The following is a 115343-nucleotide window of genomic DNA, read 5'->3' on the forward strand; positions in this document are numbered from 1 at the left end:
GGCTCAAGCCTATTTGAACGATGAACAGCGTAAGTTGAAAGAGTTTGAACGTTTGGTCAAACGGAACGCCATTACCCAAACGGAAATCGATGCGCAAAAAGCGAGTGTTGATATTGCTCAAGCACGTTTAGATGCAGCAAACGCAAATTTAAACGATCTGCGCATTAGCGCGCCATTTAATGGCACCGTTGGTTTTATTGATTTTAGTTTGGGCAAAATGGTCAGTGCAGGGACGGAATTGCTGACTTTAGATGACCTATCGGTGATGCAACTCGATATCCAAGTGCCAGAGCGTTACCTTTCGTTAATCAGTAAAGGTATGACGGTGACGGCGAAGAGTAATGCTTGGGCAAAAAACGAGTTTACCGGTAAAGTTGTGGGTATTGATTCTCGCATTAACCGTGAAACCTTGAATTTGCGTGTCCGTATTCATTTCGATAACCAAGATGGCAAGCTAAAACCCGGGATGTTGCTTTCTACTAAGTTGAATTTCCCAGCGATTGAAGCGCCCATTATTCCCGTTCAAGCACTCGAATATTCAGGCACTAAACGCTATGTCTATGTGATTGATAGCAATAATAAAGTAATACGCACGGAAGTTTGGCTTGGCGCGCGGATCGACAATCAAGTGGTGATTGATAAAGGTTTAGCCATTGGCGATAAGATTGTGGTGCAAGGCATCGTGAATATGAGAAACGGCATTGTCGTTACTGAAGTCAATGTGGATGGCTCACCGATACAAAAGGATGACAAATAATGTGGTTATCCGATGTTTCAGTGAAGCGCCCTGTGGCGGCGGTGGTATTAAGCTTACTGTTGTGCGTTTTTGGTCTAGTGTCATTTTCTAAGCTTTCGGTCCGGGAAATGCCTGATATTGAAAGCCCGGTGGTTTCAATCAGTACTCGCTATGCAGGGGCTTCAGCTACCATCATTGAAAGCCAAATCACTTCTGTATTGGAAGATCAACTGGCAGGCATTAGCGGGATTGATGAAATTGAATCCACCACGCGTAATGGCATGTCACGGATTACTGTTACATTTGAACTGGGTTACGATCTCAATACTGGTGTGAGCGATATCCGCGACGCCGTTGCGAGAGCGCAGCGCTCATTACCCGATGAAGCAGATGATCCAACCGTATTCAAAAATAATGGCTCTGGTGAAGCTTCTTTGTACATTAATCTCAGTTCTTCAGAGATGGATCGAACCCAACTGACCGATTATATCGAACGAGCTTTGATTGACCGCTTTAGTTTAATCTCTGGCGTCAGTTCTGTGGATGTGTCTGGTGGTCTTTATAAGGTGATGTATGTCAAGCTCAAGCCGAATCTGATGGCTGGGCGTGGTGTCACGACTTCTGATATATCAAGTGCATTGCGCAGTGAAAATATTGAAAGCCCGGGCGGGGAAGTGCGTAACGATTCGACAGTAATGTCGGTGCGTACCGACCGAGCGTACAAAACGGCTCAAGATTTTGACTATCTGGTGGTTAAGCGCGCAAGTGACAATTCGCCGATTTACTTAAAAGATGTCGCGGATGTCTTCATCGGCGCTGAGAACGAAAACTCAACCTTCAAAAGCGACGGTGTGGTTAATGTGAGCATGGGCATTGTGCCACAGTCAGATGCTAACCCCTTGGATGTGGCGCAGCGTGTCCATCAAGAAGTCGATAATATTCAGCAGTTTCTACCCAAAGGAACGCGCTTGGCCATTGACTACGACTCGACCGTCTTTATTGATCGCTCAATTTCGGAAGTGTATAGCACACTGTTTATCACGGGTGGTTTAGTAATTTTGGTACTGTACATTTTTATCGGCCAAGTTCGGGCAACGCTAATCCCAGCCGTTACTGTGCCAGTATCATTGATCTCTTCTTTTATTGCCGCTTACTATTTCGGATTCTCCATTAACCTTATCACCTTGATGGCGCTGATTCTTTCCATCGGTTTGGTTGTTGATGATGCGATTGTGGTGGTGGAAAATATATTTCATCACATAGAACAGGGAGAGAAGCCACTGCTGGCGGCTTATAAAGGGACGCGCGAAGTCGGCTTTGCCGTGATTGCCACCACATTGGTATTAGTGATGGTCTTTTTACCGATCTCTTTTATGGACGGTATGGTCGGCCTGTTGTTCACCGAGTTCTCTGTACTTTTGGCCATGTCGGTTCTCTTTTCATCGCTAATAGCGTTAACTTTAACGCCCGTTCTCGGTAGCAAGATTTTAAAGGTCAATGTCAAACCAAACCGTTTTAATCGTTTTGTTGATCGTGTTTTTGGCCGTTTAGAAGCGGGTTACAAATCCTCTTTACGTTTTGCTATCCGTTGGAAATGGGCTGCACCGCTCGTCATCCTTGCATGCGTTGGTGGCAGTTATTTTCTGATGCAGAAAGTGCCTTCTCAGCTCACGCCTTCAGAAGATCGCGGCGTTATTTTTGCCTTTGTGCGCGGAGCGGATGCGACCAGTTATAACCGGATGTCGGCCAATATGGATCTTGTTGAGCAGCGGTTAATGCCCTTGGTTGGCAAAGGTTTTCTCAAGTCGTTTAGTATTCAATCGCCTGCGTTCGGTGGGCAAGCGGGTGATCAGACTGGTTTTGTTATCATGATTTTGGATGACTGGAACGAACGAAGCATCACCGCTCAACAAGCATTAGGGCAGGTAAAAAAAGCGCTAACGGGAATTCCCGATGTACGAGTTATGCCCTTTATGCCCGGCTTTCGTGGTGGCTCTAACGAGCCTGTTCAGTTTGTGTTAGGTGGGTCAGACTATCCTGAACTCAAAAAATGGGCTGAATTGTTAAAAACGGAAGCTGAAAATTCCCCCTTTATGGAAGGTGCTGACACCAATTATTCCGAAAAGACACCTGAACTGGTGGTGACGATTGATAGGCAGCGTGCCGCGGAATTGGGGATCAGTGTCGCGGATATTTCAGATACGTTAGAAGTGATGCTCGGCGGGAAGAGTGAAACCAGCTTTGTTGAGCGTGGCGAAGAGTATGATGTTTATCTCCGTGGGGACGAAAATAGCTTCAATAACGCCTCCGATTTAAGCCAGATCTACATGAGAACCGCATCCGGTGAGCTTGTTACACTGGATGCACTTGCGAAAGTGGAAGAAGTGGCATCATCAATCCGCTTGTCTCATTACAATAAGCAAAAGGCGATCACGGTTACTGCAAATTTATCGGCTGGTTACACGTTGGGCGAAGCGCTTGATTTTCTGGATCAGAAAGCCATTGAAACGCTACCTAGTGATATTTCCATTAGTTACTCAGGTGAGTCAAAAGATTTTAAAGAAAACCAATCGAGTGTAGCCATTGTATTTGCGTTAGCGCTGCTTGTCGCTTATTTGGTACTAGCCGCCCAATTTGAAAGTTTTATCAACCCGTTAGTGGTGATGTTGACGGTGCCGATGGGTGTGTTTGGCGGCTTTCTTGGTCTATCAATTATGGGACAAGGTATCAACATCTATAGCCAGATTGGGATGATTATGCTGATCGGTATGGTGACCAAAAATGGCATTTTGATCGTTGAATTTGCCAACCAGCTGCGTGACCGAGGGGTTGAGTTTGAAAAAGCAATTATTGATGCTTCAGCAAGGCGCTTACGGCCAATCATGATGACCGCCTTTACTACTTTAGCAGGTTCCATCCCATTAATTATCTCGACAGGAGCAGGCTATGAAAGCCGAGTTGCGGTGGGTACGGTGATTTTCTTCGGTATGGGTTTTGCCACTTTAGTCACTCTGTTTGTTATCCCTGCTATGTATCGTTTGGTCTCGGCATCAACACGCTCTCCAGGTCATGTTGAAGCTGAACTTAATCAAGAACTGCTGCATGATGTTAAAACCAGAAGTGTTCACTGATTAACGTATCAAGAGCCTGCGCCCTGCAGGCTCTTTTTTGTTCACCGTTCACACCTATTCCATTCACCGTTATCTATGCCCATTCGATGAAATCACATGCGGCCGGCTTATCACATCAAGTTATTTGAACATACAAGCGAGATATCAAATGGTTAATGCCATTTTCGATAATCCATCAAAATAGCCAGTTCATTTTTCCTATTTAAATCTTAGGTATTAATTATAGATAGACTCAATTTTGAGACACCCATTGCAATGCGCCTTGCGATACTCTATCCACCTCTTTAATACAGAGACAAAATGAAGTGAATGCATCAGTAATGGCCATGGAAAATAAAAAACTCTCTATCCTCATCGTATGCATGGGAAATATATGCCGTTCACCGCTTTCTGAAGCTGTTTTGAGCCAAAAAGCGCAACAACATGGAATTAATTTATTTGTTGAAAGCGCTGGTACTGTGAATTATCAAGTGGGCCGAAAACCAGATCCCAAAGCAATATCTGTCGCTGAGCAGCGTGGCTATTCAATGTCAAATTTAAGAGCAAGGCAGGTTTGTTCTGAGGATTTCGAAAAATTTGATCTTATTTTTGCCTTAGATAAAGCCAACTTAGCGGATCTGATTGACATTTGTCCTGCTAAACATAAAGAGAAACTTTCACTGTTTTTATCGCATAGTCACATCGGTGTCACGGAAGTCCCTGATCCTTACAAAGGAAATATTCATATGTTTGAACGGGTTTTGGAACTGATAGAGAGCGGGGCCCAAGGGATCATCGAACATATATCTAAACAATATCAATTAAAGGAAAGTGCAATGAAACTTTGTGTGTAGCACATAGAAAGTTTTATATGACTTTTTGATTACCTACCCAAAAAACAAAGCAACAGTTTGGCAATTAATTTCTACTCATAGTTTGTAAGTAGGTGATTAAATATGGGTGGTTAATAAGTTTTCTCTTATGTACATAAAGCAAAAAAAATGTGAAGAAAATGCGCATTCTAGAGGCGACATCTAGTGGCGGTAGCGTATTTAACCGTTGCTATTCACCATTTTTATCTACTTTTTGAAGAAATAGCGTTGAACAGTTTGTTCTTAACAGTCGTTTAGTTTAGCCCAAGGAAATAAATAAAGTGAAAAAAATACTCATTGCGTTTGGTACACGACCTGAAGCAATTAAAATGGCGCCTCTAGTTCATCAGCTTAAACAAGATAACCGCTTCGACACAAAAGTATGCGTCACTGGCCAGCACAGGGAAATGCTTGACCAGGTTTTAGAGTTGTTTGAAGTGGTGCCTGATTTTGATCTTAATATCATGGAACCAGGGCAAACACTGACGACAGTAACGACTAAAATCTTGAACGGTATGGAAACGGTTCTAAAAGACTTTCAACCAAACATTGTCTTAGTTCATGGCGATACCGCTACAACGTTTGCGACTTCACTTGCTTGTTATTATCAGCAAATTGCAGTCGGCCACGTTGAGGCTGGATTACGCACCGGCAATATTTATTCCCCTTGGCCTGAAGAAGCGAACCGCAAGCTTACGGGTGCATTGACTCACTACCATTTCGCACCAACGGCAACATCTCAACAAAATTTATTGGATGAAAATTATTGCCTCGAGAACATCCATATTACTGGGAATACCGTCATTGACGCCTTGTTTATGATCCGTAACAAGATTCACAACGAGCAAGATCTCAATGCTACGCTGGCACACCAGTTTCCGATGCTTGATAACAATAAAAAACTCATTCTTGTTACAGGCCATCGCCGTGAAAGTTTTGGTGATGGATTTGAGCGTATTTGTGAAGCCTTATCCATCACAGCAAAGCGTCACCCTGACTGTCAAATTCTTTATCCGGTACATCTTAATCCGAATGTTCAAGAGCCCGTCAATCGTCTTTTAAAAGGCATTGAAAACATTTTCTTAGTGGATCCACAACAGTATTTGCCCTTTGTCTATTTGATGGACAGAGCACACATCATTTTAACTGATTCCGGTGGTATTCAAGAAGAGGCACCGTCGCTAGGGAAGCCTGTATTAGTGATGAGAGACACCACCGAGCGACCTGAAGCGGTAAGCGCGGGTACGGTCAAGCTGGTTGGGACTAACACACAACTGATTTGTGAAGAGTTAGACCGGTTGCTTAGTGATGAGCGCGCTTACCAACTCATGAGCCAAGCACACAATCCATACGGTGATGGCAAAGCCTGTCAACGTATCGCCGACATTCTAGCAAGATAAGATTTAAGGAAAATAAGATGTTTAATAAAGTTTCTGTGATTGGTTTAGGGTATATCGGCTTGCCAACGGCTGCCGTTATTGCTTCGCGTGGTATTGAAGTGATTGGCGTAGATGTCAATCAACACGCTGTCGATACAATCAACAAAGGTGAAATTCACATTGTCGAACCGGATTTAGATATCGTAGTTCGAAGTGCTGTGATGACTGGCAAACTAAAAGCAACTGTGACAGCTGAACCAGCTGATGCTTTCTTAGTGGCGGTACCCACACCATTTAAAGGTGATAATCACGAGCCTGATCTTAGCTATATAGAAGCCGCGGCCAAAGCGATTGCACCAGTTCTGGAAAAAGGCAACTTGGTGGTATTGGAAAGTACTTCCCCTGTCGGTGCGACAGAAAAGCTTTCCGCATGGCTAGCAGAGGCTCGTCCTGATTTAACTTTCCCACAGCATAAAGGTGACACGGCTGACATTAAGGTAGCGCATTGCCCAGAGCGAGTTTTACCGGGTTATGTACTACAAGAATTAGTCAGTAATGATCGAGTGATTGGTGGCATGAGTAAATCTTGTAGCGAGAAAGCGATGGCTCTGTATAAAACCTTTGTTAAAGGCGAATGCATCATCAGCAACTCTCGTACGGCGGAGATGGCGAAATTAACAGAAAACTCCTTTCGCGACGTCAATATTGCATTCGCGAACGAACTTTCCCTTATTTGTGAGAAATTAAAAATCAATGTTTGGGAATTAATTAAATTGGCCAACCGCCACCCTCGGGTCAACATATTAAACCCAGGACCGGGTGTTGGCGGGCACTGTATTGCAGTTGACCCTTGGTTTATTGTTAACAGCTGCCCAGAAGAAGCAAAACTGATTGCTGCTGCTCGTCATGTTAATGATGGTAAACCACACTGGGTCGTTGATCAGGTAAAACAAGCCGCAGATCAGTTCAAAAAACCAGTCATTGCCTGCTTAGGTTTGGCCTTTAAAGCCGATATTGATGATTTACGTGAAAGCCCAGCTTTAGACATCACTTTGCATTTAGCACAAGACAATATTGGACAAATTCTAGCGGTAGAGCCAAATATCCACCAATTACCGGGTAAGCTAACAGAACATGATGTTGAACTAGTCTCGCTAGAGCGTGCTTTAGAGTTAGCCAATATCGTCGTGGTGCTGGTTGATCACCGAGATTTTAAAGAAGCAGATAAAACGGCGTTTGCTAAGAAAGTCGTGATTGATACTCGTGGTGTGGTTGCTTGAGTTCACCTAATCTTGCGCTCAAAAAATAAAGACTAATGTTTACACAACTCTGACTACTAGAGAAAAGTGGTCGGGGTTAAACGTTTTGTTCATTGATGAAGATGGAATCGAACTGATGAAAAAAGTGTTACTGATCATGCCTATTTCAACCCTGAACTGGGGAGAAGAAAATATAGGTGGCGTGGATTCAGTATGTCAAATGTTGGTACGTCAACTTGCTGATCAAGAGCGCCCATATCATTATCGGGTTTTAGCGTTTGATCCGCTCAATAATCACTCTTCTTCAGGCGAGATTATCCAGCTATCAAAGAATGTGGAAGTTGTGGTTTGCCAGCTGCGTGAAAAGCGATTTGGACTACCTCTGCCCAGTCTATTATCTACCTGGTTACGTATCCAAGAGCAGTTGAGGTTTTTTCAGCCGGACCTTGTTCATGCTCATTTAAATAGTTGGATGATTGGAATTGGGTATAAAACCCGTAATGTTTTGACGTTACATTCCTACCGAAAAATTGGGCGTAAGCCTGTTTCAAAACTCAATGATTTTGTTTATGAGCAAATAATTCCTTGGGTGAGCGACTTTTCTGTGGATGCCTATACGTGTGTCGGTGAAGTTTTACATCAGGCACTGAAACCCGAAACGGCCAAGCCGATTCGGGTGATAGGTAATCCGGTGAATCAGGAATACTTTATTCAGCCTTCTCATACCTTTTCAGGCTCTTCGATTCACTTCGTAACTTGTGCGCTTATTTCTCGTCATAAAAGGATTGAATTAGCAATTTCATTATTACGAGAGCTGAAAAAACTCGGTCAATTGGCCACTTTATGTATCATTGGTCCCAAGGTGGATCACGTGTATTCCATGGAGTTGCAACAGTTAGTCCAAGATTATGGACTTGAACAAAATGTGCATTTTCTTGGCAAGCTTAATCAAAAAGAAATTGTCCAACAATATCAGCTTGCTGATGTAGGCATATTTACTTCCGCTCAAGAAACATTTGGTTTAGCGCCGCTAGAAATGTTGGCAGCAGGATTACCGTTGGTTACAACTCCTGTAGGGATTTTAGGTGAGCGACAAGCAACGTTTGCTAAGTTGGGGGTGGTTTTCATGCGAGATGGCGAGGAAGCGGAGATTGCAAAGCGAATGAATGAGATCAAAATGGCCGATACTCAAGCGATTCAAGCTTATTTACGCGATCAGTTTACAGCAGAAAATGTGATTGAACATTACCAGAATCTTTATCGAGAGGTGCTGAGTTGATTGCTAGCCTACTCAGATATGCCCCTGTGCAGGTTTTTGCTGCTTTGAGCGTTTTTATGCTAATCGCCGTACAAACCCGTTTCCTTACACCAGAAAATTATGGTGTGTTAGCGGTGGCTATGGTGGTTCTCGAACTCGTGCGTGCTTTTAGTACTCAATGGCTCAACACGTCGATGTTACGTCTCTACCCCGGGTACTCGGATCGGGAGCAAGTCCAACTCGTTCAAACCATTTCACTGCTGGTTATTATCGGATCTTTGCTTGGTTTTATTGTTATCGCCGTAACTTTATTCATTTATCAGCAATTGAATTGGGAACGATTATTGATACTGGGTGCTTTACTGTCGGTTAAATCGATATTTCAATACCAGTTAGAATTGAGTCGCTTAAATGAGCGATTGAGCGCTTATCGTCAAGCGACCGTATTGCAGTCAATTTCTGCGGTAGTGCTCTCCATCCTTTCACTCTCTTGGGCGGCTACTATTGAGTCTGCGTTGTTTGCTTTAACCTTGAGCTTTGGCATTGGAGCTTTAGGTCTGGGTTTTCCTAGACGGCCTGAATGGCATATTGCTATGTTAAAGCGTCTGCTTACTTACGGTATTCCGATCATGTTAGCGGGAGGAATTAGCGTATTAGGGGGAAGAGTCGATCGTTTATTTATCGCCCATTTCGTTGGGATGAACGAAACGGGTATCTATGCTGCGCAAGCCAATTTATTGATGGGAGTGCTGGGCTTAGTTTTCATGGTAATTGCTATGCCTCTCTATCCTAATTTGGCCAAGCATGCGGAAGATAAAATCACCCTTGTGAGTCAGCATAAAACCTATCTGCATTTATTGGTTACCCTTACTTTGCCGGCTCTATTTGGACTTGGAATATTACAAGAAGAGATCATTAGGCTCTTTTTGGGGGAGCAATATCTCAGTAGTTCTACCGGACTATTCTGGGTGTTAGCGATCGCTGTTTATCTGATTAATTTTAAAGGTCATTACCTTGATCATGGTTTGCAGTTTCTATTACAGACTCGCAAGCTCCTATGGGTTTCTCTCTCGGGCTTAGTAGCGAGCATTTTCCTACTACCTTTTATGCTCAATCAATTTGGCATGTTTGGTGCGGCTATCACCTTGCTTATAGTGAGTGGCTTAGTCGCAATACTCTCTTTTATCAGCTCATGGAGATCGGGGTATCGTTACGCTATTGGCATTGATGGCGTCAAAGTGATCATTTCTTCACTTCTGATGGGCGGCTACTTATACGCAGTGAAACAGTGTCCACTGGCGATCCATTCATTATTCGCTCTAGCCTTTTATGTCACCTCATCATTGTTGTTTTATGGCATCTGTTTGTGGTGCACTAATGCTTTTAATGCACGTCAACGTTTATTCTCAATCTGGAGGCCCAATTGAGCGAACGTAATCTCATTCGATGGATGATTCTGATTGTCCTCAGTGCATTTCTGCTGGGGGCCTTTTTACTCGAAAATATGGGCATTCAGTACGTTTCAGAAGGCGGGAGCCCCATACTCAAAATTCATGTCTATTCCTATTTGACTATGGGAATTTTTGCTCTGTTGATATTACGGGTAGGGCTTTTTAATCTTATTAAGCCTTTGAATGAGCTTAAAAAAGCATGGTTGCTGGCCATGGTATCGATGCTGGCCGTTATTTTATACGGCTTTATGCGATTCGGTACGTCGGGACTCGCTTATCTTATTGATACGATTTTTATCCCTTTGGTTGTGGTTCCTGTTGTATACGGGTTATCCGATACAGCTAAAAATCGATTACTGGCTCTACTCGGCTATCTTCTATTTCTTAATGCTTGTATTGCTATTATTGAGCTTATTTTGGTGCAGAGTATTGTGGCTGTAGAGATTGGAAGTTTTTCAACTTTCCGTTCGACCGCATTTTTGGCTCATCCACTGAACAATGCTCTCATTACGGCATCATTAACGCCGATTGTGATGCGTTATACACGAATTCCGGCGGTTTTGTATGTCTCTGTTATCGTGTTAGCCCTGTTTGCTTTTGGAGGGCGAGCTGCGTTGGGGATTTTCCTATTGGGAAATTTTCTGATGCTGTTGCCCAAATTACGTGACTTTTTAGGCCAAGGCGTTCGTTACCACAAGTTGAAATTCGCTTATCTGCAGGCCTTGGTCTATTTCTCTGTGATTGCCGTTATTTTGACCTTAGTGTTAACTCCTATAGGCGAGCGAATACTGTCTAAGTTGTACATCGACAAAAGTGCCGAAGCTCGATTCGATGTTTTTATTTTGCTTGAACAGCTTTCACCTTCGGAGTGGGTATTTGGCGCATCTCATGGATTACTGAGTGATATCGCCTTTTATATCGGGATCAATGTCGTGGAAAACTATTTGATTGGATGGGTTCTAAACTTTGGCTTACTGGGGGGGATCGGTTTATTACTGGCAACTTACACTGTTCCAGTGCGCTTGATTTACCGACAAGAATTTTCTGCTCAAGTTGCTTTACTCAGTTTTATGTTGATATCACTGACTAACAATGCACTAACGGTGAAGACTCCCGCACTAATGTTATTAGTTGTGGCTTTAGTCTGTCGTTATCGTTCATCTGATCGCTCGTTGGCGAACAAGAGTTATTAGGAGATAAGAAATGTGGTTGTATTGTGTTGGCCATTTCTTCTATAAGCGCCGCATACCGCTATTGCCTCAGGTCTGTAATGGTTTGATTCGTTTGGTTCATAATTGTGCCGTCTATAGTCAGTCTGAAATTGGTAAAGGGACTGTCTTTGGCTATGGAGGGATTGCAGTTGTAATTCATAAGCGCTGTGTAATCGGCAAAGAGTGTGTGATTGGAAGCAATGTAACTATTGGTGGCCGTTCTCGTTCACATAATGTTCCAGTGATCGGTAATTACGTCTATATCGCCACTGGGGCAAAAGTACTGGGTGATGTTCGAGTCGGTGATGGAGCCGTGATTGGTGCGAATGCTGTGGTACTTGAAGATGTCCCCCCTTACAGCGTTGTGGTCGGAATGCCCGCCAAAGTGATCAAAACAAATATTAATCCCAAGGACTTTTACTGATGTTTACAAGTTCACTTTATGTTAAAGCACCAATCTGGCTGCAAAATGTAATGCTTTCTGTGCGGGCGCTTTCACGTAAGATGGTCAGAGAAAACGGCGAGATGCGCGCCGTTCTAAAAGAGATCCAGGCTAATGAGTTTTCGCGCACCCATTTAGGCGATTACCAACAAGATAAGCTTCAAAACACCTTAGCTAATGCTCGTAATCATGTGCCGTTTTATCAGAATTTAGACTTACTCAATCTTGAGCTTGAGGCTTTTCCATATCTGGATAAAGCGGTATTGCGTCATGACCACGAGCAGTTTATCTCGCAGAACAAACCTTCTGTGGTAGTGAAAGGGGCTACAAGTGGTACAACCGGCACGCCTCTGACTATTTTGCAAGACATGAATTCAGTTATTCGTGAGCAAGCCTTTGTCGAAAGACAGTTGGCTTGGGCGGGGTATCGTAAAGGTGATAAACGAGCGTGGATCAGGGGCGATATGGTGGTGCCATTGAGTCAAAAACAAGGGTCGTTTTGGCGCTACTCCTGGTTTGAACAGATGATAGTGCTTTCATCTTTCCATCTTACATCGCAAACGATACCTAGTTATCTGCAAGCTATGGTCGATTTTGGAGTTGAAGTGATTCAAGCATATCCTTCTTCGATTGCTACGTTAGCCCGCTATTTAGAGGCTAACCAAAGTTATTATCCGGCGAAGCTCAAATCCATTATCACTTCATCAGAGTCTTTGTCTGCAGAAGATCGCCAAGTTATTGAGACGCGCTTTGGCTGCAAAGTGTTTGATTGGTATGGCCTATTTGAAAGGGTTGCTGCAATTGCTAATTGTGAGCATGGTCGTTATCACGTTCTCACCGATTACTCACATGTTGAATTTTTAGATGCGGGAAATGGTACTCATGAAATTGTTGGCACTAATTTCAATAATAGCTACTTTCCTCTAGTCAGGTACAAAACTGGTGACCATGTCGTATTGTCTGACGAGAAGCAGTGTCCATGTGGGAGATTCTACCCAATAATTGAACATATTAAGGGACGTGTTGGTGATTATCTCGTCGGCGAAGATGGTCAAAAAGTGCATATCCTGAACCATATACCTAAAGGTGTCACTGGGATTATAGCATGCCAATTTGTTCAGAGTGAACGTGGACAGATTGTGGTGAAAGTGGTGGCGGATGCTGAGCAATTTAATGAAGAGCAGCAACAAAAGTTAATCGGTAATACTCAAGCTCGCTTAGGAAGCTCGTTAATTGTCACCATAGAAATGGTGGCAGCGCTTGAGCGTACCGGGAATGGTAAGATTCGACAAGCTATCTGTACTGTCAAGGATGTGTTGTGAGAAAAGCGATTAATCTAATGGTCGCCACTGACCTGAAAGGTCAAGGTGGCGTGGCAACTGTGGTTTCAACGTACGCTGATTGCGGTTTTTTAGAGGAAAACCAAATCAAGTTGATTGCTTCACACTCAAGTTTAGACCACGGACAGAAATGGCGAATGACATTACGCTTTATGCTGGCTCTCTGCCAATTGTTGTACTGCTTTGTACGTTACCGAGTTGGCCTTGTGCATATTCACATGTCATCACGAGGTAGCTATCGACGTAAATCTGTGATTGTGCGCCTGGTTAATGTTTTGAAAGGTAAGGTTATTTTGCATTTGCATGGTGCTGAGTTTCGTGATTTCTATCGAGATGAGTGCAATGTGGATCAGCAAACTCACATTCGACGTACTTTTGCTCTAGCTGATCATGTACTGGTACTATCCACTCAATGGCTGACATGGCTACAAGAGGTGATAGGACGAACACAAGGTGTTTCTGTGCTGTATAACGCTGTACCCAGTTTGGCTTTAGATCGCCATCTTGCTCAACCAGGTCGTATTGCCTTCCTTGGTCGTTTAGGCACGCGCAAAGGTGTGGGTGACCTGATTCAAGCTTTTGCGTTAGTCAAACAGCGTTGTCCTGAGGCGCAGCTTTATCTCGCTGGCGATGGCGATATTGAAATTTATCAAGCTATGGCTAATAAAATGGGGCTCGCTGACTCTGTGTACTGTTTAGGCTGGATTGCTGGTGAGGCGAAGACCAACTTATTGACTCAAACGGATATTTATTGCTTACCCAGCTATAACGAAGGCTTTCCAATGGGAGTGATAGAAGCCATGTCGGCAGGCATTCCTGTGGTAGCAAGCCGAGCGGGCGGGATTCCTGATGCAATTAGTAATGGTGAAGAAGGGCGTTTAATTGAGGCTGGCGATGTGGTCGCTTTAGCGCAAGCACTAGGAGATTTGATTGAGCAACGTGCGGAAAATCGACGTATTGCTACGGCCGCTAAACAAAAGTTTGCCGAAAACTTCTCTTTGCAGGCGGTGATCCCGCGTCTACAAACACTCTACGATGAGCTATTAAAATCATGAAATCGACGACTGTAGCTGATATTAGCCAATGTTTATTGAATAAAGCTCGTACAGAACAATTCGCTGGATATGACCCTTTTGATGGACTCAATTCAAGCTGGTTCAAGCGCTTGCCGATAAGCAAAGACTCGACTTTCGGCTTAGCATGGATCCAGTTGTTCAAACGCTCTCCCCTTAATCTTCGACCATGGCTAGGTGTGCCCAAAGCGCGAAACCCTAAAGGCGTGGCTCTGTTTATTCTCGGATTAATCGAAGAGTATCAAGTGACAAAAGATCCCGCTTTGCTCACAGAAGCGGAGCAACTTGCGCTGTGGCTAGTGGCTCAGCGTTGTGATGAGCAAATCTGGCATGGTGCCTGTTGGGGGTATCATTTTGATTGGAAAGCGCGTGCGTTCTTTGTTCCCAAGGGGAAGCCGAATGTGATCACGACAGTCTATGTCAGCCGTGCCTTACACCAATTGGGGCAACTGACCGGGCGAGCTGACTGGGTCGAGTTGGCGCTGCGCAGTGGTGATTTTATTGCTGGCCATTTATTGACTCAAAATGAGAGCGGGGAGTTTTTTGCGTATATCCCCGGGGAAACGGCGTTTGTGCACAACGCCAGTTTGTGGGCGGCAGCTTGGCTGGCCGTGGTCGGTCGAGAAACGTCTCGCCCAGACTACACCGAGTTGGCATTACGCATTGCGCGTAATAGTGCTCAAGCTCAAGCTGCCGATGGCAGCTGGGCCTATGGTACTCGTCATCATCATGTGTTTATTGACGGATTTCATACGGGCTACAATTTAGAAGCACTACACCTCATACGAACTATTTTAGCGACAAACGAATTTGATGAGGTGATTGCACGCGGTTTTTATTTTTACAAGCAGCATCTATTTGAAGCCGATGGAACAGCGAAATATTACCACAACAATCCTTATCCACTGGATCCGCATTCAGTATCACAGGCAATTATTACCTTACTCAGTGTTGGAGGTGAGGAGAGTGATGTTGTTTTGGTTAAACGCGTCATTCAGCGTGCTATTCAAACGCTGTACATGCCCGAGCGGGATCAGTTTGTTTATCAACGTAACAAACGTTGGGTTAATCGAATTCACTACGCGCGCTGGACACAGGCGTGGATGTACTTTTCATTCCGTTTTTATTTAAGAATTACCAATGAGGAATAACCGATTGAAACGCATTAATTTTCTTGGTAGCCCAATGGATGTGGCTTCGATGAGTGAAACTGTTGCTCTGATCCGCGATCGCATTTTGCGACAAGAGTTTACCCAGCATGTGGTCGTCAATGTTGCTAAGTTAGTCAATATGCGTAAGGATTCTGAATTGGCTCAGTCCGTGACCGAGTGTGACATTATCAATATCGATGGTATGGGTGTGGTTTGGGGCGCGCGCTTTTTAGGTCACCAAGTGCCGGAACGAGTGGCGGGTGTTGACTTGTTTCTAGAGCTCAATGCGATGGCTGCACAAGAACAAATGCCAGTGTTCTACCTAGGCGCAAAGTCGGAGATTGTTGAAAAAACGGCTGCGGCCATGCAGGCAAAGCATCCACAATTAGTGATTGCGGGTTATCACCATGGCTATTTTTGGGATGATGAACACGCGATAGTTGAAAAGATCCGTCAGTCAGGTGCAAAACTTCTGTTTGTTGCGATCACATCACCGAAAAAAGAGAACTTTATCAACCGCTGGCAAGAGCAGTTGGGTGTGTTATTTGTGATGGGGGTAGGGGGAACATTTGATGTTGTCGCAGGTCATGTTTCTCGTGCACCCTCATGGATGCAAAAGTCTGGGTTGGAATGGTTATATCGTGTATTACAAGAACCTAGAAGAATGTGGAAGCGTTATTTAGTGACTAATAGTCGTTATGCTTGGCTACTACTTAATGAAAAAATAAAACGAAAGAATTAAATTGACCATATGAAAGTAAACTTTAGTTTATTTTTAGGGAGCTTATTAGTTGAATAAATTTTGTTTATTATTATTAATACTTAGTCAATGTAATTGTCTTAGATTTGATAAAATCTGATCCTTTAATAAAAAGCGGATGTATTTTTTATAGTTATCAATTAGCCTTAGCGCCAGTTGTAAAAACAAATGGTTGTCTAACTTTAAAGGATCTATCATGAACAAACGTTATTATTATCTGGCATCATGCTTGGCATTGTTATTTTCAACTGCTTCTTATGCGGAAGTGGATTGTGAGTTACAGCCAGTGATTGAAGCAAACCTTTCATTAAATCAAAACCAGTTGGCACGTAACGGTGGATATATTGCCAGTCAGCTATGGATCCGTAATGAAAGCTGTGAAACAGTGAAGTTCAATTACTGGCTATCTATTAAAGGTCCAGAAGGTATCTACTTCCCAGCCAAAGCGGTAGTTGGAGTTGATACAGCGCAGCAAGAGTCTGATGCTCTTACTGATGGTCGCATGTTGAATGTTACACGTGGTTTCTGGGTTCCAGAGTATATGGCTGATGGTAAATATACTGTTTCTCTTCAAGTCGTTGCAGAAAATGGAGAAGTATTTAAAGCCAACCAAGAATTTGTGAAAGGGGTCGATTTAAATAGCCTACCTGAACTCAATGGTTTGACTATTGATATCAAAAATCAATTTGGTATTAATAGTGTGGAAAGTACCGGCGGTTTTGTTCCATTCACCATTGATTTAAATAATGGCCGTGAGGGAGAAGCTAACGTCGAGTTCTGGATGACAGCGGCAGGTCCTGATGGTTTGATTATTCCTGTCAACGCGAGAGAGAAATGGGTTATTGCTTCAGGTGATACTTATTCAAAAGTGCGTGGAATTAATTTCGATAAAAGCTATCCCGAAGGTGAATATACCATTAATGCTCAGGTTGTAGATACTGTCTCTGGTGAGCGAGTTGAGCAGTCAATGGTAGTGGTAAAAAAATAGTTTTATCTAGTGACCTAACCTTATGTGTATAAAAACCGCCTTTGGCGGTTTTTATTGTATTATTTGAATGGTATAAGCAATATATTCTTAACGTTGAATTGTATAGTGGTCGCTTACTCTTGAACTCGATTAAATAGTTGCATCTTGCTGGTGGTGCCACTTATCAATCTTTAATAACATCCTGTATATGACAATTTTCATTATAAAGTTGTTCATTGTTTTTAATGTTAATAAGCTTGCTTTTATCGTCAATTGAGATGAATTTACTATATGGTGTTAATTGATACTGATTTCCAGTAATGTTGACATTTTCAAATGAAACCAAATCATCTTGGCTGTTAGTTCGGATAATCGATTTATATTTTTTTTCTATTTCAGAACCAAAGTAAATCCTTTCAAATGTATTATTGCTAATTTGAATGTTTTTAATGGATTGATTGGTCGGGTTATTTTTACTAAAGCTTTGTAAGCGTATTCCTTGTTGAGCAGTATCAAAAAAATTGCCAATAATTGAAATATTACCCCATTGAATGTTTTGCTCTGTTCTAGAGTTAGGGTAAATATTTATGGCAAATCCATTTATGTTATGAAAAGTGTTTCCTGAATAATAAACATCAGAATAATAACTGACTTCATTTGAAGTACCATTAATATTTTCAAATTGGTTATTAATGACTTTGGCGCTTTTGGTATCGGCCCGTGCTGATAATTTTAATTTACACGCATTAAATTGATTATTGTCAATAATAATATCTTGCGTGCCTGGCCTTTCTGTTCCCACAGCCGCTTGCGTTGTGGTTACTTGAGCACAATGTTCAAAGCGATTGTGGCTAACTCTGATTGACATCGACCCGGGTGGTATAGAGTAGTCCTGGCTTGCTGTGGTCATACGCAATGCCGCGTCACCAAAGCGAGTAAATTGATTTTGAACCACTAAGGTGCCTTTAGTGCTGCCAAGGTAGACACCTTGTTCTCCCCATATAGGTTCTAAGTCACCATTATTCAGCCCTTCAAAACTGAGACCTTGCAGTTTGATATTTTGTGTGTACATGATACTGAGTAAATACTCACCATTAAATGGACTACATTTCTTTAATTTACTGTGTATGGAGCCAATAATTTCAATGTTATTCTTTTCCTTTAAATAAAGGGTTTTGCAAATTTGATATTCGCCAGAGGGAATAATCAGTACATTATTATCATTTAATTGATTCAGTGCATTTTGAAATGCGGATGAATCATCCTGTCCATCATTCGCGATGGCACCATATTCTATTACATTATGAGAAATGACTTCAGAGATAATAGCTGGGCTTAGGCTGAGTAAAATAAGTGAAATAAATATGTAACGCAAGATGCCACCCTCTTTATCTAATTGCTTTAAGTATAACAGCACCTATAAAACGCTTCTTGAAAAAACAGAGAGATATTCACTGTAGTCGGTTCGTTTCTCAATTTTGAGATGTCTCATTAGTGAGGCGTAAAAATATGCGTGTTGTGTTGAAATATCCCTTCCATTTATTGATAATTCCGTCGGATTTTTATTGGCAATTCACGATACCAGTTCACCAGTTCCTAGGTTTGAAAAATAATAATTACAAAAAAATCAACCAGATGCATATCGTTTCTGGCTTTGAAAAAATTAACCCCAAGTAAAGGGAGTCTTACAGATGACGTCTCAATATATTGCACTTGCTGTCAGTCTTTTGTCGCTAAGTAGCACCGTGGCTCAAGCCACAACGAATGAAGCCGAAGGGTGTATTATCAGCCGCCTGAATGGCGAAAAATATTGTTTGAATGTAGGAGAGCGCTCGGGATACTCCCTACCTAGCTGGATTTATGCTCATCCAGTCGATGTACAGGCTCCGAGTGGTGTCTCTGTCATGCTGAGTGATTGGGACAACCTGTCTTATAACCGTTTGGCTGTGTTCAATCGTTATACTGGCAACGAAGATCTTAAGAATGTTAAGGCCTACAACGGCACTTATTTAGATTTTTCTAAACCACGCTCAATGCGAGTGCTGGCTTCTGAAACTTATCCTGAGGCTTGTATCGTTAGCCGCCAAACGGGTGAGCGTTTCTGTTTGAAAGAGGGTGAGCGCTCAGGCTACTCATTGCCTGCTTATATCTATGCTCATGAAGTGGATGTGGAAGCGCCACAAGGTTTAGGTGTCATGCTGAGTGATTGGGATAACCTCTCTTATAACCGTTTAGCGGTATTTGGCGGTCATACTCAAAATGAGCAGATGCGAGCAGTCACAGCCTACAATGGCGAAACTCTTGATTTCTCAAAGCCTCGTTCAATGCGTGTTGTTCCTTATGAAGGTGACAGCTCTGCACTCAATATGAAGCTTAAGTGGTCTTGGCAAGGCAGTGCTTTCCAACCTAATTCTAACCAAGTGATGGTTACGCCGGTTGCCGCGCAACTGAATGATGACAATGGCGATGGCAAGATTGATGAAAAAGATGTCGCAGATTTGATCGTAGTGACATTTGAAGGAAACAAATATGCCAATGGCGGTTTAGTGCGTGCTTTAAGTGGTGTGGATGGTTCTGAGTTGTGGAGTTATGCGAATGGTGGTGTGATCGCGGATGCGCGTTATTCTCCTGCCGTAGGCGATCTGGATGGTGACGGAATCGTTGAAATTGTTACAACCAACAATCGCGATCAATTCATCACGATTTTGGATAACCAAGGCAACATCAAAAAACAGATCCCAACCACAGAAAGTGGCTGGCGTATTGTTGGTGATATCACGTTGGCTGATTTAGACCATGATGGCAGCGTCGAAATTCTGGCTGCAGATGGTGTGTATAACTACCACACAGGGCTGATTTTTAACCACCCTTGGGCACCGTCATCGATCAACGTTGATGTCGATGGCGATCAGCAACAAGAAGTCTTTTCAGGTGGTACTCTATTTCAAAATAACGGCGCGATCAATTGGCAATATCATGCCAATGATGCAGTTTGGTTCTCTTCGCTGGTTAACCTAGATAATGATGCTGAGCCAGAGATTATCGCTTCAGTTCCTGCTTCTGCATCAACTGGGCATAACGCACGTTTTGCTGTGCTAGAACACGATGGCACCATTAAGTGGGAAATCAACAATACTGCCAATCCAGGCGGTGGCGTGCAGGCGGTATCTAACTTTTTAGGCAAAGCTCAAGCAGTTGAAACGACTGAGTTCTCAAAAATCTACGGTTATCAACCTAATAGCAATCCTGCTTCTATTGTTTTGGCGGTCGATGGTAAAATCTCTGTTCGTTCAGGATTCGCGATTGATGCGATTGGTGCTTCTGCTTCGACTTTAGTCGGTGGTACGGGAGGCAATCTTAATGCCGCAGTTAACGTCAAAGATATTAAAGCGATTGATCTGACTTGGGGTAAATACTATTGGGGTGGTTATCATTTATTGGCGCTCGATTTTAGAATGAGCAACGGTAGCGTGATTTCTATGGGCTCTAAAAACTATGCTTATTCCAAGCAGACCGAGCGCTTTACTGTACCAGTAGGTAGTCGTATTAAAGGCATTAAAGCTTGGAGCGCTGGTTGGCTGTTGGACGGTGTTCAGTTTGAGTTAGCTACGCTAAATGGTACCAATGATCTGGATGTAAAAGGGATTGTTTACGCGGGTTATGCCGCTGTCGATATGTATAACAGCAAAGGTGAGCGCGTTTGGTCTGTTGCGAACGATGATACTGGCAGCGGCAAAATTGGTGTGTCTGCCTATGACTTTGATAATGATGGTATCGATGAAGTACTCGTGCAAGACCATGCTCGTGTACGTGTGTTAGATGGCAAAACGGGTAAAGAACGTGCTTCGTTAGCGCACTCAACGGCGACACTTTGGGAATATCCTATCGTGGTCGATCTGGAAGGTGACAATAATGCAGAGCTGATTGTTGTTGCTAATGATTTTGATAAAAACTATGTCGTTAACCATGGTGTGTTTGTTTATGAATCGGCGGACAGTGCAAAACCTTGGAAGAATGCGACTCGTATTTGGAACCAGCACGCTTTCCACCTGACCAACATCAATCAAGATGGCACTTTACCTACTTTTGTTGAGCCAAGTTGGTTGAGCCATAATACATACCGTTCGAGTACATTACGTGCAACGGTGGGTGGTGAGTCTCCAATTTTTGGTTACTCAAATACTCAGCAATCGCAACGTGTCGTGACGGCGGATAACCAGATGTATCTGCGTTCTGGTTTTGCGATCGATGCGATCGGCACGACGGCCAATAACTTGGTGGGCGGCCCAGTACAAGGTACTAACGGTGGTGTGCTAAGAGCACCGATTGCTCTTGATCAATTGCAATCCGTGGAAGTTACCTCTGGTCTTTATAACTGGGGTGGTTACCACATAGTGGCGATTAAGTTCACGATGAAGGATGGCTCTAGCGTGTTATTGGGTTCAACCCACTATGCTAGCAACAAAAAAGTTGAAACGTACACTGTGCCGCAAGGTAAACGCATCAAGCAGATTAATGTTTGGACTGGTGGTTGGTTAGTTGAAGGCTTGCAGTTTGTATTCGATTAATTGATATCGTTTTAATTCAATAATTGAAAATCCCTCGAGACAATCGAGGGATTTTTTATTAACCAGATATGGAGTAGGAATTGTTTTGGACGTATACCATTCCTACTTGAAGCTGCGCGGTGTTGGATACATTCGTTTACCTGCAACTTAAAGTCGTTTTTATATATCAGGAATATTTTGAACGAGTGACCAGACTCGGCATTGAATTTGACCAGTGTCCCATCAATAAACACAGCAAGAAATAAAGTGTTGTTGCGGGAGCTTGAAGTGGGAAATCAACACTCATGTGTATCAACATACCAATAATAGCCATCATGGATGATAATCCGATCCCTTTCATCAATCTATTTCTGCGGTTTTTAAACGCATAAAATGCGCGTTGGGCGGCGACTAAGATCATTACACCTAATATCGAAACCATGACAAGGCCTGATTCTAATGTGAATTGGATGTAGTCATTATGAGCATGATCGTAAAACAGTTTTACTTTCCCTTGATTGTAGGAAGGAAAAGTGGAGTAGAAAGTACCAGCCCCAAAGCCAGTCAGAGGCCTTTCTTGTATTGCAACTAGGGAATATCTGACAACATCATCTCTTGATTCACTTTCCAAGCTAGTTTCAATAAGACGTTGTTTGACTTTCTCCAATCCAAACCATTGGCTCACGATGAACGTATCAATGATGAATAAACTGATTATAAGCACATAAACACTTTTGGGTTTCGGCTTGTAAAACAATAGCAACAGCACACAACCTACGGTTAGGGCGATAAAGAAAGCCATATTTCCCATTCTTGAGCGTGTTAAGACTAATGCAATCACCATGATCACGAGCCCTAAACGTACAAAGGCTTTATCAGACAGCAACACGGCTAAAAACTGTTTAGTGATATTTCTAAATCCGGTTTTATGTGAGCTATCGAGTTTTGCAATTAATAAGCCAAATCCAATGCAGAGATTCAGCATCAAGAAGTTTGCCAGATGATTATGATAGACAAAGCTTCCGGAGGCTCTATTTCCTAGTGGCAGCTTGAAAATTATCGAATGATCTAGGTTGAGTAGCAAAATCACGCCAGCGTAAAAGCCTTGGCAAATTCCACTGCTAACCATGACTACTGCGAGAAGTTTTAATTTTTTAGGTGTGTCGATAAGGACAAGAGCAATAAGACAAAACTGGAAATAGTGGAGCGATTTGATTGCAGAGACAAAGACTAAACTAGGATCCTGAGTTATACCAAGTTGTGGAATACTTTGGATGAATGACCAGCAAGTGATAAGTGCGATGGGAATGATGACTAATTTTCCCTTTATCAGACAGTTTTTCCAGTGCTCAAAAGAGTAGTTGAATAAACAGGCAATAAGCAGCAATGCAATCCAGATTTCATTGAATGACCATGCTAATGGGCGATTACTACCTAAAGGTATGGGCAGCCAAAATATAAAAATGAGAAATATTGGGAAAATGGATTTTTCTATTAGACGCATACTATTAATATCAATTAAGAAGGGCAGGAATATACCTGCCCTAAACTGGATGAAAGCATCGAATTAAACGATCAGTTTGGTGAAGCGGTACCACCACCACTGCCATTGCCGGTTCCAAGTGTTGTGGTGTTACCTGGCACCGTTGCGACTGGAGGTAAGCCACCAGGTAAAGCCGATGGAGTACCTGCCGCTGTCGGTTCAGTAATGGTCGCTGGGTCAGCGCCACCGGAGATTGCAGCAACAATCACATCGGTTGAGTCCATTAAATCCATTGCAATAACAGCATCAACGATAGCTTGAGCTGACTCTGGTGATTTAGTGACAGCAAGCTGAATGACTTCAGAACGCATCTCTTGAGGTGCATTTTTAACGAGTATCGCAGTCAAAGCTGCGACTTGGTCACTCGATATATGGTCAAATACCGTATTGAAGATATCGAGTGCTAGTTGTGGGTGTAGAGTAGACGCTAGGTCCGCCATTTCTAGTGCCATGCTTGGGCATAGTTTCATTAAAGCTTGCAGAGAAATAATGGCGTCGTCTGCTTGTTCTAGGCTGGCTCTTATTGTGTCTGTGGCCACTTTATGGTTTTTATAAAGTGAACAAGTAATTTCTGTTTCGGCATATAACCTTGAACTAGCCAGCAAAGCTGAAATAGCAATCCAAAATATCCATAGTGATTTTTTCATTGGTAAGTCCTAAAAGCCTACGATTTACTGTTGCGATGATTATAAGTGAAGTAGTACATCCAGTGATATCGTACTTCTGTTAATAAGGGTTCGATTCTCATTCTTAAGGCGTTTTTATGCGCGAGGTTGTCTTAGTTTGGAGCATAAGTTTGAAGATTGAAGTCTGCTAGTAACGTAATAGATTATTGAGGCCATTGTTATACCAAGTAAGCTTGCCCCTAAATCGAGCAAAGAGAATGATCGTGAACTCGATAACATTTGTAAACTTTCATCAATTACGCAACAGGTCGAGACGATAACTATGGCGAGAAAGATGCTCTGTATAGGGGAAAGAGTGGCGGAAATTACTCGGATAAAAACCAAGGTAATGAATAGCGCAAGTGTAAAGTGGAGATAAATATCACCGCCGAGTGACTTTTCCAAAAATATCGGTATCTCAGCATGAATATTCAGTGTTTTTGCCAGTGATAGCGAAGCCGTACCAAGAGAAAGCAAGGCTAACATGAACAAGGCGATAGGCCGGTTTATTGAATAATGTTTTATCATCGAGATCACTCTAGCGCTCTCTTGCAGAGATTATTTTTCTCAGTATAACGTTGAGGGTTATAAATAATAGCTGCACAGGTAAATTTTAAGAGACCGTTTGATTTTAGATACTGGTAGGCTTCTCCTCGGCTTTGAGGATGAGCTAATGCTCTTGCGGCGTGATCAATAATGATAGTTCGCTGCGGCGCTGAAAAAATAGACCAATGGTTAAGGCCAATCTGGGAAAGTGTGTTGTTCACTTTGGGTGTAAAAGGCCCATATCTGTTGGCTTGTGCAAAATAGAGATCAATATTTTCCCCTTTCAACTGAGTTTCAATCACCAATAAATCAGCCCATGTGTCTGACCAAGTGGGTCTCAATAATGCACTTTCCAAGTAGGCCTTTTTTGCATTGAGCAAGCGGCTCTTTTTATCTACATCATCGCCCAAATAGGCTTCCCACTCATACACCTTACCCAGTAAATTGTGGTAATGAGGATGGTCTCTGTGGTGTTGTAGGGCCTTTAGTATCATGAGTTTTGTCTCATTCACTTGCTCTAAAGTTACACCATCACTGTGTTTTGTCCAGTAGTCGATATTTCTTTCTGTTGCTAGCGCGTAAATGGACGCCGTCAAAAAATGAAATGCAAAATAGAGAGTAACGAGTGCAGTTAGCCCAATGCTCAAACGCAAAGCATGGGCTAAAAAAGGGTGATTCACGACCTTCATGGTTATTTTTCTGGGCCGTAATAGGATTGATATTGATGATAACCGCTATAATTAGAGGCTTTTTTGGTGTTCAGTTTGTTCAATATGACGCCATCAATTCTCGCTCCTTGCTGCGTTAAGCGTCCGACCACATCTCTAGCCACTTTAGTACGTGTGTGTGGAGCATTGATCACGAGTATGGTCGAGTCCACGTACTGTGACAGCATAAATGCATCACTAACGGCTAAACACGGAGGTGTATCAATCACAATTCTGCTATAGCGTGTCTTTAGCTCTTCGAGTAGTGAGGCAAACTTAGGCGAGGAGATAAGTTCAAGAGGATTGTCTGTCACGACTCCTGCTGCCAAAACATCAAGCCCTGATTCTTCATCGGTATAGAGACACTCTTCTATGGTATGCGTACCTATGAGCAAGTTGCTCATTCCTGGCTGTGAACCAGAGATGCCAAAACGGTGTGCAACCGATGGTTTTCTCAAATCGCAGTCAATCAGCAGTGTTTTTTCCATTTGTGCCAGTGAAAAAGCCAAATTGATACTCGAGGTTGTTTTTCCTTCCTCAGGTAATGAAGAAGTAACCATTACCACATGATGATCTTTGTTGGTGTTGGCAAGTAAATAACCAGTCCGAACGGTTCTAATCGCTTCTGTTAGCTCTCGGTGTTTCGAATCAAAATAGGTTTTTAGCGTTAGGGGGCCTCGAGTTTTAATTGCCGGTATAATACCGAGCAAGTTTAGTGATAACTGTTTTTCGACCTGTTTTACATCAAGGAATGTATCGTTTACCGCATCAGCAATGAAAGCAACAACACATGCCAAACCAAACGAAGCGACGAACGCTAATAATACAATCAGTTTACGGTTCGGCTTACTTGGGGCTAGGGGTGGATTGGCAAAATCGGTAAAACGAGCAATCGTAGCATTAAAGTCGCTCGATGCACTGGTCTCTTTTTGACGACTTAAAAAGAGATCAAACAGCTCTCGGTTTGTTTGGACTTCGCGCTTTAGCTCTGAATATCGTGCATTTTTTACGGAGAGGCTTTGAAACTCTGATTTGCGTTTCTCAAGTTCCCTGTGTAAAGAACTCTCTGCTTGCTTAGCAGCCTGTAACTCATTGTTGATCCCGTTTAGTAGCTGTTTTAGTTCGGAATTTAAATTGCGTTTAACAGAGGCTAGTTCGGCTTGAGCTGATTTTAGCTTTGGGTGTTTGTCACCATAACGTTTTGATAGTTCCGAGACTTTCTTTTCAGCTTGCACTTCAGCCAATTTGACATCTCGTATCGTCGGGTGGTTAGAGATCTCTGGGATAGATGCAAGGGCAGAGAGGTCACCATCTTGACGGCTGTACGTTTGAGCGACCAAATAAAGAGTCTCAGCTGCAACACGTCTATCTCTCGTTTTATTCAATTGAGAGGTCAGTTCTTCAAGTTCTTGAGATGCTAGGCTTTCAACGCCTTGGATATCAACTAGCCCTTCAGATTTTAAAAATGTTTGTAGTTGAGCTTCTGACTTTTTTAGTTGTTCGCGCAAATCACCCATGCGGTTGTTGAGCCAGCTATTCGCCTTCAGTTCAACTTGAAGTTTGTCTTCGATATGACTATCCATAAAGACGCTACCAATCTCATTGGTAATTTTAGCCGATAATTTAGGGTCTTTACTGGTGTAGAAAATATTCACTAGTTGAGTTTTTCTTATTGGGCTAACTTCTAGCCCACGCTTAAACTTAGCCAGAACCAATCGGCTAGTTCGATAGTTTTGGTCTTCCTGTGATATTTCCGCTGGCTCTTTCTTGAACGATTTTAGAACAGGAAACCATTCTAATACATCGAATTTAAACCCAGTTTTTTGATTATTTTCTACAGTAGGGTCAAATTCTGGGTGGCTGGCAAGGTTAAGGCGTTTAATGACTTCCTCTGCGACTCGGTCTGATTTCAAGATCTCTATTTGAGTCAAATAGTATTCTTGGCTTTTGGTATCTAAACCATAGATGTCTTCAATCGAAACAGCTTTTGCTTGCTTTGATTCGATGATCAATGAGGCGCGAGCGGTATATTGCGAAGGAATTGATAATGCAATCAATACGGCGATGGCGGTAACCATTGTAGAAAAAAGTAGAATACGCCATTTATAGTTGAGAAGAACATGAAAATACTGACGAATATCAATAACTTCATCTGAGTTCAAGTGATTTTTAATTAAAGAGTTTTCCATACAACTAAGTTACCTAAAAAAAGCTTTCTTCTACGGTGAGAATGTCACCAGGCTGAATTTTATGAAGCAATGTTACTTTTACTGGCTTGGCCTCAGGAGCATCACTTGATGATATATAGATCTTAGTTTTAGACGCTCGCTCAGTGAATCCACCCGCAATCGTAATGGCTTTGTTTACGGTTAACCCCGGATGATACGGGTAACTCCCGGATATTTTCACTTGTCCGTTGATAAAATAGGGACGATATTCGACTATGCTGACAAAAACATTGGGGTTAACCAGATACCCATCGATTAAACCATTGTGGATAACAGTTTTTACTTCCTCAATCGTTTTTCCTTTCAGTTTAATTCGTCCCAAAAAAGGGTAATCAATGTTACCACTGTCACCCACACGCGTTTCAATAGATAACTCTGGTTCATCATAAACTTGAATCCGAATTTGATCCCCAACGCCTAACTTATAAAAACTCTCATTGGCCAATGTTGACCAGGAAAGACAACTCAATAGAATGACTAAGAAGTACTTCATCGTAAGTTACATCACACCTTCAATAGCAAAGTAATAAACATTTTGATCGTAGCTTAACGAACTGATGCTGGAATCTCTTGATTCAAGTTGGTAGCCGACTTTGAATGTTAGCCAACGACGAAAATCGTAGCTTAATGAAAGTGTTACCTTACTGGTGTCATCGTCGCGAGCAGTGCTGGTGTAATTCTCGCTTAATAGAGAATAATCGACGTTAGAAGAGATGATGTCACTCCAATTGTGTGTCCAATTTGCGTTATACACTTTGGTATCGATTGAATCACCTGTACCGTCAGTATCGGTTGATTTACGATTTGTTTTCAACTGCACTGCAGAGTATGTGCGGATGAGATAAGTGACATCAATATCCCATGAAAAAGAGTCGAAATCTTCTCTAGAAGAGGATTCAAAATCTTTATGTTGCATACCGACCTTGGCATTTCCCTGCAGTTTCCCTGTTGCGTCCCACGAGGTACCAACATATCCCATATAATGGGTGCTGTCTTTGAGAGTTGAGCCTGGGGCTATATCACTATAATGCCTATCATTAACGATAATTTGGAAAACCAACGATGTTTTTGGCAGCGCTTTATAGTATAGAGAGCTGTTGAATCGTAATTCATCCCAATTTTGGTATTGAGTAATATTTTGGTTGTTTTTATAGTCCAAATTGCCCCAACCAAGGTTGGTTTCTATTCGGCCTTTGGCGTCTTCACCACCAAAACCGTAACCGAGGTTGACGTTATTGGTGTTGTATTCGTTGTACGACAAATTGAGTGTCGTATCGTTATCACCACGCTGTTCATGAGTTAATGCAAGAGCATAGCTGAAGTCAACTCGATGCTTGGAATTGAGCTCCCAGTCACTGGCTAAATCAAAGAAATGGTCAGTGTAGTTATCTTTGCTAGAGCTGAAAAAATCGCCTCTTTGTAGTCGATAACCTACGCGATGTTTCTGGCCACTTGTCGGCTCTATTGCTAAACCGATACCTGGTTCGAACACTGAATATTGGGAATGTTCGAGATCTTGTGACGCTTTTGCTAAGTTGTCGTTATAACCCGTTGATAAGTTTAAAAACGGTACAATAGCAATCCCTGACTCAGTCATAATTGGGTTGGGTTGCGGTTTTGCTTGTACGGCTGATAACGCAAAAAAAGCCAAACCAAAGGACGCGATTCTATTTAAATTAGTTGTTTTCATATGAGTATGCTTTATCCATTCTAGTAAGCATTCTTGCCTACAAATCCTTTAAATACGGTAAGAAATACGATTTTGATGTCGAACCACAACGACCATCTGTGTATATAGTCCAAATCAAATTGGACACGTTTTTCCATTTTATCTAGCGTATCGGTTTCACCACGCCAGCCATTAATTTGTGCCCAGCCAGTAATTCCTGGTTTTACTTTATGTCTCAGCATGTAGCGGTTAACGATCGTTCGATACTCTTCGTTGTGCGCTACGGCATGAGGGCGAGGGCCGACAATAGACATTCGACCTTGAAGCACATTAATAAACTGTGGTAGCTCATCTAGTGACGTCTTCCGAATAAACGCACCAAAAGGAGTCACTCGGGGATCATTTTTTGTTGCTTGTGTCACTTTGTTCCCATTGTCCATGGCACGCATGCTTCTGAATTTCCATACTTTGATAGACTTTCCATCCAGCCCATAACGCATCTGTTTGAAAATAATAGGGCCGGGCGAGCTGAGTTTTACGCCTACTGCAACCGCAATAAGGACAGGACTGATTAAAATCAAGATAAGACTACTTAAGACTAAATCTTCAAAACGTTTTAGCCACGTACCTAACCCATTGAACGGTGTATCAAAAATACTAAAAGCATTAACATCGCCGATGGTATACCAACGCGAATGCAGTAAATTGAAGGTGAAAAAATCCGGCACAATATAGGTATTCACTGTGCTATCCGAAAAGGCCTCTAGAATCTTGCTGATTCGATGCTGGGCTTGCATTGGTAGTGCTATGTACACACTTTTTACTTCACCGTTTTTGGCAAGTGTTAATGCATCATTAACTTTACCGAGCACTGGAATATCGCTTGCGATACGTTCATCACCCCTATCATCGTAAAAGCCCGTCAGTTTAATACCTAACTCAGGGTTATTTATGAGATTTTTCGATAGTTCCAGACCCTGCGGTGTCATGCCGATAATGACCGCTTTAGTGGTGTGATAACCTTTTTTGTGTAGATAGTAAATGACTGTAAATGCGACGAAGCGCCAAAGCAGTAATAAAATAAATGATCCGACAAACCAAAAACCTAAAATTAAACGTGAGAAATCGCTTCCAGTTTTTGTGAAATAACCAACTAAAGTTAAGCAGCCAACAGTTGAAGCCCAACAAAAAGCAGTGTGTAGAGTTAAAACTCTAAGTTTTGTGGTTCGCCAACCGCTGTATATATCAAGGCTTTCAGCAATAAATGAATAAAAAATAACCCCTAAAAGTCCCACAGATATATAAGATATAGTAACGATATGTGAGTGAAACTTTAGTGTAATATACATTGTGATCAGTATTACTAAGCAATCTATCAGGCGGTAGAAAAATTTACCTTGATAGTTAGAAATACGGATCCTTCCTCTTTCACCCATTGTAGAAGCTCCTAACCGCTCAATTATTAAGGTAACGAATAATAATTATTTTTTAGCAGTGCATTCTCATATTAAGCTCCGACGACTTCAACTGATCAGGTGCATCAAAAATAAGACGCGATGTGTGATATATGGAATGGGTGACTGTATTTTGGGTTTTTCAATTTGAGATAGAGTACGGAGAGTCGGATAAGGTGATGTAATCACTTACTATTACTGCATTAACTTAATGTGGTCACCTTGTTAGACGACCTTTATATAAGAGCTAGCTAATGTTTAAATGAAAATAATGGAGGGTATTTACGGTGTAAGAATTAAAGCTAAATTTGATTGTGTTTTTATCTCTTCTTAATCTTATGGATATTGCGACAGCTTAAGGGTAAGTCACGCTATATCATGTGGGTTTATGATTCATTGCTAACACAAGGTTAAGTGAGACAGCCCCGAGCACAGACAGTGTGGCAATGGAAAACGAAACAAAAAAGGCAGAAGCAGCTAAAATTGAGCAATCTATAACCAACTGACTTTTGCCAACAGGGATCCCAAATTTATCTTGAATAAACAAACACAAGACATTAAAGCCACCCAAGCTGGAACGGTGACGAAAGAGAATTAACATGCCAAGACCCATTAATAATCCCCCGGCAATGGCGCAGTAAATTTCATTGACCATTTCCAAAGAAATTACCAAATAAAGATGGTCCGCAAAAATAGAGACTAATGCGCCGGATAGCGCGCTGTTGATGGCAAAGCGATGACCAAATCGTTTCCAAGCTAAAATGTAAAAAGGGGTGTTAGCCAAAAAATAAATGCTACCAAATGAGGCTGGGACTAACTGGCTGATCAGCAGTGCTAAACCAGCGGTTCCACCTGTCAGTAAATGAGCGGACTGGAGAAAGAAGACGCCTTGTGCGACCAAAAAGGTTCCCGTTAAAATGGCAACCCAATCTTCTTTACGTGTGTGTGTTCGCATCGATAAATAATTTTAATAGCTAAGAATGGCGAGCATAGTAAAGAAAAAGTAATATTTTCGGTAGATAGAGAGTGAAAATTGAGGTAAACCTATGTAATTGCAGCTTTACAAGGTGTAAAGCAGAATGGTTGACATACTAACTCATCATTATCCAACTTACTGTTTAGCATGAGTTACCTCACTATCCATTATGAAAAAACTGCATGATAATTTCTGTAATTTGTTCTTTATGACCCAGATCAAATTATGTAGAATGTGCGCCATATTACGGTGACGAAAACGTTTGCTTTTGGTCGTTGTGTGGTTTTTTTGAAACTTTCAGTAAAATCTGAGTCAGGAGATACAGATGCTTAAGCGTGATATGAACATCGCAGATTACGATGCGGACCTGTTCGCAGCTATTCAAGAAGAGACTCTTCGTCAGGAAGAACACATTGAACTTATCGCTTCGGAAAACTACACAAGTCCACGTGTAATGGAAGCGCAAGGTTCACAGCTCACCAATAAATACGCTGAAGGTTACCCAGGTAAACGCTATTACGGTGGTTGTGAGTTTGTCGATAAAGTAGAAACACTGGCGATTGAACGTGCGTGTGAACTGTTTGGCGCAGACTATGCGAACGTGCAGCCGCATTCTGGCTCACAAGCAAACAACGCGGTTTATATGGCGTTGCTTAACGCAGGTGATACCGTATTAGGAATGAGCTTGGCACACGGTGGTCATTTGACTCACGGTTCTCCTGTCAACTTTTCCGGTAAGCTGTACAACATCATTCCTTATGGCATTGATGCAAAAGGTCAAATTAACTACGAAGAGATGGAAGCATTAGCGGTTGAGCATCAGCCAAAAATGATCATCGGTGGCTTCTCTGCTTATTCACAAGTTTGCGACTGGAAAAGAATGCGTGAAATTGCTGATAAAGTGGGTGCTTACTTGTTTGTTGATATGGCGCATGTAGCTGGTTTGATTGCGGCGGGTGTTTACCCTAACCCTGTTCCTCATGCCCACGTAGTGACGACCACTACCCACAAAACACTGGCAGGTCCTCGTGGTGGCCTTATTCTTTCGAATGCAGGTGAAGACTTATATAAGAAGCTTAACTCAGCCGTATTCCCTGGTGGTCAAGGTGGTCCTTTAATGCACGTTATCGCAGGTAAAGCGGTCGCGTTCAAAGAAGCTCTAGAACCAGAGTTCAAAGAGTATCAAAAACGCGTTGTCGCCAATGCGAAAGCGATGGTGGCCGAGTTTTTGGCTCGTGGTTACAACATTGTTTCAGGTTCCACAGAAAATCACCTGTTCCTTGTCGATTTGATCGATAAAAATATTACAGGTAAAGATGCTGATGCGGCATTGGGTGCGGCTAACATTACAGTGAACAAAAACTCTGTACCGAATGATCCGCGTAGCCCATTTGTGACCTCTGGCATCCGTGTGGGTTCTCCATCAATTACTCGCCGTGGTTTTACTGAAGCTGATGCGAAAGCACTAGCTGGATGGATGTGTGATATTTTGGACAACATGGGTGATGAATCTGTTATTCAAGCAACGAAGGCAAAAGTGTTAGAAATTTGTAAGCGTTTGCCTGTATACGCGTAGTTTTACGCACAATAAAAAAGCTCCTAATATTTAGGAGCTTTTTTATTTGGTCATTATTTATTTTATTGAGCACCAATAAGAAGAGTGGCCTCTCGCTATTGAATGTGCTCTGCAGAACTATTTTGCAATGCTGAGCAATGTGCCTGACTTACATTGAAAAGAGTAATATTTAGTGCTCTCGTTAAATTTGCCTAAACCTTCACCATCACAATACTCAATATTAATATTGCGCATAGTATCAAGTGTCTTTTCGCTATTTAAGGCAAACTTAGAGCCGTCAGCGCAGACAATACGAACGCGGCCATCATCACTCACAGAGTAAATGTTGACTTCAGTATTACAAAGCTCAAAGGAGGCTTCACGATAGTTATCTTGCTGAGTATTAGATGCACAACCGGCCATTAAAGTGGCTGTAACAAGTGCTAATGTACTGATCGTTTTCATATTAATAAATCCCTAGCTTTGTTATCTATTTTCTATGCCGTTAGCCTATAGAACATAGAATCAATATTCAAGCTTCAATCATTAACCGAGCAGAGTCTCAAAAACCGATGAGTGAACATCGGCTTGAGTGAACATCGGCTTGATTGAACTTGTGCTGTGTGGTTATTTCACTTCTAGCCCTTTGGCTTGCATATCCGCATGATAGGAGGAACGTACGAACGGGCCACAGGCGGCGTGAGTAAATCCAAGCTCTAGTGCGATCTCTTTAAGTTCGTCAAATTCAGACGGTGGAACGTAGCGTTCAACTGGCAGGTGATGGCGACTCGGTGCTAAATATTGACCAAGAGTCAGCATTGTGACGTCGTGAGCGCGAAGATCTTTCAATACTTCCACTATCTCTTCTTTTGTTTCACCAAGCCCCATCATGATGCCTGATTTGGTAGGGATACTTGGATGTTGTTGCTTGAATTTCTTCAACAGTTCCAGTGACCATTTATAGTTTGCCCCAGGACGCGCCTTACGATATAGACGTGGTGCGGTTTCTAAGTTGTGGTTAAACACATCCGGTGGGTTATCTTTGAGTAGTTCAAGGGCGATATCCATTCGGCCACGAAAATCCGGTACTAACGTTTCGATACGGATCTCTGGGTTTAATGCTCGAATTTCACGGTTACAGTCGGCAAAATGTTGGGCACCACCATCACGTAGGTCATCACGGTCAACTGAGGTGATAACCACGTATTTCAACTTCATATCCTTAATGGTTTGCGCCAGTTTTTGTGGTTCGTTTGTCTCTGGGGCATTTGGCCGTCCATGAGCAACGTCACAAAATGGGCACCGTCTTGTACAGATGGCGCCTAAAATCATAAAGGTGGCGGTTCCGTGGTTAAAGCATTCTGCTAGGTTAGGGCAAGACGCTTCTTCACACACCGAATGGAGATTATTTTTACGCATTGCCGATTTGATCTCTTGGATGCGTTGGCTATCACTCGGCAGCTTAATTTTCATCCACTCGGGCTTACGCAAAACTTCTTTTTGTTCGGCGGCTGGCATATTTTTTACAGGAATTAATGCCATCTTATCAGCGTCGCGGTATTTAACGCCTTTTTCCATTTGGATCGGTTTGCTCATGCTTTTTACCTTTGAAGAGGTGCTTCTGTGCTGAATTCTACTTGCTCGTAAGCCAATATGTTAACGAGTTCTATTATAAGTTGTTTTTCTACGGTTTGTAGTTCTGTCGGGCCGCCCAGTTCACTGACTTGGGCCATTTCTAAACCCTGATAGCCACAAGGGTTAATGCGTAGGAAAGGGGAGAGATCCATGTTGACGTTTAGCGCTAAACCATGAAACGAACAACCTTTACGGATCCGTAACCCAAGAGAGCAGATTTTTTTCCCTTTGACATAGACACCAGGGGCATCCGGTCTTGCGGCTGAGTCAATACGGTATGCTTGCAAGGTATTGATCACGATCTGTTCAATTTTGGTCACTAACTCTCTTACACCTAATTTTTTGCGGCGCAAATCGATCAAGAAATAAGCCACCAGTTGGCCTGGACCATGGTAGGTAACTTGGCCGCCTCGGTCACTTTGTACCACTGGAATATCGCCAGTATTGAGAAGATGCTCAGCTTTACCTGCTTGGCCTTGGGTAAAAACTGGTTGATGTTCGACAAGCCAAATCTGATCCGGTGTGCTTTCGGTTCTTGTATCGGTAAATTCATGCATAGCTTCCCATACAGGAAGGTATTCTTGGCGCCCCAGACGTTTTACAACAAGCGAATTTAACATCAGCGTGACTCATCTACCGTATAAATAAAGTTTTTGGATTATAAACTTCTTCCAGCGAATGGACTACTAATGAGGACGATAAATTTGTCCTTAGTGTGATGGGGTATATGCTAGCTATATGATTTATATTAAAAAAGCAGCCAAAGCTGCTTTCAAAAAAAATTGAATAAATCAAAAAATGAGAGGCTAGGCATCTCAATCACGGTTTTTGGACTACAGAACCATACGTACGATATCGATCTCGCCTAGCTCTTTGTACAGTATTTCAACTTGCTCGATAGAGGTGGCGGTAATGTTAATCGATAAGGAGTGATAAGTCCCTTTTGCACTGGGTTTAACTCGTGGGCTGTAATCACCTGGAGCGTGACGTTGGATAACTTCAAGAACCTTCTCTGGAAGTTCGGGCTTTGCGTGGCCCATCACCTTGTAGGTAAATGAACAAGGAAACTCGAGTAAGTCTTTGAGTTTTGCATCAGAGTTGATAGTCAGCATAATGGAAACTCCCGTTGATAATTCGATTAGCGGTGGCGAATACTACAGCGAATGTTGATGGAACTCAATAATCACAAAGCCGCGGTAAGGCGGCTTTGTTTTATCTTCTACAAGGGATATCAGAATAACCCTTTGAAAAGTAATATAATGTAGTCCCAAAGACGGCTAAATATGCTGCCTTCATCAACATTCTCTAATGCCAAAAGAGGGTATTCAGCCACGTCTTTGCCATCAAGCTGGTAGTAAAGCTTACCGACCACATCACCTTGGCTTATTGGCGCTCTGAGCTCTTTTTCAAGAACAAAGCTTGCGCTGAGATCCTTCGCTTGACCGCGAGGGAGTGTAACGTAAGTATCTTCATTGACACCAAGCGCCACTTTATCCTTGTCACCCATCCAGATTTTTTCTTCGACGAATGTTTCACCTGCTTTGTGTGGCGCAACGGTTTCGAAGAATCTAAAGCCATAGCTCAGAAGTTTTTTACTTTCTGATTTACGAGCATTTTCATCTTTGGTCCCCATAACCACAGCAATGAGGCGCATTTTCCCTTCCGTTGCAGAGCTAACTAAACTGTACCCTGCATTACTCGTATGACCGGTTTTAATACCATCTACGTTCATACTTTTATCCCACAGCAAACCATTTCGGTTGTACTGGGTAATCCCGTTATAGGTATATTTCTGCTCTGAATAAATACGGTACTCGTTTGGTACATCACGAATCAACGCTTGACCTAGTAGCGCCATGTCATATGGAGTTGAATAGAGATTTGGGTTATCTAGACCGTGTACGTTAGCAAAGTGCGTATTGCTCATTTTTAGTGAACTTGCCCACGCATTCATTAGGTCAACAAAAGCGTCTTCTGAGCCAGCAATGTGTTCAGCCATCGCCACGCAAGCGTCATTACCAGACTGAATGATGATACCTTTGTTCAGTTCTTCTACGGTAACGGTGGTGCCGACTTCAATAAACATTTTAGACGAGTCAGGGAAGTTTTTAGCCCACGCATTTTTACTGACCACCACTTTATCTTGTGGAGAGATATTGCCACGTTTAAGTTCTTGGCCAATCACGTAACTGGTCATCATTTTCGTCAAACTTGCAGGTGAAAGTTTGGTGTTCATCTCTTTTTCTGCCAGCACTTTACCTGAATGGTAGTCCATCAACACATAGCCTTTAGCGGCAATTTGAGGAGCATCAGGTATCACGATAGGCGCAGAAAATACTGAGCTAGTAAAGGTTGCAGAAAGCGCAATAGAAGACGCTAGAATCGGTTTTAAGAATGTGTGTTTTTTCATGAGGAATGCAAATTATCTTATTAACTGTCCATATCTTAACAGAAACGACCTATCAAACCAGAGCTTGAATCAAGATCACTGGATTTGATAAGTCACTGAGTGACGGGTTGCGCTTTGATGAAGGCGGTCTCGTAACCGAGTAATTTAACTTTTTCTAGCGTTTGTTGAGTCAGGGCATCGTCATTAAATGGCCCTAAAAATACGCGATGACTGCCATTCACACTGTCTACAAAGCTTTCAACCGTCAATGTTTGACTCAATTGTTCGGATAAAGTTCGTATTCTTTGCTCTGATTTTGCAGAGGCAACTTGGATGAGATATTGAGCCTTCTTTTTCTGTGGTGACGTCGTGATGGGTTTATCGATGGTGATGACTTCGATAGCCACATTCGCAGTCCCGGTTTGAACTACACCCAATTTGTAAGCGGCAGCGTAACTTAAATCAATAATTCGTCCCTCATGAAAGGGACCACGATCGTTTACCCGAACGATCGCGGTTTTTTTGTTATCTAAATTCGTTACTTTAACGTAGCTGGGTAACGGCAACGTTTTATGGGCGGCCGTCATCGAATACATGTCGTAGATTTCACCGTTGGATGTCAGATGTCCATGAAACTTTTTTCCATACCACGAGGCTTGGCCTTTCTCTGTAAATCCTTTGGCCTCTTTGACAATGGTGTAGTTTATGCCTCTCAAAGTGTAATTCTTGTTGCCGCCCAAACTATAGGGTTCGTATTGCGGATGTGCATCTTCAATATGCCCAACCGAGAGTGGCGTGTTAGGGGCCACGTCGTCTGTTATTGAATAGCGGCTTGAAGAGCTACAACCGATGAGAAATAGACTCGTTAATATAAAGATAAATAGGGAGTTTCTCATGCTTAGGTTGCCTTAGAAAATGCTTTTCGGTGAGTGTGGATAGACATCAGTATGCCAAAGCCAGCCATGAGAGTGACCATGGATGTGCCACCATAGCTGATGAGAGCCAAGGGAACACCAACCACGGGTAAAATACCACTGACCATACCTATATTTACAAAAACGTAAACAAAGAAGCTGAGTACAATACTTCCAGCCATCATTCGGCCGAAAGCCGTTTGTGCGTTGCTCGCGAGGTATAGACCACGTCCGATGATAAAAAGATAAATAGCGAGTAAACACAAGATGCCAATCATGCCCCACTCTTCAGCAATGACGGCAAAAATGAAGTCGGTGTGCCGCTCAGGTAAGAATTCAAGTTGCGACTGTGTGCCGTGTAGCCATCCTTTTCCTGACAACCCACCAGACCCAATGGCTATTTTACTCTGAATGATATGATAGCCTGCACCGAGTGGATCGGATTCCGGATTGAAAAGTGTTCTGACTCGGGTTTTTTGATATTCACGCATCAGAAAGAACCAAAGCACAGGTATGAAGCCACCCAAAGCCACGGCGGCAGAAAAAATGATTCGCCAGCTTATTCCAGATAAGAAAATGACAAAAATGCCGGAGGCTGCAATCAATATTGAAGTGCCAAGATCGGGCTGCTTCGCGATTAGCACGGTAGGGATAAACACCATTAACAGCGAAACGACTAGGGTTTTAAAGGTGGGTGGAAGAGAACGTTTCCCTATGTAGCGAGCGACCATGAGAGGCACTGCGAGTTTAAGCAATTCTGAGGGCTGAAAACGAACAAAGCCTAAATTTAACCAGCGCTGAGCTCCCTTGGACGATTCGCCAAAAAACAGCACGCCGAGCAACAGCAGTACGCCACAGAAAAACATAAAGGGTGCAAGAGACTCATAAGTTCTTGGGGAAATTTGAGCAAGAAAGATCATCACACCAAGAGCCAGTACCATACGCATAGCTTGGCGATCCATCATAGTTAAGCTCTGACCGCTGGCGCTGTACATCACGACCAGCCCAAACCCCATCAATAACAAAATACCCAGCAGTAATGGCAAGTCGATGTGCAAGCGCTCAAAAAGCGCTCGATTTTGTCCTGTTGAAGGATCCAGTTCCATTATTTTTCAGCCTCTTTACCTAGAATGGCGCGGTCAAATATTTTCCTAACAACGGGTCCACCATTGCCAGAACCTCCCCCTGCGTTTTCGAGTACCAGAGTGACAATGAGCTGCGGGTCATCTACAGGCGCAAAGCCTGTGAATAGGGCATGGTCACGAAGGTGTTCGGCTAATTCATCGGCCTTATACACTTGGTTTTCTGCCAAGCCAAACACTTGCGCAGTTCCAGATTTTCCAGCGCTGACATATTTCATATTGGTAAATGAGCGCCGTGCGGTTCCTTTTTTACCGTGGTTTACAAGACGCATGCCATTGATTGCGATGTCCCAATAGCGTTTCGGCACCCCTTCGATCGGTGGCGAAGTTTCTAATTCTGAAAGCTCTTGCCTGCTAAACTCTTCACCATTTTTGAGCGTCGAACGCAATAAATGCGGCGCAATCACTTTGCCGTGATTAACCAGCACGGAAGTCGCTTTGGCAATTTGCATCGGTGTTGATGTCCAATACCCTTGGCCAATGCCGACCGGAATCGTATCACCTTGATACCAAGGGGTTCGGTGACGTGCCATTTTCCACTCACGCGTTGGCATGTTCGCTTTGCCTTCTTCATAAATGTCTAAACCTGTATAGTCACCAAAGCCAAATTTCATCATCCAACTAGAGAGACGATCAATACCCAAGTCGTAGGCGATTTGGTAAAAGAAGGTATCGACAGACTCTTCGAGCGCCTTATTAATGTCCACTCGACCATGCCCCCAGCGCAACCAGTCTCGGAAGGGCCGCGTTTTGGAGTTTGGTATCACCCAATAACCAGGATCATTACGTGTTGTTGTTGGGGTTATAACCCCTTCTTGAAGTGCAGCGACGGCAATAAAAGGTTTAATCGTTGAGCCGGGAGGGTAAATACCAAGTGTCGCTCGATTGACTAACGGGCGGTCTGGGTCATTGAGAAGTTCGTTGTAGGCGGCGCTAGAAATACCATGTACGAATGGGTTTGGATCGTAGCTTGGACTTGATGCCATGGTAAGGACACCGTTATCTTTTGGATCGAGCACTACAATTGAACCTCGACGGCCATCCAACAACTTGTGCACATAAAGCTGCAGATCAATGTCCAAGCTTAATACAATGTCTTTCCCTGCCACGGGAGGGACGTATTTTAAGGTGCGAATGATGCGTCCTCGGCTATTGACCTCAACTTCTTGGTAGCCAGCCGTGCCGTGCAGCACATCCTCATAAAAGCGTTCAATCCCCAGTTTGCCAATATCACGAGTGGCTTGGTAATTGGCTGAGCGCTCTTCGCGTTCTAGACGTTCCATATCTCGGTCATTGATTCTGGATACATAACCGATAACATGAGTGAGAACTTCACCATAGGGGTAGTAGCGCTTTAAGCTTGCGCTTACTGATACACCGGGAAACTTGTGCTGATTGACCGAAAAAATGGCCACTTCTTCCGGTGTTAACTGTGTCAAAAGCGGCACTGAATTAAACCGGCGTGTCTGACGACGCTCTTTTTCAAAGGTGGCAATTTTTTCTGGTGAGATGGTCAGGTATTGCTGTAAGCGCGTGATCGTATCATCCATATCGCGCACTTGCTCAGGTGTGATCTCTAAGTTGAATACAGGGCGGTTTTCCGCTAGTAGCACACCATTGCGGTCATAAATTAACCCTCGATTAGGCGCAATCGGGACGATTTTGATTCGGTTATCGTTGGATCGCGTTTTGTAATCTTGATATTGGTTAATTTGAATATGGTACAAATTGGTAAGCAGAACGCCCACCAGTATGATGATCGCAATAAAAGAGACAATTGCTCGGTTGCGAAACAGCCGAGCTTCTGATTGGTAGTCACGAATTTGGCTACGCTTACGTAACATGAATAGTTATTCTCGGTGATAAGGGTGATTAGCCGTAATACTCCAAGCGCGGTACAAACTCTCTGCCATGACCACTCGAACCAAAGGGTGAGGAAGTGTCAACGGCGAAAGCGACCAGCTCTGCTCTGCGGCGGCTTTGCATGCAGGAGAAAGCCCTTCAGGGCCACCAATTAAAATCGATACATCACGGGCATCGAGCTTCCAACTTTCAAGTTGTTCCGCCAGTTGTTCGGTATCCCAACGCTTACCTGGAATATCGAGAGTAACAATTCGATTGCTTTTTGGCACGGCCGCGAGCATAGCTTCGCCTTCTTTTTGCAAAATTCTTGCAATATCCGCATTTTTGCCACGTTTGCCCGCTTGTATCTCCACTAATTCAAGTGGCATATCGTGTGGAAAACGTCGGCGGTACTCTTGAAAGCCTTCTTCTACCCATTTCGGCATTTTGGTACCAACGGCAATCAACTGAATTTTCAAAGCTTAACTCCAAAGTTTTTCAAGCTGGTACAGATCACGGTGCTCTTCTTGCATAACATGCAACATGCTACTGCCCATGTCTAGCACGACCCATTCACCTTCACTTTCGCCATCCATACCCAGTGGTTCCATGCCCACTTTTTTGACTTCAGTTGCGACATGTTCGGCAATCGAGGCTACATGTCGTTTTGATGTGCCTGTGCAAATGATCATGTAATCGGTGATGCTAGATTTTCCCTTAACATCTAAGGTTTTGATATCAATGGCTTTCATATCGTCGGCTTTATCGGCAAGAAAGTCTTTCAATTCGTGGTGTAGCAAGCGTCATCTCCTTTAAAAATTGGTCTGGTTACTGACAAAATGGCGCGGAGTATAACACGCCTTCAAGCCAACTTTGATACAACGGACTGTGGCAAGCAAAATTCAACACTGATTTGCTGCAATATTGGCCAAGTTGAGGTTTCATACTGAGTTTTAGTTACTCTTTCGGCTTGGGTGAGTAATGCAATCAGCTGTTTGAGTTTATCTCTCGATAGTCTTTTTAAGCTTGCCGCGTACCAAGGTCGCTTGGATTGCCAAATTCGGTACTTATCAAAGATTGAGCCAATCGGCATCTGGGTTAAATCTTGATGCATTTGCAGCAGCAGTAGCAGCTCTTTTTGTAGGCTACGTATCAGAATCACAGGCTCAGTGCCTTCGGTAATGAGCTGGCGTAAAATACGTTGTGACCGATTCGCTTGCCCTTCGAGCAGCGCATCGACCCAGTGAAAAACGGTGAAGTGGTTATGTCGGCTTAATGACTCTTCTAAGCGGATCAGCGTCAGTAAGCCATCTGGATAGAGTAGCGCGAGTTTTTCTAAGCTTTGAGATAGTGCGAACAGATTGCCTTCATGCCATTGCGCCAGCATCTGCACTGCTTCTTGATCAGGTTTTAGCCCCAATGTGCGGCAGCGCATCATGACAAATTGTGGCAGTTTGCTGATATCCGGGGTTAAGCAACTCACCCAACATCCTAGGCTTGAGAGTGTCTTAAACCATTTAGTGCTTTCTTGTGCTTTGGTCAATTTCTCACCGATGATCACAAGTAGTACATCAGGATGAAGCGATTGACCTAGGGCGACGAGCTCTTTCGCTGTTGCCGCATTTGCACCCGTTTCAGGTAATTCAATTTCAATGATTTTTTTGCTGGAAAATAAACTTAAAGCTTGGCAGCAGTCATAGACTTGATCCCAGTTTAAATGGGCATCGGCACTGAAACGATGGCGTTCTTCAAATCCTTGTTCTAACGCTTTTTTCTCTATCGCCACGCGTGATTCTTGCAGCAATAGCGGTTCGTTGCCAAACAGTAAGTAAAGCCCCATCAAGGGCTTGTTTAAGTGATCGGCCAGCTTGTCAGCAAATATTCTCATTACTCGCCTTTAGTTTGTCGCAGGAGCCGTGAATTGTGACGGTTCACTTTCCACGGTGTTTATCTCATAGGCCTGCTGGTCTGTTCGCTGCTGTTCATTTTCTTGTTGTTCAAGTTGATGTTCATTCGCTGCAATATCGGCTTTTAGACGTGCCATTTGGCGTAAAATTTGAGTTGCGGCTAGTTTGCGCATCTCATCTTCAATCATGTCTCGCTCTACCGATTTAGCGAGAGCAGTTAATGGGTTATCAAGATAGCTACGAGTCACACTGGTTGAAAACGTTTTTATCCCCACTTCAGGTAGGGTGACGCTATAGGAGGCGTTGAACGTCAATTCCAATTCAGCAGCACGAGTATTTTGATAAAGCGAAAGCGTCCGTTCACCAACACTCTCGCCTATGAGATAGATGTTTGGCACTGTCTCTGAGGGGGAAACAATCTCAATGTCACTCATTCGTAATTGATTTTTTACCATACGAGTGAAGGTACTGTATTGGTCGTAGCTGGTGACAGAGACTCGATTGAGCTCTTCAGGAACGGAGTAATCGCCACGAAGATGAAAGCCGCAAGCTGAGAGTAGGCTGCTCATAATAACAATTAACGATAATTTCAGAGAGTAAGACGAAATTTGGCGCATTGGGGTTAAGTTCTCATATATTTAGGTGACTTATCTTAGCGCTCTATCGCTCTGTGGGTAAGAACGCTAAGATAAATCAACAGGGCAGCGAGCTACCCTGTTGATAAACCAGTTATTACGACATTAGGCTGCGATATTAGTTCGCAACGATGTTCAGTAACTTACCTGGTACATAGATAACTTTACGCACGGTTAAGCCATCCGTAAATTTCATGACGTTCTCGTCCGCTAAACCGAGTGCTTCAACCTGATCTTTACTTGCATCAGCGGCTACGGTCAGCTTACCACGAAGTTTTCCGTTAACTTGTAGGACGATCAGTTTTTCATCTTCCACTAGGGCGGATTCGTCGTAGGTCGGCCACACGGTATTATCTACATCACTCTCACCCAGTGCATTCCACAGTTCAAAGCTGATATGAGGAGTGATTGGGTAAAGCATGCTGACAACCGCTTTTAAAGCCTCGTCGAGAATGGCCCGATCTTGCACGGATTCTTGTGACGCTTTAGTGAGTTTATTCATCAACTCCATAATCGCAGCAATGGCGGTATTGAACGTCTGGCGGCGTGCAATATCGTCAGTCACTTTGGCGATGGTTTTATGCACATCACGACGCAGCGCTTTTTGTTCACCAGTAAGAGAGGCGCTATCTACCGCTTCAGCCACACCTTTAGCGCTATGTTCTGCAACCAGTTTCCAGACGCGTTTTAGGAAGCGGTTAGCACCTTCTACACCAGACTCTTGCCATTCAAGCGTCATGTCAGCCGGAGAGGCAAACATCATGAATAGACGAACCGTATCGGCGCCATACTTATCAACCATCTCTTGCGGGTCGATACCGTTGTTTTTCGACTTAGACATTTTGATCATGCCTGAGTGCTCAACGTTGCGGCCTTGGTTGTCTACGGCTTGAGTGATGCGGCCTTTACCGTCGCGTTCCACTTTTACGTCAGTTGGCGCTATCCACTCTTTGGTGCCTTTCTCGTTCGTGTGGTAGAACGCATCGGCCAATACCATGCCTTGGCAAAGTAGTTGCTTGAAAGGTTCATCTGAAGTGACATAGCCTGCATCACGCAATAGCTTATGGAAGAAGCGTGAGTAGAGCAGGTGCATACAAGCATGCTCAATACCACCAATGTATTGGTTTACTGGTAACCAGTAGTTTGCCTTCGCTGGGTCTAAAATATCGTCCGCTTGTGGTGAACAGTAACGAGCGTAATACCAAGACGACTCCATAAACGTATCGAAGGTATCGGTTTCACGTAGTGCAGGCTCGCCATTAAAGGTGGTTTTGGCCCACTCTTTGTCGGCTTTGATTGGGCTAGTTACACCATCCATCACAACATCTTCTGGTAGAATGACGGGCAGTTGATCAATTGGCACTGGGTGAACTTGGCCATCTTCAGTGGTCACCATAGGAATCGGCGCGCCCCAGTAACGTTGGCGAGAAACCCCCCAGTCACGTAGACGGAAATTAACGGTTTTCTTGCCTTTACCTTCAGCCTCCAGCTTGGCTGCAATAGCATTAAATGCTGCTTGGAAGGCTAAACCATCAAATTCGCCAGAACCAAATAGGACTCCTTTTTCAGTGTACGCAGCGCTAGACACATCGACTTCAGAGCCATCTTCTGGTTTGATGACTGGAATGATGTCTAGGCCATATTTGGTGGCGAACTCAAAATCACGTTGGTCATGAGCAGGTACGGCCATCACCGCGCCTGTACCGTAATCCATCAGCACAAAGTTGGCGATATAAATAGGCACTTCACGACCATTTAAAGGATGAATGGCCGTTAGGCCCGTATCCATACCTTTCTTTTCCATGGTCGCCAGTTCAGCTTCTGCAACTTTGGTGTTCTTACATTCGTCAATAAAAGAAGCTAAAGCCGGGTTATTTTGCGCTGCAATGGTCGCTAATGGATGACCAGCCGCAATGCCCACATAAGTGACACCCATCAAGGTATCAGGGCGAGTGGTATAGACATCGAGATCTGAATGACCGTTGACACCAAACTTGAGCTCTACGCCTTCTGAGCGACCAATCCAGTTACGCTGCATGGTTTTGACCATTTCAGGCCAACCCTCTAAGTTCTCTAAATCGTCCAACAGTTCTTGTGCGTACGCGGTGATCTTAATAAACCATTGTGGGATCTCTTTTTGTTCTACTGGTGTATCACAACGCCAGCAGCAGCCATCTTCAACTTGCTCGTTAGCGAGAACGGTTTGGTCGTTTGGACACCAGTTAACGGAAGAGGTTTTCTTGTAGACTAAGCCTTTTTGATACAGCTTCGTGAAGAACTCTTGTTCCCAGCGGTAATATTCTGGCGTGCAAGTGGCGAATTCACGGCTCCAATCGTAGCCAAAACCCAGCAGTTTTAACTGGTTTTTCATGTACTGAATGTTTTCGTAGGTCCAAGGCGCTGGTGCCGTTTTGTTTTTTACAGCCGCATTTTCAGCGGGTAGGCCAAATGCGTCCCAACCAATGGGTTGCATGACGTTCTTGCCTTGCAGACGTTGAAAACGAGAGACTACATCACCGATAGTATAGTTACGCACGTGACCCATGTGCAGTCGGCCACTTGGGTATGGGAACATAGAAAGACAGTAGAATTTTTCTTTATTTGGGTCTTCACTTACAACAAAGGTCTTGTTGTCATCCCAGTGCTGTTGAACTTTTTGTTCAATATCTTGCGGGTTATATTGCTCTTGCATCGATGATATCCGGTTATCTTGGAATTTGTGAGTTCGGTTAGAACAGAGTCTAATAGATCGACATAGAATACCTAAAGCAGGGGTACACAACAATAGCCAATCTGGTTTGATGGAGGTGGGTGATGCCAAAACGTAAAACAAGTTACGAAGAGATTGTGGATGACGTGATTGAAACGCTCAAACATAGTCCTGATGAAATGTCCCAAGTTTTGCAGACATCAGGTAAGGTTGTTGATGCTGCCAATAATCTCACTAAAGATGAATTGGCGCTTATTTCTGCCTATGTAAAAGCGGATCTCAAAGAATTCGCGGATAGTTTTGAAGAGAGTAGAAGCAGCCTATTTTCATTGATGATTACCAATTCAATTTGGCAGGGGCTTTTTGAAATCACTGATAAAACAAAAGTGGAATGGGTGGAATTGTTTCAAGATTTAGAACGACAAGGTTTGTATCAAGCGGGGGAGATGATAGGCCTTGGGATGTTAGTGTGTGACCATTGTGGGCATAAAACCCAGTATAATCATCCAACTGAAATTATGCCTTGTATTCAATGTGGGCAAACGGCTTTTACTCGTCAGCCATTAAAACCTTAAGTGTTGCTGATAGAAAACCTCAAAAAGGCGCTGAAATGCGCCTTTTTGAGGTTAAGAGTGAGGTGAGTGACGTCTTGTCCATCCGACGATAAAACTGAGTAACACCCAGACGTAGAGCGGCCAAGTGCCGACAGCGTGATACGGCGTCTCTCCTTTGGTCGACGTGATGGTTGCTTTCAATACGGCCGTTTCAAATTGTGGGATCTGCTGCGTTATTTTACCTTTGTGATCCGTCACGGCGGTGACACCATTGTTGGTTGAACGAATGAGCGGTTTACCCAGCTCTAAAGCTCTCATCCGAGCAATCTCCATATGTTGCAATGGGCCATTTGAATGCCCAAACCACGCATCGTTAGAGAGGGTTAAGATAAAATCTGTTTCATCGGTGACATTCGCTCTGACTTGTTCATTGAAGATGATTTCATAGCACAGTGCCGCGGCTAGGTGTCTACCCTTGGCAATCAGATTCGGTTGAATATAGTCCCCACGGCTAAATGAAGACATCGGCAAGTTGAAAAAGGGTGCGATGGGCCTGAGCCAATCTTCAAATGGCACAAACTCACCAAATGGCAATAAATGATGCTTATGGTAGCGAGCGTCAGAGTCATAACGGTAGTCGCCATAAGGGTTGGTGCCAAGTACCAGAATGCTGTTGTAAAAAGATCGCTCTGGGCTTTGGTTGAGCACGCCTGTGACAATCGCACTGTTGTTCATTTTTGCCGCAGAATCTAAGTTACTCAAATAGGAAGGGATCTCGAATTCAAATGCGGGAATCGCCGCTTCTGGCCATACGATAATATCTGCGTCCCAGTTTTCTCGACTGAGATCGGTGTAGGCCATAATGGTTGGCCAGCGCTGATTGGGAAGCCATTTTTCCGCTTGCTTAATATTACCTTGAATCAGTGCGACGCGAGTTTGTGTGCTGGGATCGGGAGTGACCCAATCGAAATTGCGTAGTCCAAACCCCGTCGCCAATATGGTCAGAGGAATGAGCACGAGTATCCAAGAGCGCTTAAGCCACGTCATGGCTAGAGCGCTAGAACAGAGGAGCGTGAAGAAGGTGACCAGCTCAACGCCTCCCAGTGGTGCGAAACTGGCAAGCGGGCTATCAATTTGACTATAACCAAGCCATAACCAAGGAAAGCCGGTCATCACCCAGCCTCGAAGCCAATCGGTAATTAGCCAAAGCGCAGGGGCGGCTAATAAAAAATGGCTAATAGTGTTACGGCGGAAAAAACGGTTGAGTAAGCCAGCGAAAAGCCCAGAATAAAGGGCTAAATAACCGACCAGTAATGACATCAGGAACAGGCTGGCAATTTTGGGCATACCACCAAAGGTATCAATACTGACGTGCACCCAACTGATGCCAAAAGCAAAAAAACCTAAGCCCCAGCAGTAACCTATCCATGCTGCTTTTTTAGCTGGTTGCTGATTAATGAGCAACAATAGCAACATGGGGGTGAGTATGGCCAGCGGCCAAAACTGATAAGGAGCAAAAGCGAGTGGGGTTAATGCGCCAACAAAAGCGGCCGCAAGCGGCCGCATTAGGCGATGAAAAAGTGCTTTAATCATCTATCTCATTCTGCTGATGTGAATGGGGTTATGTCACTCTTCTGCTATCACTGGAAGTGATTCAAGATCAGGAATAGTGACTTGCAGTTGAACCACTCGGCGGTTATCTGCTGCGGTGACTTTAAAGCTGTATTTGTCGATCTCTACAACTTCGCCACGGCTTGGCAGGTGGCCAAAGGCCGTCATCACCAATCCCCCTACAGTATCCACTTCTTCATCGCTGAACTTAGTACCAAAGGTTTCGTTAAACTCTTCGATGGTGGTCAGCGCTTTAACTGCAAAAGTATGTTTGCTGAGCTTACGGATATCCAATTGTTCTTCATCATCGAACTCGTCTTCAATGTCGCCAACGATTTCTTCCAAAATATCTTCAATGGTCACTAAGCCAGACACGCCACCGAATTCATCCACGACGATCGCCATGTGGTAACGCTCCTCTCGGAACTCCTTCAATAAGCGATCAACCCGTTTACTTTCTGGTACCACGACTGCCGGGCGGATCACTTCTAAAATGTTAAAAGGTGCACTGTCTGAACCTAAATATTTGAGTAAGTCCTTCGCTAGTAGAATGCCTTCAACATGGTCTTTATCTTCACTGATCACTGGGTAACGTGAGTGCTGAGCATCGGTGATCAGCGCAATTAAGGTATCCAAGTCATCGTTTTTATCGATAGTGACCATTTGTGAGCGTGGGATCATAATATCACGCACGCGCATCTCAGAAATCTCCATCACACCTTCAAGCATATCTCTTGTGTCATGGTCGATAAGGTCATTGATTTCAGAGTCGCGGATCACATCTACAAGCTCTTGGCGATCTCTCGGATCACCTTGAAATAATTGGCCTAGGCGTTCAAAGAAGGACTTTCTACTCGGACCTTCAGAATTCTGGGGGTTATCTTCGTTCATTGTTTCTCTAATTTTCCTCGCTATCAGATGTGTGATAGCACACGTATCGTACCGACTTTAGCGGTACTAGCTTCATTGTCTGGAGCTATTCCTTCTCAGCAATATACGGGTCTTCAAAGCCCATTTTTTGCAGAATTTCAGTTTCAAGAGATTCCATCTCTTCGGCTTCATCATCATCGATATGATCATAACCTAGCAGATGTAGACTGCCGTGTACAACCATATGAGCCCAGTGTGCCATCAACGGTTTTTGTTGCTCATCGGCTTCTTGTTCCACCACTTGGCGGCAAATGACAAGGTCACCGAGCAGATCCAACTCTATGCCCGGAGGCATCTCAAAAGGGAAGGATAGCACGTTGGTCGGCTTATCTTTTCCTCGGTAATCGCGATTGAGCTGTTGACTCTCTTCGGAATCAACAATTCGCACAGTGACTTCCGCTTGTTCCTGAAATGGGGTCACCGCGTGAGTTAACCAATGGCTGATATCATCAAAAGTAGGTAACCCTTGCTCATTTTTGACCGCTAATTGTAAATCTAGTTCGATACTCATTATTCACCAACGTTTTTTGTTGCGGTTACTGTATTCACTTCAGTATAAACATCCACAGACTTTACTTCTCGCTCTTCACGACGACGTTGCTCTTGAGCTTTACGCTCTTTTTGGTCCTGAGCTTCCCATTTTTCGTAAGCGTTGACGATACGAGCAACCACTGGATGACGTACGACATCATCAGACAAAAAGAAGTTGAAACTGATTTCGTCAACTTCATTGAGCACTTCAATGGCATGGCGAAGACCTGAACGAGCGCCACGCGGCAAATCGATTTGTGTCACATCACCCGTAATAACGGCTCTTGAATTAAACCCAATCCGTGTCAGGAACATTTTCATTTGTTCAACGGTAGTGTTTTGACTTTCATCTAAAATAATAAAAGCATCGTTGAGTGTACGTCCGCGCATGTAAGCGAGTGGCGCAACTTCAATCACATTGCGTTCAATGAGCTTTTCTACTCGCTCAAAGCCAAGCATTTCAAACAACGCGTCATAAAGCGGTCGTAGGTATGGATCGACTTTTTGGCTTAAATCACCGGGTAGAAAGCCCAATTTTTCACCTGCTTCAACCGCCGGTCGTGTTAACAAAATTCGACGAACTTCTTGGCGCTCTAGCGCATCAACTGCAGCGGCAACGGCTAAGTAGGTTTTACCTGTCCCTGCTGGGCCGATACCAAAGCTGATGTCGTGCGTCACCATGTTAACGAGATACTGAGCTTGGTTAGGCGTACGCGGTTTGATCAGCCCTTTTTTGGTCTTAATGAAGACTTCTTTGCCATGTTGAATACTTGATTCAGACGGCTGCTCAAGGATCCCTGAATCTTTGATGGCTAGATGAATTTGCTCTGGTTCGATATCGGGAATTTGACCACGTATGGGTGAGGTATTAACGTACAAAGATTTGATAATATCCAACGCAGCCGCGGCAGTGTGTGGTTTACCGACTATGGTGAAAAACTGGCTGCGGTGATTAATTTCAACACCAAGACGGCGTTCTAATTGTTTGATGTTGTCATCGAATGGACCGCACAGGCTAGCAAGACGGCGGTTGTCTGAAGGTTCTAGATCTATCTCTAGCGTAACAATTTTATTGCTCAATGTTGCCTCTCAGTTTGCCATGGTACAGTGCCCGATTATGATCGAGCACTGTATGACATTATGCTTAAACCTAAGGTGTAAAAGTGGCTACCCCTAGCTCATTTTCTCGACGTGTTTTCGCCATCATTTGCGTTGGTGAAATCACGGTGCGAAGATCCATCTCTTGTTCAGTGCGAACCAGTTCACCACGCAGTGAGTTGGCAAACACATCGACAATTTTTACATCGACAAATTGGCCAATCAGATCGGCGGAGCCTTCAAAGTTAACGACACGGTTATTTTCGGTACGGGCGCGAAGCTCCATTAGATTTTTCTTAGATGGGCCTTCGACTAATACGCGTTGTTCTGTACCTAACATCAAACGTGAGTAACGCATCGCTTGTGCGTTGATTGTTTGCTGCAGTTCATATAAGCGCTCTTTTTTGGCGTCTTCTGATAAATCACATGGGTAATCAGCGGCTGGCGTACCCGGGCGAGGGGAGAAGATAAAGCTGAAGCTCATATCAAAATCAACGTCTTTAATCAGCTTCATTGTATCTTGAAAGTCTTTATCTGTTTCACCGGGGAAACCGACAATAAAGTCAGAACTAATTTGGATCTCTGGGCGCGCCTTACGCAGTTTGCGAATAATGGATTTGTACTCAATCGCGGTGTGTGGACGCTTCATCATGGTTAGGATTCGGTCTGAACCACTTTGTACCGGAAGGTGCAGGAAACTCACTAGCTCAGGTGTGTCTTCATAAACGGCAATGATATCGTCGGTAAATTCGAGTGGGTGGCTGGTGGTGAATCGAATGCGATCAATACCATCAATAGAGGCGACTAAGCGTAGCAGATTGGCAAATGAACAGATTTCACCATCGTGCATAGGGCCACGGTATGCGTTAACGTTTTGTCCTAAAAGATTGACTTCGCGTACACCTTGCGCCGCGAGTTGCGCGATTTCATACAACACATCATCCATCGGGCGACTGACTTCTTCACCGCGAGTGTAAGGTACTACGCAGTAAGTGCAGTATTTTGAACACCCTTCCATAATAGAGACGAATGCAGTTGCGCCGTCTGCTTTTGGTTCTGGTAAACGGTCGAATTTTTCAATCTCTGGGAACGAAATGTCCATGACTGGCGCATCGTTGGTTTGCGATTGTTTTATCATTTCTGGCAAACGGTGTAGGGTCTGCGGGCCAAAAATAACATCAACAAAAGGAGCGCGTTCACGGATGTGATCACCTTCTTGGGTTGCAACACAGCCGCCAACGCCAATCACGACGCCTGGTTTTTTATCTTTCAATGTTTTCCAACGACCCAGTTGGTGAAAGACTTTCTCTTGTGCTTTTTCTCGGATCGAACAGGTGTTAAGTAATAATACATCTGCTTCCTCTGGCTCTTCCGTTAGCTCATAGCCGTTTGCAGCGTTAAGCAGGTCGGCCATTTTTGATGAATCGTATTCGTTCATCTGGCAGCCCCAGGTTTTAATTAGCAGTTTCTTACTCATCTCACTTTCGCTCGTCTTATTGGTCTAAATTGGTTGAACTAATGCTCAAATTGTAGCCGCCATCTCGGCGGTAAGCCGCGTATTGTACTGCTTTAAAAAGTCACTGACTAGTCATCCAATAAAATCTCTCGCATGTTCCGTCATCTCTAGATTTTCACCATAGAAAGTGCAGGGTTTTTGTGTAAAAAAATTCGCAAAAAAGAGCTGAAAACGTACAATGAAAATCGACTCAAAACTCAGACGATTAAGTGTAAACAATGAACAATTTTGACGTGGTGGTGATTGGCGGTGGCATGGTTGGGGCGGCAGTGGCTATAGGCTTTGCTAAGCAAGGTCGCACGGTTGCTCTGGTCGAAGGTATAGAGCCTGAAGCGTTTACAATAGACCAAGTAATGGATCTGCGCGTTTCAGCCATTTCGCAAACTTCGGTTCAGTTACTTACTGACTTAGGCGCATGGGATGAAATTATGCAAATGCGTGTTTGCCCTTATCGCCGCCTAGAAACCTGGGAGCACCCAGAGTGCCGTACTCGTTTTCATAGCGATGCATTGGGCCTCCCTCAGCTGGGTTATATGGTCGAAAATCGTCTTATTCAGATCGGATTGTGGGGACAATTTGTGCACTACCCGAATTTGCAGGTTTTTTGTCCTGATAAGCTCAAGCACATTGTGTTTGGCCAACACAATAGCGTGCTTTTAGAGTCAGGTGCAACTCTTACTGCAACTTGGGTGATTGGTGCGGATGGTGCAAATTCTCTTGTGCGGCAGCTGGCGGGAATTGGTATTACCGCGTGGGATTATCGACACCATTGCATGTTGATCAATGTCGAAACTCATCAGCCTCAGCAAGATATTACTTGGCAGCAATTTTTTCCATCCGGCCCGCGCTCGTTTCTTCCTTTACCGGGTAATCAAGCTTCTTTGGTATGGTATGACTCACCAAAACGAATTCGCCAATTGTGTGCGATGAACAAGCAGCAGTTAAGGGAGCAAGTGTTGGCCTCTTTTCCTGAGGAACTAGGCGATATTAACGTGTTGCAGTGTGGGGCATTTCCCCTCACTCGTCGTCATGCTCAGACATATGCGAAACGGCAATGTGTTTTGGTTGGCGATTCAGCACACACGATTAACCCTCTGGCTGGGCAAGGGGTGAATTTAGGGTTTAAAGATGTAAAAGCGTTATTAGCTGTGACACAAAATCAAGAAGCTTTAACACAAGCGCAATTACGGAATTATGAAACATGCAGAAGGCCGGATAACTTAGTGATGCAATCAGGAATGGATCTGTTTTATAAAACGTTCAGTAACGAGGTTTTGCCAGCAAAGTTGGTGCGCAACGCGGTATTGAAGTTGGCCGAACATTCAGGCCCAGTGAAGGAAAAACTGTTGAAATACGCGTTAGGTTTGTAGTGCGATTTGAGCTGTTTTTGTAGAAACAAAAAACGCTGCAAATCAGCAGCGTTTTTTACGTAATAAAAATTTTAACGAATTACTTAGTTACACGTAGAACCGGTGTTTCACCAACAACGACGGTGCCAGAAAGCTTGTTCAGCTCTTTGATTTCGTCCATGTTAGAGATAACAACAGGTGTTAGTGTTGATTTTGCTTTCTCTTCAAGAAGCGCTAGGTCGAATTCGATAACAGTATCGCCTGCTTTAACCGATTGGCCTTCTTGAGCGATACGAGTAAAACCTTCACCTTTTAGCTCAACCGTGTCGATACCAAAGTGAACGAATAACTCAACACCGTCATCAGACTCGATTGAAAACGCATGGTTAGTTTCGAAAATCTTACCGATAGTGCCGTTAACTGGAGCTACCATTTTGTTACCTGATGGTTTAATCGCAATACCATCACCAACAATTTTCTCAGCGAAAACAACATCTGGCACATCTTCGATATTGACGATTTCACCAGAAAGAGGGGCAATAATTTCAATCGCACCTGCATCTGAGCTGTCGTCAGATACTAGCTTCTTAAGTTTATCAAACAGACCCATTGTGTCATGCTCCTAACGTTTAATTTTATTCTGTCGAATTATAGTATACCAATCGCCAACAATAGACGACCTATTTTTAGTCGTCTATCTCATTGGTATTAGCGAATTATTGCGTTTTCTCTGCGATGAATTTTTCCACACAAGCTTCGATTTCAGCTGCGGTTGGGAAAGAGAGTGCTTCTTCTGCCATCGCTTTAACTTCGGCGAAGTTTGAGTTACGGATCACTTTCTTCACTTTAGGGATAGAGATACCACTCATAGAGAATTCATCGAGTCCCATACCAAGTAGAAGTAGCGTTGCACGTTCATCACCCGCTAACTCGCCACACATACCCGTCCATTTACCTTCAGCGTGTGAAGCATCAATCACTTGCTTAATCACGGTTAAAACTGCTGGAGAAAGTGGGTTATACAGGTGTGAAATCATTTCGTTACCACGGTCAACCGCAAGAGTGTATTGGGTTAAATCATTGGTACCGATAGAGAAGAATGACACTTCTTTTGCCAAGTGGTGCGCAATTGCCGCTGCCGCAGGTGTTTCAACCATAACGCCAATTTCGATATTTTCATCGAACGCCAAGCCTTCCGTGCGAAGTTCTGCTTTGTATTCTTCAATGGCGTTTTTAAGCTCACGAATTTCTTCTACAGAGATGATCATCGGGAACATGATACGCAGTTTACCATGCGCAGATGCACGCAGAATGCCTCGAAGCTGATCACGCAAGATGTCACGACGGTCTAAGCTGATACGAATCGCGCGCCAGCCCAAGAATGGGTTCATCTCTTTTGGTAGATCCATGTACGGAAGATCTTTATCACCACCGATATCCATGGTACGGATAATCACCGCTTCACCACTCATCGCTTCTGCAACTTCTTTATAAGCTTGGTATTGCTCATCTTCAGTTGGTAGCGCGCTGCGGTCCATGAATAAAAACTCAGTACGATATAAGCCAACGCCTTCACCACCGTTGCGTAAAATACCATCGCAGTCTTTTACTGTGCCGATGTTACCGCATACTTCAACTTGGTGGCCATCGAGTGTGATAGCAGGTAGGTCTTTTAGTTTTGCGAGCTCTTCTTTTTCCGCAGCAAAATCATCACGAATTTTTTTCGCTTCTTCAAGCTGTGCTTCTGAAGGATTAATGATGATTTTGTTGTTCATGGCGTCAAGAATAAGCATGTCGCCATTCTTTACTTTCTTAGTGATGTCGTTAGTACCAACAATCGCTGGAAGCTCAAGTGAACGTGCCATGATTGAAGTATGAGATGTACGACCACCGATATCACAAGCAAAACCCAGCACGTAATCAAGATTGATTTGTGCAGTTTCAGAAGGCGTTAAATCATAAGCAACAAGAATTACTTGTTCGTTAATATCACTCAGTGAAACGATATTGATGCCGAGAGCATTTTTAACAAAGCGCGTACCGATATCGCGGATGTCTGTCGCGCGTTCTTTTAGATATTCATCATCAAGAGATTCTAGGGCAGCAGCCTGCTCTTCGATCACGGTATAGATCGCGTTGTCTGCATGCATTTTGTCATTTTTGATGAGTGCTAAAATTTCCTCTTCTAGCTCTTCATCTTCAAGCAACATGATGTGGCCTTCAAAGATGGCTTCTTTTTCTTCACCGAATGTTTCAAGTGCTTTTTGTTTGATCACTTCTAGCTGAGCAGAAGATTTGTTACGAGCGTCATAAAAACACTGAACTTCTGCTTCTACTTGGTCATCTGAAATAGAGTGAGTATTTAGGACAATTTCATCTTCTTGAAGTAGCAGTGCTTTACCAAAAGCAATGCCTGGAGATGCTAGGATGCCTGAAATCATAGCGTTACCTTAAATTGGTCAACTGTAAACGGGAGAATGTGGACTATTGCGCTAACGGTAATTAGTAGCTCAAAATGTAGACTATTTCCAACAAAGCCATTTTGTTTTCACAAAATGGCTTTGAAATAGTGGACCGGATTAATGTAGTTGGTCCATGAGAGCAACTAGGTGATCTACCGCTTGCTTAGCTTGAGGGCCTTCAGCAGAAATAGTCACAACGGTACCTTTTACTAGGCCAAGAGTTTGAAGTTTGAATAGGCTCTTAGCACTTGCGCTTTTGCCGTTAGAAGTCACTGTGATGTCTGCATCGAATACTTTTGCTTCTTTAACGAACTGCGCAGCAGGACGAGTGTGAAGGCCGTTTTCTGCAGTGATTTCTACTTGCTTCTCGTACATGTTATATACCCCAATTGATTTATTTTTTGTTAGTTTCTTCACCAGAACAGCTTAACTGCTAATCAACGGTTCTGCTAGCAGAGTAACGCTGTTTTAGTGTCATAGCTGATACTGATTTAAATTTCATAATCACGATTTCAATCTATGTTGTCATTCGTCATTATAGTTAATACGTTTCTGACTTCTTTATTTCGAAGCTTAAAATAAAACGAGGTGATATTACCAAAGGTGAGGCAAGGATCAACAAAAAAGCCCCTGTATGGGGCTTTTTTAAACGAAAATTTGATTTAACCACCTATTACTGTTGGTTCTCTTTCTCGGTAAATAGGCCAGAAAATAGTGCGGTGCTCAGATAACGCTCACCTGAGCTTGGTAGTACCGCTACAATTGTTTTTCCTTCAAATTCAGGTAGTTCTGCTAATCTATTCGCTGCTACAATCGCTGCGCCTGATGAAATTCCAGCCAAAATTCCTTCCTCTTCCATGAGGCGCCTTGCCATTTCAATCGCTTCTTCTGAAGTGACGGCTTCAACACGGTCAATGAGGGATAAATCGAGGTTGCCAGGAATAAATCCTGCTCCTATACCTTGGATTTTGTGTGGCGCAGGTTTGATTTCATCTCCAGCAAGTGCTTGAGCAATGACTGGCGACTCCGCAGGTTCAACCGCAACTGAGATGATAGCCTTGCCTTTTGGGCCCTTAATGTAGCGACTTGTGCCCGTTAAAGTACCACCGGTTCCGACACCTGCAACGAACACGTCAATCTCACCATCAGTTGCATCCCAGATTTCCGGCCCTGTTGTTTTTTCGTGGATTTGTGGGTTGGCTGGGTTATTGAATTGCTGCAGCAACAAGTATTTTTCAGGGTTGCTGGCAACAATTTCTTCTGCTTTAGCAATTGCGCCTTTCATGCCTTTCGCCGCTTCGGTGAGTTCAAGGTTGGCTCCTAAAGCTTTAAGCAGTTTACGGCGCTCTAAACTCATTGATTCAGGCATAGTAAGTGTCAACTTATAACCACGAGCAGCTGCAACAAATGCAAGAGCAACACCGGTGTTACCGCTGGTTGGCTCTACAAGTTCAACGCCAGGTTTCAGTGTGCCAGCTTTTTCTGCTTCCCAAATCATGTTGGCACCGATACGGCACTTCACGCTAAAGCTTGGGTTGCGCGCTTCAATTTTCGCCAGTACCTTACCTTTGCTGACTTTGTTTAAGCGAACAAGAGGAGTGTTACCAATAGTCAGAGAGTTGTCTTCGTAAATTTTGCTCATTGCGATATTCCTTTATTACACACGTTATATGTGCCTGGCGGTCTGATAAGACACGTGAGTGGATACAGATGCAGAATAGGTGTTAACCTTAAAACGTAAAAGGATTAAAAAGTTATAACTTATAGAGGGATATGCAGGTTGAATCTCCCTCGCACCATCACTGCAGTTTGTTTTTAAATTCACCAACCCACATGGCTGTTGCCCCGCATACAGCAACCGGCATGACGATTAAGTTAACAATGGGTATGGTGGTAAAAATCGACACTAAAACACCAAAGCTATACGCCTTGGTCTGTTTTTGTTTCAAATTGTGTCTCATCTGGTTAAAGCTCACTTTGTGGTTGTCAAATGGGTAGTCACAGTATTGGATGGCTAACATCCATGCAGTGAAAATGAACCACAGCAAAGGGCCTAAGGTTTGTCCTAAGGCAGGAATTAGGAGCAATAAGAACAAACCGATTGCTTTGGGTAAGGTATAGATTAATTTTCGCCACTCTCTTGCGAGGATACGTGGGATATCTTTGACCATAGACCAGATGCCATCGCTGTTGATTGGAGCGCCAATTAATCTTTCTTCCACTTTTTCTGCGAGTAGCCCATTAAATGGTGCAGCGACGAAGTTAGCCAGCGTACTGAAGAAATAGGAGAACGTGGCTAAGATAGTGATCGCGAGCAATGGCCATAAAACGTAACTTAGCCAAGATAAAAAATCAGGGATTTGACCAATAAACTGTTCTATCCACGTATTGAGATGATTGAATAAGTAAAAAAGAGCGCTGCCGACGAGAATGATGTTGATGAGTAATGGCAGAATCACAAAGCGCCGAATGCCGGGGGTCAGTGCTAGCTCTAGACCAAAAAAGAAGTATCCAAAACCTGAACGTTGCTTAAGTGTCATACCGTTATCCATGTGAATATCTGTTAATCAATACTAAAAAGCTATTCTACTCAACCTGCCGAAGAAGAAAAGCGTGGTGAAAATCACATCATGTATTGAACTTCTCACATTAAGTTGTTCTAAATCGGTACAAACTTTTGGTAAAGTACCCCGATAGACCGATATAACCCACGTTGGTGACACGTTCAATTCAAGCTGGTAAAGCTGAGAATAACCATGCATCGAGAAACTGAGAGTGAAACATGCAGGAATTGCGATTCGTACTCATAATTGTTGGCGCGCTAGCGATAGCCGCGTTGCTATTTCATGGTCTTTGGACCAGTAAGAAAGAAGGGAAGTCCAAGTTTGAGGATAAGCCTCTTGGTAAAATTGATGTTGATCACGATGATACACAATCTGCGACCCAGCGTTCATTTGCTCCGGAAGATGATTTCGAAATTATTCGCAAAGTACGTAAAGAGCCAGATTTTAGTGAAGCGGTTGACCCTCTCATTGACGGTTATTCACCAAGTTTTGAACCTGAAAATGTGCTTGATGAACTCGATGATGTGCCCTCAATATCGATGAAAACCGAATCCTCAAGTCTCAGTGAACAAGATGATGTCGTTGCTGACGATAATCAAAAATCCGACGTTCAAGAAGCCGAAATGGAAGTTATTGTGCTGAATGTGCATTGTGCGGGAAATGATCCCTTTGTCGGCACTAAGCTTTTTGACAGTATGCAGCAAAACGGCCTTCTTTATGGTGAGATGGATATTTTCCACCGGCATGCCGATCTGTCAGGTACTGGGAAAGTGCTGTTTAGTGTTGCTAACATGATGCAACCCGGTACATTGGCACATCATGATCCTGCGGAGTTTACTACTCGCGGTATCTCATTCTTCATGACGCTGCCTTGCTACGGCGAGCCTGATCAAAATTTCAAATTAATGCTTAAAACCGCTCAGCAAATCGCCGATGATTTAGGTGGTAATGTATTGGATGATGCGCGTAATTTAATGACGCCAGATCGATTGGCTGCCTACCGACGCCAAATCCAAGAGTTTAAAAGCGCACGCAACGCGTAGAATAAACATCGACCATTAAGGGCTCCTAGTCGGAGCCTTTTTTCATGATCCGAGAGAATTATGATGCAAACAATAGAACACAAATTAAGCCAACTTCGTGAGACGCTGCATTATCATGCTGTACGTTATTATGTAGAAGATAACCCTGAAATTCCTGACGCTGAGTATGATCGTTTGATGCGTGAGCTGCTTGAGTTGGAATCGCAGTATCCGGAGTTAGTCACAGCGGATTCACCCAGCTTGCGTGTTGGAGGTAAGCCTTTAGAGGGTTTTGCCCAGGTGACTCATGAAATTCCAATGCTCTCTTTAGATAATGTGTTTGATGAGAAAGAGCTTGATGCCTTTCACAAGCGGATGCAAGACCGGATACCGAGTGCCCACTTTAATGCTTTTTGCTGCGAACCTAAGCTTGATGGTTTAGCCGTGAGTTTGCTTTACGATAATGGTGTGTTAGTACAAGCCGCCACGCGTGGGGATGGCGCGGTCGGTGAAAATATTACGGAAAACGTGCGAACGATCAGTGCTATTCCACTGAAGTTACAGGGAAAAGGGTGGCCCGTTCGTTTAGAAGTTCGTGGTGAAGTGTTCATGCCTAAAGCCGGTTTTGAGCGATTGAACCAACAAGCACTCAAAAAAGGTGAAAAAACCTTTGTTAACCCAAGAAATGCGGCCGCAGGGAGCTTGAGACAGCTCGACTCAAAAATCACAGCTCAAAGGCCGTTGAATTTTTATGCTTACAGTGTTGGTGTGATTGAAGGCGCTGAGTTAGCAAGCAGTCATTATCAGCGCTTTTTGCAGTTAAAAGGGTGGGGGCTGCCGATGTGCCCTGAAACACGTCTAGTCTCTTCAATGGATGAAGTGAAAGAGTACTACCAAAGTATCTTAACTCGTCGCGCTCAACTCGCGTATGAGATTGATGGCGTGGTGATTAAAGTTGATGATATTGAACTGCAACAAAAGCTCGGTTTTGTCGCGCGGGCGCCTCGCTGGGCGATTGCTTATAAATTTCCCGCCCAAGAAGAAATAACGCTCCTGAACGATGTTGAATTTCAAGTGGGCCGTACTGGGGCTATTACACCTGTTGCGAAGTTAGAACCTGTATTTGTGGGGGGAGTCACCGTCAGCAATGCCACATTACACAACGCTGATGAAATTGAGCGCCTAGGCGTGAAAATTGGTGATAGCGTTATTATTCGTCGAGCAGGCGATGTTATCCCACAGATTGTTTCTGTGTTGTTAGACAGACGCTCTGATACAGTGGTCGATATTGTTTTCCCGCAGTACTGCCCGGTGTGCAACTCTGACATTGAGCGTGTTGAAGGTGAAGCTGTCGCCCGTTGTACAGGGGGGTTAGTGTGTCAAGCTCAGCGCAAAGAAGCATTAAAGCACTTTGTCTCTCGCAAAGCGTTAGACGTGGATGGTTTAGGCGAAAAAGTGATTGAGCAGCTTGTTGATAAAGAGATGGTGAGCACGCCCGCGGACCTCTTCCGTCTAAAAGCAGGGCAGCTAACGGTGTTAGAGCGTATGGGACCAAAATCAGCACAAAATATCGTTAATGCACTGAATGCCGCCAAAATGACCACATTACCCCGTTTTTTGTATTCATTGGGCATACGTGAAGTCGGGGAAGCGACGGCGGCGAATCTTGCGCTCCATTTCGGGTCATTAGACAAAATTCGCCAAGCAACCCATGAAGAACTACTTGAAGTTCAAGATGTTGGAGTTGTCGTTGCGAGTCATATCACATCTTTTTTTGAGCAAGATAAAAACCAACGGGTGATTAATGAATTGATCGAACTCGGTATCCAGTGGCCTAATATCGAAAAGCCGAGCCAAGATGCGATTCTCCCTTTACTTGGTAAAGTGGTGGTTTTGACGGGGAGCTTGTCGAAACTCTCTAGAAGTGATGCGAAAGCGGCGCTACAAGAGCTTGGCGCAAAAGTAACGGGAAGCGTCTCTAAAAACACCGATATACTATTTGCCGGAGAAGCGGCCGGTTCAAAATTAGTAAAAGCGCAAGAACTAGGGATCGAAATTCGCAGCGAACAAGATTTGCTTGAGTTAATGAAAAGCTAATTTTTTAAGCATCCCTTCCTTCATAAAGCCTCAAAATTAATTTTGAGGCTTTATTTTTATCTCAAACCGCCACATTAAAATGTCCAGTAATTAGAAAAAAAGCCCTCATTTTCTTCGATGCCAATCAAGCAGAACTTTACTCTCTTTCAATTTATTATTGCGATGCACTTCAAGCTATTAGTGTAATTGTTTTTTCATCGCTTTGAAAATTAATGAGTTTTTTGTTTTTATATTTTGTTTTATGACTTATTAGATCTTGATCACTTACTTGGTCAAAGTTTGCCGTAGCTCATATTTTTTTAGATAAAAATTAAGTTCTCATTGATGTTTTCTGTTGCGAAGTTAGTCTAGTGAACATGGATACACGATGTGTATGCAGGAAAAGAGAAAATCAGAAAATTAATGACTAATTTAGGTTTTCAACATAGGAAATGATTTCTCCCTTCGGCGGCCAACTTAAGGGGGAAATAAAAAACAGCTATATCTATTTTTAGGAGTTTTTCCATGGACAAAATGTTTAAACGTACTCTTTTAGGCGCTGCAGTTGCTATGGCGTCAACTGGTGCATTCGCAGCGTCTGAAACAGGTGCAATTGGTGTGCTGTCTGATTTTAACGTGCAAGCGTACGGTGTTGCTGCTATTTCTGCTTTTTATCAAGAAGACAGTAATGGCTATGATTATGAAAATGAATCACGCATAGGTTTTCGTGCTAGCAAAGATATGTTTGATAATGTCAACGTATTTATGCAAATTGAATCCGGCTATGTTGGCGAAGATGGTAAAGGTAACACTTTAGGTGCCCGTGATACTTTTCTTGGTTTGCAAGGAGATTGGGGTAAAATTCGTTTTGGTCGTATGCTAACCCCTCTATATGAAATCGTTGACTGGCCATACTCTAACCCAGGTTTAGGTCGTGTATTCGATTGGGGTGGCGATGTTGCTGGCCATTATGATCGTAAAGGTGATATTGCTCGCTACGACTCACCAGCCTTCGGTGGTCTAACATTTAACATTTCTGCTGGTCGTGGTGATGTAGGCACTAAAGGTTCAAATCACTTTGGTGCAGCTGTTCACTATAATGCAGCTGATATCGTAACTTTCCATGTCGGTTACGAAAATAACTCAAAATACCAATTAACTTTAACAGAAGACAAAAAAGATGATATTAAAGCTGCTGCTGACGCAACAGCGTATATCGTAGGTTTTGAACTTCCACTGCCAGCAGGCTTTGGCTTAGCAGGGGCTTATAAGTATACGGAAGGTGTTTCTAAACACTATAGCAATGCTGGTAAAGAAGGTGAGCAAGGTCAATACTCTCTGATCGGCCAATACTGGAATGGTCCATGGGGCTTCAAAGTAGGCTATGCAGCTAACCTTGATTCTGAAGTGAACGGTGTAGATCAAAATGATGATGATGAAGTATTGTCTGCACAGCTGATGTACGTGAAAAATGGTTTCGTGCCATACATTCGTGTTGGTCAGCACGATGCATACAACTCTGATGATAAGAAAGGATTTGTACGTGTAGGCTTGGAATACGGCTTCTAATTTGACAAACCTTGCCTTTCTTTAATAAAACGCCGGCCTTGTGCCGGTGTTTTTACTCCATAAACAAGGACATAAATGATGAATTTATTTAAAACGACCATATTATTTTCAACCATCACAATGGCCGTTGGATGCAGTAATTTAGACAGTTCTAGTGTGTTCAATGATGTGGCGAAGAATGTCAAAGAAAGGCACAGCTATGTTCAAGTTGTAGCAAAAGACATTACACCAGGAGCTAAGGCAATTTTAGGACCTGATATTGTAAAATCTGAGCTAAGCTATGTCGGCAATTTCCCTAAATCTGAAGGGGTAAATATTGAATATTCATATGTTGATATGAATGCCACTTATTTTAAAAATTATGACCAATTTGACACAGTTACTTACTCATCACAGAAGTTTCAAGTAGAAACATATCGTCCATTGGCTGAGACTTGTACCGAGCATTGTACGACTACGCAATGGTTTAAGTTTCCATTATCTCAAGAATATATTCATCAGCTGAGCTCGGATTCGGTTGTGTTTACGCTGACTTCATCAACAGGCAAAAGCCAAGTAGAATTTTCGGTGCCTAAAGCCTACTTCTTAGCCGTGATTGACGAGGCGAATTTCACCTTAGGCAGTTCTATGATACCTTCCAATATCACTCACTCAGTGCAAGAGCAAGCGACTAAGCCTATTGAAATGGTTCAATATTGGTTTGCTGAAGCTGATGTTAACGATCGGAAAATATTTGAAAACTGGGCATTTAGCAATCGAGATAACATTAGCCAACCTCTGACGGCAGAAAATAAGCCATTAGATATGCTAGGGTACTGGTATGAGAAAGCGAATAAAGCTGAGAAGTCTCAGATTCTGAGCTGGTTACTAAATCAATAATCAAGCTTGCGATTTATCGTTATAAAAGGCATGGTTAAATCATGCCTTTTAAGTATTACGCTTACTATGAATATTAGCCAAGTTTCTCAGTTAACAGCACTTACCGCTAAGTCCATTCGTCTTTATGAAGAGAAGGGGCTGATATCGCCGCCCCTTCGTTCAGAGAATGGTTACCGTCATTATCAACAAGCGCATATTGATGATCTTTTACTTATTGCGCGATGCAAGCGCGTTGGTTTTAGTTTAGAGGAATGTAAATCCTTACTCGCCCTTGCCAACGATCCGTACCGGACCAGTTTTGCAGTCAAAGAGAAAGCGCAAGAGAAGTTGAAACAAGTATCACAGAAGCTGGCAGAGCTTTCATTGATTAAGTTGCAACTAGAAGAGTGGATTACCGAATGTCCAGGCGACGGCGGTAGTGAATGCCCAATCATAGATAATTTGAAGGGGCAGTGTTGCCATAACGACTTGAACAAGTCAGTGTGAAAATGAGCTCATTAGCTAATGAGCTGTCGAGGCACACACTACAATTGGGCTGCCCATAAATGAAAAAACCAAAAGCAATTCATCACTTTTGGTTTTTATGTACTTTCTTACTGATGTTTACTCAATGAGGCTAGCTCTCTTTAGGCTCAACAATCAACACAATTCCTTCGACATCCACGACTTTAACCACAACATCGGCTTCTAGGTTTTGCTGGCATTTTGCTATCCACGTTGTATCGCCGAGCTGCAATCGAAAAGTTGCCCCTTCTTGAACGCTCTCTTTAAGACGAGCTGTTTGTCCGATCAGCTGTTTCTGTTTCTGGTTCAGATCACGAGTCTCGTCACCATCGTGGTCTGATTTAAATTGTTTACGCCACCATAACCAAGTCGTGACGAGTGATAAACTTGCAAAAGCCATCCACTGCAGTTGCCAACTGATGGGGAGCATCGCAAAGATAAGGCCAACGATGAGTGCGGAAATACCTAACCAAAGAAAATACCCAGCAGTTCCAAGCAGTTCCAATGCAACAAGCACTAAGCCTAATGCGAGCCAGTGCCAATAATTCATTTGTTGTATTAGCTCTATCACGTTAGGCCTACTTATCTTGTGAGGATTTCAGGTTGAACATTTCAGCAATGCCAGCAACCGAACCCATCAACCCAGTTGCTTCTAATGGCAGCATGATGATTTTGCTGTTCTCTGCTTGACCAATGGCTTTAAGTGCTTCGGTATATCCTTGAGCGATAAAGTAGTTAACTGCTTGCATGTCACCTTGCGCAATCGCATTAGAAACCATCTCTGTCGCTTTAGCTTCCGCTTCGGCAGCGCGTTCACGTGCTTCTGCTTGAAGAATAGCCGCCTGCTTTTCACCTTCAGCTTTAAGTATTTCAGACTGCTTTTGGCCTTCGGCGCGTAAAATTTGTGCTTGACGTACGCCTTCGGCTTCTAACACTTCAGCACGTTTATTTCTCTCCGCTTTCATTTGCGCATTCATCGCTGCGGTTAAATCCGCTGGTGGTTGTACATCTTTAATTTCGATGCGAGTGACTTTTACACCCCAAGGGTTAGTCGCCTGATCGACTATCGATAACAATTTAGTGTTGATCATGTCACGCTGGCTGAGCATTTCATCCAGTTCCATCGAGCCCAGTACGGTACGCATATTGGTTAGAGTTAAGTTGCGAATGGCGTGTTGTAGTTCGCTAACTTCATAGGCGGCTTTTGCAGCATCAATCACTTGCACGAAGCAAACCGCGTCGATAACAACATTGGCGTTATCTTTGGATATCACTTCTTGTGCTGGGATATCAAGCACCTGTTCCATCATATTGATTTTTTGTCCGACGCGATCAATGAATGGAATAATGATATTTAAACCGGGGCGTAGGGTGTGTGTGTAACGTCCAAAACGCTCTACTGTCCAATTGCTCCCTTGTGAAACGGTTTTCACTGCAGAAAAGATAAATGAAATAACGACGAATACAAATATGCCAACGGCGACGAGTGAATCAATAGCCATAACGGTTCCTTTTAAGTATTAAATAATCCTAATGTTGATGTTCCTTTCTCTATTGAATCGGCCGCTGTGTTAGCTAAGTTCGTTCACCCCAATCATAGAGCTTATTGTGCTCATAGGGATGAACTCACTTGCCGACTGCCAGTATCTCCAAGTCATTTGGATATAGGAGCGATTCTCATCAACGTTTGAGCTTTGCTATTGATCATTCTCTATCAGTTATCGATATGGAACAAATGAAATAATGAGATTTGATACTGGTTTTTTAAACAATCAAAGCAGAACGTTTCCAGTTTAATTGCTTGATATTATTAATATAATAATGAATACAGCTTTCTGCGATAAAGATTTGCCACACTATTTCCTTGTCCAAGAGCACTTAAAATGTCCATAAACACTTTTTTGAGCCCACCATCGAGGCAATTGAGGTCGCTTTGTAAAAATGACCATAACAGCTCGAGAGCTTCTTCATTACGGTTAACTTGATGATATTGAAGCGCTAACTCACTTGCTATGTGAGCGTTGTTTGGCTCAGCGGAAAAAATCTCTTCTAATGCCTGAATCTCTGGGCTGTCAGCGGCTTGCTTATGCAGCTCCAGTTTGGCGATTAAGCCTTTGTAGTAACCATCTTGATACTCTAGTGGGATGCGTTCCAGTTCTGTTTCTGCCGCTTCATACTGCTGAGTTTCCAGAAACACATCAGCGAGGGCCAGTTTGACCTCTGCTTTTGCTTTCATATCGTCAGGTAGACTTAGTAGTAAGGGGAGTGCTTGCGAATGTTGTGTTTGCTCTATCAGTGTTAAGGCTTGCTGTAGCGCGACTTCATCGTGGCTTGGCAAATGTTTGTTTAACATTGCATTCACTGTTTCTATGGTCTGAGCACCAGCTAAACCGTCGACCGCTTGACCATTAATAAACAGAGCGATTGTTGGCAGGGTTTGAACACCAAATTGCGCTGCCACTTGCTGTTCTTGCTGGCAGTTGAGAAGAGCCAATGTGAATGCGCCACTGTGTTGTTGCGCTACGCTTTGTAATTCAGGAATGAGCTGTACGCTCTCTTGATTCATGGGTGCCCAAAAATAAAAGAGAATAGGAGTCTCAACTGAGCGTTCGAACACCTCTCGAAAGTTGTGCTGATTGACCTCAACGATGTAAGGTGATTGCATGATATTTTCCTTGCGATAATCAAGTTTATAGTCTTAGAAATAGGGGTGAAAATTGGAATATCAAGGGCAAATGAAAAACGCTACCGTTAAAGTAGCGTTTTTTATCTCTCAAAGAGAGGGCAAGCAAAGGTGTCTATAATATTAAAAATAGTGTCAGCGCAACACCGACACTGAGCCAATTTAATTGGTGTAATGTCATATTCGTCGTACCACATGTAACGCTTTATATTGGATTAACTGGGATATCCAGAGTTGTATCATGTCACATGAATGTTACGAATTAATGACAATTAAGTTGGTTGTGCTACTTTATGCAACCGTCGGTTTATCCACAGATAAGTATCGCTTTTGTCATTATCGTATACCTTGCTATGCACAAAAAATATAGGCCAGTTTTGGTTAAGCACGATGTTGTAATATATTTTTCAACGCAGGTTCTAGGTGTGAAAACTGGAAGTGAAATCCTAGCTCGGTTAGCTTTTTAGGTTTTGCTCTAATACTGTCAAACAGTAAAACAGCCGCTTCACCCATTGCAAGGTTTAGAACCCATTTGGGAGTGAATAGTATGTGTGGTCGACGTAATGTTTTCGCCAATAGTTGGCTAAAATGCTTATTAGGTACGGGATGTGGAGCACAGAGGTTAAAAGCACCTTGTGCATGTGGCGTGTCTAATAAATAGGCTATCGCTCGTGCCATATCTAATAAGTGGATCCATGGCATATACTGCTCACCCTTACCAAGAGGGCCGCCCAAGCCTAAACGGTAAGGTGGCAGCATTTTCTTTAAAGCACCACCATCACTAGCGAGCACGATCCCCGTACGCAATAGGCACACTCGAGTTTTTTCTGATTGCGCTTGGAGTGCGATGCGCTCCCATTTTTCGCAAACGTGATGAGGAAAACTTTGTTGGTGCACATGTAATGTTTCATCAAACGGATGAGACTGTTGGTCACCATAATAGCCGACGGCCGAGCCACTGATGAAAACGGAGGGTGGTTCAGTACTGGCATGGATGAGTTCAACTAACCGCTTTGTTATTTCCCATCGGCTAGCGCAAATGATCGCTTTTTGCTGTTTGCTCCAACGTTTGTCGGCGATCGGTTCTCCTGCAAGATTGATAATGGCGTCAAATTGATTCGCGTCTTTTAAACTCGCTAGGGAAGTCAGGTAGGTGATACTACCTTTGTCTACATGGGCGAGCTGCTGCTTAGCTCGCTCTATATCGCGCGTGAGGAGGTAGATATTGTGCGTGAAAATCTGTTTCATCAGCTCTTTACCGATAAAGCCAGTCCCTCCCGTTAATAGTATTTTCATGTTTCTACCTCATTGGTCTGTGCGATATCACCTAAATGGTGGTGATGAGAACGATAGCCATGTTAGTTAAGTGGCGATGCTTGTTTGCCATCTAACCTAATATAGGAAACTTATTTAGCATACGTGAATTGTTCGTGGTGATAAATGACAATGTTTATCCATAACTCGAGATGACGAAGTGTGCTGAAATTCGTACAATCTGTAGTTCCAAAATACGGAGATAAAAGTATGAAGTTGTTTTTTGCTTCGGATTTACACGGTTCACTGCCTGCTACTGAAAAAGTGCTCAGTCTATTTGAACAGTCAGGTGCAGACACTTTAGTACTGCTAGGAGACCTTTTAAATCATGGTCCGCGTAATCCTATACCTGATGGGTATAATCCGACCGCAGTTGCGGAGTGCTTGAATCGATGGGCGCCGCATATTGTGGCGGTCAGAGGCAATTGTGATAGCGAAGTCGACCAAATGCTGCTCGACTTTCCGATGATGATGGATTTTTGTTGGGTAGTTTTGGAGTCAGGAACTCGTTTTTTCTTAACGCATGGCCATCAATATAATGCTCAAAATAGGCCACCATTAAAAAAAGGTGATGTTTTGATCCATGGCCACTCGCACATCCCTATGGCGCAAGGTCAAGATGATGTCATTATTGTCAACCCGGGGTCCGCGACCTTTCCACGTAATGAATTTCCCCCAAGCTACGCTATTTATACGGATGGATTATTTCAAGTCATGGGGCTAGAGGGACAACAACTGGCGCAATATCGTTTAGCGACTAGCTCTTAAACCGGTCGCTATCTGATTTACCTGTTGTCTGAATGACCCAGATCTCGCTCTGGGTCAATGATATCTCTGACTCGTTGCTTAAGAACTTTTGCTTCAGGGAAACCACCATCATGTTTACGTTCCCAAATACGTTGCCCATTGCACATGATTTCAAATCGTCCCCCTGTATCAGGGTAGAGACGCACAGATTCAATTTCTTCACTAAAAGTATGCAGTAACTCTTGGCTTAGCCAAGTGGCTCGAAGCATCCAATTACACTGGCGGCAATAGTAGATCTCAATATTGGCTTTTTCCATGGTATACCTTTTGTGAAGAAGGAAGGGCTATTCGCAACAAAGGACCTTTTCGACCCTTCATTGAAGTTACAGATTACTCGATGGCTAATTGATGAACAGCACTGTCGAACCATGGCTTAGGCTGGTGAGCAATAATGTTTTTTCATTGACGACATCAATACGTCGACTTTGTTGAGCATCCATCTTGAAAAATTGAGTAATCAGTTCTAGTTGCTCAGGGGTAAAGTCCTTACTTTGACTAGAACTAATGTTTTTAAATTCGCTAGGCGATATCAATAAGTAGCTATCACTGATATCCCAGGTGCCGGTTTCTGAGATATTAATGAAACTTTCACTTTCACCACCCACGGCGAATAACTTCACATTTGACATTCTAATATAAGTACCGTTAGGTAAATATTTCACATTCGAATTGACATCAACCCGACGGATTGGCCCAACAGAATCATTCTGTTGACTGCGTTTTACCACAGTGACCATTTTAGATTGCCATTCTTGCGCCGTTAGGATTTGTTCTATTTTTAAATCACTGCCCCAGTATAACCAACTACTGAATAGTGCAGAGATAGCTAAGATGAGGGTTGCCACTTTTGGATTCATATTTATGCCCTTATTTACACACGTTGGCCAAATCATCTTGGTTCGCTAAAATTCGTAAAGTGACATTTTCACCCGAGAACTCAGAACTATGGATGTAATTCAATACGAGCTGATTATTTTGACCACCAGTCGCAATCACCTGCTTAGGTGCCAGTTCTCCAGTATGTGATTCATTGTATTTTTTTACGCATTTTTCAATAGAAGGTAACCATTTGTTTAGGTCTGGATGATTGATGGGCGTATTCACAACTATGTTGTTATAAACCGCAATCTGTTTAAATTTTGATTGTGCAGGGCTAGTCAATAGGAGAGCCAGAATAGGTAAGAAAAGAGCCACAACCAACATCAATTTGCTTTGCAGTGTTAACTTTTCTTTCCCTATTTTTACTTTCGCGAGTGGATCTGTCGTCACGGTTTGGGATGTTGTCTCTTCGGGTTGCGAAGTGGTGTCCGCGTCAATGTCTTGGATAGACTCACTGGCCAGTAACGGTTCCTCTTCAGGCTCGTTGGTGGTGTTTTTTTGTGAGTAGGGGGTTGCTCGAGTCACCGAGGCGATCATTTGATAACCTCGTTTCGGCACAGTTTTAACGAATTCTGGTGATTTAGTTTGATCTTTCAACATCTTACGAAGTGTTGAAATCGCTTGAGTTAAGCTTGAGTCATCAACTTCAAAACCTTGTTCACGCCACACAAACTCATGCAGTTCATGGCGTGTAATGACTTCATTTGGGCGTTCACAAAGTAGAAGTAGAATTCGACTTTCGTTACTACCAAGGCGAACAGCCTCTTGTTCGTTTTCTTGTTCAAGCAAAGAGTTACTATTGGGATCAAACGTGAATCGGTTAGCAAGGATGAATTTTGTGCCTATGTTACTCATGATAATCTTCTTATTGTTGGCATGTTTAACCGTCCATCAACCTAGCCTGCTTGGGGAAGCAATTGATGAAACATTATGCTAGTTTTTATTTTCTTTGATAAAAATTACGGCAAGCATAATCAAAATAAATGAAAAAAACAGTGTTTTTATGATTATTGACCTTGAATTTACAATTGCCAGCCTCATCTTACTAGCAAATCATCCTTGGTTGCACACTCTGTGTGTGAATGAAAATAACTCAGATGTTATGGAGCTAGTATGAGCGAAACGGCTACTACCAATAAAGAAACTCGTGGTTTTCAATCTGAAGTCAAACAGTTACTTCATCTTATGATTCACTCTCTTTATTCCAATAAAGAGATCTTCCTCCGCGAATTAATTTCAAATGCCTCTGATGCTGCGGATAAACTTCGTTTTCAAGCGTTGTCTAATGCCGATTTATATCAAGGTGATGCCAACTTAGGCGTTAAATTATCGTTTGATACCCAAGCGAATACGCTGACCATTTCAGATAACGGTATTGGTATGAGCCGCGAAGATGTCATTGAACATCTCGGTACGATTGCAAAATCCGGCACAGCGGAGTTTTTCTCTAAACTATCCCAAGATCAATCTAAAGACTCTCAGCTTATCGGTCAGTTTGGGGTGGGTTTTTACTCGGCCTTCATCGTCGCTGATGCGGTCACTGTAAGAACTCGCGCTGCGGGTTTACCTGCTAACGAAGCAGTTCAATGGTATTCACAAGGTGAAGGTGAATATACAGTAGAAAGCATTAATAAAGAGTCTCGTGGAACCGATATCATTTTGCACATGCGAGAGGAAGGCAAAGAGTTCCTTTCTGAATGGCGTCTGCGTGATGTGATTTCTAAATATTCAGACCACATTGGAATTCCAGTTTCTATCCAAACCAAGGTTCGTGATGACGAAGGTAATGAGACTGAAGAGACCCAGTGGGAACAAATCAACAAAGCACAGGCGTTGTGGACGCGTTCTAAGTCAGAAATCAGTGATGAAGAGTATCAAGAGTTCTATAAGCACGTTTCCCATGATTATGCTGACCCACTGGTGTGGAGCCATAACCGTGTAGAAGGTAAAAACGATTATACCAGCCTACTTTATATTCCAGCGAAAGCACCTTGGGATATGATGAATCGTGATCATAAATCAGGCTTGAAACTTTATGTTCAGCGTGTATTTATCATGGATGATGCTGCGCAATTTATGCCGTCCTACTTGCGCTTTGTACGTGGCTTAATCGACTCAAACGATTTACCGCTTAATGTTTCACGCGAGATTTTACAAGATAACAAGGTGACTCAATCATTGCGTAATGCTTGTACCAAGCGTGTATTGACCATGCTTGAACGTATGGCGAGCAATGATGCTGATAAATATCAAACCTTCTGGAAAGAGTTTGGTTTGGTACTCAAAGAGGGGCCTGCAGAAGATTTTGCTAATAAAGAGAAGATCGCCAGCCTATTGCGCTTCGCCTCGACCGAGGTTGACTCAGCAGAGCAAACGGTTAGTTTAGCGGCTTATGTTGAACGGATGAAAGAGGGGCAGGATAAAATCTACTACCTCACCGCCGATAGCTATGCAGCGGCCAAAAATAGCCCACACCTAGAGCAGTTTAAAGCCAAAGGTATCGAAGTTATTTTAATGTTTGATCGCATTGATGAGTGGTTGATGAACTACCTCACTGAGTTTGATGGAAAAATGTTCCAATCCATCACCAAAGCAGGGCTAGATCTGAGCCAGTTCGAAGATGAAGCGGAAAAAGAGAAGCATAAAGAGACTGAAGAAGAGTTTAAATCGGTAGTTGAACGTACGAAGCAGTACCTTGGCGATCGTGTCAAAGAGGTTCGAACTACCTTTAAACTGGCAAGTACTCCAGCGGTTGTTGTGACCGACGATTATGAGATGGGTACGCAGATGGCAAAATTGCTTGCTGCGGCTGGTCAACCGGTACCAGAGGTGAAGTATATTTTGGAACTTAACCCTGAACATGCGTTAGTGAAACGGATGGCCGATGAAGCGGATGAGCAAGTATTTGGTCGCTGGGTTGAAGTTTTATTAGGTCAAGCGACGCTCGCTGAGCGTGGTTCGATGGAAGATCCGTCACAATTCTTAACCGCAATTAATCAGCTTTTGACTAAGGTTGAATAGCTAACTGGCTAACCAAAAGCTCGCAACTGCGAGCTTTTTGCTTTGAATAGCGATTCTCTGCTGAGAACGAGCGATATTTTAGGCAAACTTGCAGCGAACATCCGGCCAAGATTATATTCTTTAGTCTTAATCTGGTTAGTCGCTTAAATTTGTATGTTAGAATGCATCGCTTGAATGCGATCGGTAAGCTGTGTATGTTGCTCGCCGAATTATTATTCACTCATCTCATTACCGTTATACCGAAACTTACCGTTGGTTTTAAGTCTCATCTGGTTGTGAGCTTCGGTATAAATCATAATTTTCTAAAGAGGATTAAACATGCGCATCATTCTTCTAGGTGCTCCCGGTGCAGGTAAAGGCACTCAAGCTCAATTCATCATGGAGAAGTACGGTATTCCACAAATCTCTACTGGTGATATGTTACGTGCTGCGATTAAAGCAGGTACTGAACTTGGCAAAAAAGCGAAATCAGTGATTGATGCTGGTCAACTTGTTTCTGATGAAATCATCCTTGGCTTAATCAAAGAACGCATCACCCAAGCCGATTGTGAAAAGGGCTTTTTACTCGATGGTTTTCCTCGCACGATTCCTCAAGCTGATGGCTTAAAAGCAATGGGTATTAATGTTGACTATGTGATTGAGTTTGATGTTGCCGATGACGTTATTGTTGAGCGTATGGCGGGACGTCGTGCTCACTTGGCTTCTGGTCGTACCTACCACGCCATTTACAACCCGCCAAAAGTGGAAGGTAAAGATGACGTAACAGGTGAAGATCTTGTCGTTCGTGATGATGACAAAGAAGAAACCGTTCGTGCTCGTTTAGGTGTTTACCACGAGCAAACAGCGCCACTGATCACTTACTACGGTAAAGAAGCACAAATGGGTAATACGAAATACCTAAAATTTGATGGCACTAAGCCAGTTGCTCAAGTTAGCGCTGATATTGAAAAAGCATTAGCATAATTGGCTCAGTATAGGCTTGTTAACTTTGTTATAGTGGAAGCGACCTAAAGGTCGCTTTTTTTATGAACTTTCCTGCCGCGAATTCGTACTCAATAATTAACAATGAAATGGATGAATGGAAGTAATGCAAAATAATCAAAAACAGGGTGTGCTATTGGTTAACTTGGGAACGCCGAGTGAACCGACGGCATCGGCAGTAAAACGATTTTTAAGCCAATTTTTACATGACCAACGTGTGGTTGATATGAATCGTTGGATCTGGTGTCCATTATTACATGGTGTGATTCTTCCGCTGCGAGCTCCCAAGGTTGCTAAGTTATATCAATCTGTTTGGATGGAAGAAGGCTCTCCTTTGATGGTGTACTCTAAACGCCAAGTGCAAGCGTTAGAACAGTATCTCGGTACACCAGTGGAACTTGGTATGACCTATGGTTCACCAAGCCTTTTAGAGGGTATCAACACATTATTGGAGCGTGGTGTTGAAGAGATTGTAGTGCTGCCTCTGTACCCTCAATATTCTGGTACTACTACGGCTGCCGTGTTTGATGGCCTTGCCAAAGCGATGAAACGTATCCCTGTGACGCCCAATTTACGTTTTATTCGTGATTATCATAATCACCCTGCTTATATACGATCTTTGGCGAGTAAAGTCCGTGACTCTTGGCAACGTAACGGGCAAGGTGACTATTTGCTTTGTTCCTACCACGGTATCCCTAAGCGATACGCCGATAACGGTGATATCTACCCACAGCACTGCCAAAAAACCACAGAACTTTTGGCACAAGAACTTGGTTTGAATGCTGACCAAATCGGCATGACCTATCAGTCTATTTTTGGACGTGAAGAGTGGCTACAGCCTTATACGGATAAAACATTAGAGGCTCTGCCAAGCCGCGGTATTAAAAAGTTGGATATCATCACACCCGCCTTCTCGGTGGATTGTTTAGAAACCCTAGAAGAGATAGCTGAGCAAGGTAAAGAAACTTTTATTCACGCTGGTGGAGAATTGTTTACCTACATTGAGTGCCTAAATGATTCGGCAATGCATATAGAAATGATGGCTTCCTTAGTTAAGCGCTGATGAGTTGAATTCTTTTCTAGTACAAAAACGGTCACTATAACGTGACCGTTTGTCATTATTATTCTTGAATTACTACTAGGTGTATTTGAAGCTAAACTAACTGAGCTTGTTGCTCTTCAATTTCTTCAGCGTAGCTTGTGGTTCTTTCTGCACCGTGCATCCAACGAACGAGTATGTTAGAGCACAACAGTAAAATGACGCCGCCAATGGTTGCTGTTACTGCAATACCGCTGAAGATAGCCATCGCACCAAGCTCTCCCACATGAGAACCTACATGGCCTGCTACATAATTTGCGATTGCGTTACAACCGAACCATGCTCCCATCATTAATGAAGCAAGGCGTAGTGGGGCTAGTTTAGTGACAAGCGATAGACCAATTGGTGATAGACACAGTTCACCCAAGGTATGGAAGAAGAAGGCACCGACAAGCCATAGCATTGATGTTTTTACGGTAGTGTCACCACCTTGCTCCATAACCGCACCAACCATACATAGGAAGCCTAGGGCTAAGAAGAACATCGCTAATGCAAACTTCATTGGAGAGTTTGGTTCACGTTTACCTAATTTTACCCATAATACGGCTAATACAGGGGCAAGAGTAATAATGAAAAATGGATTTAACGATTGGAACCAAGCCGCAGGTATCTCAAAACCACCCATCATACGATCAGTGTATTGCTGCGTGTAAATGTTCATTAAACCACCAGCTTGTTCGAAACCCGCCCAGAAAACAATAGTAAACAAACTCATCACAAGGATAACTTTGATACGATCTACTTCTGCTTTCGTTAGTGGTTCTTTATTTGCTGATTTTTTCAGTTTTAGATCGCGCTTAGCTGCTGGTTCGCGGCCAATATTACCAAGCCATGATTGAGCCATTGCCATTTGCATCACAAGGCTGATCAGCATACCAATACCAGCAGCCACAAAACCGGCTTTCCAACCAAATGAGTTAGTAACTGAACCAGAGATCACACCAGCAAGTAGCGCACCTAAATTGATCCCCATGTAGAAGATGGTGAACGCGCCATCACGACGGTTATCACCTTCATTATATAGGTCACCAACCATTGTTGAGATATTGGGCTTAAATAGACCGTTACCACAGATAAGCAGTGCAAGGCCTAAATAGAAAGTGTGTAGAGAGCCAATGCCTAGCACATCTGCAGGCAGTGCTAGCGTAAATTGGCCAATGGCCATTAACGCTCCACCCAATAAAATGGAACGTCGTTGCCCAAGATAGTTGTCTGCAAGGTAACCACCAATAAGCGGTGTGATGTAGACTAGCCCTGTATAGGTGCCGTAAAGATCGAGAGCATCTTTAGTCGACCAACCTAGACCGCCATTCATCGTTGCGTCTGTAAGATAAAGTACCAAAATGGCGCGCATCGCATAATACGAAAAACGCTCCCATAGCTCTGTGCCAAAAAGTAAAAATAGGCCCCTTGGGTGCCCAAAGTATTGATGTTGGTTTGTCATAAGAATTATTAGTATTTGAGATGAGAAAAATTGTGCTTTAGATATACATGGGCTTTTAGCGTGTCGCAATGAGTAAAATCAGCATTTTATTCTGGCATTATTAACTAACTCATTGTTTTTAAAATGCATGTCTATCAATACTCAAAGTTTTGTTGCGTTATGAAAACTTATCTTTCATTACTGATTATTTGAATTTGCCTTGTTCGGACATTAAGGGTTTATTTTTGTGTTCAGTTTATTAGCCGTTTATTGAGGAGGAGGATGGTGTTAGGATTCAAGAAAAAGAAAAGCAGTAGCTAGGAATAAAATGAAACGTTGGTATTTGTTGTATTGTAAACGTGGCGATCAGAGGCGTGCTAAAGCACACCTTGAAAACCAAGGTGTCGAATGTTTCTACCCAGAAATTGAACTGGAGAGAATTCTTCGGGGTAAGCGGCAAGTCGTCAAAGAGCCACTTTTTCCCTCCTATATGTTCATTTACTTTGATTTTGAAATTGGCCCAACCTTTACCAGTGTGCGCTCTACTCGCGGTGTGGTTGATTTCATCCGATTTGGTTCACATCCGAAGGAGTTGGACAGTGATTTGATCGAGGAATTGAAGTTACTCGACCAGTTAAAATTACCGGTAGCATCGTTCAATATTCCAGAAAAAGGGCAGGTAGTTCGACTTAAGGGTGGGCAGTTCTCAGGAATTGATGCCATTTATCAAGAGCCCGATGGTGAGACGCGATCGATTATGCTGGTTAAAATGATCAGCCAAGTGATACCGATGAGCATTGATAATAAGCATTTAGAATTAGATTCGTGATTGACTCTCTACGGTAAGCTCTTTAGACAAATAAAAGGCGCATTTTGCGCCTTTTATTTGTTTTATTAGCCAGCGTTTTGGTTAGTACGCTTCATTATGCACCGCTTTGACAGCTCGGCCTGACGGGTCAATACAATTTTTAAAGGATTCATCCCACTCAATTGCTTTGGCGGAAGAACAAGCTACAGAAGGACCTCCAGGAACGCATTGTGCAGCAGACTCTAACGGGAACAGCTCTTCGAAGATCTCGCGGTAAACATACCCTTCTTTTGTCGCTGGAGTATTATATGGGAAGCGGTATTTTGCTGTTTCCATCTGTTGATCGGTAACTTTTTCTTCAGCAACACTCTTTAGTGTGTCAATCCAGCTATAGCCCACACCATCGGAAAATTGCTCTTTTTGACGCCAAGCAATCGAGGCTGGCAGATAATCTTCAAAGCACTCACGTAGAATGTGTTTTTCCATCTTGCCATTACCACACATTTTGTCAGCAGGGTTAAGCCTCATTGCAACATCAATAAACTCTTTGTCTAGGAAAGGAACGCGTCCTTCCACTCCCCAAGCCGCTAAAGATTTATTAGCGCGAGCACAGTCAAACAAGTTCAACGCCAGCAGTTTACGCACAGTTTCTTCGTGGAATTCTTGCGCGTTCGGTGCTTTGTGGAAGTATAAGTAACCACCGAAGATCTCATCCGCTCCTTCGCCGGAAAGTACCATTTTGATACCCATGGCTTTGATCTTACGCCCCATCAAATACATCGGAGTAGAGGCTCGAATTGTCGTCACGTCATACGTTTCAATATGGTAAATAACATCACGAATAGCATCTAAACCCTCTTGGATGGTATAAGTCATTTCGTGGTGTACAGTGCCAATTTTTTCAGCAACTTCGCGAGCCGCTTTAAGGTCTGGAGCGCCGTCTAAACCCACCGCAAAAGAGTGAAGCTGTGGCCACCATGCTTCTGATTGTTCATCATCTTCAATTCGCATTGCGGCGTAACGTTTTGCAATGGCTGACGTAATTGAAGAGTCCAATCCTCCAGAAAGCAAAACACCGTAAGGTACATCTGTCATCAGTTGGCGCTTAACGGCCGCTTCTAATGCTTGTTTTAGCTCTTCTTTACTGCTGCTATTGCCTTGGACTGCCGCATATTCATTCCAATCTCGAATATAGTAGCGCTGTGCGCCTGCCTCTTTCGAGCTGTAGTAACTACCAGGAGGAAATTCACTGATAGTTTTGCAAATGCTTACCAAAGCTTTCATTTCGGATGCAATGTAGTAATTACCGTGTTCGTCATGGCCTTGGTAAAGAGGAATGATACCAATATGGTCACGCCCGATGAGGTACTCATCTTTTTCTTCATCATAGAGCACAAAGGCAAAGATACCGTTGAGTTCTTCAAGCAGCGCGGCACCCATGTCTGCATAAAGCGCTAATATCACTTCACAGTCAGAGTCGGTTTGAAAATCGTATTTGCCTTGGTAACGAGCACGAATTTCTTTGTGGTTATAAATCTCACCATTGACCGCTAATATGTGCTTTTTATTTGGGCTGTAAAGTGGTTGTGCGCCGCTGTTTAAACCGACAATAGAAAGGCGCTCATGAGCCAAGATTGCTTTTTCTGAAGCATAGATGCCAGACCAGTCAGGGCCGCGGTGACGCATTTTTTTAGACATCTCTAGCGCTATTGGGCGTAACGCTGTTGCATCACTTTTAATATCAAGAATGCCAAATATAGAACACATACAACTTCCTTTTGATGATTTTTAATCTGTTGGACCTAATTTGCCATTCTGGTTAAAAAAAGCAACCATATGGTGTCGTTAGTATCACACAAGACGCATCTTGGTGAATTTTATTTAAATAATGCGCACTTTGTGTGAACTTTTTCTATTTGTTTTCTGTTTTTGAGCGATGGTGGGTAAATTATGCCCAACTAAGCTCTGGGGCCGTATTGAGTTGGGCATAGAAATGACAATGTTTTACCTAAAAATTGCGATGGCTTACCTAGACATTATTACGGTTTAGTAAAATTAGGTTGGAGCTGTTTACATACGTGACGGGCAAAACCGCTACCCGCTTCGCTATAGATGTTGAATGCCGCATCAACACCACTTTTCAATAGTGATTCCAATTGGTCTGGGTATTCGGCGATGGCTGCGATTTGACCTTTAAAATTACGGTGTTGTAACTGCGATAGCGCGATTTGGTTACCCTGATGATGCGGCATAGCAAGCAGTACGAGTTTTACATTACCAGTGTCTAGAATGCGCTCCCAAAAATCAGGGTCGGTTGCATCACCAGCAATAACATTGCGCCCTTGTGAGCGGTGATCATGAGCAACCTCTTCTCGGACTTCTATGCCTAAACTTATTTTGCCATAACGAGAGCGCAACTCATCATATGCACCGGTACCGATGCGGCCCATCCCTAATATGAGTACCTGAGCATGGCCTGGATTAATTAATTGATCTTTGGTGTTGAGTTTTTCAGCGGCATGTTCTTTGAGCCATTGCCGTGAATGTTGATAGAGTTCATGGCCTTTACGGCTTATTGGGGCTGCGATTACAAATGAAATGGATACCGCAATGGCCAGTGCGACCAATATATCACCCGACATCCATCCCATTTTGAAAGCAAGTCCTCCCACAATCAGCCCGAATTCACTGAAATTGAATAAAGACAAGGTGGCTAACAGTGAGGTTCTCACTCGGAATTTAAAGCGGTTGAGTACCCAAAAATAGAGGATACCTTTGATGGGAAGCAGCAGTAAGAGCAACAATGCGAGCGCAAACCCAGTCATTGTGGGTTGTTCTGATAGTCCAATGTTGAGGAAAAAGCAGACGAGAAACAGCTCTTTTAGATTAAAGAGTGATTTTGACAACTCAGATGCTTTGCTATGGCCTGCTAGCAGCATGCCTAAAATCAGAGCACCAAGGTCGGGTTTCATCCCAACCAATTCAAATGATCCTGCTCCGACCACTAAGGCAAAAAATATACCAAACAGAACAAGCATTTCACCGTGACCAACCCAGTCGAGCAGTTTGTAAAATAGTGGCCTCATAAAGGGTAGGATCAATAAAGTGGCAGCGTACCAATGAGGAAGTTTTCCTGTCGAGACGGTTAAAAATATGACAGCAAAGATATCTTGCATCACAAGAATACCGATGGCGATAGTGGCGTATGTCGAGTTCATTTCTCCTTTCTCTTGCAGTGATTTCACCGCAAAAACAGTACTGGAGAATGACAAAGCAAAACCAAGCAGAACTAATTGTTCAATTGACATCGACGCCAGAGAGCTAACCCCTAAATATTTGAATATCAATAAAGCAATGCTGAAAATCCCTGTCGAAAGGAGGTTATGAACCGTGGCACCAGCCCAAATCTCTCTCGCAAGTAAGGTTTTAATCTCTAGCTTAAGTCCAATTGTGAACAGTAATAAGGTAACCCCTAGATCGGCTAGAGTCAGAATGGTATTACTGCTGTGGTAGCCAGCGGCATTAAGGCCAAACCCAGCAACTAAAAAGCCAACCAACGGAGGTAAATTGCATTTCAAGGCAATAAACCCTGCGAAAAAAGCCGTTGAAATTAGGATAAGTTCCATAAATTCCTTTAGTAATGCTTTGGTTTAAAAATAATGTTTTGGTTGTAAAAAAGGCTGTGTCATGACGACACAGCCTTTTATTATAATTCAATCGGTTGCTTAATCGCCAAGTAATTTTTGAAGTAAAACACCATTTAACATTGCCCGTTTAATCATAGCAAATGCACCTATGGTTGGTTGTTTATCAATCTGCGACGCGACTATGGGTAAATTGGTGTGGAAAGTTTTGAGTGATTGATTCTCTACATTTCGTTGAATCGCGGGGAATACGATCTCTTGAGCGGCTGTAATTTGACCTGCAATTACCACTTTTTGTGGGTTGAACAAGTTGATGGTCATCGCAATGGCTTTACCGAGTTGATTACCCACTCGAATTAAGCTCTGTTTTGCTAGCTCATCACCGAGATTGGCGTGCTCACATACATCATTGATGGTAATGCTCTCTATATTCGCTAGGCTAGATTCATAGCCCTGAGCAATCAGTTTTTTAACACGAGATATAATAGCCGGGTTTGCGGCTACCGTTTCTAAACAGCCGAAATTTCCGCATTGACACTGTTCGCCGAGTGGGTCGATTTGGATATGACCAATTTCACCCACGTTACGGTTATAGCCTAGGAATACTTGGCCATTGACGATAATGCCAGCACCAGTTCCTCGGTGAACGCTGACTAGGATAGAGTCTTGACAGTCTTTGCTGGCACCAAAATAATGTTCGGCAAGCGCCATGCCGCGCACGTCGTTACCAACAAAACATTCAACATGAAAATTATCACGAATGATGTCACCTAAAGCGAGTGCATCAATAGCAATGTTGGGCATGTATTCTACGACACCCGTTTCTGGGTTGACTAAGCCGGGTAGGGCAATACCAATGGCAATGAACTGTTCGATTCGCTCTTGCTGTTGTTTGATAAAGGTATTGAGGTGGAAAAGGAGCCCCTCAATTAATTGTGTTTGGTGAGAATAGTGAAACTCGTGATAGTCCGACGCGAGTTCTTTGCCCCCTAAATTATACAGGCTGAGCTGAATGTAATCTCGGCCTAAACGTACGGCGACAGAGTGAAAAGGGGCGACTTCGGTTGTTAAGGAGATGGCTCTACGTCCGCCAGTAGAGGCTTGTTGTGCGACCTCTTTAATGAGGCCGCGTTCCAGAAGTTGGCGGGTTATTTTTGTAACACTTGCTGGAGCAAGTTGGCTCACATCGGCAACTTGAATACGAGATATCGGACCTTGTAGGTCGATCAATCGGTACACTGCTGCGCTGTTGAGTTGTTTGACTAAATCTACGTTACCTATTTGTCCGCCATTCATTATCAATTGTGCTCGTATTGTCCGTTAACAACCGTCGCCTGAACATTGAAGTCTCTATCAAATGCAGTGAGGTTCGCCACCATGCCTTTTTTAACTCGGCCTAGTTTGTGATCCACACCAATTGCTTTTGCCGGATATAGAGTCGCCATCCGCAGAGCTTCGTCCAATGCGATACCAACGTGCTCAACAGTGTTTTGCACTGCCTCAATCATAGTGAGTGCTGAGCCGCCCAGTGTGCCGTTTTCATCAACACACTTACCATCACGGTAATATACTTTCTTACCGACAAAAATAAAGTAATCCATGTTAGCGCCTGCAGGAGCTGTGGCATCGGTCACTAATACAAGCTTTTCGCCTTTGATTTTGTGAGCAATTCTGATGTTAGCATAATCAACATGAAAGCCATCAGCAATAATGCCAGCATAAACTTCTGGGGTGTCATAAATTGCACCAACGACACCGGGTTCACGTCCAACCATCGGCGTCATGGCATTAAATAAGTGTGTGGCAAAGGTGATGCCTGATTCAAAGCTTTTACGTGCTTCAGTATAAGTTGCGTTAGTGTGACCAATCGATACCACAATGCCAGCTTTCACCAAACGTTCAATGTGTTCTGGATTGTTGTGCTCTGGCGCCAATGTCACTTTAGCAATCACATCGCTATTTTCACACATAGTGGCGATCATGTTGTCATCTGAAGGGCGGATGAAATCCACACTGTGAATGCCTTTTTTCATCACATTAAGATATGGCCCTTCAAGGTGTAAACCCAGTGATTGGTTTTTATATTGAGAGTGATATTCACGTGCGGCAGAAATCGCTTTGCGCATGTCTTCGTCTGAAGAGGTGATTAACGTTGGCAAAAAGCTTGTGCATCCTGATTTTAGGTTGGCTTTATGCATGATCTGCATCGTAGTCGCGGTTACTTCATCATTCAGCATCACACCGCCACAACCATTCAATTGCAGGTCGATAAAGCCTGGGCTTAGGTTTGCACCATTTAAATCTTGTGTCGCTATATTTTGTGGTAAATCCGCAATAGGACAGACCGCTTCAATCAACTCGTTGTTGATAATCACAGCATGGTCAACTAGCACATCACTGCCAGTGTAGATTTTACAGTTAGTTAGTGCGTACATAATCATCAAATCCTTATCTATCAATATTTTATAAATTTGGCGAGGCGACGAAATGAAAGGTGGAATGTGCCAGTACGGTGCTTTCTTTTCTTACTTCAATTAGGTCGCGAATTATCTTGTTAGCAAACAGCCAATGCTGGATGACATTAAAATTAAGTGCTCGTTTTGACTGGGTTATTTGATAGTTATAGTTTGCATTTTATACGAAAAAAGCCAGTCGGGGTTGTTTAGCTTACATGCTATTCGACGATGAAACAGGCAAATATTATCGCCTAATTTCCATTTTTTTTAATTGTAAAATAAGTTTTATGATCTCGCTAGCAAAAACCTTGGTATTTGGCAGATTGTGGTGATTATGATCACAAATGATAAGGTTTTAATTTGCGGAGCAAAATTAATATCATAAACTGAGTTTGACTAAATTGAGCGACTAAAATAAGTGGCTCAACCAAATACAAAAAATCCTAAATCCTATAGGGGGAACTTAAGGTGAATATTCTTGGATACTTTCAAAAAGTAGGCAAGGCGTTGATGGTACCAGTTGCCACATTGCCAGCTGCCGCGATACTAATGGGTATTGGTTATTGGATCGACCCAAATGGGTGGGGTTCAAACAGTGCCTTGGCTGCATTCCTGATTAAAGCAGGTGCTGCAATCATTGATAACATGTCTGTACTGTTTGCTGTTGGTGTGGCTTACGGTATGTCTAAAGATAAAGACGGTGCTGCTGCATTGTCGGGGTTTGTTGGTTTCTTAGTCGTGACGACTTTGCTTTCTCCAGGAGCCGTTGCACAGATCCAAGGTATTGATCCAAGCGCAGTTCCTGCTGCTTTTGGTAAAATCAACAACCAGTTTGTTGGTATTTTAGTAGGTATTGTTTCTGCTGAAATCTACAATCGCTTCTCTACTGTAGAATTGCATAAAGCATTAGCCTTCTTCTCTGGCAAACGTCTAGTACCTATTTTGACGTCGTTTGCTGGTATTTTTATCGCCTTCGTTCTGATGTATGTATGGCCGCATGTTTATGGTGGTCTAGTATCGTTTGGTGAATCGATTCAAGGTCTAGGTTCTGCGGGTGCAGGTATCTATGCGTTCTTTAACCGCTTGCTAATCCCTGTTGGTCTTCATCACGCACTGAACTCAGTATTCTGGTTTGACGTTGCGGGTATTAACGACATTCCTAACTTCTTAGGTGGTGCAAAATCTATCGCTGAGGGTACTGGTATCCCAGGCGTAACGGGTATGTACCAAGCAGGCTTCTTCCCTATTATGATGTTCGGTCTACCTGGTGCGGCATTGGCTATTTACCACACATCTACAGCGAAGAATAAAGAGAAAGTTGCTTCTATTATGATTGCAGCTGGTTTTGCTTCATTCTTTACCGGTGTAACTGAACCTCTAGAATTCTCGTTCATGTTCCTTGCTCCTGCACTATATGTACTGCATGCAGCATTGACGGGTCTATCAGTATTCATTGCTGCTTCAATGCAGTGGATTGCGGGTTTCGGTTTCTCTGCAGGCCTTGTGGATATGGTATTGTCATCACGTAACCCACTGGCGGTTAATTGGTACATGCTAATAGTTCAAGGTATTGTGTTCTTTGCTCTCTACTATGTGATTTTCCGTACCGTTATTTTGAAATTTGGCCTTAAAACACCAGGTCGCGAAGATGACGACAGCGATAGCAAAGTATCAGGCGCGAAAGAGTCTTCTGAGCTCGCTAAACAATACCTTAAAGCTCTAGGCGGTCACAGCAACCTATCTAACATCGATGCTTGTATCACTCGCTTACGTTTATCTGTCAATGACATGAGTATTATCGACGAGAAAACATTAAAAGCATTGGGTGCCATGGGTGTGGTGAAACTGGGTACTAATAACCTACAAGTTATCTTAGGCCCTCTTGCTGAAATCGTTGCTGGTGAGATGAAGTCTATCAATGCAAACGAAGATCTTTCTAGCGTGAAACTTCCTTAGTCTTAATCGCAACCGATGATTAGGTTATTTTAAAGCCTCTGCTTCATGCAGAGGTTTTTCTTATTCATCAAATGAGCGCTATTCAAATTTAAGGCTGCCCACAACGGTAGCTTTTGCCTATTTCTTACGCCCTTTGCCTGAAATTTTGCTTAGCCTAGCCAGACAAAAGGCAATGTCTTGAAATAATCGCAGGAAATGCCCACTTTTTATTGTGCAAGAGCGGATAATTGTGGATCATTAGCGACAAACTTTCTGTTTCTGCAAGCATTGCTGCTCTTACATACAGAAAAATCTTCTGACGATACTAAATAATTTTGAGGTGCTATAGATGAGTGAAGCTGAGGCTCGTCCATCGAATTTTATTCGCCAAATCATTGATAAAGATTTAGCGGATGGCAAACACACAAGTGTGCATACTCGTTTTCCGCCCGAGCCAAATGGTTACCTGCACATCGGTCATGCTAAATCTATCTGCTTAAACTTTGGTATTGCTCAGGACTATCAGGGACAGTGTAATTTACGTTTTGACGATACAAACCCTGAAAAAGAAGATATGGAGTACGTTGAGTCAATCAAAGCCGACGTGAAATGGCTCGGCTTCCAATGGTCTGGTGATGTTTGTTATTCGTCAGATTATTTTGACAAACTATACCAATACGCGGTTGAGTTGATCCAAAAAGGTCTGGCTTATGTTGAAGAGCTCAGTCCAGAAGAGATCCGTGAATATCGAGGTACATTGACCCAAGCAGGTAAGCCAAGTCCGTACCGCGATCGCAGCATTGAAGAAAACCTAGCGCTATTTGAGAAAATGCGCGCTGGTGGTTTCGAAGAAGGCAAAGCGTGCCTACGTGCCAAGATTGACATGGCGTCATCCTTTATGGTGATGCGCGATCCTGTGCTTTACCGTGTTCGTTTCGCTGAGCATCACCAAACGGGTAACAAATGGTGCATTTATCCAATGTACGATTTTACCCACTGTATCTCGGATGCCTTGGAAGGGATCACGCACTCAATTTGTACCCTAGAGTTTCAAGATAACCGCCGTCTGTACGATTGGGTGTTGGAAAATATCACGATTGATTGTCGACCACATCAGTATGAGTTTAGCCGTTTAAACCTTGAATACACGGTAATGTCTAAGCGTAAACTAAACCAGCTGGTTACGGAAAAATTAGTGGATGGTTGGGATGACCCACGTATGCCGACGATTTCAGGTTTACGCCGCCGTGGATTCACACCAGCATCGATTCGTGAGTTTTGCAAACGCATAGGTGTGACAAAACAGGAAAATATGATCGAATTCAGTTCGTTAGAGTCTTGTATCCGTGAAGACTTAAACGAACATGCGCCTCGCGCCATGGCGGTTCTTGACCCTGTAAAAGTGGTGATAGAAAACTTTGAGGCGGGTAAAATCGAGACGTTAACGCTGGCAAATCATCCAAACAAGCCTGAAATGGGCGATCGCGAAGTTCCATTTACTCGCGAATTGTGGATTGAACGTGAAGATTTCCGTGAAGAAGGCAACAAGAAATACAAACGTTTAGTGCTAGGCAAAGAAGTTCGCTTACGCGGCGCTTACGTAATAAAAGCAGAGCGCATTGAAAAAGATGCACAAGGCAATATTACGACAATATTCTGCACTTACGATATGGATACTCTGGGCAAAAACCCGGCAGATGGACGCAAAGTGAAAGGTGTTATTCACTGGGTATCCGCCGATAAAGCCTTGCCAGCTGAAATTCGTTTGTATGATCGCCTATTTACCGTTCCCAACCCGGCGGCGGCTGACAACTTTGCCGAAACTATTAACCCAGATTCATTGGTTAAAATTAATGGTTTTGTTGAGCCTAGTTTGGTGTCGGCACACGCGGAGCAAGGTTATCAGTTTGAGCGCATGGGTTATTTCTGTGCTGACTCGAAAGATTCTAAACCAGAAGCGTTGGTTTTTAACCGCACAGTGGGTCTACGTGACACTTGGGCAAAAATAGACGCAGAGTAAGCTTAAGTACTATTTAAAAAGGTCAGCCAATGCTGGCCTTTCTTTTTATTATGGTACTGTTTTTGTCTGAGCAAGCTCACTTAGCGGGGAAAAATGTGTGAGATTCCTGCGATTATCGTAGTCGTGACACATTTTTTACCTTGCGTCCTATAGTTTTGCTAGCGTTATCCGATATATTAAACAGATCATCGTATTTATTTATTCCAAGCACATAGCTGAGCCTTATATGCGTCAAATTTTTCAGCGTCTACTGTTGCCGATAGCAATGGTTGCCGTGACTCAGACTTCTATCGTTAGTGCCGAGAGCATTCGCCTGGTTGGGCCGAATGGTGAGATCCAGTCTTCTCCTCAATTTTCAGAAAATCTCACTCAAACTCGTAATCTTCAGCAGGCTAATAGCCAACCATCGACGTTTTTTGGGCCAACCTTAGACAGCGACACTTTGTGGTCTATTGCCACTCGACTACGCCCATCGAATAACGTCACTGTACAACAAACCCTGCTGGCCATTTATCGGCTAAACCCTCAGGCGTTCGAAAATCAAAATATTCACAGTTTGATTCCGGGTAGCAACTTACGTGTTCCATCATTGGCACAGGTAAATAGTGCGCCCACACAAGAAGCGGTCAATATCATGGCCGCGCATCAAGCCAAATTGAATGCTAATACGGCGCAGCCAACAGCGCCTGTTACTGCTGCTTCTACAGCTTTGCCTGAAAAAACAATTGCCTCTACTGCCGCTCAACCAGTTGTTGAAAAGACGAAGAGTGAGCCTGTGCTAAAAGATATTGGCACACAAGTTGCGAAATCTGATACTGAATTACTGGCGCTTGAAGAGAAAAATCATAAGTTACGTTTGATGCTGGCAGATGTTCAATCTGAAGTCGATGCACTCAAAGGAGAACTCGGTGACGAAAACCGCATTCGCTCTGAAGTTGAAAAGCTACTTGATGAAGAACGTAGAAAAGCATTAGAGGCGCAAAAGCTTGCACCAAGTGCACTTGATCAACTGCTTTCCAACTCTTGGTTGGTCGCCGCTCTCGCCCTTATTCCTGGCCTGTTAATTGGTTTACTGGTTGTGATGTTGCTTGGCCGCCGATCCAAGCCAACGGAGCAGCCTGTTGTCACTCAAGGTAATCAAGAGCCTATAACGCCAATGGCTGCTGGCAGCCTTGAAGATATTGACGATGATTTAATGCTGGATGATGACTTGTTTGGTGAGTCTGATGATAGTGAGAAGTTATTTGGTGACGACATCACACTGGATGATGAAATCGATGACAATTCTGAACAAGAATCGGACATTTTTGCCGATTTAGACGATACAGATTTAGACTTCAACCTCGAAGGTGAAGATGGCGAAGACCCATTTGCGAGTATCGGCGATGATGGTGATCTTGCTGCGGATTTAGAAGATTTGACCGCTAGCAGTAACGGCATCAGTGTTGGTGCTGACGAAAAAGCTGTCGGTCTCGATGAGATGGCGCGAGCTTTAGACGAAGCGTTATTAGATGAAGATGACGGCGAAACAGAATTTGATTTATCCGATGATGATGATTCCATTTCTGAAGACGACATTGACGCGTTATTGGCTGGAGATGATAAAGCTGAAGATCTCGGAAGCGATACTTTAGATCAATCGCTACTTGACGATTTGTTTGCCGCCAATAGTGATGACGATCATCATGATAGTTTTGACTTTGATTCATTATTGGATGAGTCCGAAGATGATTTCAACTTGGATTCAGAAGAGCCCGAGCTAGCAAAAACCGGCGGTAACTTCGATTTAAAAGAAGCAGAGCTAGCGTCGGATAGTGAACTTGATGATCTATTCGCAACGATTGAAGCGCAATCTGACCTCACCTCAATAGAAACTGATTCCTCCACTGAAACAGCGCTGCTGGATGAATTATTAGAAGAGCAAGATGAAGACGTCCTAGCAATTGATAGCGACAGTGTCGAACTGCTCGATGAGCTACTCGGTGATGATGAAGAGAGCGAGACAGACTTATCGGAAAGCACCGACTTACTTGAAGAACTTGTGCAGCCCGATAAAGACATCGCTTCGAGCGAAGAAGATATTGATGATGTTGACTTCACTGGTGATCAAACTCTGTATGAGTTATTGGGTGAAGAAACTACGGAATCCGACATTGAAACCGAGCTGGATGAGAATAGTACAGAGCTATTGGACGAACTATTTACTGACAATGGTTCTGAATCACTTGACTTTGAAAAGGCAGACCAAGAGCAAGAAGGTGCTGAAGCTAAGGATAGTCTCGCTGAAGAAGAAGAAGATGGTACGGCATTATTTGAAGAGTTGCTGGAAATCGAGCAGCATGCTCAGAATATCGAAGAGACCGAACAGCAAAATAGCGAGTTGTTGGATAATGAAAATGATAGCGTTGAAGATTCCGAGTTTAACAGCGACATCTTCATTGACGATCTGCTAAGTGCCGCTCCTGAAAAAGATCCTCTACTGGATGATGAACAGATGGGAGTGGTTGATGGCGACTTCGATGAAGAATTTATCGACGACTCATTTGATTTTAACCCAGAAATTGAAGGGGCAAGTTATCCGGATCTGAAGCCGAATGAGGAGCAACCTCTAAGCAGCTCGACATCCCCGGAAAAAATAGAACCCGCACAGGTTAGCAAACCAGAAGTCAGCCCTAACGAATTTGGAGTTCCACAAGATGAAGACTGGGACATTGGTGAGCTGGAAGACGAAGAACCAAGCCAAGCTGATGTTGAGCCGCTTCAAACCAATTCAGCAGAATCATCGGCAAAGGACCATGTTGAGGAGCTCCACGATGACAAGTTAGTGGAGTTCGAAGAAGAAGATCTCCTTGCTTCTTTTAATGAGCCATCGCTAGAAGAACAGTCACAGAGCGAGCTTTCCGAAGTCCAACTGCCAGAGCAGTCAGAAGAAGACGCGCTGGCGGATGCGATAGCTGAGCCTCAAGAGGCGGCGTCAGAGCCTCTTGCTCAAGAAAGTTTTGAAGCGATTGACGAGCAAGCCTTACCTGAATTTAGTGAAGAAGATGCACTTGCTTCAATTAGCGAGCCTTCTCTAGAAGAAAAGGAAGACGAGAGCGACCTTACGGATCTTGAGCTGCCAGAGTACACAGAAGAAGACGCGCTGGCGGATGCGATAGCCGAGCCTCAAGAAGCGGCGTCAGAGCCTGTTGCTCAAGAAAGTTTTGAAGCGATTGACGAGCAATCCTTGCCTGAATTTAGTGAAGAAGATGCACTTGCTTCAATTAGTGAGCCTTCTCTAGAAGAAAAGGAAGACGAGAGCGACCTTACGGATCTTGAGCTGCCAGAGTACACAGAAGAAGACGCGCTAGCGGATGCGATAGCCGAGCCTCAAGAAGCGGCGTCAGAGCCTGTTGCTCAAGAAAGTTTTGAAGCGATTGACGAGCAAGCCTTGCCTGAATTCAGTGAAGAAGATGCACTTGCTTCAATCAACGAGCCTCCTCTAGAAGAAAAAGAAGACGAGAGCGACCTTACGGATCTTGAGCTGCCAGAGTACACAGAAGAAGACGCGCTGGCGGATGCGATAGCTGAGCCTCAAGAAGCGGCGTCAGAGCCTGTTGCTCAAGAAAGTGTTGAAGCGATTGACGAGCAAGCCTTGCCTGAATTCAGTGAAGAAGATGCACTTGCTTCAATTAACGAGCCTCCTCTAGAAGAAAAGGAAGACGAGAGCGACCTTACGGATCTTGAGCTTCCAGAGTACACAGAAGAAGACGCGCTGGCGGATGCGATAGCCGAGCCTCAAGAAGCGGCGTCAGAGCCTGTTGCTCAAGAAAGTTTTGAAGCGATTGATGAGCAAGCCTTACCTGAATTTAGTGAAGAAGATGCACTTGCTTCAATTAGCGAGCCTTCTCTAGAAGAAAAGGAAGACGAGAGCGACCTTACGGATCTTGAGCTGCCAGAGTACACAGAAGAAGACGCGCTGGCGGATGCGATAGCCGAGCCTCAAGAAGCGGCGTCAGAGCCTGTTGCTCAAGAAAGTTTTGAAGCGATTGATGAGCAAGCCTTGCCTGAATTTAGTGAAGAAGATGCACTTGCTTCAATTAACGAACCAGCACTAGAAACAGATCCACAGCCGCTTTTAGAAGATGATGACGCAGACCAATTGCAGAGTGTTTCAAAACAGGAGTTCGATGAGAAAGCCTTAAAAGATTGGCTAGATGAGGAAAGCGTATCTTCTGCGCCATTCTCTTTTGATCGACCATTAGATGCTCGTACCATTGATAGTGCTGGTATGAATATTGATGCAATGTTAGAGGTGGGCGGTGAAGATTGGAACGGTTTTAATTTAACGCCAGATCAACAAGCTTCCATCCCAGATGACGTGCCTGAAGAAGAGCTTGCCGTTTGGAACGATGAGATCCAAACCGACGAGCCTCAAATTCTTGATGAAAACTGGGGAATTCAAGATGAACTCGATGATTTTGAAGCCCAAAAGAGCCAGTACATGACCATCGATGAGCTAATGGCTCAAGTTGAGGGTGAAGAGGGGATTAGCCCTGAAGATGAAGAACTCAAGTTAGATGTTGGTTTAAGTGAATTTCCGGATGTGATTGGTGACATTGGTGATATCGATGTAGACAATAACTCTGAGGCGGCGGGTAAGCTTGACCTCGCCAAAATTTACATCGAGATGAACGATGATAAAGGGGCGATAAAACTGTTAGAGGAAGCCATTGTTGATGGTAGTGATGATATTCGACGAGAAGCGAAATCCTTGATTGACAGCATTAATCGCCGAGCTTAAAAACAAACGAGGCCGTGAATATACGGACTCGTTGTTATTGAATAGCCTTTTCTTACTTGCAGATGACCTGAACTTCACATTGAAAGTTGTTGGGGGTAGATGACTTGTCGATTAGAATTTTTTTTTGATTGCGATTATACTGCCCGACCCATTTTCAAAGAGAATCAGATGATGAGAATCGCTTTAGGTATTGAGTACAATGGTTCTCAATACTATGGTTGGCAGCGACAACGTGACGTTAAAAGTGTCCAAGAAGAATTAGAAAAAGCACTCACAGTTGTGGCGAACCATCCGGTTGAAGTATTGTGTGCGGGGCGCACCGATGCAGGGGTTCACGGCACAGGACAGGTGATACATTTTGATACTACGGCTTGCCGAAAAATGGTCGCTTGGACAATGGGTGTCAATGCTCATTTACCAAAAGATATCGCTGTTCGTTGGGCAACTGAGGTTTCAAGCGATTTTCACGCTCGCTTTTCGGCTACAGCACGCCGTTATCGCTACATCATTTATAATCATGCTTATCGCCCTGGCATATTATCTTCAGGTGTCAGTCATTATCATGGCGATTTAGACGTTGAGAAAATGCAGCAAGCAGGGCAGCTTTTATTGGGCGAAAATGATTTCACCTCTTTTCGCGCTGTGCATTGTCAATCGAATAGTCCTTGGCGAAACGTCATGCATTTGAATGTGACTCGGCATGGCAACTATGTTGTCATCGACATTAAAGCAAATGCTTTTGTCCATCATATGGTGCGAAATATTACCGGTAGCCTCATCGTTGTCGGCCGGGGTGAGCAGCCTCCCGAATGGATAAAATGGTTGCTTGAAGCCAAAGATAGAAAACTGGCGGGTGCAACAGCCAAAGCGGAAGGATTATATTTGGTTGCTGTTGATTATCCAGAAGAATTTTCTTTACCAAAAGAGTCGCTTGGGCCGCTATTTTTAGCTGATAATTTGAACTAATAACGCGTAAAGTGTCCAAAACAGAGTCGTGACGTGTGTGAAAATGACAGCCAGAAAATAGGTACAACCAGTTTTTTGTCTACACTAAGCATTTTATATGTTTTAATCCTCACGCATAAATCCCAAATTTGTATCTTTCGCAATCACGCGAGAGAGTTAAGAGTAAAGGTCTTCCATGAGTTGGCTTGAAAAGATTTTAGAAAAAAGCAATATCGTAACTTCGCGTAAAGCATCCATCCCTGAAGGGGTTTGGACTAAATGTACTTCTTGTGAGCAAGTGTTATATCACGCTGAGCTTGAGCGTAACTTGGAAGTGTGCCCTAAATGTGATCATCACATGCGCATGAAAGCACGTCGCCGCTTAGAGACTTTTCTTGATGAACAGAATCGTGTCGAGATTGGTGACGAGTTAGAGCCGCAGGATAAACTCAAGTTTAAAGACTCAAAACGTTATAAAGAACGCCTTTCAGCCGCTCAAAAAAGCAGTGGTGAGAAAGACGCTCTTGTGGTGATGCAAGGCGAACTATTGGGTATGCCTTTGGTTGCTTGTGCTTTTGAGTTTTCTTTCATGGGTGGTTCAATGGGGTCTGTAGTTGGTGCGCGTTTCGTACGAGCTGTTGATGCCGCTATAGAAAACAACTGTGGTTTGGTCTGCTTTTCTGCCAGTGGCGGCGCGCGTATGCAAGAAGCGTTAATGTCATTGATGCAGATGGCAAAAACCAGTGCGGCGCTTGAACGTTTATCAAGCAAAGGCTTACCTTATATCTCAGTGATGACGGACCCGACCATGGGTGGCGTATCGGCAAGTTTAGCGATGCTTGGTGACATCAATATTGGTGAACCTAAAGCACTGATTGGTTTTGCAGGTCGTCGAGTTATCGAACAAACGGTACGTGAAGATCTACCTGAAGGTTTCCAACGTAGCGAATTCCTAATTGAGCATGGTGCGATTGATATGATTGTCGATCGCCGTGAAATGCGTCAACGCGTGGGGGGATTGATCGCTAAATTGACCAATCACAGCTCACCATTGGTCGTTTCTGTTGACGATTCACCGACTGAACCTGATTACGCTGTACCAGAAGCGCACGAAAAAGGGTAAAGTAGGCACTAACACACTAACTGCTTAATGGTTATAAACGTTAGATGACTCAAAACTTTATCCCACAAGCCACATCCTCTCTTGCGATGTGGCTTGATTATTTAGCGAATATTCATACCTCCGCTATAGACCTTGGTTTGGATCGTGTCCAAGCTGTGGCTCAAAAAGCGAATCTTATTAAACCTGCACCTACCGTAATTACCGTGGCTGGAACGAATGGCAAAGGCTCGACCTGTGCATTAATGGAAGCCATTTTATTGGATGCAGGTTATCGTGTGGGCGTTTATAGCTCACCTCATCTTATCCGTTATAACGAACGCGTGCGTATTAATGCGCTTGAGCTAAGCGATGAGCTGCATACGCAAGCCTTCGCTTTTGTTGAAGCGCAACGGGGTGACATCAGTTTAAGCCTATTTGAGTTCGGTACATTGGCGGCGCTGCGTTTATTTCAAACGCAAGCGGTGGATGTCATTTTATTGGAAGTTGGGCTAGGTGGCCGACTTGATGCGACCAATATTGTGGATCACGATGTTTCTGTGATCACCAGCTTGGCGATTGATCACGTGGATTGGCTCGGCGATGACATCAATGTTATTGGCTATGAGAAAGCGGGGATTTATCGCGCAGGTAAACCCGCTATTTGCGGCCAGCCTAAGCCACCACCAACGGTTGCAGCGCATGCCGATGATATTGGTGCGGAGATGTACCAAGTCGGTATTCAGTTTTCCTATGAACTTGCCTCTGAAACAACGTGGAATTGGCGAAGTGGTCCATTTGAGTTATCTGATTTACCGCTCCCTCGCTTGCCCTTGCCTAATGCGGCTACGGCATTAATGGCACTCGGCTGCTCCGGTTTGGCTGTGAGTGATGTCAATATCGTCAATGGGCTTAGCAACGCAACACTTGCTGGGCGGATGCAAAAAATCAGTGATAGCCCAGAAATCATTCTTGATGTTGCACATAATCCCCATTCGGCCGAATATTTGGTGGCGCAGCTCAAACAGCGTTACGCACACAAAAAGGTCCATGTGGTGATTGGCATGCTGCATGATAAAGATGTGAAGGCCACGCTTCATCAACTGAAATCAATCGCTAACGTTTGGTATCCTGCTTCATTAAGTGGCCCTAGAGCCGCGCAAGCGAATGAACTTTGTCAGTACCTTGAGCCTGGCGTTAAACCGTTTGCTAGCCCAGTCAGCGCTTTTGAAGCCGCGATGACACAAGCCGATAGCAATGATGTCATTATCGTGGTTGGGTCGTTTCATACTGTGGGTGAAGTATTAGAGCACTGGCAGAACAAAGGAGTATAAATGGCAAGTAAGTTTCAGAGCCGCTTGGTAGGAACAATTATATTGGTGGCGATAGGGGTGATAGTGTTACCTGATGTATTGGATGGCAAAAAGACCCACTACAAAGAAGATATCGCCAGCATCCCAATTAAGCCCGAATTAGACAGCGACGTAGAGAAGTTTGAAATTCTCGACCCCGTTGAAGATCAAGTCGCGTTGCCCGATTCGCCTGTGGAAGTGATCGCACAAACTAACCAGAGCGACGCAGCAACGCAGAGCAAGCCACTCACTGTGAAAGTGAAAGAAACGGCGGAAAGAAATGATTACCAAGATAGTGCTTGGCTCATTCAGTTGATGGCATTAAAGAATGCCGAAAACGCAAAAACCGTGGTTAAAGATCTGCAAAAACGGGGTTATCAAGCTCATACTAAGCAAGAAAATGGCTTCACTCGGATCATTATTGGTCCAGATGTTTCCAAAACCAAGCTTGAGCGTCAACTCTTAGAACTGGAAAAAATTACCGGTGCAAAAGGTCAATTGCTCAAATTTAAACCACTAAACCCATAAGAAAACGTTTGCGTCGCGTTTTTTTCTGTTAAAATGCGCGCCAACTTAAGATGTAGAACTCATGAATTGGTTAGATATTGTCATTTTAAGTGTGATCGGCCTATCGGCATTGATCAGTTTAGTCCGTGGCTTTGCTAAAGAAGCGTTGTCATTAGTGATATGGTTCGGTGCATTTTTTATTGCCAGCCAATACTACGCAAAACTTGCGGTGTATTTTTCAAATATCAAAGATGACATGTTTCGTAATGGCACGGCCATCGCAGCACTGTTTGTTGCAACACTCATTGTCGGAGCGATCATTAACTATGTGATTGCTCAATTGGTACAAAAAACGGGCCTATCTGGAACTGATCGGGTACTGGGCATTGTTTTTGGAGCATTGCGTGGTGTGTTGATTGTTTCAGCTGCCTTGTTTTTTATGGATGCGTTTACCGCATTTCCAAATTCAGAGTGGTGGAAGAGCTCGCAATTGGTACCGGAATTTAGCCGTATCATTGCGCCGTTCTTTGAGCACTTACAAGCAACATCAAGTTTTCTCTCTGGCGCGATTTAGCGCCAGTTACTGTCGCAAATCGAGGATCAGGACATGTGTGGTATTGTTGGAATCGTGGGTACAACGCTGGTAAACCAGTCAATTTATGACGCGTTAACGGTATTGCAGCATCGTGGCCAAGATGCCGCTGGTATTTGTACCATAGAAAGCAATCGTTTCCGTCTGCGTAAGGCGAACGGTTTAGTGAAAGATGTCTTTGAAGCAAAACACATGCAGCGTCTTCAAGGAACGGTGGGTATTGGGCATGTGCGTTATCCTACTGCGGGTAGTTCGAGTGCCTCAGAAGCTCAACCTTTCTACGTTAACTCCCCGTTCGGTATCACGCTTGCTCATAACGGCAACCTCACCAATGCCAACGAAGTACGCCAGAAGTTGTTTGAAAAAGATCGTCGCCATATCAATACCACTTCAGATTCCGAAGTGCTGCTTAACGTCTTGGCGCATGAAATTGATACAGTCAGAGGCAATGTAACCGCAGAAGATGTGTTTCGTGCTGTCGCCAATGTACATCGCACCATTCGCGGTGCTTATGCTGTTGTCGCGATGATCATTGGGCATGGGATGATCGCGTTTCGTGACCCGCATGGTATTCGTCCTATCTGCTTAGGTAAACGTGAAGTCGATGGCCGTACCGAATACATGGCCGCTTCGGAGTCGGTGGCGCTAGATGCTGTCGGCTTTGATTTTGTGCGTGACCTTGCCCCCGGGGAAGCGGTGTATGCGACCTTTGATGGCCAGCTATTTACTAAACAATGTGCCGATAACCCAACACTTAACCCATGCATTTTTGAATTTGTCTACTTCGCCCGCCCAGATTCGTTTATCGACAAAATTTCGGTTTACAGCGCGCGCGTAGAAATGGGTAAAAAGTTGGGTGAGCGCATCAAGAACGAATTTGCTGACTTAGATATTGATGTTGTGATCCCCATTCCTGAGACTTCGTGCGATATCGCATTGCAAATTGCACAAGCGATTGATATTCCATATCGCCAAGGTTTTGTCAAAAACCGCTACGTTGGCCGCACATTTATTATGCCGGGCCAGCAACAGCGTAAAAAGTCGGTGCGCCGTAAACTCAATGCGATTCGTTCTGAATTTAAGGGCAAAAACGTGTTGCTAGTGGATGACTCGATAGTGCGTGGAACTACGTCAGAGCAAATTATTGAGATGGCTCGTGATTCTGGTGCAAACAAGGTGTACATGGTGTCAGCCGCGCCTGAGATCCGTTTCCCTAACGTCTATGGCATTGATATGCCAAGTGCTAACGAGTTGATTGCTCATGGTCGAGATGCCGATGAAATTGCGCAGCGAATTGGCGCAGATGCTCTGATTTTCCAAAATCTGGAAGATTTAGTGGATGCCGTTGGTATGGGTAACCGCGATATTGCAAAATTTGAAGCGTCGGTATTTAACGGCGAATATGTCACGGGCGATATTGATCAGCAGTATCTTGATTTTCTTGAATCGATGCGCAGCGACGATGCAAAAACGGTTCGAGAAATCCAGCAAGATCTCGCCAACCTAGAGATTCATAACGAAGGCGCGTAATCGAGCGCATCTCCCCAAATAGGCTGCAAAGAAAAAGGCTTCTATCTAGGAAGCCTTTTTTGTGCTCGTTAACAGGGTTCGACTAAAGGATCATTGCTGCAATCCAGCCAAACACAATCAGTGGAATATTATAATGGATGAAGGTTGGAACCACCGTTTCCCAAATATGTTCGTGCTGGCCATCCGCATTTAGGCCTGACGTTGGCCCCAAGGTGGAATCTGACGCTGGAGAGCCAGCATCGCCTAACGCAGCAGCGGTACCCACTAGCGCAATGGTCGCCATAGGCGAAAAGCCAAAGGCGAGGGCAAGGGGCACGTAAATGGTTGCGATGATTGGAATCGTTGAGAAGGATGAACCAATGCCCATAGTGACCAACAAACCGACGATCAGCATTAATAAAGCCGATAACGCTTTGTTGTCGCCAATGCTTACTGATAAGGCTTCGACGAGCGACTCAACGCCACCGGTGGCTTTCATCACGGCGGCAAATCCGGCCGCTGAAATCATAATAAAGCCAATCATTGCCATCATATGTACACCTTTGGTGAACACATCGTGTGTCTCTTTCCACGCAATCACACCACCAAAAGTGAAGACCATAAAACCAGCCAGTGCGCCGATGATCATTGAACCTGTGGACAGTTGTACGGCAAGTGCCGTGATAATACCGAGCGCGGCAATCAAAATATGCTTTTTGTTGATCGCTTTTGGTTCGGCATTAATGACAGTATGTTCCGTCTCTTGATACTGGCGAGGTTTACGATAGGTAAAGAAAATGGCGACCAGTAAGCCAAAAATCATCCCAGCGGCGGGTAGCAGCATGGCAATCGGCACTTGGCTTGCCGTTACGTTTTCAAGGCCATTATCGCGTAAATTCTTGAGTAAGATGTTATTGAGGAAAATCCCACCAAAGCCGACAGGCAAGACCATATAGGGCGTGATAAGGCCAAAAGTGAGCACGCAAGCAATCAGCCTGCGGTCAAGCTTCAGCTTGGCAAAGACGCCCAATAGCGGTGGAATTAAAATCGGAATAAAGGCGATATGGACAGGAATGATATTTTGCGATGACATGGTAACTAGAACCAGCGCGACCAGAACCGCATACTTCAAACCTGTGGTGGCCGCACCATGCTCTTTGCCATGGATACGCTTAATCACGTTTTGCGCCAGTAAGTCAGTAATACCAGATTTAGAAATCGCGACGGCAAAGGTGCCTAGCATCGCATAACTTAGTGCGATGGTTGCACCACCGCCTAAGCCACTTTCAAATGCAGAAACAGCGTCATTTAAACTCATCCCTGCAACTAAACCACCGACGATCGCACTAAATGTCAGTGCGACGACGACATTGACCCGCATCAGCGCAAGAAGCAGCATGATGCATACAGAAATTACTACAGGATTCATATATTTCTCGGTTAGTTGTGTTTACTTGTTATTGTTTTCTGAAGGTTCAACAAGTGGCCATCCGCCAAGGGCCTTCCATTTGTTGACGATACCGCAAAAAAGTTCGGCTGTTTTTTGCGTATCGTATAGCGCTGAATGCGCTTCTCTATTGTCAAATTCCATCCCAGCGGATTTGCACGCTTTGGCCAAAACGGTTTGGCCATAGGCTAAACCACTTAGCGCAGCGGTATCAAAAGTCGCAAAAGGGTGGAAAGGGACTCGTTTTAGCTTGCAGCGTTCACTGGCTGCCATCACGAAATTCAAGTCAAAGGTAGCATTGTGCGCCACCATGATCGAGCGGCTACAGTCATTGTCGCGTTGCTCTTTTCGGACTAGCTTATAAATTTCTCTGAGTGCTTCGGCTTCGCTGACGGCACCGCGTAATGGGCTAAATGGGTCACGAATGCCATTAAACTCAAGCGCCTCTTTTTCAAGGTTGGCACCTTCAAAAGGCTCAACATGAAAGTGAATCGTCGATGCTGGGTGCAGATCACCTTGTTCATCCATACGCAACGTAATCGCGCAGATTTCTAATAGTGCATCGGTCTTTGCATTGAAACCGGCTGTTTCGACGTCGATGACGACGGGAAAATAACCGCGGAAACGCTTTTTCAGTGTCAATGCTTCGTTTACTTCAGTCATGCTAGCTCTTGGTTGTGTGACAGGGCTGGCATTATTACAGATTCTTTCTACGATAAAAACCAAACACGTTAATAAATGCAGGTTTCACTATGCGTTGGATAGTGCGGTGATGTGGCTAGATTTTTGCATTAACTTAGTAAATAGAAAGCGAAGCGGCAATTTTCCGCCATCGTTGTAGTATCGCTCGGAGAATAAAATCGTTATGAATAAATGGGTTACTGCCACTATTGTGATGACCAGCATACTGACATCCTTTGCCCCTATGGCGATGGATAAGCGTTATGTGGCAACACCACAGCAGTCTACGTGGCAGATGGTGACGAATACCCCTTTAGAGTGCCGTTTGGTCCATCCGATCCCCAATTACGGTGACGCTGAATTCTCTTCACGTGCGAATAAGAAGATTAACCTCGATTTCGAACTCAAAATGCGTCGTCCAATGGGCGAAACTCGCAATGTAAGTTTAGTGTCATTACCACCGAGTTGGCGTCCGGGTGAGAGTGCAGACCGTATTACCAATTTGCAATTCTTCAAACAGTTCGATGGTTACATCGGTGGTCAAACCGCTTGGAGCCTACTCAGTGAATTGGAAAAAGGACGCTATCCAACCTTTAGCTACCAAGATTGGCAAAGCCGAGATCAGCGCATTGAAGTGGCTCTCTCGTCGGTTCTTTTTCAAGAGAAGTACAACGTGTTTAGCGATTGTGTGAGCAATTTGCTGACGTACAGTTTTGAAGATATCTCATTTACGATTCTGCATTACGACCGCGATAATGTGCAACTCAATAAAGCTTCGCAAAAACGGCTTGCGCAAATTGCTGACTATATTCGCTATAACCAAGATATTGATTTGGTGTTGGTTTCTACCTATACCGACTCTGTTGATAGTCGAGGAGTGAGTCAGGATCTTTCTGAGCGTAGGGCTGAGGTATTAAGAGACTACTTTAAATCACTGGGGTTACCTGAGGATCGCATTCAAGTGCAAGGCTATGGTAAACGTAGGCCGATTGCCGACAACGCATCACCCATTGGCAAAGATAAAAACCGTCGCGTGGTTATTTCACTGGGTCGAACAATTATCTAATAACGTTAGAGTAAAAAAGCAGCCCATTTCAAAGGCTGCTTTTTGTGATGTTATCCGGGAAACCTTACGCATCTAGTTTATATAACTAGCCGATGCCGCAAAGAGACTTATCCTTCTAAACCTGCTGATGCTTGTTTGTTTTGGATAAGTTCAATCATGTAACCATCAGGATCTTTCACAAAAGCGATATGCGTGGTGCCACCTTTTACTGGGCCAGCTTCACGGGTCACATTACCTCCAGCCGCTTTAATCGCGTCACAGGTGGTATACACATCTTCAACACCAATCGCGATGTGGCCAAAAGCATTACCTAGGTCATAGCTTGTGGTGCCCCAGTTATAGGTCAGTTCGATCACCGCACCCTGAGATTCATCGCCATAACCCAGAAATGCCAATGTGTATTTGTATTCTGTATTTTCATTAGTACGAAGCAGTTGCATACCCATGACCTTGGTGTAAAACGCGATCGATTTTTCTAAATCGCCTACGCGTAGCATGGTGTGCAAAATACGACTATTTGACATGTTGAGCTCCTAACTTTCTGATGAAATATCTATCTCCACCCGACCACTGTGGCGATGATGTTGGCTTACGTTCACCCACTCCAATCACAGAGTTTATCTATGTTCAAAGGAATTCGTTTACTTACTGCCTACTTGCAGAGTTGAGTCTTTTGGGGATCTGGTTAAATTTTATAGGTCAGTTTTATCAGAGAATTCGCAAAGATCTTCAATGATACAACTGCCACAACGCGGCTTTCTTGCGACACAGGTGTAGCGACCATGTAAGATCAACCAATGATGAACATCAACTTTGAATTCTTTAGGGACGACTTTGAGCAGCTTTTGTTCCACTTCATCAACGTTTTTACCCACCGCAAACTTGGTTCTATTTGAAACACGGAAAATATGCGTGTCAACGGCGATGGTTGGCCATCCGAAAGCGGTGTTCAATACCACATTGGCCGTTTTTCTGCCAACGCCGGGCAGCGATTCTAATGCTTCACGGCTCTCTGGCACTTCTCCTGCGTATTGATCCAATAATATACGGCAAGTTTTTATGACGTTTTCTGCTTTGGAATTGAATAAACCAATGGTTTTGATGTATTGCTTTAGCCCATCAACGCCAAGATCAAAGATGGCTTGTGGCGTATTAGCAATAGGGTAAAGTTTGTCAGTGGCCTTATTAACGCTGACGTCAGTCGCTTGAGCGGAAAGCAGTACTGAGATCAGTAACTCAAACGGTGTGCTCCATTTAAGCTCGGTTTCTGGCTTCGGGTTATTGGCCCGTAAGCGCTCGAGGATCTCGACTCGTTTGACATTATTCATCGTTTGGAAAACTTCCTTATGATTTCGCTAAGCGTTAGTGACGCGTGCTCGTTCTATGACGGGCTTTTGTTCTTTAGGTTGGCGAGCAGCCAGATTTTTATCGATGATATTTTTAGCTGCAATCAAAAAGCCAACACCAATAAACGCTCCAGGCGGCAAGAGCGCAAGCAAGAAGCTGTTGTCAAAATGGAAGACCTCAATGCGTAAAATGGTTGCCCAATGACCTAGTAATAAATCAGCACCATCAAACAGTGTGCCATTGCCAATTACTTCACGCAGTGCGCCCAAAATGACCAGAATAGTGGTCATTCCCATGCCCATCCAAAATCCATCTTGTGCTGAAGGCAACACTGCATTTTTTGAGGCAAATGCTTCGGCGCGACCGATGATGATACAGTTGGTCACAATCAGAGGAATGAAGATCCCTAGCGATAGGTACAGGCCGTAAGCGTAGGCATTCATTAACAGTTGTACGCAAGTTACTAGTGCGGCGATGATCATCACAAACACAGGAATACGAACTTCTTTGGGGACATAATCTCGTACTAATGAGATGGTGACATTTGAACAGACGAGAACCAGCAATGTCGCAACGCCTAAACCTAGCGCATTCGTGACAGTGGAAGAAACCGCTAGTAAAGGGCACAGTCCAAGTTGTTGAACGAGCGCAGGGTTGTTGCTCCACATCCCGTTTTTAATCAGTGTCTTATGATCACTCATTGCTGGCTCCTTTACAGTCAAAAGGTTGTGCTAATAGTGCTTCTCGATGTTGATTCACAAACTGAGCGGTATTTTTCACCGCTTTGACGACGGCTCGCGGCGTAATCGTCGCTCCAGTAAACTGATCAAATTGTCCCCCATCTTTGCGCACTTTCCAAGTCTCGATATTTTGCTCAGTGACTTGCTTGCCAGTAAAGCTCAATATCCAATCAGTGACGCGTAAATCTATTTTGTCACCTAACCCCGGTGTTTCTTGATGAGACAGAACGCGAGTCCCTGTGATGGTGCCATCGTGCTTGATGCCAATAATTACCTTGATCGCGCCGTTATAGCCATCAGGTGCGATGGCTTCAATAGCCAGTCCACTCGGTTCACCGTTTTGTGTGGCAATATAAGCGTGCATAGGTTGGTCTGTACCAAGTGCAGGATCAGTCACCAGTGTACAGGATTTGTACAGTTCGTTGTCGTGCAAACTGTGCGGGATCACTTGGTTTAAAATCGATTGCAGTTGAATCTGCTCTTGCTTGGTTATTTGATCTTTTGTTAGGTATTGGGTTAACGCTACAACACCTGTTGAAGCACAGGCAAAGATAGCGAGAATCAAACCGTTATTGCGAATGGCGGTTAACATAGCGCTCCTTAATGCCCGTAGGTTCGAGGTTTAGTGTAGTAATCAATCAGTGGGACACACATGTTGGCAAGTAATACAGCGAAGGCTACCCCGTCAGGGAAGCCTCCCCAACTGCGGATAATGAAAATCATCATGCCAATAAATGCGCCGTAAATTAAGCGACCTTTGACGGTTGTGGAAGCGGTGACTGGATCGGTTGCGATGAAAAAAGCGCCGAGCATAGTCGCGCCCGAGAGCAAATGAAACAAGGGTGAGGCGGTTGCTCCCGGTTCAATAAGCGCAGTGAAAGCACTTGCCATTACTAAACCACACAGCACCGCAATCGGGATATGCCAGTTGATCACACGTAGTTTGATCAATAATAAGCCGCCAGCTAAATAGGCAAGGTTAACCCATTCCCAGCCAAGCCCAGCTAACCCACTAAATTGAGGCTGGCTCATCGCTTCATGCAGAGTCTCACCATTATGTAATCCGGTTTTTACGGCGTCCAATGGGGTGGCCATAGTGACACCATCGATACCCGTTCGGATTTGTTGTAGTGATAAACCTTCTACGTTGAAGCCACTGAAAATAAGTGAAAATGCATCACTAAACGAGATTGGATCCGGGGCTAATTCCGTTGGAGCAATCCAACTGGTCATCTGCATAGGGAAAGAGATAAGCAAAACCACATAAGCAATCATGGCGGGGTTGAATGGGTTTTGTCCTAGTCCGCCGTATAAGTGTTTTGCAATAATGATGGCAAAAATAAGGCCAATAAAGATAACCCACCAAGGGGACATCGGAGGAATGGCAATGGCCAGAAGCCAAGCGGTGACCACGGCGCTGTAATCTTTGATTGCCAACAGTGGTGAGCGCTTACGCAGTAGCATAACGGCAGATTCAAAAGCCAAAGCGATGATGATAGCGAGCATCAGTTGAATGAGAGTACCCCAACCAAAGAAGTAGCTTTGCGCGATAAGCCCCGGTAAGGCGCACAAGGCGACCCACTTCATCAGTTCTGATGTGCTGCGTTTGCTGTGTGCATGGGGGGAGCTGGCAATAAAAAAGGCCACTAATTATTCTCCTCAGAATTATGATTGTTTTTCGCTTGTGCTGTTTGCTGCTCGGCTTTGCGTGCTTTCGCGCGGGCAATGGCGGCAGCGACTGCCGCTTTTTTGGCATCCTCAGGTTGAGCAGGCACAGGTTCAAGCGTTGGCTGAGGTTCACTCTGCGCCGTTTGCTGCTCTGCTTTGCGCGCTTTTGCGCGAGCAATGGCGGCAGCGACTGCCGCTTTTTTGGCATCCTCAGGTTGAGTAGGTGCAGGTTCAAGCGTTGGCTGAGGCTCACTCGGAGCCGTTTGCTGCTCTGCCTTGCGTGCTTTCGCGCGAGCAATGGCAGCAGCGACTGCCGCTTTTTTGGCATCCTCAGGTTGAGTTGGTGTAGGTTCAAGCGTTGGCTGGGGTTCACTCGGCGCCGTTTGCTGTTCTGCTTTACGCGCTTTTGCGCGAGCAATGGCAGCCGCGACTGCCGCTTTTTTTGTATCCTCAGGTTGAGCAGGTGCAGGTTCAAGTGTTGGCTGGGGTTCACTCGGCGCCGTTTGCTGTTCTGCTTTGCGCGCTTTGGCGCGAGCAATAGCGGCAGCGACTGCTGCTTTTTTATTATCACCAGTTTCTGCTGGTGGTGCATCAGCACTGGTTTGCTGCGCTTTTTTCTCGCGAGCTTGACGTTTGCGCTCTTCGCGCAATTTAACCATTTCAGCGTTATCTGGCTCGACTTGACCTGCTTGCAGTGCTTCGGCTTGCTTGGCTTTAGCGCGAGCAATAGCCGCAGCAACGGCGGGTTTTACGGTGCTTGGGTTGTTTTCTGTTTGTGCTTTTTGCGCTTGAACGCGAGCAATGGCCGCCGCAATCGCATCGTCGCCGCCTGTTTGTGTCATCTCTTGACGACGTTCATCGGCTGCTTTTTTGAAACGATTCTCGCGATCGGCTTTATCGCGTTCTAAACGTGCTTTTTTCTCTTCGAAACGTACTCTGGCACGTTCAGCGGCTTCTGATTCTTGTTGGCGAGTTTTTATCTCGGCCTTGGCTTGACGATAGTATTGCACCAATGGAATTTCACTGGGGCAAACATAAGCACAAGCCCCGCACTCAATGCAATCTTTGAGGTTCAGTTCTTCACACTTATCATATTCTTCCGCTTTCGCGTGCCAGAACAGTTGCTGAGGTAATAAGGAGGCCGGGCAGGCTTCCGCGCACTGACCACAGCGAATGCAGGCCATTTCATTTTGTGAAGAGGCAATCTCTTTACGAGTGGGTGCCAGAATGCAGTTGGTGGTTTTGGTGATCGGAACTTGTGAATGAGGCAGGGTGAACCCCATCATCGGGCCGCCCATGATAAGACGCGGTAATTTTTTATCTGCCTTATAGCCAAATTGTTCGAGTAAATATTGTACGGGTGTGCCTAATAAAACCCAGACATTCCGGGGCTGTTTAAACGTATTGCCCGTTAAGGTGACTACGCGGTTAATCAGGGGTTCGCCATCCATGACGGCGCGTTTAATCGCGTAGATAGAGCCAACATTTTGTACCATCAAGCCAATATCGGCTGGAATTTTACCCGCAGGCACTTCTTGGTTGGTCAGCAATTTAATTAACTGCTTTTCACCACCTGAAGGGTATTTGGTTGGGATCACGCGGATCACGATGTCTTTATGTATTGCGGCGGCTTCTAACGCTTGAATTGCTTCTGGTTTGTTATCTTCAATACCGATGATGGTTAATTTGGGCCTAAGAATGTGCTCTACAATACTGATCCCATCGATGATCTCTGCGGCATGGTGCTGCATGAGTACATCATCGGCCGTGATGTAAGGTTCACATTCGGCGGCGTTGATGATCAAAATATCAGTGCGAGCGAGGCCTGATTGCATTTTTTTTGCAGTAGGAAAACCGGCGCCGCCCAACCCAGAGATGCCAGCTTGACGAATGATTTCAATCAATTGCTCTGGGGAGTGTTGTCGATAATCAGCCAGTGGTGCGCGCACTGCCCACTCATCTTGTTGATCAGGCGTGATGACAATACACATTTCACTTAACCCAGAAGGGTGCGCCGTGGTGCGCGGTTCAATGGCGGTAATGATGCCAGAGGTTGAAGCGTGTACAGGCAACATGAAGGTTGAGGTGTATTGTGTTAGTGGTTGGCCTTTGAGTACTTTATCGCCAACGCTGACCAATAAATCACCGGCTCGGCCAATATGCTGTTTGAGTGGCAATACAATTTCTTGCGGTATACCGGCATGAGTCAGTGCCGTTTGATTTGACTGCTGTTTATTTTCTGGCGGGTGAATGCCTCCTGGGAAGTTCCAGAGAGTGCCAGCTTTGATTTGTTCTATTAATGACAACATGCCAATCCTTAATTCACGCTTTTCTGCGCACGTGGGGCAGAGTCGGTAACATCAACAACAGGAATCGCGTTCATTTGCCACTTCCAAGTATCGGTCGTAGTTTCTACCGGGATCATTTCAATACAGTCCGTTGGGCAGGGAGCAACACACAGATCACAGCCAGTACATTCTGACTTGATCACGGTATGCAGAGCCTTAGTTCCACCAACAATGGCATCTACGGGACAAGCTTGAATGCATTTTGTACAACCGATGCACATATCTTCATGAATGAAGGCAACGGTTTTGACCTTATTATCAAGATCATGTGCAGACTCTTCGGCTTCAACGCCCATTAAGTCAGCCAATTTTTCAATGGTTGCTTGGCCGCCGGGCGGGCATTTATTGATTTTATCGCCATTGGCAATGGCTTGTGCATAAGGGCGACAGCCCGGATAGCCACATTGACCGCATTGTGTCTGCGGTAAAATCGCATCAATCTGATCGACGATAGGATCGGCTTCTACTTTAAAGCGGATAGAGGCAAAACCTAAGATAGCGCCAAACACAGCGGCCAATGCGACAAGTGCAAGAATAGCGATGAGTATTGTGCTCATATTACAACTTCACCAATCCTGTAAAACCCATGAAGGCGAGTGACATAAGACCTGCGGTTATCATAGCAATTGATGCGCCTTTGAAGGGCGTTGGTACGTCGGCTACGCCGATGCGTTCGCGCATGGAAGCAAACAGAATCAATACCAATGAGAACCCAACCGCGGCACCAAAACCATAAATAATGGATTGAATGAAGTTATGATTTTCGTTGATGTTGAGAAGCGCAACCCCAAGTACCGCACAGTTGGTGGTGATAAGAGGAAGGAAAATCCCGAGCAGGCGATATAACGTTGGGCTGGTTTTGTGTACCACCATTTCGGTGAACTGCACCACCACGGCGATCACTAAAATAAAGCTCATGGTGCGTAAGTACTCAATACCTAATGGTTTAAGAACATAGCTTTCTACTAAATACGCACACACTGACGCTAGAGTTAGCACGAAAGTCGTCGCTAACCCCATCCCTATTGCGGTTTCTAGTTTTTTTGATACGCCCATGAAAGGACATAGCCCTAGAAACTTTACCAGTACAAAGTTATTGACCAGCACAGTGCCGATTAATAACAAAAAATATTCGGTCATAGTTATATAAGTCTTAAGTTCCGATCTGGTGATTATCGTGCTTTGCCAAGCGAATAACAACCAAGGAAAGATAAGGTTTTATACCTTTGACGGAATTTTGTACGCTGCTACGCCAGTATTAGGTTGATATGGGGCGTTATAAAGCAGTGTCAGCCGGCTATTTTTTATGTGTCGAAAAATGGGCTTGACTTAAATAACACCAAGTCAGTACATACTCACTGTCAGGCCAGTGGTAACCAACGCTGATTGTGCATGACGGGTTTAAAAAAAGATGAAGATCAGTGTGAATCTGAAAAATGAGTCGTTTGGCGTGTTTGTCAACATGGATCAGTTCTACCACGTGAAAATCAAGAACCTGTTCAACCCATGGATAAATGGCTTTATAAATCGATTCCTTCGCGGAAAAAATCAACGTAATAAAGCTCGCTAATTGGGCAAAGTGATGAGCAAAAATGTGCTCTGCGGGTGTCATTACTTGCTGGCGAATATCACTGAGCCATTCATCTCGTATGAGTTGTTCAATATCAATACCAAGAGCGGCACACGCTTTAGTCTGGTGAGTGGCGGCTGCGATAGCGTAGCCATGGCAATGGGATATTGAGCCTACGATATTTTGCGGCCAAACCGCTTGATTCCCCTTGCCAATCTCCAACGTTAGCGACTGTGATTGATCCAGTTTGGTTAGGCAGTGTTTTGCACACATCCTGCCAGCTAAAAATTCACAATGGCGCTTTAGCACGGCTTGGTTTAAAGAAGAGGGTAGGGAAATCCCTTGCTCTTCAAGTTTATTTTTGTATTCAGGTAGATACTTCACTTCAAGCTGGTGGTATTGGATGAAAGATGGCCAGTTTGGAATGATGAGCATGCCTATTTTACCTATCGAGTGAGTGAACTTGTTCGATGCGTCGCCTGCGTGGTGACGTTTATCTCAGATTGAGTGAAAAATCACTCCCCCAGTCAAAAACAAAGTGTTGATGTCTAGGAGAGTGAGTCAGAGTGACTAACTAGAACTGGTAATCAGCGACTATGCCAAAGGTGCGTGGACCGCCGACTTCGTAGAGATCACTTTTCTGGCGAATCACGTACTCTTCATCAGTGACGTTTTTCACGTAAGCGCGAATAGTCAAATCGTTGAGAGTGTAACCTGCATTCAGATTGAACACGGTGTAATCGCCAGCCGTTTTACTCTCTGTGTTGGCTAAATCGGTATAGTAATCGGAAACGTGGTTAACACGAGCACCAAAAAATAGACCGGAATCTAAGTGTTGAGTAAAGCCCGCACCTGCAGACAGTTTAGGAGCGTAACTGAACTCATTGCCTGAGAGATTGGTAGAGGTACCAGTTGGTCCTTCGCTGATGTCCGTTTTAAGAAGACCGACAAACGCAAACAGGTCGAGCCCAGAATCAAACCAGTAAGAGGCTTCAACTTCCGTACCGTAAGTTTTCCCTTTCGGTATATTGGTGATATAGGTGTCGAAGCGTTTTCCGCTGTCACCAGAGACCGAAGTTTGATAATTTTTGTAGTCGTTGTAGAACAGGTTAGCAGTAAGATCCAGCTTGTCATCCAGGAAGCTTGAACGAGAACTTAGCTCGTAGCTCCAGACTTTTTCTTGTTCAAAAACAAAAACTTCTTCTTTGTACTCGTTATAGCCTAATCCACCGGCATTGTAGCCTTTACGGGCCGTAAGACCGAGAGTTGAGTGATCTGAGACATCAAGTAATAAACCAATCTTAGGCAATAGGATGCCGTCATCTTCATCGGCTTTAAAATCGAGTGGTAGGGTAGCGTGATCGAAATCTCGCTTCAGTTCATCTCTTTCATAACGTGCACCTAATAATAGCTGCCAGCGATTATCCAAACGAATTCTTGAGTCAAAGTAGATTGAGTTGGTTAAAACTTCATCTTTACGTTTTAATGAATCTGTTTCGGTGTATTGATCTTTGAAGAAGCTGGCTAGGCCTAGAATCGCATTGTACTTTCCATCAATTGATTGATATGTAAGCTTTGCTTCTGCAGTGTAATTATCTTCATCCACATCACCATACCAGTCAGTTAGAGGGTAAGCTTTGAACTTGGTGGTGTAGTTACGATGGGCGACTAAAATATCCGTTGTCAGTTCATCATTAATCACATAATTGACGTCTAGGTTGATATTCCAGCTTTTGGTTTCTTGGCGACGCGTGCCACTTTTGCTATGCAGTTCAAGTGTGCCCGGCTTGGTAACGAAGTTGGTGTATTGCCCCTCTTCATTACGGCTACCAACCGTTAGCTTGGCTGTTAGCTTGTCATTTCCTTGAGGTTTCCACAATAATTTACCACGGACATTATAGGATTCGAGCTCGGAAGGATCCCAAGGGTACTGATCGCCGTTAGGCAGAGAGTAATCGATAGGGGTATTGCCTTTGGTACCTTCGGCGGCAAGACGAAACGCTAAAGTATCTTCAACCAGAGGTGCCGACACGACCCCTGCGAGATGATATTTACTGTCTTCATTTTCATAACCAGCGCGAACTTTACCCTCACGGTGGAACGTTGGATCCTTAGTTTTGATCACAACCGCACCGGCAATACTATTGCGGCCTTGGTTGGTGGATTGTGGCCCTTTATAGACTTCCACTTGTTCTGTATCCCACAGTCCAGCTTTGCCAAACGCTTCTCCAGACCAAGATTCAGACACGCCGTCTACCGTTGTATTGACGCGAGGTGTTGCGCCTGTCATGAAGGTCAGAAAACCTTCGCCAGGGCCACGTCCATCGACCCCACGAATGTGTGGAATGCCCGACGGTGCATTGAGTACGTTTGGTACGCGGTCGAGCAGATCGTAGTAATCTCGGCTTTCACCATCATCCACTTCATCGGTGAATAGGGTGAGCGAACTGGTGTTTTCGGCCAGTGTTCCTCCCAATTTCTCACCCACGACAACCACAGTATCTTGCTTTCTCTGCGGCTCTTTTTTTTCGAGCTGTTCCGCGACAACATTTGCGCTAGTACTCACGCAGAGGATGCCAATCAGTGTGGCGAGTTGAGTCTTATTGATATTTCTGACTGCCTTACCATTACCGTTATTCATATCCATGGGCTTCATGACCTAAAAGTTCCTTAATAGAAAAAATGATGTTGCTGCAACCATTATCGAATCAACTGTTGCTGGTTGTAATGTTAATGATAATTGTTATTATTTGCAATATCATCAATGCAGTTTTATGCTACTTAGTTTCTATGTTTCAAAAATACTAGGCTTGATATGGGGTGGTTTTAGTAATGATTGTTAATCAGGAGAGCTCACAAGAGAGGGCTGAGCTCAATGGGGTGTTGGCCTGTTTTATTCAAGAGGGCGGCTCTATCGGTGACGAGCTTTGGTGGGCACATGTGCAATCGATCGGCATGCCTTATGTAATTGAAATAAATGGCGAATATGCAAAAGTGCTTTTTTTATGGCGTGGGTCGAAGCCGAGTGTGGCCGCAAATCAAGCGATCTACGTTGATATTAATGGTGTCACCGATCATCACAGTTTTTCGATGGCGAAGTTTACTCATGTCGATAATACCGATGTGTGGTTTTATATCGGTAGCGTCAAACAGAGTTGGCGAGGAGGGTACTCTTTTATTCCTGTCCCAGAAGCGTTAGTGCAGCCGAGTTACCAAGGTTCATACGATGCAATGCGCCACCAACATCGGCAATGGCTACGCTCCATTTTTCCACTGAGTTGCGCTGATCCACTGGCTCAAAATGATTTGTCAAAATGCGAGTGGGGGCGCGCGAAAACACCTTGTCATATGCCTAAAGCGCTTACGCAAACAGAGTGGCTCGGTTTCGATTCAGCGCAAGGTCAGTGCTTCAAAAGTGCTGATTCGACCTTTACTTGGCGCAGCACTTTGCTCGGTACATCGCGTGAGATTTGGCTTTATTCGACCGCGCAAAGACCCACCACTGAGCCGTTACCTTTGGTATTGATACTGGATGGCCGTTTTTGGTCTCAATCGATGCCGGTTTATGAGGCTCTTTCACAGGCGACCCACAGTGGAAAGCTTCCAGCGGCGCTATATGTGTTGATTGATGAAATTAGCGCTCAACAACGCAGTGATGATCTCAGCTGTAATCCGCTGTTTTGGCAAGCCGTGATGGAGGAGTTACTCCCCTCGATTAACGAGCGCGTCAGAGTAACCCGCGATGCAGACCAAACGGTGATCGTAGGCCAGAGTTTAGGAGGCTTAGCGGCAATGTACGCGGCATTACACTGGCCGCAGCGATTCGGTTCTGTGGTTTGTCAATCGGGTTCATTTTGGTGGCCCGATTTCTCGATCGTTAAACCCCCCAGTGAATATTGTCCACCGAAAAGCGACTCGCGATTCAGCAAAATGAGCCAAGAGGTACATCAAGGTTTAGGTGCCAATTCACGTCTTACGCTTTTCCTCGAAGTGGGTAGCGGCGAAGACATCATGATCGATTTAAGTCGAGATCTATACCAACAATTGGCTTCACAACAGCATCGAATTCAATTTCGTCTGTTTGACGGCGGTCACGATCGACTCTGTTGGCGCGGCGGGATCATCGATGGCTTGTCATATGTTTTAGAACCTTATCTTTAATTTTCAGCGGTAGAGAGAAATATGTCAGAAAAATACACCAACCCTTTTGATGAATCTAAGCATCAATTTTTAGTGCTGATCAATTCGCATAATCAATACAGTTTATGGCCAGAATTCAAAGCCATTCCCGCTGGTTGGCAAGCCATCCTTGGACCGAGGTCAAAACAAGAGTGTTGCAACTACATCGAAGCTCAGTGGTTAGATATTCGAGCTTAAACCAAACGAGTTTTGACTCCTGCAATAGCGGCGCTGTTCATTCATGCTTGTTAAGCGGGGTAACAAAAAGGGACATAGGCAATGACTTTTGTTAGGAATAAAGAGATGCACAACTCATCAGTGCAAGAGGATCAGTGGCCTCTTATCGGCACACAGCAAGGTATTTGGTTTGCCGAGCAGATGATGCCCAATCCAGAGCAATTTAATGTTGCCCACTACGTGGTGATTCAAGGTCAAATCGATATTGAGTTATTTTCAAACGCGGTAGCCATCGGCTTGCAAGGCGTTGATTCCCTTCACTGCCATTATTTAGAGAGCGATGGCAGCGTGAGGCAGCAGTTTTATCCAGCGGATGAAGAAGGGCAGTGGCTTGAAATCCTCGACTTTTCACAAGCCGCCTTGCCAGAAGAGTCGGCTCGGGAGTGGATGAAGCACGATCTTGCGCAGCGGTTGGACATTTCAGTAAGAAAGAGGCGTTTCCGACACTGTTTAATTGATGTTGGTTCAAGCAATGCACCGCAATGGTTTTGGTATCAACGTTACCATCATATTGATGTGGATGGGTTCAGCGTGAATACCATCAGTCAATACATCTGCCAACTTTATAACCATTGGCGGATTGGCGCTGCGAAACCTCAAGAGTTCAGCGCTTTTAGTGATGTAATTCAAGAATATCAGCAATTTTTAGACTCGGCAGCGCGCCAGCAGGCGTATGACTTTTGGCAAACGCAAGCGGCTCATTTACCCAATGTTATTTTGCTCACCACAGGTAGCGCAGCCAATACATCCTCGAGCATGATCACTCACACCGTGCCATTAATCGGTGGAGAGTGGTTAACTCGCTATAGTCCACAGTTGTTACCCGCCGAGCTTGCGATGGCGATGGTATTTGCTTATCTCCATTTACATTCTGGGCAAGAGCAAGTGTGTGTGGGTGTCCCCTTTATGCGCCGAATGGGCAATGCCGCCACTTGTGCCGCTGGTGCGGTAGTGAATGTACTGCCGGTGGCGCTGTCACTTCATCCACAAATGAGCATTATTGATGTGGCGCGAGAGATGAATAAAACCATCCGCCAAGTTCGTCGCCACCAGATGTATGACGCTGAGCAGATCCAACGCGATCTGGGATTAGTAGGCCAGCCGCTCTATGGCCCGATACTCAACTTTAAACCCTTTGAAGCTGCACTGAATTTATCTGGCGTAGTGACTGAGACACATATCCTCTCGGCAGGTCCGATTGATGAGATTGAATTTTCGCCAGTGCTCGATGGTCAGACACTGAGTGTTAATATCACGGCCAACAGCACCAAATATAGCCAAGAGTCATTAGAACTTCATGCCGCTCGTTTCGTTGCGATGGTAGAGCAGATTGCCAACCATCCAACACAGCCACTTGATTTGGTAGAGTTAATCCCGCCGAGCGAGAAGCAGCAGATTGCTTTGTGGTCGGTGGGGCCACAACATGAACATGAAACAGAGCAAACCGTGCTGGATGTATGGCAGC

General features: G+C 44.0%; 97 protein-coding genes (2 of these 97 running past the window's edge). 41 read left to right on the forward strand and 56 right to left on the reverse strand.

Annotated elements, in window-relative coordinates; genetic code table 11:
• From AACQ75_RS10245 to AACQ75_RS10310, 14 genes are all read left to right on the forward strand, one after another.
• Positions 1-757, forward strand: the 3' portion of a protein-coding gene (locus AACQ75_RS10245) for an efflux RND transporter periplasmic adaptor subunit (protein ID WP_094127336.1). The gene continues 296 nt to the left of window position 1, outside the view; the window shows 757 of its 1053 coding nt (coding positions 297-1053); its start codon lies beyond the left edge, outside the window; the stop codon is at positions 755-757.
• Positions 757-3867 (forward strand): vibriobactin export RND transporter permease subunit VexH, encoded by a 3111-nt coding sequence (gene vexH / locus AACQ75_RS10250; protein WP_170888587.1) that lies wholly within the window; start codon positions 757-759, stop codon positions 3865-3867. Before AACQ75_RS10245 ends, vexH begins: the two co-directional genes overlap by 1 nt.
• A 305-nt stretch (positions 3868-4172) precedes the next feature.
• Entirely contained in the window at positions 4173-4700 is a 528-nt protein-coding gene (locus AACQ75_RS10255) for a low molecular weight protein-tyrosine-phosphatase (RefSeq protein ID WP_013857370.1), read from the forward strand.
• A gap of 299 nt (positions 4701-4999) precedes the next feature.
• Positions 5000-6118 (forward strand): non-hydrolyzing UDP-N-acetylglucosamine 2-epimerase, encoded by a 1119-nt coding sequence (gene wecB, locus AACQ75_RS10260; RefSeq protein ID WP_081245367.1) that lies wholly within the window; start codon positions 5000-5002, stop codon positions 6116-6118.
• A 17-nt stretch (positions 6119-6135) separates the two neighbouring features.
• Complete coding sequence (vpsB, locus tag AACQ75_RS10265; RefSeq protein ID WP_017047992.1) at positions 6136-7377, forward strand: UDP-N-acetyl-D-mannosamine dehydrogenase VpsB; 1242 nt, start codon at positions 6136-6138, stop codon at positions 7375-7377.
• A 115-nt stretch (positions 7378-7492) separates the two neighbouring features.
• Positions 7493-8635: a VpsD family glycosyltransferase gene (locus AACQ75_RS10270; RefSeq protein WP_170888588.1), complete on the forward strand. Its 1143-nt coding sequence runs from the start codon at positions 7493-7495 to the stop codon at positions 8633-8635.
• Positions 8632-10041, forward strand: coding sequence for an exopolysaccharide biosynthesis flippase VpsE (vpsE, locus tag AACQ75_RS10275; protein ID WP_170888589.1), 1410 nt, complete (start codon positions 8632-8634; stop codon positions 10039-10041). Before AACQ75_RS10270 ends, vpsE begins: the two co-directional genes overlap by 4 nt.
• Positions 10038-11258 (forward strand): exopolysaccharide biosynthesis protein VpsF, encoded by a 1221-nt coding sequence (gene vpsF / locus AACQ75_RS10280; protein WP_212755012.1) that lies wholly within the window; start codon positions 10038-10040, stop codon positions 11256-11258. The genes vpsE and vpsF overlap by 4 nt, the downstream gene beginning before the upstream one ends.
• 10 nt (positions 11259-11268) lie before the next feature.
• The gene (gene vpsG / locus AACQ75_RS10285; protein WP_017045449.1) at positions 11269-11700 is read left to right on the forward strand and encodes an exopolysaccharide biosynthesis acetyltransferase VpsG; all 432 of its coding nucleotides are present in this window, start codon (positions 11269-11271) and stop codon (positions 11698-11700) included.
• Positions 11700-13040: an exopolysaccharide biosynthesis protein VpsH gene (gene vpsH / locus AACQ75_RS10290; protein ID WP_170888590.1), complete on the forward strand. Its 1341-nt coding sequence runs from the start codon at positions 11700-11702 to the stop codon at positions 13038-13040. Before vpsG ends, vpsH begins: the two co-directional genes overlap by 1 nt.
• Complete coding sequence (gene vpsI, locus AACQ75_RS10295; RefSeq protein ID WP_017045447.1) at positions 13037-14113, forward strand: exopolysaccharide biosynthesis glycosyltransferase VpsI; 1077 nt, start codon at positions 13037-13039, stop codon at positions 14111-14113. Before vpsH ends, vpsI begins: the two co-directional genes overlap by 4 nt.
• Complete coding sequence (gene vpsj / locus AACQ75_RS10300; RefSeq protein WP_170888591.1) at positions 14110-15282, forward strand: exopolysaccharide biosynthesis protein VpsJ; 1173 nt, start codon at positions 14110-14112, stop codon at positions 15280-15282. Before vpsI ends, vpsj begins: the two co-directional genes overlap by 4 nt.
• Complete coding sequence (gene vpsK / locus AACQ75_RS10305; RefSeq protein ID WP_212755013.1) at positions 15272-16024, forward strand: exopolysaccharide biosynthesis glycosyltransferase VpsK; 753 nt, start codon at positions 15272-15274, stop codon at positions 16022-16024. Before vpsj ends, vpsK begins: the two co-directional genes overlap by 11 nt.
• Before the next feature lie 214 nt (positions 16025-16238).
• Complete coding sequence (locus AACQ75_RS10310; protein WP_170888593.1) at positions 16239-17030, forward strand: RbmA family biofilm matrix protein; 792 nt, start codon at positions 16239-16241, stop codon at positions 17028-17030.
• A gap of 163 nt (positions 17031-17193) precedes the next feature.
• Here the strand turns inward: AACQ75_RS10310 and AACQ75_RS10315 are convergent, their stop codons facing one another.
• On the reverse strand, positions 17194-18426 hold the full coding sequence (locus AACQ75_RS10315) for a glycosyl hydrolase family 28-related protein (RefSeq protein WP_170888594.1): 1233 nt from the start codon (positions 18424-18426) through the stop codon (positions 17194-17196).
• A gap of 274 nt (positions 18427-18700) precedes the next feature.
• Between AACQ75_RS10315 and AACQ75_RS10320 the strand changes: the two genes are divergently transcribed.
• Positions 18701-21577 (forward strand): beta-prism lectin domain-containing protein, encoded by a 2877-nt coding sequence (locus AACQ75_RS10320; RefSeq protein WP_170888595.1) that lies wholly within the window; start codon positions 18701-18703, stop codon positions 21575-21577.
• Between the two features lie 166 nt (positions 21578-21743).
• Here the strand turns inward: AACQ75_RS10320 and AACQ75_RS10325 are convergent, their stop codons facing one another.
• From AACQ75_RS10325 to AACQ75_RS10360, 8 genes are all read right to left on the reverse strand, one after another.
• Positions 21744-23060, reverse strand: a complete 1317-nt coding sequence (locus AACQ75_RS10325) for an O-antigen ligase family protein (protein ID WP_047689561.1) — start codon at positions 23058-23060, stop codon at positions 21744-21746.
• A 71-nt stretch (positions 23061-23131) separates the two neighbouring features.
• Entirely contained in the window at positions 23132-23746 is a 615-nt protein-coding gene (locus tag AACQ75_RS10330; protein ID WP_013857353.1) for a hypothetical protein, read from the reverse strand.
• A 551-nt stretch (positions 23747-24297) separates the two neighbouring features.
• On the reverse strand, positions 24298-24999 hold the full coding sequence (locus tag AACQ75_RS10335) for a VpsP family polysaccharide biosynthesis protein (protein ID WP_170888596.1): 702 nt from the start codon (positions 24997-24999) through the stop codon (positions 24298-24300).
• A gap of 2 nt (positions 25000-25001) precedes the next feature.
• On the reverse strand, positions 25002-27206 hold the full coding sequence (gene vpsO, locus AACQ75_RS10340; protein WP_170888597.1) for an exopolysaccharide regulatory tyrosine autokinase VpsO: 2205 nt from the start codon (positions 27204-27206) through the stop codon (positions 25002-25004).
• A 13-nt stretch (positions 27207-27219) separates the two neighbouring features.
• The gene (gene vpsN / locus AACQ75_RS10345) at positions 27220-27738 is read right to left on the reverse strand and encodes an exopolysaccharide export protein VpsN (RefSeq protein ID WP_088732057.1); all 519 of its coding nucleotides are present in this window, start codon (positions 27736-27738) and stop codon (positions 27220-27222) included.
• Positions 27739-27744: 6 nt separating this feature from the next.
• A complete protein-coding gene (locus AACQ75_RS10350; RefSeq protein ID WP_129532335.1) occupies positions 27745-28935 on the reverse strand; it encodes an outer membrane beta-barrel protein in 1191 nt (396 codons plus the stop codon).
• A gap of 20 nt (positions 28936-28955) precedes the next feature.
• Positions 28956-30350 carry an exopolysaccharide biosynthesis glycosyltransferase VpsL gene (vpsL, locus tag AACQ75_RS10355; RefSeq protein ID WP_170888598.1) on the reverse strand — a complete coding sequence of 465 codons (1395 nt, stop codon included), beginning with the start codon at positions 30348-30350 and terminating at the stop codon, positions 28956-28958.
• 394 nt (positions 30351-30744) lie between these two features.
• On the reverse strand, positions 30745-31323 hold the full coding sequence (locus AACQ75_RS10360; RefSeq protein WP_170888599.1) for a YitT family protein: 579 nt from the start codon (positions 31321-31323) through the stop codon (positions 30745-30747).
• Positions 31324-31669: 346 nt separating this feature from the next.
• On the opposite strand from AACQ75_RS10360, the gene glyA reads away from it, so the two are divergent.
• Positions 31670-32920, forward strand: coding sequence for a serine hydroxymethyltransferase (gene glyA / locus AACQ75_RS10365; RefSeq protein ID WP_013857345.1), 1251 nt, complete (start codon positions 31670-31672; stop codon positions 32918-32920).
• Between the two features lie 117 nt (positions 32921-33037).
• Here the strand turns inward: glyA and AACQ75_RS10370 are convergent, their stop codons facing one another.
• From AACQ75_RS10370 to leuS, 13 genes are all read right to left on the reverse strand, one after another.
• Positions 33038-33364 (reverse strand): hypothetical protein, encoded by a 327-nt coding sequence (locus tag AACQ75_RS10370; RefSeq protein ID WP_013857344.1) that lies wholly within the window; start codon positions 33362-33364, stop codon positions 33038-33040.
• 162 nt (positions 33365-33526) lie between these two features.
• A complete protein-coding gene (gene lipA / locus AACQ75_RS10375; protein WP_013857343.1) occupies positions 33527-34495 on the reverse strand; it encodes a lipoyl synthase in 969 nt (322 codons plus the stop codon).
• A 5-nt stretch (positions 34496-34500) separates the two neighbouring features.
• Positions 34501-35154 carry a lipoyl(octanoyl) transferase LipB gene (lipB, locus tag AACQ75_RS10380; RefSeq protein ID WP_013857342.1) on the reverse strand — a complete coding sequence of 218 codons (654 nt, stop codon included), beginning with the start codon at positions 35152-35154 and terminating at the stop codon, positions 34501-34503.
• A 213-nt stretch (positions 35155-35367) separates the two neighbouring features.
• Positions 35368-35646: a DUF493 family protein YbeD gene (ybeD, locus tag AACQ75_RS10385; RefSeq protein ID WP_010317329.1), complete on the reverse strand. Its 279-nt coding sequence runs from the start codon at positions 35644-35646 to the stop codon at positions 35368-35370.
• Positions 35647-35765: 119 nt separating this feature from the next.
• On the reverse strand, positions 35766-36944 hold the full coding sequence (locus tag AACQ75_RS10390) for a serine hydrolase (RefSeq protein ID WP_013857340.1): 1179 nt from the start codon (positions 36942-36944) through the stop codon (positions 35766-35768).
• Between the two features lie 92 nt (positions 36945-37036).
• A complete protein-coding gene (locus AACQ75_RS10395) occupies positions 37037-37819 on the reverse strand; it encodes a septal ring lytic transglycosylase RlpA family protein (protein WP_170888600.1) in 783 nt (260 codons plus the stop codon).
• Positions 37820-37821: 2 nt separating this feature from the next.
• Positions 37822-38943: a rod shape-determining protein RodA gene (gene rodA / locus AACQ75_RS10400; RefSeq protein WP_013857338.1), complete on the reverse strand. Its 1122-nt coding sequence runs from the start codon at positions 38941-38943 to the stop codon at positions 37822-37824.
• Positions 38943-40823 (reverse strand): penicillin-binding protein 2, encoded by a 1881-nt coding sequence (gene mrdA / locus AACQ75_RS10405; protein ID WP_094132791.1) that lies wholly within the window; start codon positions 40821-40823, stop codon positions 38943-38945. Before mrdA ends, rodA begins: the two co-directional genes overlap by 1 nt.
• 6 nt (positions 40824-40829) lie before the next feature.
• The gene (gene rlmH / locus AACQ75_RS10410; RefSeq protein ID WP_013857336.1) at positions 40830-41300 is read right to left on the reverse strand and encodes a 23S rRNA (pseudouridine(1915)-N(3))-methyltransferase RlmH; all 471 of its coding nucleotides are present in this window, start codon (positions 41298-41300) and stop codon (positions 40830-40832) included.
• Between the two features lie 3 nt (positions 41301-41303).
• On the reverse strand, positions 41304-41621 hold the full coding sequence (rsfS, locus tag AACQ75_RS10415; protein ID WP_017043438.1) for a ribosome silencing factor: 318 nt from the start codon (positions 41619-41621) through the stop codon (positions 41304-41306).
• A gap of 62 nt (positions 41622-41683) precedes the next feature.
• Positions 41684-42709, reverse strand: coding sequence for a DNA polymerase III subunit delta (gene holA, locus AACQ75_RS10420; protein ID WP_017045824.1), 1026 nt, complete (start codon positions 42707-42709; stop codon positions 41684-41686).
• 9 nt (positions 42710-42718) lie between these two features.
• On the reverse strand, positions 42719-43345 hold the full coding sequence (locus tag AACQ75_RS10425; protein WP_170888601.1) for an LPS-assembly lipoprotein LptE: 627 nt from the start codon (positions 43343-43345) through the stop codon (positions 42719-42721).
• Between the two features lie 136 nt (positions 43346-43481).
• Positions 43482-46055, reverse strand: coding sequence for a leucine--tRNA ligase (leuS, locus tag AACQ75_RS10430; protein ID WP_170888602.1), 2574 nt, complete (start codon positions 46053-46055; stop codon positions 43482-43484).
• Positions 46056-46177: 122 nt separating this feature from the next.
• Here leuS and AACQ75_RS10435 point away from each other — a divergent pair, with 122 nt between their 5' ends.
• Entirely contained in the window at positions 46178-46648 is a 471-nt protein-coding gene (locus tag AACQ75_RS10435; protein WP_026028475.1) for a zinc ribbon-containing protein, read from the forward strand.
• 51 nt (positions 46649-46699) lie between these two features.
• On the opposite strand, the gene lnt is transcribed toward AACQ75_RS10435, so the two are convergent.
• The 5 genes from lnt to miaB all read right to left on the reverse strand — a co-directional run bounded on the left by lnt (position 46700) and on the right by miaB (position 52274).
• The gene (gene lnt, locus AACQ75_RS10440; protein ID WP_170888603.1) at positions 46700-48220 is read right to left on the reverse strand and encodes an apolipoprotein N-acyltransferase; all 1521 of its coding nucleotides are present in this window, start codon (positions 48218-48220) and stop codon (positions 46700-46702) included.
• Between the two features lie 33 nt (positions 48221-48253).
• Positions 48254-49129, reverse strand: a complete 876-nt coding sequence (gene corC / locus AACQ75_RS10445; RefSeq protein WP_010317353.1) for a CNNM family magnesium/cobalt transport protein CorC — start codon at positions 49127-49129, stop codon at positions 48254-48256.
• An 85-nt stretch (positions 49130-49214) separates the two neighbouring features.
• Positions 49215-49679 carry an rRNA maturation RNase YbeY gene (gene ybeY, locus AACQ75_RS10450; RefSeq protein ID WP_013857329.1) on the reverse strand — a complete coding sequence of 155 codons (465 nt, stop codon included), beginning with the start codon at positions 49677-49679 and terminating at the stop codon, positions 49215-49217.
• Positions 49679-50779, reverse strand: coding sequence for a PhoH family protein (locus tag AACQ75_RS10455; protein WP_170888604.1), 1101 nt, complete (start codon positions 50777-50779; stop codon positions 49679-49681). The genes ybeY and AACQ75_RS10455 overlap by 1 nt, the downstream gene beginning before the upstream one ends.
• 70 nt (positions 50780-50849) lie before the next feature.
• Positions 50850-52274, reverse strand: coding sequence for a tRNA (N6-isopentenyl adenosine(37)-C2)-methylthiotransferase MiaB (miaB, locus tag AACQ75_RS10460; protein ID WP_013857327.1), 1425 nt, complete (start codon positions 52272-52274; stop codon positions 50850-50852).
• A 257-nt stretch (positions 52275-52531) separates the two neighbouring features.
• On the opposite strand from miaB, the gene AACQ75_RS10465 reads away from it, so the two are divergent.
• On the forward strand, positions 52532-53683 hold the full coding sequence (locus AACQ75_RS10465; RefSeq protein ID WP_170888605.1) for a 2-octaprenyl-3-methyl-6-methoxy-1,4-benzoquinol hydroxylase: 1152 nt from the start codon (positions 52532-52534) through the stop codon (positions 53681-53683).
• 79 nt (positions 53684-53762) lie between these two features.
• Here AACQ75_RS10465 and crr read toward each other — a convergent pair whose 3' ends face one another.
• From crr to cysZ, 5 genes are all read right to left on the reverse strand, one after another.
• A complete protein-coding gene (crr, locus tag AACQ75_RS10470) occupies positions 53763-54272 on the reverse strand; it encodes a PTS glucose transporter subunit IIA (protein WP_094124745.1) in 510 nt (169 codons plus the stop codon).
• Positions 54273-54378: 106 nt separating this feature from the next.
• Positions 54379-56103, reverse strand: a complete 1725-nt coding sequence (gene ptsI / locus AACQ75_RS10475) for a phosphoenolpyruvate-protein phosphotransferase PtsI (protein WP_096036198.1) — start codon at positions 56101-56103, stop codon at positions 54379-54381.
• 138 nt (positions 56104-56241) lie between these two features.
• The gene (locus AACQ75_RS10480; protein WP_026027491.1) at positions 56242-56499 is read right to left on the reverse strand and encodes an HPr family phosphocarrier protein; all 258 of its coding nucleotides are present in this window, start codon (positions 56497-56499) and stop codon (positions 56242-56244) included.
• 298 nt (positions 56500-56797) lie between these two features.
• On the reverse strand, positions 56798-57766 hold the full coding sequence (gene cysK / locus AACQ75_RS10485) for a cysteine synthase A (RefSeq protein WP_170888606.1): 969 nt from the start codon (positions 57764-57766) through the stop codon (positions 56798-56800).
• 157 nt (positions 57767-57923) lie between these two features.
• Entirely contained in the window at positions 57924-58676 is a 753-nt protein-coding gene (gene cysZ, locus AACQ75_RS10490) for a sulfate transporter CysZ (RefSeq protein ID WP_013857322.1), read from the reverse strand.
• Between the two features lie 230 nt (positions 58677-58906).
• Here cysZ and zipA point away from each other — a divergent pair, with 230 nt between their 5' ends.
• The 5 genes from zipA to cueR all read left to right on the forward strand — a co-directional run bounded on the left by zipA (position 58907) and on the right by cueR (position 64720).
• Complete coding sequence (gene zipA, locus AACQ75_RS10495) at positions 58907-59731, forward strand: cell division protein ZipA (RefSeq protein ID WP_019282600.1); 825 nt, start codon at positions 58907-58909, stop codon at positions 59729-59731.
• 60 nt (positions 59732-59791) lie between these two features.
• The gene (ligA, locus tag AACQ75_RS10500) at positions 59792-61807 is read left to right on the forward strand and encodes an NAD-dependent DNA ligase LigA (RefSeq protein ID WP_170888607.1); all 2016 of its coding nucleotides are present in this window, start codon (positions 59792-59794) and stop codon (positions 61805-61807) included.
• Between the two features lie 504 nt (positions 61808-62311).
• Positions 62312-63355 (forward strand): chitoporin, encoded by a 1044-nt coding sequence (gene chiP, locus AACQ75_RS10505; protein ID WP_017045465.1) that lies wholly within the window; start codon positions 62312-62314, stop codon positions 63353-63355.
• 75 nt (positions 63356-63430) lie between these two features.
• The gene (locus AACQ75_RS10510; protein ID WP_170888608.1) at positions 63431-64234 is read left to right on the forward strand and encodes a hypothetical protein; all 804 of its coding nucleotides are present in this window, start codon (positions 63431-63433) and stop codon (positions 64232-64234) included.
• Between the two features lie 66 nt (positions 64235-64300).
• Complete coding sequence (gene cueR / locus AACQ75_RS10515) at positions 64301-64720, forward strand: Cu(I)-responsive transcriptional regulator (protein ID WP_019282246.1); 420 nt, start codon at positions 64301-64303, stop codon at positions 64718-64720.
• 130 nt (positions 64721-64850) lie between these two features.
• On the opposite strand, the gene AACQ75_RS10520 is transcribed toward cueR, so the two are convergent.
• The 4 genes from AACQ75_RS10520 to AACQ75_RS10535 form a co-directional block, all read right to left on the reverse strand.
• The gene (locus AACQ75_RS10520) at positions 64851-65309 is read right to left on the reverse strand and encodes an NfeD family protein (protein ID WP_064624783.1); all 459 of its coding nucleotides are present in this window, start codon (positions 65307-65309) and stop codon (positions 64851-64853) included.
• Between the two features lie 7 nt (positions 65310-65316).
• On the reverse strand, positions 65317-66240 hold the full coding sequence (locus AACQ75_RS10525; RefSeq protein WP_013857314.1) for an SPFH domain-containing protein: 924 nt from the start codon (positions 66238-66240) through the stop codon (positions 65317-65319).
• A 308-nt stretch (positions 66241-66548) separates the two neighbouring features.
• On the reverse strand, positions 66549-67403 hold the full coding sequence (locus AACQ75_RS10530) for a thioredoxin family protein (protein ID WP_170888609.1): 855 nt from the start codon (positions 67401-67403) through the stop codon (positions 66549-66551).
• A gap of 399 nt (positions 67404-67802) precedes the next feature.
• Entirely contained in the window at positions 67803-68717 is a 915-nt protein-coding gene (locus tag AACQ75_RS10535) for a TIGR01777 family oxidoreductase (RefSeq protein ID WP_170888610.1), read from the reverse strand.
• A gap of 228 nt (positions 68718-68945) precedes the next feature.
• Between AACQ75_RS10535 and yfcE the strand changes: the two genes are divergently transcribed.
• On the forward strand, positions 68946-69503 hold the full coding sequence (yfcE, locus tag AACQ75_RS10540) for a phosphodiesterase (protein ID WP_026028124.1): 558 nt from the start codon (positions 68946-68948) through the stop codon (positions 69501-69503).
• Between the two features lie 17 nt (positions 69504-69520).
• Here the strand turns inward: yfcE and AACQ75_RS10545 are convergent, their stop codons facing one another.
• From AACQ75_RS10545 to AACQ75_RS10555, 3 genes are all read right to left on the reverse strand, one after another.
• The gene (locus AACQ75_RS10545) at positions 69521-69799 is read right to left on the reverse strand and encodes a SelT/SelW/SelH family protein (RefSeq protein ID WP_017045494.1); all 279 of its coding nucleotides are present in this window, start codon (positions 69797-69799) and stop codon (positions 69521-69523) included.
• Between the two features lie 84 nt (positions 69800-69883).
• The gene (locus AACQ75_RS10550; protein ID WP_026027495.1) at positions 69884-70399 is read right to left on the reverse strand and encodes a regulatory protein ToxS; all 516 of its coding nucleotides are present in this window, start codon (positions 70397-70399) and stop codon (positions 69884-69886) included.
• Between the two features lie 10 nt (positions 70400-70409).
• Positions 70410-71276 carry a winged helix-turn-helix domain-containing protein gene (locus AACQ75_RS10555; RefSeq protein WP_017045495.1) on the reverse strand — a complete coding sequence of 289 codons (867 nt, stop codon included), beginning with the start codon at positions 71274-71276 and terminating at the stop codon, positions 70410-70412.
• Between the two features lie 258 nt (positions 71277-71534).
• On the opposite strand from AACQ75_RS10555, the gene htpG reads away from it, so the two are divergent.
• The 3 genes from htpG to hemH all read left to right on the forward strand — a co-directional run bounded on the left by htpG (position 71535) and on the right by hemH (position 75486).
• Complete coding sequence (htpG, locus tag AACQ75_RS10560) at positions 71535-73442, forward strand: molecular chaperone HtpG (protein WP_013857307.1); 1908 nt, start codon at positions 71535-71537, stop codon at positions 73440-73442.
• 318 nt (positions 73443-73760) lie between these two features.
• Complete coding sequence (gene adk, locus AACQ75_RS10565) at positions 73761-74405, forward strand: adenylate kinase (RefSeq protein ID WP_013857306.1); 645 nt, start codon at positions 73761-73763, stop codon at positions 74403-74405.
• Positions 74406-74520: 115 nt separating this feature from the next.
• Entirely contained in the window at positions 74521-75486 is a 966-nt protein-coding gene (gene hemH / locus AACQ75_RS10570) for a ferrochelatase (protein ID WP_170888611.1), read from the forward strand.
• A gap of 91 nt (positions 75487-75577) precedes the next feature.
• On the opposite strand, the gene AACQ75_RS10575 is transcribed toward hemH, so the two are convergent.
• Positions 75578-76966 (reverse strand): peptide MFS transporter, encoded by a 1389-nt coding sequence (locus tag AACQ75_RS10575; protein WP_170888612.1) that lies wholly within the window; start codon positions 76964-76966, stop codon positions 75578-75580.
• A gap of 307 nt (positions 76967-77273) precedes the next feature.
• On the opposite strand from AACQ75_RS10575, the gene rfaH reads away from it, so the two are divergent.
• Positions 77274-77774, forward strand: a complete 501-nt coding sequence (gene rfaH, locus AACQ75_RS10580) for a transcription/translation regulatory transformer protein RfaH (RefSeq protein WP_013857303.1) — start codon at positions 77274-77276, stop codon at positions 77772-77774.
• An 81-nt stretch (positions 77775-77855) separates the two neighbouring features.
• On the opposite strand, the gene asnB is transcribed toward rfaH, so the two are convergent.
• From asnB to nagA, 4 genes are all read right to left on the reverse strand, one after another.
• Positions 77856-79520: an asparagine synthase B gene (gene asnB, locus AACQ75_RS10585; RefSeq protein WP_017045499.1), complete on the reverse strand. Its 1665-nt coding sequence runs from the start codon at positions 79518-79520 to the stop codon at positions 77856-77858.
• A gap of 272 nt (positions 79521-79792) precedes the next feature.
• Positions 79793-81379 carry a cation:proton antiporter family protein gene (locus AACQ75_RS10590; protein WP_170888613.1) on the reverse strand — a complete coding sequence of 529 codons (1587 nt, stop codon included), beginning with the start codon at positions 81377-81379 and terminating at the stop codon, positions 79793-79795.
• A gap of 99 nt (positions 81380-81478) precedes the next feature.
• A complete protein-coding gene (gene nagC, locus AACQ75_RS10595; protein WP_026028126.1) occupies positions 81479-82693 on the reverse strand; it encodes a DNA-binding transcriptional regulator NagC in 1215 nt (404 codons plus the stop codon).
• 2 nt (positions 82694-82695) lie between these two features.
• Entirely contained in the window at positions 82696-83832 is a 1137-nt protein-coding gene (gene nagA, locus AACQ75_RS10600) for an N-acetylglucosamine-6-phosphate deacetylase (protein WP_088721052.1), read from the reverse strand.
• Positions 83833-84321: 489 nt separating this feature from the next.
• Between nagA and nagE the strand changes: the two genes are divergently transcribed.
• The 9 genes from nagE to purF all read left to right on the forward strand — a co-directional run bounded on the left by nagE (position 84322) and on the right by purF (position 98616).
• Complete coding sequence (nagE, locus tag AACQ75_RS10605) at positions 84322-85809, forward strand: N-acetylglucosamine-specific PTS transporter subunit IIBC (RefSeq protein ID WP_013857296.1); 1488 nt, start codon at positions 84322-84324, stop codon at positions 85807-85809.
• A 328-nt stretch (positions 85810-86137) separates the two neighbouring features.
• Complete coding sequence (gene glnS, locus AACQ75_RS10610; protein ID WP_170888614.1) at positions 86138-87808, forward strand: glutamine--tRNA ligase; 1671 nt, start codon at positions 86138-86140, stop codon at positions 87806-87808.
• A gap of 226 nt (positions 87809-88034) precedes the next feature.
• On the forward strand, positions 88035-92591 hold the full coding sequence (locus tag AACQ75_RS10615; protein WP_170888615.1) for a FimV/HubP family polar landmark protein: 4557 nt from the start codon (positions 88035-88037) through the stop codon (positions 92589-92591).
• 171 nt (positions 92592-92762) lie between these two features.
• Positions 92763-93557 (forward strand): tRNA pseudouridine(38-40) synthase TruA, encoded by a 795-nt coding sequence (gene truA / locus AACQ75_RS10620; protein ID WP_026027499.1) that lies wholly within the window; start codon positions 92763-92765, stop codon positions 93555-93557.
• Between the two features lie 175 nt (positions 93558-93732).
• Positions 93733-94659, forward strand: coding sequence for an acetyl-CoA carboxylase, carboxyltransferase subunit beta (gene accD / locus AACQ75_RS10625; protein WP_017043471.1), 927 nt, complete (start codon positions 93733-93735; stop codon positions 94657-94659).
• Between the two features lie 44 nt (positions 94660-94703).
• Positions 94704-95969: a bifunctional tetrahydrofolate synthase/dihydrofolate synthase gene (folC, locus tag AACQ75_RS10630; protein ID WP_170888616.1), complete on the forward strand. Its 1266-nt coding sequence runs from the start codon at positions 94704-94706 to the stop codon at positions 95967-95969.
• Positions 95970-96515: an SPOR domain-containing protein gene (locus AACQ75_RS10635; RefSeq protein WP_013857291.1), complete on the forward strand. Its 546-nt coding sequence runs from the start codon at positions 95970-95972 to the stop codon at positions 96513-96515.
• 61 nt (positions 96516-96576) lie between these two features.
• Positions 96577-97068 (forward strand): CvpA family protein, encoded by a 492-nt coding sequence (locus tag AACQ75_RS10640; protein WP_170888617.1) that lies wholly within the window; start codon positions 96577-96579, stop codon positions 97066-97068.
• A 33-nt stretch (positions 97069-97101) separates the two neighbouring features.
• Complete coding sequence (gene purF, locus AACQ75_RS10645) at positions 97102-98616, forward strand: amidophosphoribosyltransferase (protein WP_013857289.1); 1515 nt, start codon at positions 97102-97104, stop codon at positions 98614-98616.
• An 82-nt stretch (positions 98617-98698) separates the two neighbouring features.
• Here purF and AACQ75_RS10650 read toward each other — a convergent pair whose 3' ends face one another.
• Positions 98699-100024: a Na+/H+ antiporter family protein gene (locus AACQ75_RS10650; RefSeq protein WP_017048031.1), complete on the reverse strand. Its 1326-nt coding sequence runs from the start codon at positions 100022-100024 to the stop codon at positions 98699-98701.
• A gap of 21 nt (positions 100025-100045) precedes the next feature.
• On the reverse strand, positions 100046-100705 hold the full coding sequence (gene rnt, locus AACQ75_RS10655; protein WP_212755015.1) for a ribonuclease T: 660 nt from the start codon (positions 100703-100705) through the stop codon (positions 100046-100048).
• A 202-nt stretch (positions 100706-100907) separates the two neighbouring features.
• Between rnt and motY the strand changes: the two genes are divergently transcribed.
• Positions 100908-101789 (forward strand): flagellar protein MotY, encoded by an 882-nt coding sequence (motY, locus tag AACQ75_RS10660; RefSeq protein ID WP_013857286.1) that lies wholly within the window; start codon positions 100908-100910, stop codon positions 101787-101789.
• Between the two features lie 107 nt (positions 101790-101896).
• Here motY and gloA read toward each other — a convergent pair whose 3' ends face one another.
• From gloA to fvtA, 10 genes are all read right to left on the reverse strand, one after another.
• Entirely contained in the window at positions 101897-102313 is a 417-nt protein-coding gene (gene gloA, locus AACQ75_RS10665) for a lactoylglutathione lyase (RefSeq protein ID WP_013857285.1), read from the reverse strand.
• A 168-nt stretch (positions 102314-102481) separates the two neighbouring features.
• On the reverse strand, positions 102482-103117 hold the full coding sequence (gene nth / locus AACQ75_RS10670) for an endonuclease III (RefSeq protein WP_064624814.1): 636 nt from the start codon (positions 103115-103117) through the stop codon (positions 102482-102484).
• Between the two features lie 27 nt (positions 103118-103144).
• Positions 103145-103837, reverse strand: a complete 693-nt coding sequence (locus tag AACQ75_RS10675) for an electron transport complex subunit E (RefSeq protein ID WP_010318468.1) — start codon at positions 103835-103837, stop codon at positions 103145-103147.
• A complete protein-coding gene (gene rsxG / locus AACQ75_RS10680) occupies positions 103830-104468 on the reverse strand; it encodes an electron transport complex subunit RsxG (protein ID WP_013857283.1) in 639 nt (212 codons plus the stop codon). The genes AACQ75_RS10675 and rsxG overlap by 8 nt, the downstream gene beginning before the upstream one ends.
• A gap of 8 nt (positions 104469-104476) precedes the next feature.
• The gene (rsxD, locus tag AACQ75_RS10685; protein WP_170888619.1) at positions 104477-105523 is read right to left on the reverse strand and encodes an electron transport complex subunit RsxD; all 1047 of its coding nucleotides are present in this window, start codon (positions 105521-105523) and stop codon (positions 104477-104479) included.
• A complete protein-coding gene (gene rsxC, locus AACQ75_RS10690) occupies positions 105523-107853 on the reverse strand; it encodes an electron transport complex subunit RsxC (protein ID WP_170888620.1) in 2331 nt (776 codons plus the stop codon). The genes rsxD and rsxC overlap by 1 nt, the downstream gene beginning before the upstream one ends.
• Before the next feature lie 8 nt (positions 107854-107861).
• Complete coding sequence (gene rsxB / locus AACQ75_RS10695) at positions 107862-108449, reverse strand: electron transport complex subunit RsxB (protein ID WP_094165735.1); 588 nt, start codon at positions 108447-108449, stop codon at positions 107862-107864.
• Position 108450: 1 nt separating this feature from the next.
• Positions 108451-109032, reverse strand: a complete 582-nt coding sequence (gene rsxA, locus AACQ75_RS10700) for an electron transport complex subunit RsxA (RefSeq protein ID WP_010318463.1) — start codon at positions 109030-109032, stop codon at positions 108451-108453.
• Between the two features lie 157 nt (positions 109033-109189).
• Positions 109190-109897, reverse strand: coding sequence for a 4'-phosphopantetheinyl transferase family protein (locus AACQ75_RS10705; protein WP_170888621.1), 708 nt, complete (start codon positions 109895-109897; stop codon positions 109190-109192).
• 139 nt (positions 109898-110036) lie between these two features.
• Positions 110037-112118, reverse strand: a complete 2082-nt coding sequence (fvtA, locus tag AACQ75_RS10710; protein ID WP_170888622.1) for a TonB-dependent siderophore vanchrobactin receptor FvtA — start codon at positions 112116-112118, stop codon at positions 110037-110039.
• A gap of 164 nt (positions 112119-112282) precedes the next feature.
• Between fvtA and vabH the strand changes: the two genes are divergently transcribed.
• The 3 genes from vabH to vabF form a co-directional block, all read left to right on the forward strand.
• Positions 112283-113623 (forward strand): vanchrobactin esterase VabH, encoded by a 1341-nt coding sequence (gene vabH, locus AACQ75_RS10715; protein ID WP_170888623.1) that lies wholly within the window; start codon positions 112283-112285, stop codon positions 113621-113623.
• Positions 113624-113644: 21 nt separating this feature from the next.
• Positions 113645-113839 (forward strand): MbtH family protein, encoded by a 195-nt coding sequence (locus tag AACQ75_RS10720; RefSeq protein ID WP_013857274.1) that lies wholly within the window; start codon positions 113645-113647, stop codon positions 113837-113839.
• A 105-nt stretch (positions 113840-113944) separates the two neighbouring features.
• Positions 113945-115343: the beginning of a vanchrobactin non-ribosomal peptide synthetase VabF gene (gene vabF / locus AACQ75_RS10725; RefSeq protein WP_170888690.1), read on the forward strand. It continues 7088 nt past the right edge of the window; the window shows 1399 of its 8487 coding nt (coding positions 1-1399); the start codon lies at positions 113945-113947; its stop codon lies beyond the right edge, outside the window.

The organism is Vibrio sp. B1-2, from assembly GCF_963888445.1.
In the GTDB taxonomy this organism is placed as follows: Bacteria; Pseudomonadota; Gammaproteobacteria; order Enterobacterales; family Vibrionaceae; genus Vibrio; species Vibrio anguillarum.

What these genes read in the sequence shown, in the direction of transcription:
- AACQ75_RS10435 (WP_026028475.1), top strand. Translation starts at nt 46,178, where the DNA reads ATGCCAAAACGTAAAACAAGTTACGAAGAGATTGTGGATGACGTGATT.
- yfcE (WP_026028124.1), top strand. Translation starts at nt 68,946, where the DNA reads ATGAAGTTGTTTTTTGCTTCGGATTTACACGGTTCACTGCCTGCTACT.
- AACQ75_RS10575 (WP_170888612.1), bottom strand. Translation starts at nt 76,966, where the DNA reads ATGACAAACCAACATCAATACTTTGGGCACCCAAGGGGCCTATTTTTA.
- folC (WP_170888616.1), top strand. Translation starts at nt 94,704, where the DNA reads ATGACTCAAAACTTTATCCCACAAGCCACATCCTCTCTTGCGATGTGG.
- nagA (WP_088721052.1), bottom strand. Translation starts at nt 83,832, where the DNA reads ATGTACGCACTAACTAACTGTAAAATCTACACTGGCAGTGATGTGCTA.
- vpsK (WP_212755013.1), top strand. Translation starts at nt 15,272, where the DNA reads ATGAGGAATAACCGATTGAAACGCATTAATTTTCTTGGTAGCCCAATG.
- fvtA (WP_170888622.1), bottom strand. Translation starts at nt 112,118, where the DNA reads ATGAAGCCCATGGATATGAATAACGGTAATGGTAAGGCAGTCAGAAAT.
- vpsO (WP_170888597.1), bottom strand. Translation starts at nt 27,206, where the DNA reads ATGGAAAACTCTTTAATTAAAAATCACTTGAACTCAGATGAAGTTATT.
- asnB (WP_017045499.1), bottom strand. Translation starts at nt 79,520, where the DNA reads ATGTGTTCTATATTTGGCATTCTTGATATTAAAAGTGATGCAACAGCG.
- AACQ75_RS10705 (WP_170888621.1), bottom strand. Translation starts at nt 109,897, where the DNA reads ATGCTCATCATTCCAAACTGGCCATCTTTCATCCAATACCACCAGCTT.
- AACQ75_RS10720 (WP_013857274.1), top strand. Translation starts at nt 113,645, where the DNA reads ATGTCAGAAAAATACACCAACCCTTTTGATGAATCTAAGCATCAATTT.
- AACQ75_RS10530 (WP_170888609.1), bottom strand. Translation starts at nt 67,403, where the DNA reads ATGCAATCACCTTACATCGTTGAGGTCAATCAGCACAACTTTCGAGAG.
- vexH (WP_170888587.1), top strand. Translation starts at nt 757, where the DNA reads ATGTGGTTATCCGATGTTTCAGTGAAGCGCCCTGTGGCGGCGGTGGTA.
- AACQ75_RS10545 (WP_017045494.1), bottom strand. Translation starts at nt 69,799, where the DNA reads ATGGAAAAAGCCAATATTGAGATCTACTATTGCCGCCAGTGTAATTGG.
- truA (WP_026027499.1), top strand. Translation starts at nt 92,763, where the DNA reads ATGAGAATCGCTTTAGGTATTGAGTACAATGGTTCTCAATACTATGGT.
- mrdA (WP_094132791.1), bottom strand. Translation starts at nt 40,823, where the DNA reads ATGTTACGTAAGCGTAGCCAAATTCGTGACTACCAATCAGAAGCTCGG.
- rsxB (WP_094165735.1), bottom strand. Translation starts at nt 108,449, where the DNA reads ATGAGCACAATACTCATCGCTATTCTTGCACTTGTCGCATTGGCCGCT.
- cysK (WP_170888606.1), bottom strand. Translation starts at nt 57,766, where the DNA reads ATGAGCAAAATTTACGAAGACAACTCTCTGACTATTGGTAACACTCCT.
- AACQ75_RS10675 (WP_010318468.1), bottom strand. Translation starts at nt 103,837, where the DNA reads ATGAGTGATCATAAGACACTGATTAAAAACGGGATGTGGAGCAACAAC.
- AACQ75_RS10320 (WP_170888595.1), top strand. Translation starts at nt 18,701, where the DNA reads ATGACGTCTCAATATATTGCACTTGCTGTCAGTCTTTTGTCGCTAAGT.
- motY (WP_013857286.1), top strand. Translation starts at nt 100,908, where the DNA reads ATGAATAAATGGGTTACTGCCACTATTGTGATGACCAGCATACTGACA.
- ligA (WP_170888607.1), top strand. Translation starts at nt 59,792, where the DNA reads ATGATGCAAACAATAGAACACAAATTAAGCCAACTTCGTGAGACGCTG.
- AACQ75_RS10370 (WP_013857344.1), bottom strand. Translation starts at nt 33,364, where the DNA reads ATGAAAACGATCAGTACATTAGCACTTGTTACAGCCACTTTAATGGCC.
- AACQ75_RS10270 (WP_170888588.1), top strand. Translation starts at nt 7,493, where the DNA reads ATGAAAAAAGTGTTACTGATCATGCCTATTTCAACCCTGAACTGGGGA.
- AACQ75_RS10465 (WP_170888605.1), top strand. Translation starts at nt 52,532, where the DNA reads ATGAACAATTTTGACGTGGTGGTGATTGGCGGTGGCATGGTTGGGGCG.
- rodA (WP_013857338.1), bottom strand. Translation starts at nt 38,943, where the DNA reads ATGGAACTGGATCCTTCAACAGGACAAAATCGAGCGCTTTTTGAGCGC.
- AACQ75_RS10480 (WP_026027491.1), bottom strand. Translation starts at nt 56,499, where the DNA reads ATGTACGAGAAGCAAGTAGAAATCACTGCAGAAAACGGCCTTCACACT.
- AACQ75_RS10335 (WP_170888596.1), bottom strand. Translation starts at nt 24,999, where the DNA reads ATGAAGGTCGTGAATCACCCTTTTTTAGCCCATGCTTTGCGTTTGAGC.
- cysZ (WP_013857322.1), bottom strand. Translation starts at nt 58,676, where the DNA reads ATGGATAACGGTATGACACTTAAGCAACGTTCAGGTTTTGGATACTTC.
- AACQ75_RS10550 (WP_026027495.1), bottom strand. Translation starts at nt 70,399, where the DNA reads ATGAATCCAAAAGTGGCAACCCTCATCTTAGCTATCTCTGCACTATTC.
- crr (WP_094124745.1), bottom strand. Translation starts at nt 54,272, where the DNA reads ATGGGTCTGTTTGATAAACTTAAGAAGCTAGTATCTGACGACAGCTCA.
- rsxA (WP_010318463.1), bottom strand. Translation starts at nt 109,032, where the DNA reads ATGACCGAATATTTTTTGTTATTAATCGGCACTGTGCTGGTCAATAAC.
- AACQ75_RS10555 (WP_017045495.1), bottom strand. Translation starts at nt 71,276, where the DNA reads ATGAGTAACATAGGCACAAAATTCATCCTTGCTAACCGATTCACGTTT.
- lnt (WP_170888603.1), bottom strand. Translation starts at nt 48,220, where the DNA reads ATGATTAAAGCACTTTTTCATCGCCTAATGCGGCCGCTTGCGGCCGCT.
- corC (WP_010317353.1), bottom strand. Translation starts at nt 49,129, where the DNA reads ATGAACGAAGATAACCCCCAGAATTCTGAAGGTCCGAGTAGAAAGTCC.
- ybeD (WP_010317329.1), bottom strand. Translation starts at nt 35,646, where the DNA reads ATGCTGACTATCAACTCTGATGCAAAACTCAAAGACTTACTCGAGTTT.
- vpsL (WP_170888598.1), bottom strand. Translation starts at nt 30,350, where the DNA reads ATGGGTGAAAGAGGAAGGATCCGTATTTCTAACTATCAAGGTAAATTT.
- rsxG (WP_013857283.1), bottom strand. Translation starts at nt 104,468, where the DNA reads ATGTTAACCGCCATTCGCAATAACGGTTTGATTCTCGCTATCTTTGCC.
- nth (WP_064624814.1), bottom strand. Translation starts at nt 103,117, where the DNA reads ATGAATAATGTCAAACGAGTCGAGATCCTCGAGCGCTTACGGGCCAAT.
- miaB (WP_013857327.1), bottom strand. Translation starts at nt 52,274, where the DNA reads ATGAGTAAGAAACTGCTAATTAAAACCTGGGGCTGCCAGATGAACGAA.
- purF (WP_013857289.1), top strand. Translation starts at nt 97,102, where the DNA reads ATGTGTGGTATTGTTGGAATCGTGGGTACAACGCTGGTAAACCAGTCA.
- adk (WP_013857306.1), top strand. Translation starts at nt 73,761, where the DNA reads ATGCGCATCATTCTTCTAGGTGCTCCCGGTGCAGGTAAAGGCACTCAA.
- zipA (WP_019282600.1), top strand. Translation starts at nt 58,907, where the DNA reads ATGCAGGAATTGCGATTCGTACTCATAATTGTTGGCGCGCTAGCGATA.
- AACQ75_RS10535 (WP_170888610.1), bottom strand. Translation starts at nt 68,717, where the DNA reads ATGAAAATACTATTAACGGGAGGGACTGGCTTTATCGGTAAAGAGCTG.
- AACQ75_RS10425 (WP_170888601.1), bottom strand. Translation starts at nt 43,345, where the DNA reads ATGCGCCAAATTTCGTCTTACTCTCTGAAATTATCGTTAATTGTTATT.
- rnt (WP_212755015.1), bottom strand. Translation starts at nt 100,705, where the DNA reads ATGACTGAAGTAAACGAAGCATTGACACTGAAAAAGCGTTTCCGCGGT.
- cueR (WP_019282246.1), top strand. Translation starts at nt 64,301, where the DNA reads ATGAATATTAGCCAAGTTTCTCAGTTAACAGCACTTACCGCTAAGTCC.
- rfaH (WP_013857303.1), top strand. Translation starts at nt 77,274, where the DNA reads ATGAAACGTTGGTATTTGTTGTATTGTAAACGTGGCGATCAGAGGCGT.
- AACQ75_RS10640 (WP_170888617.1), top strand. Translation starts at nt 96,577, where the DNA reads ATGAATTGGTTAGATATTGTCATTTTAAGTGTGATCGGCCTATCGGCA.
- glnS (WP_170888614.1), top strand. Translation starts at nt 86,138, where the DNA reads ATGAGTGAAGCTGAGGCTCGTCCATCGAATTTTATTCGCCAAATCATT.
- hemH (WP_170888611.1), top strand. Translation starts at nt 74,521, where the DNA reads ATGGAAGTAATGCAAAATAATCAAAAACAGGGTGTGCTATTGGTTAAC.
- nagC (WP_026028126.1), bottom strand. Translation starts at nt 82,693, where the DNA reads ATGAATGGCGGACAAATAGGTAACGTAGATTTAGTCAAACAACTCAAC.
- vpsB (WP_017047992.1), top strand. Translation starts at nt 6,136, where the DNA reads ATGTTTAATAAAGTTTCTGTGATTGGTTTAGGGTATATCGGCTTGCCA.
- glyA (WP_013857345.1), top strand. Translation starts at nt 31,670, where the DNA reads ATGCTTAAGCGTGATATGAACATCGCAGATTACGATGCGGACCTGTTC.
- ptsI (WP_096036198.1), bottom strand. Translation starts at nt 56,103, where the DNA reads ATGATTTCAGGCATCCTAGCATCTCCAGGCATTGCTTTTGGTAAAGCA.
- AACQ75_RS10650 (WP_017048031.1), bottom strand. Translation starts at nt 100,024, where the DNA reads ATGAATCCTGTAGTAATTTCTGTATGCATCATGCTGCTTCTTGCGCTG.
- AACQ75_RS10525 (WP_013857314.1), bottom strand. Translation starts at nt 66,240, where the DNA reads ATGGCTATTGATTCACTCGTCGCCGTTGGCATATTTGTATTCGTCGTT.
- lipB (WP_013857342.1), bottom strand. Translation starts at nt 35,154, where the DNA reads ATGTTAAATTCGCTTGTTGTAAAACGTCTGGGGCGCCAAGAATACCTT.
- vpsG (WP_017045449.1), top strand. Translation starts at nt 11,269, where the DNA reads ATGTGGTTGTATTGTGTTGGCCATTTCTTCTATAAGCGCCGCATACCG.
- holA (WP_017045824.1), bottom strand. Translation starts at nt 42,709, where the DNA reads ATGAGAATATTTGCTGACAAGCTGGCCGATCACTTAAACAAGCCCTTG.
- htpG (WP_013857307.1), top strand. Translation starts at nt 71,535, where the DNA reads ATGAGCGAAACGGCTACTACCAATAAAGAAACTCGTGGTTTTCAATCT.
- rsxC (WP_170888620.1), bottom strand. Translation starts at nt 107,853, where the DNA reads ATGTTGTCATTAATAGAACAAATCAAAGCTGGCACTCTCTGGAACTTC.
- AACQ75_RS10615 (WP_170888615.1), top strand. Translation starts at nt 88,035, where the DNA reads ATGCGTCAAATTTTTCAGCGTCTACTGTTGCCGATAGCAATGGTTGCC.
- gloA (WP_013857285.1), bottom strand. Translation starts at nt 102,313, where the DNA reads ATGTCAAATAGTCGTATTTTGCACACCATGCTACGCGTAGGCGATTTA.
- AACQ75_RS10590 (WP_170888613.1), bottom strand. Translation starts at nt 81,379, where the DNA reads ATGGAACTTATCCTAATTTCAACGGCTTTTTTCGCAGGGTTTATTGCC.
- vpsH (WP_170888590.1), top strand. Translation starts at nt 11,700, where the DNA reads ATGTTTACAAGTTCACTTTATGTTAAAGCACCAATCTGGCTGCAAAAT.
- AACQ75_RS10360 (WP_170888599.1), bottom strand. Translation starts at nt 31,323, where the DNA reads ATGCGAACACACACACGTAAAGAAGATTGGGTTGCCATTTTAACGGGA.
- AACQ75_RS10390 (WP_013857340.1), bottom strand. Translation starts at nt 36,944, where the DNA reads ATGAAAAAACACACATTCTTAAAACCGATTCTAGCGTCTTCTATTGCG.
- accD (WP_017043471.1), top strand. Translation starts at nt 93,733, where the DNA reads ATGAGTTGGCTTGAAAAGATTTTAGAAAAAAGCAATATCGTAACTTCG.
- leuS (WP_170888602.1), bottom strand. Translation starts at nt 46,055, where the DNA reads ATGCAAGAGCAATATAACCCGCAAGATATTGAACAAAAAGTTCAACAG.
- AACQ75_RS10350 (WP_129532335.1), bottom strand. Translation starts at nt 28,935, where the DNA reads ATGAAAACAACTAATTTAAATAGAATCGCGTCCTTTGGTTTGGCTTTT.
- AACQ75_RS10310 (WP_170888593.1), top strand. Translation starts at nt 16,239, where the DNA reads ATGAACAAACGTTATTATTATCTGGCATCATGCTTGGCATTGTTATTT.
- vpsN (WP_088732057.1), bottom strand. Translation starts at nt 27,738, where the DNA reads ATGAAGTACTTCTTAGTCATTCTATTGAGTTGTCTTTCCTGGTCAACA.
- AACQ75_RS10325 (WP_047689561.1), bottom strand. Translation starts at nt 23,060, where the DNA reads ATGCGTCTAATAGAAAAATCCATTTTCCCAATATTTCTCATTTTTATA.
- AACQ75_RS10330 (WP_013857353.1), bottom strand. Translation starts at nt 23,746, where the DNA reads ATGAAAAAATCACTATGGATATTTTGGATTGCTATTTCAGCTTTGCTG.
- AACQ75_RS10510 (WP_170888608.1), top strand. Translation starts at nt 63,431, where the DNA reads ATGATGAATTTATTTAAAACGACCATATTATTTTCAACCATCACAATG.
- AACQ75_RS10635 (WP_013857291.1), top strand. Translation starts at nt 95,970, where the DNA reads ATGGCAAGTAAGTTTCAGAGCCGCTTGGTAGGAACAATTATATTGGTG.
- AACQ75_RS10395 (WP_170888600.1), bottom strand. Translation starts at nt 37,819, where the DNA reads ATGAGAAACTCCCTATTTATCTTTATATTAACGAGTCTATTTCTCATC.
- vpsj (WP_170888591.1), top strand. Translation starts at nt 14,110, where the DNA reads ATGAAATCGACGACTGTAGCTGATATTAGCCAATGTTTATTGAATAAA.
- lipA (WP_013857343.1), bottom strand. Translation starts at nt 34,495, where the DNA reads ATGAGCAAACCGATCCAAATGGAAAAAGGCGTTAAATACCGCGACGCT.
- ybeY (WP_013857329.1), bottom strand. Translation starts at nt 49,679, where the DNA reads ATGAGTATCGAACTAGATTTACAATTAGCGGTCAAAAATGAGCAAGGG.
- chiP (WP_017045465.1), top strand. Translation starts at nt 62,312, where the DNA reads ATGGACAAAATGTTTAAACGTACTCTTTTAGGCGCTGCAGTTGCTATG.